Source organism: Paenibacillus sp. YSY-4.3 (genome assembly GCF_054767475.1).
Map to the genome: position 1 here is coordinate 173015 of NZ_BAABMC010000006.1, position 115343 is coordinate 288357.

At 48.3% G+C, this 115343-nt stretch carries 105 protein-coding genes and 1 pseudogene (2 of these 106 running past the window's edge); 96 read left to right on the forward strand and 10 right to left on the reverse strand.

Annotation, left to right across the window (positions count from 1 at the left end; translation table 11 throughout):
- The 3 genes from ACYUJT_RS19030 to ACYUJT_RS19040 form a co-directional block, all read left to right on the forward strand.
- Positions 1-1169, forward strand: the 3' portion of a protein-coding gene (locus ACYUJT_RS19030; RefSeq protein WP_460325155.1) for a GGDEF domain-containing protein. It extends 64 nt beyond the left edge of the window; the window shows 1169 of its 1233 coding nt (coding positions 65-1233); its start codon lies off the left edge, out of view; the stop codon is at positions 1167-1169.
- 546 nt (positions 1170-1715) lie between these two features.
- Positions 1716-2447 carry an alpha/beta hydrolase gene (locus ACYUJT_RS19035; protein ID WP_460325157.1) on the forward strand — a complete coding sequence of 244 codons (732 nt, stop codon included), beginning with the start codon at positions 1716-1718 and terminating at the stop codon, positions 2445-2447.
- Positions 2448-2508: 61 nt separating this feature from the next.
- Positions 2509-2916, forward strand: coding sequence for a DUF6508 domain-containing protein (locus tag ACYUJT_RS19040; RefSeq protein ID WP_460325159.1), 408 nt, complete (start codon positions 2509-2511; stop codon positions 2914-2916).
- Between the two features lie 8 nt (positions 2917-2924).
- Here the strand turns inward: ACYUJT_RS19040 and ACYUJT_RS19045 are convergent, their stop codons facing one another.
- Positions 2925-3725, reverse strand: a complete 801-nt coding sequence (locus ACYUJT_RS19045) for a WYL domain-containing protein (RefSeq protein ID WP_460325161.1) — start codon at positions 3723-3725, stop codon at positions 2925-2927.
- Complete coding sequence (locus ACYUJT_RS19050; protein ID WP_460325163.1) at positions 3712-5022, reverse strand: helix-turn-helix transcriptional regulator; 1311 nt, start codon at positions 5020-5022, stop codon at positions 3712-3714. The genes ACYUJT_RS19045 and ACYUJT_RS19050 overlap by 14 nt, the downstream gene beginning before the upstream one ends.
- 181 nt (positions 5023-5203) lie before the next feature.
- On the opposite strand from ACYUJT_RS19050, the gene ACYUJT_RS19055 reads away from it, so the two are divergent.
- Together ACYUJT_RS19055 and ACYUJT_RS19060 are read left to right on the forward strand one after the other, a co-directional pair.
- Entirely contained in the window at positions 5204-5986 is a 783-nt protein-coding gene (locus ACYUJT_RS19055; RefSeq protein WP_460325165.1) for a nucleotidyltransferase domain-containing protein, read from the forward strand.
- Between the two features lie 76 nt (positions 5987-6062).
- The gene (locus ACYUJT_RS19060) at positions 6063-7289 is read left to right on the forward strand and encodes an RtcB family protein (protein ID WP_460325167.1); all 1227 of its coding nucleotides are present in this window, start codon (positions 6063-6065) and stop codon (positions 7287-7289) included.
- A 64-nt stretch (positions 7290-7353) separates the two neighbouring features.
- On the opposite strand, the gene ACYUJT_RS19065 is transcribed toward ACYUJT_RS19060, so the two are convergent.
- The gene (locus ACYUJT_RS19065) at positions 7354-7938 is read right to left on the reverse strand and encodes a GNAT family N-acetyltransferase (RefSeq protein WP_460325169.1); all 585 of its coding nucleotides are present in this window, start codon (positions 7936-7938) and stop codon (positions 7354-7356) included.
- Positions 7939-8136: 198 nt separating this feature from the next.
- On the opposite strand from ACYUJT_RS19065, the gene ACYUJT_RS19070 reads away from it, so the two are divergent.
- From ACYUJT_RS19070 to ACYUJT_RS19110, 9 genes are all read left to right on the forward strand, one after another.
- Positions 8137-8598: a hypothetical protein gene (locus ACYUJT_RS19070; RefSeq protein WP_460325171.1), complete on the forward strand. Its 462-nt coding sequence runs from the start codon at positions 8137-8139 to the stop codon at positions 8596-8598.
- A gap of 357 nt (positions 8599-8955) precedes the next feature.
- On the forward strand, positions 8956-10911 hold the full coding sequence (locus ACYUJT_RS19075) for a GTP-binding protein (protein WP_460325173.1): 1956 nt from the start codon (positions 8956-8958) through the stop codon (positions 10909-10911).
- 132 nt (positions 10912-11043) lie between these two features.
- Entirely contained in the window at positions 11044-12447 is a 1404-nt protein-coding gene (locus tag ACYUJT_RS19080) for an MATE family efflux transporter (RefSeq protein WP_460325175.1), read from the forward strand.
- Positions 12448-12899: 452 nt separating this feature from the next.
- The gene (locus ACYUJT_RS19085) at positions 12900-13793 is read left to right on the forward strand and encodes a carbohydrate ABC transporter permease (RefSeq protein ID WP_460325178.1); all 894 of its coding nucleotides are present in this window, start codon (positions 12900-12902) and stop codon (positions 13791-13793) included.
- A gap of 10 nt (positions 13794-13803) precedes the next feature.
- Entirely contained in the window at positions 13804-14664 is an 861-nt protein-coding gene (locus ACYUJT_RS19090) for a carbohydrate ABC transporter permease (protein WP_460325180.1), read from the forward strand.
- On the forward strand, positions 14661-15599 hold the full coding sequence (locus ACYUJT_RS19095; RefSeq protein ID WP_460325182.1) for a carbohydrate kinase family protein: 939 nt from the start codon (positions 14661-14663) through the stop codon (positions 15597-15599). The genes ACYUJT_RS19090 and ACYUJT_RS19095 overlap by 4 nt, the downstream gene beginning before the upstream one ends.
- A gap of 53 nt (positions 15600-15652) precedes the next feature.
- Positions 15653-16438, forward strand: coding sequence for an amidohydrolase family protein (locus ACYUJT_RS19100; RefSeq protein ID WP_460325184.1), 786 nt, complete (start codon positions 15653-15655; stop codon positions 16436-16438).
- 42 nt (positions 16439-16480) lie between these two features.
- Positions 16481-17302: a BtpA/SgcQ family protein gene (locus ACYUJT_RS19105; protein WP_460325186.1), complete on the forward strand. Its 822-nt coding sequence runs from the start codon at positions 16481-16483 to the stop codon at positions 17300-17302.
- Between the two features lie 97 nt (positions 17303-17399).
- Positions 17400-18743, forward strand: coding sequence for an ABC transporter substrate-binding protein (locus ACYUJT_RS19110; RefSeq protein WP_460325188.1), 1344 nt, complete (start codon positions 17400-17402; stop codon positions 18741-18743).
- An 838-nt stretch (positions 18744-19581) separates the two neighbouring features.
- On the opposite strand, the gene ACYUJT_RS19115 is transcribed toward ACYUJT_RS19110, so the two are convergent.
- A complete protein-coding gene (locus tag ACYUJT_RS19115; protein WP_460325190.1) occupies positions 19582-20358 on the reverse strand; it encodes a DeoR/GlpR family DNA-binding transcription regulator in 777 nt (258 codons plus the stop codon).
- 166 nt (positions 20359-20524) lie between these two features.
- On the opposite strand from ACYUJT_RS19115, the gene ACYUJT_RS19120 reads away from it, so the two are divergent.
- The 3 genes from ACYUJT_RS19120 (at position 20525) to ACYUJT_RS19130 (ending at position 24258) form a co-directional block, all read left to right on the forward strand.
- Positions 20525-21868 carry an MATE family efflux transporter gene (locus ACYUJT_RS19120; protein ID WP_460325192.1) on the forward strand — a complete coding sequence of 448 codons (1344 nt, stop codon included), beginning with the start codon at positions 20525-20527 and terminating at the stop codon, positions 21866-21868.
- 101 nt (positions 21869-21969) lie between these two features.
- The gene (locus tag ACYUJT_RS19125; protein WP_460325194.1) at positions 21970-22647 is read left to right on the forward strand and encodes a stalk domain-containing protein; all 678 of its coding nucleotides are present in this window, start codon (positions 21970-21972) and stop codon (positions 22645-22647) included.
- Positions 22648-22917: 270 nt separating this feature from the next.
- Positions 22918-24258 carry a copper amine oxidase N-terminal domain-containing protein gene (locus ACYUJT_RS19130; protein WP_460325196.1) on the forward strand — a complete coding sequence of 447 codons (1341 nt, stop codon included), beginning with the start codon at positions 22918-22920 and terminating at the stop codon, positions 24256-24258.
- A 78-nt stretch (positions 24259-24336) separates the two neighbouring features.
- On the opposite strand, the gene ACYUJT_RS19135 is transcribed toward ACYUJT_RS19130, so the two are convergent.
- Both ACYUJT_RS19135 and ACYUJT_RS19140 read right to left on the reverse strand, forming a co-directional pair.
- Entirely contained in the window at positions 24337-26355 is a 2019-nt protein-coding gene (locus ACYUJT_RS19135) for a fructose-specific PTS transporter subunit EIIC (RefSeq protein ID WP_460325198.1), read from the reverse strand.
- A 103-nt stretch (positions 26356-26458) separates the two neighbouring features.
- On the reverse strand, positions 26459-28399 hold the full coding sequence (locus ACYUJT_RS19140; RefSeq protein WP_460325200.1) for a BglG family transcription antiterminator: 1941 nt from the start codon (positions 28397-28399) through the stop codon (positions 26459-26461).
- Positions 28400-28575: 176 nt separating this feature from the next.
- On the opposite strand from ACYUJT_RS19140, the gene ACYUJT_RS19145 reads away from it, so the two are divergent.
- The 3 genes and pseudogenes from ACYUJT_RS19145 (at position 28576) to ACYUJT_RS19155 (ending at position 32078) form a co-directional block, all read left to right on the forward strand.
- Complete coding sequence (locus ACYUJT_RS19145) at positions 28576-29571, forward strand: Gfo/Idh/MocA family protein (RefSeq protein WP_460325202.1); 996 nt, start codon at positions 28576-28578, stop codon at positions 29569-29571.
- Between the two features lie 977 nt (positions 29572-30548).
- Positions 30549-31712 (forward strand): annotated as a pseudogene (locus tag ACYUJT_RS19150) (right-handed parallel beta-helix repeat-containing protein); the annotation flags it as partial.
- A gap of 135 nt (positions 31713-31847) precedes the next feature.
- The gene (locus ACYUJT_RS19155; RefSeq protein WP_460325204.1) at positions 31848-32078 is read left to right on the forward strand and encodes a hypothetical protein; all 231 of its coding nucleotides are present in this window, start codon (positions 31848-31850) and stop codon (positions 32076-32078) included.
- A gap of 337 nt (positions 32079-32415) precedes the next feature.
- Here ACYUJT_RS19155 and ACYUJT_RS19160 read toward each other — a convergent pair whose 3' ends face one another.
- Positions 32416-32850, reverse strand: a complete 435-nt coding sequence (locus ACYUJT_RS19160; RefSeq protein WP_460325206.1) for a prepilin peptidase — start codon at positions 32848-32850, stop codon at positions 32416-32418.
- 303 nt (positions 32851-33153) lie between these two features.
- Here ACYUJT_RS19160 and ACYUJT_RS19165 point away from each other — a divergent pair, with 303 nt between their 5' ends.
- The 23 genes from ACYUJT_RS19165 (at position 33154) to ACYUJT_RS19275 (ending at position 58709) form a co-directional block, all read left to right on the forward strand.
- The gene (locus tag ACYUJT_RS19165) at positions 33154-34509 is read left to right on the forward strand and encodes a hypothetical protein (RefSeq protein ID WP_460325208.1); all 1356 of its coding nucleotides are present in this window, start codon (positions 33154-33156) and stop codon (positions 34507-34509) included.
- A gap of 4 nt (positions 34510-34513) precedes the next feature.
- On the forward strand, positions 34514-35386 hold the full coding sequence (locus tag ACYUJT_RS19170) for a CpaB family protein (protein WP_460325210.1): 873 nt from the start codon (positions 34514-34516) through the stop codon (positions 35384-35386).
- A complete protein-coding gene (locus tag ACYUJT_RS19175) occupies positions 35365-36192 on the forward strand; it encodes a hypothetical protein (protein WP_460325212.1) in 828 nt (275 codons plus the stop codon). The genes ACYUJT_RS19170 and ACYUJT_RS19175 overlap by 22 nt, the downstream gene beginning before the upstream one ends.
- 16 nt (positions 36193-36208) lie before the next feature.
- The gene (locus ACYUJT_RS19180) at positions 36209-37678 is read left to right on the forward strand and encodes a CpaF family protein (protein ID WP_460325214.1); all 1470 of its coding nucleotides are present in this window, start codon (positions 36209-36211) and stop codon (positions 37676-37678) included.
- Positions 37656-38639 (forward strand): hypothetical protein, encoded by a 984-nt coding sequence (locus tag ACYUJT_RS19185; RefSeq protein WP_460325216.1) that lies wholly within the window; start codon positions 37656-37658, stop codon positions 38637-38639. The genes ACYUJT_RS19180 and ACYUJT_RS19185 overlap by 23 nt, the downstream gene beginning before the upstream one ends.
- Positions 38636-39517: a hypothetical protein gene (locus tag ACYUJT_RS19190; RefSeq protein ID WP_460325218.1), complete on the forward strand. Its 882-nt coding sequence runs from the start codon at positions 38636-38638 to the stop codon at positions 39515-39517. Before ACYUJT_RS19185 ends, ACYUJT_RS19190 begins: the two co-directional genes overlap by 4 nt.
- Positions 39518-39565: 48 nt before the next feature.
- Positions 39566-39793, forward strand: a complete 228-nt coding sequence (locus ACYUJT_RS19195; RefSeq protein ID WP_460325220.1) for a hypothetical protein — start codon at positions 39566-39568, stop codon at positions 39791-39793.
- Positions 39794-39827: 34 nt separating this feature from the next.
- Entirely contained in the window at positions 39828-40316 is a 489-nt protein-coding gene (locus ACYUJT_RS19200; RefSeq protein ID WP_460325222.1) for a hypothetical protein, read from the forward strand.
- A 17-nt stretch (positions 40317-40333) separates the two neighbouring features.
- Positions 40334-40837: a hypothetical protein gene (locus ACYUJT_RS19205; protein WP_460325224.1), complete on the forward strand. Its 504-nt coding sequence runs from the start codon at positions 40334-40336 to the stop codon at positions 40835-40837.
- 17 nt (positions 40838-40854) lie between these two features.
- Entirely contained in the window at positions 40855-41085 is a 231-nt protein-coding gene (locus tag ACYUJT_RS19210; RefSeq protein ID WP_460325226.1) for an EsaB/YukD family protein, read from the forward strand.
- A 15-nt stretch (positions 41086-41100) separates the two neighbouring features.
- A complete protein-coding gene (locus tag ACYUJT_RS19215; RefSeq protein WP_460325228.1) occupies positions 41101-41919 on the forward strand; it encodes a DUF5050 domain-containing protein in 819 nt (272 codons plus the stop codon).
- Between the two features lie 7 nt (positions 41920-41926).
- Positions 41927-45841, forward strand: a complete 3915-nt coding sequence (essC, locus tag ACYUJT_RS19220) for a type VII secretion protein EssC (protein WP_460325230.1) — start codon at positions 41927-41929, stop codon at positions 45839-45841.
- A 38-nt stretch (positions 45842-45879) separates the two neighbouring features.
- Positions 45880-46191: a WXG100 family type VII secretion target gene (locus ACYUJT_RS19225; RefSeq protein ID WP_460325232.1), complete on the forward strand. Its 312-nt coding sequence runs from the start codon at positions 45880-45882 to the stop codon at positions 46189-46191.
- 37 nt (positions 46192-46228) lie between these two features.
- Complete coding sequence (locus ACYUJT_RS19230; protein WP_460325234.1) at positions 46229-46519, forward strand: WXG100 family type VII secretion target; 291 nt, start codon at positions 46229-46231, stop codon at positions 46517-46519.
- Between the two features lie 87 nt (positions 46520-46606).
- Entirely contained in the window at positions 46607-46927 is a 321-nt protein-coding gene (locus tag ACYUJT_RS19235) for a WXG100 family type VII secretion target (RefSeq protein WP_460325236.1), read from the forward strand.
- A 15-nt stretch (positions 46928-46942) separates the two neighbouring features.
- On the forward strand, positions 46943-48106 hold the full coding sequence (locus tag ACYUJT_RS19240) for a hypothetical protein (protein ID WP_460325238.1): 1164 nt from the start codon (positions 46943-46945) through the stop codon (positions 48104-48106).
- 95 nt (positions 48107-48201) lie between these two features.
- Positions 48202-48867 carry a hypothetical protein gene (locus tag ACYUJT_RS19245; RefSeq protein WP_460325240.1) on the forward strand — a complete coding sequence of 222 codons (666 nt, stop codon included), beginning with the start codon at positions 48202-48204 and terminating at the stop codon, positions 48865-48867.
- Positions 48860-50863, forward strand: a complete 2004-nt coding sequence (locus tag ACYUJT_RS19250) for an Mbeg1-like protein (RefSeq protein ID WP_460325242.1) — start codon at positions 48860-48862, stop codon at positions 50861-50863. The genes ACYUJT_RS19245 and ACYUJT_RS19250 overlap by 8 nt, the downstream gene beginning before the upstream one ends.
- Positions 50864-50968: 105 nt before the next feature.
- Positions 50969-51637 (forward strand): hypothetical protein, encoded by a 669-nt coding sequence (locus tag ACYUJT_RS19255; protein ID WP_460325244.1) that lies wholly within the window; start codon positions 50969-50971, stop codon positions 51635-51637.
- Positions 51630-53633 (forward strand): Mbeg1-like protein, encoded by a 2004-nt coding sequence (locus ACYUJT_RS19260; protein WP_460325246.1) that lies wholly within the window; start codon positions 51630-51632, stop codon positions 53631-53633. Before ACYUJT_RS19255 ends, ACYUJT_RS19260 begins: the two co-directional genes overlap by 8 nt.
- Before the next feature lie 305 nt (positions 53634-53938).
- A complete protein-coding gene (locus tag ACYUJT_RS19265) occupies positions 53939-54751 on the forward strand; it encodes a copper amine oxidase N-terminal domain-containing protein (RefSeq protein WP_460325248.1) in 813 nt (270 codons plus the stop codon).
- Between the two features lie 614 nt (positions 54752-55365).
- A complete protein-coding gene (locus tag ACYUJT_RS19270; RefSeq protein ID WP_460325250.1) occupies positions 55366-57585 on the forward strand; it encodes a hypothetical protein in 2220 nt (739 codons plus the stop codon).
- Positions 57586-57758: 173 nt separating this feature from the next.
- The gene (locus ACYUJT_RS19275) at positions 57759-58709 is read left to right on the forward strand and encodes a serine/threonine-protein kinase (RefSeq protein ID WP_460325252.1); all 951 of its coding nucleotides are present in this window, start codon (positions 57759-57761) and stop codon (positions 58707-58709) included.
- Here ACYUJT_RS19275 and ACYUJT_RS19280 read toward each other — a convergent pair.
- Positions 58672-60774, reverse strand: a complete 2103-nt coding sequence (locus tag ACYUJT_RS19280; RefSeq protein ID WP_460325254.1) for a VWA domain-containing protein — start codon at positions 60772-60774, stop codon at positions 58672-58674. The genes ACYUJT_RS19275 and ACYUJT_RS19280 overlap by 38 nt on opposite strands.
- A 409-nt stretch (positions 60775-61183) precedes the next feature.
- On the opposite strand from ACYUJT_RS19280, the gene ACYUJT_RS19285 reads away from it, so the two are divergent.
- The 22 genes from ACYUJT_RS19285 (at position 61184) to ACYUJT_RS19390 (ending at position 84991) form a co-directional block, all read left to right on the forward strand.
- A complete protein-coding gene (locus tag ACYUJT_RS19285) occupies positions 61184-63352 on the forward strand; it encodes a transcriptional regulator (protein ID WP_460325256.1) in 2169 nt (722 codons plus the stop codon).
- A gap of 426 nt (positions 63353-63778) precedes the next feature.
- A complete protein-coding gene (locus tag ACYUJT_RS19290; protein ID WP_460325258.1) occupies positions 63779-64210 on the forward strand; it encodes a membrane-associated protease 1 in 432 nt (143 codons plus the stop codon).
- A gap of 121 nt (positions 64211-64331) precedes the next feature.
- Positions 64332-64790, forward strand: a complete 459-nt coding sequence (locus ACYUJT_RS19295; protein WP_460325402.1) for a J domain-containing protein — start codon at positions 64332-64334, stop codon at positions 64788-64790.
- A 39-nt stretch (positions 64791-64829) separates the two neighbouring features.
- Complete coding sequence (locus ACYUJT_RS19300) at positions 64830-65372, forward strand: FHA domain-containing protein (RefSeq protein ID WP_460325260.1); 543 nt, start codon at positions 64830-64832, stop codon at positions 65370-65372.
- Between the two features lie 40 nt (positions 65373-65412).
- On the forward strand, positions 65413-65931 hold the full coding sequence (locus tag ACYUJT_RS19305; protein WP_460325262.1) for an FHA domain-containing protein: 519 nt from the start codon (positions 65413-65415) through the stop codon (positions 65929-65931).
- A gap of 20 nt (positions 65932-65951) precedes the next feature.
- Positions 65952-66836 carry a PP2C family protein-serine/threonine phosphatase gene (locus tag ACYUJT_RS19310; protein WP_460325404.1) on the forward strand — a complete coding sequence of 295 codons (885 nt, stop codon included), beginning with the start codon at positions 65952-65954 and terminating at the stop codon, positions 66834-66836.
- Between the two features lie 45 nt (positions 66837-66881).
- A complete protein-coding gene (locus ACYUJT_RS19315; RefSeq protein ID WP_460325264.1) occupies positions 66882-68720 on the forward strand; it encodes a serine/threonine protein phosphatase in 1839 nt (612 codons plus the stop codon).
- Complete coding sequence (locus tag ACYUJT_RS19320; RefSeq protein WP_460325266.1) at positions 68717-70003, forward strand: normocyte-binding protein; 1287 nt, start codon at positions 68717-68719, stop codon at positions 70001-70003. The genes ACYUJT_RS19315 and ACYUJT_RS19320 overlap by 4 nt, the downstream gene beginning before the upstream one ends.
- Positions 69994-70692: an iron-dependent peroxidase gene (locus tag ACYUJT_RS19325; RefSeq protein ID WP_460325268.1), complete on the forward strand. Its 699-nt coding sequence runs from the start codon at positions 69994-69996 to the stop codon at positions 70690-70692. The genes ACYUJT_RS19320 and ACYUJT_RS19325 overlap by 10 nt, the downstream gene beginning before the upstream one ends.
- 32 nt (positions 70693-70724) lie before the next feature.
- The gene (locus ACYUJT_RS19330) at positions 70725-73373 is read left to right on the forward strand and encodes a molecular chaperone (RefSeq protein ID WP_460325270.1); all 2649 of its coding nucleotides are present in this window, start codon (positions 70725-70727) and stop codon (positions 73371-73373) included.
- A 35-nt stretch (positions 73374-73408) separates the two neighbouring features.
- On the forward strand, positions 73409-73942 hold the full coding sequence (locus ACYUJT_RS19335; RefSeq protein ID WP_460325272.1) for a hypothetical protein: 534 nt from the start codon (positions 73409-73411) through the stop codon (positions 73940-73942).
- Between the two features lie 29 nt (positions 73943-73971).
- On the forward strand, positions 73972-74433 hold the full coding sequence (locus ACYUJT_RS19340; RefSeq protein WP_460325274.1) for an RDD family protein: 462 nt from the start codon (positions 73972-73974) through the stop codon (positions 74431-74433).
- 44 nt (positions 74434-74477) lie between these two features.
- Positions 74478-74978, forward strand: coding sequence for an RDD family protein (locus tag ACYUJT_RS19345; RefSeq protein ID WP_460325276.1), 501 nt, complete (start codon positions 74478-74480; stop codon positions 74976-74978).
- A 48-nt stretch (positions 74979-75026) separates the two neighbouring features.
- Positions 75027-75539 (forward strand): RDD family protein, encoded by a 513-nt coding sequence (locus ACYUJT_RS19350; RefSeq protein ID WP_460325278.1) that lies wholly within the window; start codon positions 75027-75029, stop codon positions 75537-75539.
- Between the two features lie 71 nt (positions 75540-75610).
- Complete coding sequence (locus tag ACYUJT_RS19355; RefSeq protein WP_460325280.1) at positions 75611-76390, forward strand: DNA and RNA helicase; 780 nt, start codon at positions 75611-75613, stop codon at positions 76388-76390.
- Between the two features lie 57 nt (positions 76391-76447).
- Entirely contained in the window at positions 76448-77995 is a 1548-nt protein-coding gene (locus tag ACYUJT_RS19360) for a contractile injection system protein, VgrG/Pvc8 family (RefSeq protein ID WP_460325282.1), read from the forward strand.
- Positions 77996-78016: 21 nt separating this feature from the next.
- Entirely contained in the window at positions 78017-79153 is a 1137-nt protein-coding gene (locus tag ACYUJT_RS19365) for a pentapeptide repeat-containing protein (protein ID WP_460325284.1), read from the forward strand.
- Positions 79154-79158: 5 nt separating this feature from the next.
- Positions 79159-79677 (forward strand): hypothetical protein, encoded by a 519-nt coding sequence (locus ACYUJT_RS19370; RefSeq protein ID WP_460325286.1) that lies wholly within the window; start codon positions 79159-79161, stop codon positions 79675-79677.
- A gap of 8 nt (positions 79678-79685) precedes the next feature.
- A complete protein-coding gene (locus tag ACYUJT_RS19375; protein WP_460325289.1) occupies positions 79686-80384 on the forward strand; it encodes a DUF4280 domain-containing protein in 699 nt (232 codons plus the stop codon).
- A gap of 25 nt (positions 80385-80409) precedes the next feature.
- Positions 80410-83613 carry a CdiA C-terminal domain-containing protein gene (locus ACYUJT_RS19380; RefSeq protein ID WP_460325291.1) on the forward strand — a complete coding sequence of 1068 codons (3204 nt, stop codon included), beginning with the start codon at positions 80410-80412 and terminating at the stop codon, positions 83611-83613.
- A gap of 5 nt (positions 83614-83618) precedes the next feature.
- Positions 83619-84095 (forward strand): hypothetical protein, encoded by a 477-nt coding sequence (locus tag ACYUJT_RS19385; protein ID WP_460325293.1) that lies wholly within the window; start codon positions 83619-83621, stop codon positions 84093-84095.
- Between the two features lie 386 nt (positions 84096-84481).
- Positions 84482-84991, forward strand: coding sequence for a hypothetical protein (locus ACYUJT_RS19390; RefSeq protein ID WP_460325295.1), 510 nt, complete (start codon positions 84482-84484; stop codon positions 84989-84991).
- Positions 84992-85269: 278 nt separating this feature from the next.
- Here ACYUJT_RS19390 and ACYUJT_RS19395 read toward each other — a convergent pair whose 3' ends face one another.
- A complete protein-coding gene (locus ACYUJT_RS19395) occupies positions 85270-85494 on the reverse strand; it encodes a helix-turn-helix domain-containing protein (protein WP_283927259.1) in 225 nt (74 codons plus the stop codon).
- Between the two features lie 386 nt (positions 85495-85880).
- Here ACYUJT_RS19395 and ACYUJT_RS19400 point away from each other — a divergent pair, with 386 nt between their 5' ends.
- The 28 genes from ACYUJT_RS19400 to ACYUJT_RS19535 all read left to right on the forward strand — a co-directional run bounded on the left by ACYUJT_RS19400 (position 85881) and on the right by ACYUJT_RS19535 (position 111040).
- Positions 85881-86168, forward strand: a complete 288-nt coding sequence (locus tag ACYUJT_RS19400) for a DUF6809 family protein (protein WP_460325297.1) — start codon at positions 85881-85883, stop codon at positions 86166-86168.
- Between the two features lie 94 nt (positions 86169-86262).
- On the forward strand, positions 86263-87879 hold the full coding sequence (locus tag ACYUJT_RS19405) for a hypothetical protein (RefSeq protein WP_460325299.1): 1617 nt from the start codon (positions 86263-86265) through the stop codon (positions 87877-87879).
- 689 nt (positions 87880-88568) lie between these two features.
- On the forward strand, positions 88569-89003 hold the full coding sequence (locus tag ACYUJT_RS19410; RefSeq protein ID WP_460325301.1) for a hypothetical protein: 435 nt from the start codon (positions 88569-88571) through the stop codon (positions 89001-89003).
- A 97-nt stretch (positions 89004-89100) separates the two neighbouring features.
- The gene (locus ACYUJT_RS19415; protein WP_460325303.1) at positions 89101-89445 is read left to right on the forward strand and encodes a hypothetical protein; all 345 of its coding nucleotides are present in this window, start codon (positions 89101-89103) and stop codon (positions 89443-89445) included.
- A 1006-nt stretch (positions 89446-90451) separates the two neighbouring features.
- Positions 90452-91663: a threonine synthase gene (locus ACYUJT_RS19420; protein ID WP_460325305.1), complete on the forward strand. Its 1212-nt coding sequence runs from the start codon at positions 90452-90454 to the stop codon at positions 91661-91663.
- 85 nt (positions 91664-91748) lie between these two features.
- On the forward strand, positions 91749-93317 hold the full coding sequence (locus ACYUJT_RS19425; protein ID WP_460325307.1) for an ABC transporter substrate-binding protein: 1569 nt from the start codon (positions 91749-91751) through the stop codon (positions 93315-93317).
- 22 nt (positions 93318-93339) lie between these two features.
- Positions 93340-94269 carry an ABC transporter permease gene (locus ACYUJT_RS19430; protein ID WP_460325309.1) on the forward strand — a complete coding sequence of 310 codons (930 nt, stop codon included), beginning with the start codon at positions 93340-93342 and terminating at the stop codon, positions 94267-94269.
- Positions 94266-95177 carry an ABC transporter permease gene (locus ACYUJT_RS19435; protein ID WP_460325311.1) on the forward strand — a complete coding sequence of 304 codons (912 nt, stop codon included), beginning with the start codon at positions 94266-94268 and terminating at the stop codon, positions 95175-95177. Before ACYUJT_RS19430 ends, ACYUJT_RS19435 begins: the two co-directional genes overlap by 4 nt.
- A 7-nt stretch (positions 95178-95184) precedes the next feature.
- A complete protein-coding gene (locus ACYUJT_RS19440; RefSeq protein ID WP_460325313.1) occupies positions 95185-95991 on the forward strand; it encodes an SDR family NAD(P)-dependent oxidoreductase in 807 nt (268 codons plus the stop codon).
- 4 nt (positions 95992-95995) lie between these two features.
- Complete coding sequence (locus ACYUJT_RS19445) at positions 95996-96841, forward strand: polysaccharide deacetylase family protein (RefSeq protein ID WP_460325315.1); 846 nt, start codon at positions 95996-95998, stop codon at positions 96839-96841.
- Positions 96838-97872: an ABC transporter ATP-binding protein gene (locus ACYUJT_RS19450; RefSeq protein WP_460325317.1), complete on the forward strand. Its 1035-nt coding sequence runs from the start codon at positions 96838-96840 to the stop codon at positions 97870-97872. Before ACYUJT_RS19445 ends, ACYUJT_RS19450 begins: the two co-directional genes overlap by 4 nt.
- A complete protein-coding gene (locus ACYUJT_RS19455) occupies positions 97869-98867 on the forward strand; it encodes an ABC transporter ATP-binding protein (RefSeq protein WP_460325319.1) in 999 nt (332 codons plus the stop codon). The genes ACYUJT_RS19450 and ACYUJT_RS19455 overlap by 4 nt, the downstream gene beginning before the upstream one ends.
- A 187-nt stretch (positions 98868-99054) precedes the next feature.
- Positions 99055-101013 carry a S9 family peptidase gene (locus ACYUJT_RS19460; protein ID WP_460325321.1) on the forward strand — a complete coding sequence of 653 codons (1959 nt, stop codon included), beginning with the start codon at positions 99055-99057 and terminating at the stop codon, positions 101011-101013.
- A 25-nt stretch (positions 101014-101038) separates the two neighbouring features.
- Positions 101039-102205, forward strand: a complete 1167-nt coding sequence (locus ACYUJT_RS19465; protein WP_460325323.1) for a M20 family metallopeptidase — start codon at positions 101039-101041, stop codon at positions 102203-102205.
- 165 nt (positions 102206-102370) lie between these two features.
- The gene (locus tag ACYUJT_RS19470) at positions 102371-102670 is read left to right on the forward strand and encodes a hypothetical protein (RefSeq protein ID WP_460325325.1); all 300 of its coding nucleotides are present in this window, start codon (positions 102371-102373) and stop codon (positions 102668-102670) included.
- 40 nt (positions 102671-102710) lie between these two features.
- A complete protein-coding gene (locus ACYUJT_RS19475) occupies positions 102711-103106 on the forward strand; it encodes an SMI1/KNR4 family protein (RefSeq protein ID WP_460325327.1) in 396 nt (131 codons plus the stop codon).
- Between the two features lie 62 nt (positions 103107-103168).
- On the forward strand, positions 103169-103645 hold the full coding sequence (locus ACYUJT_RS19480; protein ID WP_460325329.1) for a hypothetical protein: 477 nt from the start codon (positions 103169-103171) through the stop codon (positions 103643-103645).
- On the forward strand, positions 103632-103970 hold the full coding sequence (locus tag ACYUJT_RS19485) for a DUF7919 family protein (protein ID WP_460325331.1): 339 nt from the start codon (positions 103632-103634) through the stop codon (positions 103968-103970). The genes ACYUJT_RS19480 and ACYUJT_RS19485 overlap by 14 nt, the downstream gene beginning before the upstream one ends.
- A 38-nt stretch (positions 103971-104008) precedes the next feature.
- Complete coding sequence (locus tag ACYUJT_RS19490; protein ID WP_460325333.1) at positions 104009-104260, forward strand: hypothetical protein; 252 nt, start codon at positions 104009-104011, stop codon at positions 104258-104260.
- A 150-nt stretch (positions 104261-104410) separates the two neighbouring features.
- A complete protein-coding gene (locus ACYUJT_RS19495) occupies positions 104411-104995 on the forward strand; it encodes a hypothetical protein (protein ID WP_460325335.1) in 585 nt (194 codons plus the stop codon).
- A complete protein-coding gene (locus tag ACYUJT_RS19500) occupies positions 104983-105900 on the forward strand; it encodes a nucleotidyl transferase AbiEii/AbiGii toxin family protein (protein WP_460325337.1) in 918 nt (305 codons plus the stop codon). The genes ACYUJT_RS19495 and ACYUJT_RS19500 overlap by 13 nt, the downstream gene beginning before the upstream one ends.
- Positions 105901-105941: 41 nt before the next feature.
- Entirely contained in the window at positions 105942-106286 is a 345-nt protein-coding gene (locus tag ACYUJT_RS19505; RefSeq protein WP_460325340.1) for a hypothetical protein, read from the forward strand.
- A gap of 130 nt (positions 106287-106416) precedes the next feature.
- A complete protein-coding gene (locus ACYUJT_RS19510; protein WP_460325341.1) occupies positions 106417-106857 on the forward strand; it encodes a hypothetical protein in 441 nt (146 codons plus the stop codon).
- 98 nt (positions 106858-106955) lie between these two features.
- Positions 106956-107504 carry an RNA 2'-phosphotransferase gene (locus ACYUJT_RS19515; protein ID WP_460325342.1) on the forward strand — a complete coding sequence of 183 codons (549 nt, stop codon included), beginning with the start codon at positions 106956-106958 and terminating at the stop codon, positions 107502-107504.
- A 36-nt stretch (positions 107505-107540) separates the two neighbouring features.
- Positions 107541-108284, forward strand: coding sequence for a spermidine synthase (locus ACYUJT_RS19520; protein ID WP_460325344.1), 744 nt, complete (start codon positions 107541-107543; stop codon positions 108282-108284).
- Positions 108285-108499: 215 nt separating this feature from the next.
- Complete coding sequence (locus tag ACYUJT_RS19525; protein WP_460325346.1) at positions 108500-108997, forward strand: hypothetical protein; 498 nt, start codon at positions 108500-108502, stop codon at positions 108995-108997.
- Positions 108998-109129: 132 nt separating this feature from the next.
- Complete coding sequence (locus ACYUJT_RS19530) at positions 109130-110341, forward strand: tetratricopeptide repeat protein (RefSeq protein WP_460325348.1); 1212 nt, start codon at positions 109130-109132, stop codon at positions 110339-110341.
- 21 nt (positions 110342-110362) lie between these two features.
- The gene (locus tag ACYUJT_RS19535; protein ID WP_460325350.1) at positions 110363-111040 is read left to right on the forward strand and encodes a DUF1266 domain-containing protein; all 678 of its coding nucleotides are present in this window, start codon (positions 110363-110365) and stop codon (positions 111038-111040) included.
- 61 nt (positions 111041-111101) lie between these two features.
- Here the strand turns inward: ACYUJT_RS19535 and ACYUJT_RS19540 are convergent, their stop codons facing one another.
- Positions 111102-111986 carry a LysR family transcriptional regulator gene (locus tag ACYUJT_RS19540; protein WP_460325352.1) on the reverse strand — a complete coding sequence of 295 codons (885 nt, stop codon included), beginning with the start codon at positions 111984-111986 and terminating at the stop codon, positions 111102-111104.
- Between the two features lie 292 nt (positions 111987-112278).
- Between ACYUJT_RS19540 and ACYUJT_RS19545 the strand changes: the two genes are divergently transcribed.
- The 3 genes from ACYUJT_RS19545 to ACYUJT_RS19555 all read left to right on the forward strand — a co-directional run.
- Positions 112279-112821 (forward strand): NADPH-dependent FMN reductase, encoded by a 543-nt coding sequence (locus ACYUJT_RS19545; protein WP_460325354.1) that lies wholly within the window; start codon positions 112279-112281, stop codon positions 112819-112821.
- A 44-nt stretch (positions 112822-112865) separates the two neighbouring features.
- On the forward strand, positions 112866-113780 hold the full coding sequence (locus ACYUJT_RS19550; protein ID WP_460325356.1) for an NADP-dependent oxidoreductase: 915 nt from the start codon (positions 112866-112868) through the stop codon (positions 113778-113780).
- A gap of 173 nt (positions 113781-113953) precedes the next feature.
- A protein-coding gene (locus ACYUJT_RS19555; RefSeq protein WP_460325358.1) for a VanZ family protein crosses the window boundary here: on the forward strand, positions 113954-115343 show its 5' portion. Its footprint extends 35 nt past the window's final position; the window shows 1390 of its 1425 coding nt (coding positions 1-1390); it begins with the start codon at positions 113954-113956; the stop codon falls past the right edge of the window.

Sequence of the window (115343 nt, forward strand, 5' to 3'; positions counted from 1 at the left end):
ATTACTTCTATAAAGAAACCAGTACGCTGGCACAGGCGCAGCTGGATATCATCGAGCTTTCCCCCTATGTGATCTTTGCCGTGGGGGCCGTCATCGCGTGGAAATTCAACCGGAGCAGGGAGCTATTTATCCTAATCGTACTTGCCCTTGCTTTGGCGTCCATGGAGTATTTGCCGGGCATGACGAAGCCGTCCTCCCCGATTGCAGCAGCCGACATTTATATACTCATCTCCTTGATGATTCCGCTGAATATCGGGTTGTTCTCTATATTTAAGGAGCGGGGAATATTAAGCTTATGGGGAGTGCTCCGTATTGGAATCATCCTCTCCCAGGTCTTGATTTCAATATGGCTGCTGCGTCCCGGGCAAAGCGGGCTTCTCTCGCTTATAAAAAAAGACGTGCTTCCTGTTAGCCTTACTTCCATTACAGGGGTAACCCAGCTGTCCGTCGCGATTTTCCTGATTTCTTTAACCATGCTCATCATCAGGCAGGTTAGATATAAATCGTCTCAGGATATTTCGTTTATTGCTGTGTTATGCGCCATGTTCTATGTGATGCACGAGAACCGCGACCCGATGATGTACGCTGTGTTTTTTGCCGTTTCTGGCATTGTTCTGGTCACTTCGATCATCCAGGATTCGTATTCGATGGCATTTACGGATGAGCTTACAGGTTTGCCTTCACGGCGGGCTCTGAAGCAGGATATGATGAAGCTGGGCATGAACTATGTCATCGCCATGCTGGATATCGACCACTTCAAGAAGTTTAATGATACTTATGGACATGACACGGGTGACGAGGCGCTTAAGCTGGTGGCTTCGGTCATCAAGGATGTGACGGGCGGGGGGAAATCCTACCGCTACGGCGGTGAGGAATTCACGATTCTCTTTCCGGGAAAAAGCGTGCAGGATGCGCTGCCGCATCTGGAACAGCTGAGGGAGCAAATTGCCAAGCGGCCTTTCACGCTGCGCAATCGCAAAGGGAAAAGCAAGAGCAAATCCCGGCGCAAAACTCGAAATAATCGAGCCGGGAAACAAATTTACATCACCGTGAGCATCGGCTTAGCACAAAAAAGCGAGAAGCATAAGAAGCCGGATGCCGTCATGAAATCGGCGGACACGGCTCTGTACCGGGCCAAGAAAAAGGGCCGGAACTGTGTGAGCAAGTAGCGGAGAGGCGAGCTTTGTTGTGTTCATTTAGCACTGTGATTGTTGGGACGATGGTTTGTTAAAGATGATTAGATCGATGGTGGCGGACATCCAGCCCCTGGTTTTACTAGGTCATGTAAAAACTAAATGTATTTTATACAGCTAGTTAAGCTATTTTATTAAAAAAACCATCCGTTAAATGTAAAACATGCAGTTAGTTTGCCTGAATGGAGCTCATCCGTCGAAATAGCATAAAACTAAATGTAGGTTTTGCAGTTAGTTCCCTCTAACCCGGCCAAAACTGCTGAACTAACTGCATGAAATACATTTAGTTACCTTATCCTAACCATCTAGCTTTAGTTAATAGCTAATACTGCAGTTGTGCAGGAATTTTCCGTAATTTGAAAGGGCGGAGCCTTTTTCTACGAAAATTCCTGCATTTTCGCATCAATAGAGCCAAATTCTTATCTTCAAGAAGAAAAAAGCTGTATTTTCACACCTTTCCTGGCCGGTATTAAGTTAGAGGGCAATTTTCCACAACATCAGCAAGTAATAGGGAGGTTAACCATGCCAATGAAACCCGAAACTAAAAAACGGCTCAAAATCACGGCCATTAGCGTCCTCGCATTGTTGCTCCTTGCTGTAGGCGCTTTTTACATTTACACACTCAATTACTACCGGGCGGATGAAGCGGCGGTGCAAGCTATGGCCGGCGAAGAGAACAGCGTCGTTAGCAAAGATAAGATGTGGATTTTTTACCCGGAGAAGCAGCAAGCCAGCGACACCGCCTTGATCTTCTACCCCGGCGGAAAGGTGGAGGCAGCTGCTTACGCCCCGCTGCTAGAACAGTTGTCCCAGCAAGGGATAACCTGCGTTCTATTAAAGATGCCTTTTAATCTGGCGGTATTTGATATCCATGCAGCAGATCGCGTGTTTGAGCAGCTTCCGGAGGTGAAGCGTTGGTATATCGGCGGGCATTCCTTGGGCGGGGCAATGGCGAGCAGCTATGCCGACAAGAATGGCAGCAGATTAGAAGGGATGATCCTGCTTGGCGCTTATCCCGTAGGTCCTACTGAGCTTCCGACGCTTGCTATTTATGGCAGCAAGGATATGATTCTGGATACATCCAAACTGGGAGCCACTCCAAACCAGCATGTTATCGAGGGAGGCAACCATGCCTACTTCGGCAATTACGGGGAGCAGGATGGAGACGGAAAGGCAGCGATCACGAGAGAAGAGCAGCAGCGGCAGACCGTGGAGGAAATCATTGCTTTCATTTTGGAGGAAGAGAAGCGCTGACCTGCTGACGTCCGGAAGTATAAGCAGTGCTGCGCGAAGTCACCTGACAGGAGCAATATATATGAGAAAATATGAACGACTCTACGAATTCATTCCTTTTTTTGAAACAGTGTTGATTGATGAAGCAGTTCGGTGGGGAAGCGGTGGACAAGACACAAAAGGGACAATAACATTAGCTTACCCCACTTATCATCAAAGAGTTATCGAATTTAATAAAGTAATCCATGAAGAGGGTCTTCTGGAACCTGATTATTTGAATATCATACAGTCGTATGGTATTGAGACAATTGAAGAACTAGATCGTGCTATTGATGGTTTTGATCATAAACTTTCAATTGCCATATTAACCTACTACGTTCGGCAGGAAAGGTTTAGCGATGGCTTATGGGCAAACGCAATCGAGAATAAAATATTTCTACGGTTACTAAAACGATTGTTTGAACTTGAGAATAAAGGTGAGCTGCAATAGAAATGATTTCAAGTAACACCGTACCTCTCCAACGCCTTTGTCGACGATTCCAGCATGCGCCTTTTCAAATAATCTCCTTCAACTACCTTCACCCTCTTGCCGAGAAAACGAATTTTGGAGAGTAAATACTCCGCCTCGTCTCCCAATACGGAGAGCTTGACGTGATAGGTGTCAGTTCCGGCATCGTAGTGGACATCCTTATCAAAGCAGGAGAAGGCGTAAAGGATGCGCGACAATTCACTGTTATATTCCCACACAATTTGGATTACAGCTTCGGATTTGCGCGATTCCAGCGTATGCTGGATTTTCAGCAGGATGCTCTCCGCATCAGCAGGCTCGATCGGCTCGGCGGCGACGGTCATAATTTTGCTCAGCCGGGTGCTCATAAGGGAGCGCTGCCGAAGATGATACCAGAGCAGGTACCATTCTCTTTTGACCATAGAGTACTCGAGCTTATAGGGGAGCCCGGAATGCTCCGTCCGCGTGCGTCCGTCCTTGAGTTCGTAAGTGAGGCGAATCCCGCTGCGCTGTGTAATGTATTGGCGGAAAGTGCTCAGCAGCGGGTGGTACACTTGCTTTTCCAGGCTGCGGGCTTTGTGGATGAGATGCTCGGAAATATCCATGCAAGCGTCCTGATCCAGCAGGGCATTCAGCTTCTCCATTGTCTCGGACGTGAAGGCTTCTGCCGCTGCGGGATGCCCGAGCATCATCTTCAGCCAAGCACGCTCATGCGAGGTGACCATGAAGGTGCCCGAGTCATCCAACCGGGAGATAATCTGATAATTGAAAATTTTCTCAAACAGGTTCATAGTATGCCTGAATCTCCTTCCACTCGTCGATCATTTGCTGCCGGAAATAGGCGGGTTCGAGAATTTCACAGCTCGATCCGAAGCTGCGCAGCCACGGTTTGATTTCCGTCGTCCCGTTGACGGTGATTTCATAAATAAAAGAGTGCTCATCTTCTTCCACGATCTCCCCCCACTGTCCTTGCAGCAGCACCCGCTCCTTCACGAAATTCCGTTCAAACTTTCCCGGATTGAAGAAACGAGCCCGTACCTTTACAGGACGTCCGGTGTCGACCAGCCAGCTGTGCTGGAGTCTTTCCACCAGCTCGGTTTGCTTGGCATCGAATACGTCCGGGGAGATGGATATCGTCTCCTCGATTTGCGTCATGCCTTCCATCCGGAATTTCCGGATGCTCCCCCTGGTGCTCGAGAGCAGGTACCACCGGCCGTACTGGTGGTCGTAGACCACCTTGAGCGGGAGGGTCTGCACCAGGCTGCCCTTCGATTCTCGTTCGAACAGCGGGTTCGTGTTCTTGGAGGTATAGCTATTCTCCGCTTTCGGCGAGAAGTACAGGAACTGTACCTTGCGGCGGTTTCGTATGGCGCTGAGCAAGGTGAACAAATGGGCCTCATCCAAAATTCGCGAGTAAAAATGATACTTGTATAAGAAAGGCTCAATTGCATGCTTCTCGGCATGGTTTCGCAGGAGATGTTTTTTTAATCCATCGCGCAGCAGATAACCTTGAACCGACGGCACCTGCGTGTTGGCTAGGACATCGACGAAATCATACAAATCGTAGAGCTCTTCCTCCGACAGAGATTGGACCAGATCGTTATGGAGGCGGTAACGGTAGGGGCGCGCTGCGTTCTCCTTGCGGATGACGCCAACCTCTTCCAGGTATTTCAGATCAGAACGGATGGTCTTCTCGTCAGGCAGGGGCATTTCGGGATCGAGGCCGCTGCAGCACATATCCATCAGCTCCATCGCGGTCAGGGCTTGGTCGTTCAGGGCGGCCAGCAGCAGCGAAATCCTTTGCGACTCGGATTCTTTCAGGGATTTGGCGCGAAAGAGGAAGAGCAGCATCGGATCGCTGGAATCATAGTAGTTGAAGCGGATCGTCTCTGCGAATTCCTTGCCCTGTTCCTGCGGCAGCTGCTGATACACGGAGCTGACGATTTCCTTCAGCCGACGCAGCGTCTTGTCGAAGGTATGGACGGAGATGCCTAACCGCTCCGCAAATTGCTGTCTGCTGTAAGCTCCGCTTGTGAGCGCCAGCATGCGCAGAAACTGGATCTCTTTATCAAAGCTTTCTTTTGCCATCGCCGGTAATTCCCCTTTTTCCCAGGTTATATGTAGATAACCATTGTAACAGGAATAAGAGAGGAGAGGGTGGAAATTCTACGTTTGTAATACTTCCACCATGTTCATCCGCAGTGAATTCAGGCATTCTAGAAGCATGGAGTGCGCAGAATACAAGATAGGTTTGGAAGGAGAGAAACATATGTCTGAGCAGCGGCAGCAAATATTAGCGCAATTACGGCAAATCGAGCGGGAGGAGCAGGTACGGATTTTATATGCCTGCGAATCGGGGAGCCGGGCGTGGGGCTTTCCTTCAAAGGATAGCGATTATGATGTAAGATTCATATATGTCAGGCCAGTGGAATGGTATTTATCGATTTTTGAAAAAAGAGATGTCATCGAGCGCCCGATCAGCGAACTGCTCGACATTAACGGCTGGGATCTGAAGAAGGCGTTGAACCTGTTCCGCAAATCCAATCCGCCTTTGCTGGAGTGGCTGCAATCGCCCATCGTTTATATGGAGGATTATTCGGCGGCAGAGCAAATCCGCGAGTACTCTTCGCTAACTTTCTCACCCAAGGCTTGCATGTATCATTATTTGCACATGGCTGAGGGCAACTATCGTGAGTATTTGCAGGGGGAACAGGTGAAGATCAAGAAGTATTTCTATGTGCTTCGGCCAGTGCTGGCCTGCGAGTGGATCGAGAAGTACGGCACGATGCCGCCGATCGAATTCACGGCGCTTACGGATGAACTATTGCCGGCGGGAAGCGAGCTGAAGGCAGCCGTCGACAGTCTGTTAGTACGAAAAAAAGCCGGCGATGAAATGGATTTTGAGCCGAAAATCGGTCCGATCAATGCGTTTTTGGATGAGAAGATTCAGTATTATAAGCAAGCCGTAAAGGGGATGCCATCCTCTTCAGATGGACAGGACAACCAGCTCGACGAGCTGTTCCGGTCGTTGTTAATGGAAGCTTGGGGATAAGGGCGGGAATAAGCAAACAAGCAAACAAGCAAAGCTATAGACAATAGATGCATAGAAATAGAGGAGAGAGAGCATTATGGCATATCAGAATATCGATGGTGTACGCGTCTGGGGCAAACCGGAGGAAGGGGCGGTAACTCAAGCCAAAATGTGTGCGAAGACGGGGAATGTCGTGCAGTCTCTGCTGATGGCGGATCATCATAAAGGCTACAGCCAACCGATTGGCGGCGTCGTCGTATATGACGGTCAAATATCGCCGTCAGGGGTTGGGTATGATATCGCCTGCGGAAATAAGGCGGTGCGCACGAATCTATACGCGAGAGACATCCGGCAGGGACTTGGAAAGATCATGGATGAAATTGCGAGAAAAATATCGTTCGGGGTCGGCCGGATCAACAATGACAGGGTGGATCACGAATTGTTCGACGATCCGGATTGGGATGTTTACCGGGCTTTCGGCCAGCAGGAGCATGACAAGCTAAAAACGTTGGCCCGCAACCAGCTCGGCACAGTAGGCAGCGGCAATCATTATGTGGATCTGTTCGAAGAACCGGAAACAGGCCGGCTATGGATCGGTAATCACTTCGGAAGCCGCGGCTTTGGGCACAAAACGGCCAGCGGATTCATGAATCTTGCGGCAGGCCGGCGATTCACGGACAAGGCGCCGGGTGAATCGATGGATCAGCCGCCGCTGTTGCTGGACTTAAACAGCGAGGTCGGCGATATGTATTACCGGGCGATGAGACTAGCCGGCCGATATGCCTACGCAGGGCGGGATTACGTAATACGAGAGGTATTGTCCATTCTTGGAGCGGAAGCGGATTTTGAGGTGCATAACCATCATAACTACGCTTGGAAAGAAACACATAACGGGAAGGAAGTCGTTGTCGTACGCAAAGGGGCAACGCCGTCCGCACCGGAACAGCTTGGATTTATTGGCGGGAGTATGGGCGATATCTCTGTCATCGTCCGGGGAAAAGACTCGGAAGAGAACAAGGATGCTTATTACAGCACGGTGCATGGTGCGGGACGCATCATGAGCCGGACTCAGGCGGCAGGCAAAATGAACTGGAAGACCCGTACTCGCAGCGGCGGACAGATTACCACAAAGCAAATGCGGGATGCTATCCGGGATTACGGGGTTGAGCTCCGCGGCGCGGGTACGGACGAGAGTCCGTTCGTTTACCGCAAACTGCAGGATGTTCTGGACGCGCACAGCGAAACGCTTGAGGTGCTGCACATGCTTAAGCCAATTGGCGTCTGTATGGCGGGAGCCGATGAATTCGACCCGTACAAAGATTAGGCCAAAGGGAAATAGATCGATACAGTAAAAAAAGGAGGGGCTTTGCCCCTCCTTTTGCGTGTAATTAAAACTCAATCCCGCGAATTTTAGAGAAGATCATCGTGCTTGTTAAGGTGCCATCCGTACCAGTAGACTCGTTCCGCAGCACCCCTTCCAGGGTATAGCCCAGGCGCTTCGCCACATTCGCGCTTTGTGTATTGCGTGCATCGCACCGAATCTCAACGCGGTTGGCCTGCAGTTCTTGAATGGCGTAATTCGTAATGGCCTCTGCAGCTTCTGTAATGAAGCCTTGCTTGCTGAAGGAAGTGCGCACCCAATAACCGATTTCAAATTTACGGGCTTCCCAGTCGATCCGGTGGAGGCCGCTGTTGCCGACGAGTTGGCCTGTTTCTTTGAGAACTAGAAGCAGCATCAGGTCTGACCGTTCCATAAAGTTCAGGTGGGCACGACGGATGACCGTCTCCGAATCTTCGGGGCTGGGCATCTCTTGTGCCCAAGGCATCCATGGACGCAACTGTTCGATGCTCTCCACAGTGGCTTCGTTTAACGCCGCTCCATCTCCCGGCTTGGGAGCTCGGATCAACAACCGCTTACTTTCGAAACAATCAGGTATATCTAATAAAATAGGTTTCGTTTTGCTCATGCTCATATGCCTGCCTCCCCGAAAATATTTTTCCAATAAACATAGCATAGGCCGCGCCCTTGGGGCAAGATGTGATATTCTACTTTTATGAATAAGATCGGAATTAGAGTTTCTATATACGGTTGAAAAGGGGCTAGGTCGGCTGTCATGAATTTAGAGGAGTTGTTTCAGAGAAAGGATATCAAGTCTAAGGAGAAAACCGAAATGCTCGCAAAAGCTATGCTTGGCGGCGAGTTAAGCTCGGTTGGACTCATTCTATTCGCCCAGACAGCTAAAGATTCAATTAAGGCTGCTTGTATGGAGGCGCTCGAATATGCCACGAAACAGGATCCGCAAGCCGCAGATCGGGCGCTGTTTGAATTTGCACGGGATAACCTGGATGCCAAGGCTCCGCGGCTAAAATGGGAGTCAGCAAAGGTGATCGGCAATATAGCTTCACTCTATCGTGAAGATCTTGAACCTGCAGTCGCTCGTCTGCTCGAAAATGCTAAAGATGAAGGCACCGTCGTTCGCTGGAGTGCTGCCTATGCACTGACTGAAATCTATAGCCTGCCTGGGTATTCGAACGATAACTTTCGGGATAAGCTTGCCGCTATTTGTGCCACAGAGGAAAAGGCCAGCATTAAGAAGATTTATGGCAAGTGTTTGTCCCCCCCTTCATTTTAATCGTTCAACTTAAAATAAATGGATTTATAGTAGTTAGTTTCTGCGGCAAGGAAGAAAACATAGATTTACATGGATTTCATGTCGTTAGGAGAAGGGAAATTGCGAACGATGGGCTGGATCCGTGATTTTAGGTGTATTAAATCCATGTATTCCTCTGAAAACATCGTTTAAGGGATAATTAGATGCGTGAATTCCATTTAGGGTACGAAACAGCTTAGCGCGTAAACAACAACAGTCATTTCAATAGTTCATCTTATATAGAATATGCGGTATTGAATCAGCATACTTGTTGGGTTTGCTATAATCATACTCATAGATAACTAGAGTGTACTGAACTTCTTGTAGAGAGGATTAACGATGAACAAGACGATTGGAATACTAGCGCATGTCGACGCCGGGAAAACGACTTTCTCGGAGCAACTGCTTTATTATACAAAGAGTATTAAGCAGCGGGGCCGTGTTGATCATAAGGACGCCTTTCTGGACAGCCATCAGATCGAGCGGCAGCGGGGGATTACGGTGTTTTCGGACCAAGGGATTTTCAGTTACCAGGGTTCCTATTATTATCTCATCGACACGCCGGGCCATGCCGACTTCTCTCCTGAGATGGAGCGGGGGATTCAAGCGATGGATTATGCGGTGATTATCATCAGCGCCGTCGAGGGGATCGAAGGGCAGACGGAGATTGTTTGGGAGCTTCTGCGCAAGCACCGCGTCCCTTGTTTCTTCTTTATTAATAAAATAGACCGGGTAGGAGCTGATGTCCAAAGGGTAGTACGCGATATCCAAAGCAATTTCGCTGTGGATATATGCGACATTACGGAGGCCATGGCGGGGGACGGCGAAATGAGCGAGGAGCTAGCGGAATTCTTGGCTGAGCAGGACGAAGATCTCCTAGAACGATATATGGGAACAGGCTATGACCGAGAATCCTGGCTTGCCGTGATGCGGCGCCTGATTCGGGACAATGCGGTCTATCCTTATGCCTGCGGATCGGCACTGCAAGGAACCGGGATCGAGGGCTTCCTGCAGAAGCTGAATCTGCTGACGGTAACCGATTATTCTAGCGAGGAGCCATTTGCAGGCCGTGTCTACCGGATTCGCCATGACGAGCAGGGGACGAGAATTACGTTTATTAAAGCGCTCAGCGGGACGTTGCGTGTTCGGGATATTCTCCATTATGGCGATGCAGAGAACCCGGTGAGTGAGAAAATCACCCAGATCCGCGTGTATAACGGCCGCGAGTTTAAATCGGTAGAAAGGGCAGAGGCCGGTGAACTGTTTGCCGTTACCGGTTTGTCCAGGGCTGCGGTGGGAGATGGATTAGGAGAATTGCGGGAAAAGGCCGTTTACGAGATGGTGCCGACCTTGAAGTCGAAGGTGATTCTCGAGCCGGCCGTGAATAAGAAGGAGGCTTTGCAATATTTCAAAATATTGAATGCCGAGGATCCTTCCTTGAATGTCCTTTGGGAGGAGAGCCTGCAGGAAATTCATATTCACGTCATGGGTAGAATTCAGCTTGAGGTGCTTGAGCTGCTTGTCAAAGAGCGGTTTAACTTAAACGTATCCTTCGATAAGCCGGAAATATTGTACAAGGAGACCATCGAGAGCGAGACGGTCGGCTACGGCCATTTTGAACCGTTAAAGCATTATGCCGAGGTGCATCTTCGCATACAGCCGGGTGAACGAAATAGCGGAATCCGCTTTGAGAATGCCTGCCATGCTGATGATTTATCGGCCGGGAACCAGAACCTTGTTCGCCATCATCTTTTTGAACGGGATCATCATGGCCTGTTAACGGGCTCACCGGTGACGGATGTGACTGTAACATTGCTTACCGGGAGGGCTCATAATAAGCACACATCCGGCGGTGATTTCAGGGAAGCGACATGCCGCGCCTTAAGGCAAGGGCTGGAGAAGGCCAAAAACGTGCTGCTGGAGCCTTGCTATCAATTTAAAATTAAAGTGGAGCTGGATCAACTCGGCCGCGTCATCTCGGATATCCAGCAGGCTCACGGCAGCTATGATGCGCCCCGTACGGAAGGGGATAAGGCGATTTTAACGGGAACTGTGCCAGTTGCCACCTTCATGGATTACGGCAGCGAGCTGGCTTCCTTTACGCAAGGAAGGGGGACACTGAGCCTCGCGTTTGCGGGTTATGACCGCTGCCATAATGAACAAGAGGTTATTGAACGAATCGGCTACAATAAGGACGCAGACCCGGAATATTCTTCATCCTCAATATTTTGCGCCAAAGGTCAGGGCTATACCGTGCCGTGGGATGAGGCGGAGAGTAAAATGCACTGTTTGTAGTACGCGTATACGCAAGCGGTTGGGATATACCTATTTTGTTGATGATCTTTCAATCTCTTCTCGTGGAAGAGTGCTATAATAGTATGAAGCAGCGCCAATTTTTGATAGCTGCACAATCCAGCCAAAGAAGTGATGACACAGGTGAATAGTATAAGGCCAAGAATACAACATGGCGCTGTTTCCGTGTTGAATCGATTTTTTACCGGAACATCGATGGATTATAAGCAAATCATTGCGATTATTATTCCTATTTTTGTGGATCAGGGCTTTATAGTTTTGATGAGCCTGTTGAACACAGCTATGATTAGCTCGTCCGGAGTAGCCGCCGTCAGTGCGGTGAGTATGGTGGATTCGCTCAACATTTTCTTGATCAATGTATTCGTGGCTGTAGCTACCGGCGGTACGGTCATCGTCGCGCAGTATAAAGGCAGCGGGAACCAGCAAATGGTGTCCAAAGCGGCTACGCAGGCGCTGTCCGCTGTGACGGTCATCTCCGTGCTGCTCAGCATCCTGATTATCGCCTTTCATACGCCAACGCTGAATTTGCTGTTTGGCAATGCGGATGCCGATGTCTTCCAGAATGCCAGATTGTATCTCATCGGCAGCTGTATATCCTATCCGTTCATTGCGATATTCCAGGCGGTCAACGGCGTGCTTAGAGGCGTGGCGGAGACGAAAGCTAGCCTGAGCCTGTCTTTGATTATGAATATCACTTTTCTATGCTTAAACGTGTTATTGATTACGGTTCTGGATTTAGGCGTGATCGGCCTCATTATTTCTTTGCTTCTCGCCCGGATTCTGGGCATGATCAGTTCGTTGGTTTACTTGTTAAAATATAATCAGACCCTGCGCGTGCAGTTGAAAAATACGCTGAAGCTGGACTTCCCGATACAGAAGAAAATTATGTTCATCGGCCTTCCATTTGCCGCAGAGCAGATGTTCTTCAACGGTGGAAAGCTTCTAACGCAGACTTTTATCGTGAAACTGGGGACGCTGGCGATGACGGCGAATGCCATTAGCGGGTCCATGTCGCTCGTCTTTCAAATCGGTGGAAGCGCGCTAAGCATCGCGATCGTTACTGTGGTCGGCCAGTGTATCGGCCAGCGGAATATCCAGGATGCACGGAAGTTCATCAAATCGTTCCTGGGATTATCCACGGTGCTGTTCGTGTTAGCTTCGCTCGTACTACTGCCGTTGTTCCCATGGATGGTGAGGATGTTCTCGCCCCCGGCGGAAATCATTCCGACCATCTTCGGGCTGATACTGCTGATCGCTATCGCACAGCCGTTCCTGTGGTCATTTAGCTTCGTTTTGCCGGCAGCTTTGCGTGCCGCAGGAGACTCCAATTTCACCTCAGTCTCGTCCCTGTTGTCGATGTGGCTGTTCCGGGTTATCTTGGGTTACATTCTGGGCATCACGTTAGGCCTCGGTATTATGGGTGTATGGGTGGCAATGGTAGCTGAATGGGGAATTCGCGGATTTGTCTTTGCTTGGAGGTTCAGGGGAGAGAAATGGTACGCGCATAAATTGATATGATGAAGCAAAAAAATGCTGTAATGTAAGATAATGATAGGAAATGTACCAATTTTATTGGTAGTGTTTGGAGTGAAAAGAGTGTCAGGAAAATTCCTGATGCTCTTTTTTTGTATTTAAAATGAGGAGAGAGCAAGGAGTGTGTAATGAATTCTAAGTGCTTACTGTATTGTTATAACTAAAAAATGTTCGATTATTTATTTTTATGTTCTAATAATAAAAAGTATATTGACATCATTCGAAATAAAAGTATAATCAAAACATACAAATGAATACGCTTTCTAAAGTTGATATGAAAATTTTAACAAGTAATCTAAAGGTGTTTGAACAAAATGTGAACTTCATGCTGAGAAATAGCTGTTTTCGGGTAGTTGTTAAGGCGCGGTGTTAATCTAAAAGTTAACATATAGAACAAAAGTGAACTTTAAACAACTAAAAGGAGGATATGACAGCTCGTGAAAACCCCGAATCCGTTGCATCACTTTGTTGATAATGAGAAGTTCATCAAGAGATTAATGTTGATGCCGGCAGTGCTCGTACTTATCGGGATAATGATCCCGTTCCTGATCGGCGTGGCGACCTCGCTTACGGACAAGAAGCTTTATGCGGGAAACATCAATTTTATTTTCCTGAGCAACTATATCAACAATTTTAAAGATCCTGTTTTCCTGACGAGTCTTGGGAACACTTTGGCCTACGTAATTATGGCGATCCTCATGCAGCTGCCTTTGGCTATATTGGCTGCCCTGCTGCTCGATATCCCTTCCAGAATCAGAGGCTTCATGCGCTCGGTGCTGGTATTTCCTCTATTGATACCGCCGATCGTATCAAGCTTGATGTGGAAGACGATGATGCAGCCCAACTCCGGGGTTCTGAATTATCTGCTGTCGAAGCTTGGCATAGGGCCATTTCCATGGCTGACCAGCGTGGACACTGCATTGTTCTCGCTCGTTGTGATTGACACCTGGGTATACTTGCCGTTTATTACGATCATTCTGTTGTCCGGCCTGCAATCCCTTCCGCAGGACATTCTGGAAGCGGCCCAAGTCGACGGGGCAAGCCCGATCCGCACCTTCTTCGCCATCAAGCTGCGGTGGCTGAAGTCCAGCATTCTTCTCGTTTTGCTCTTCCGTGTTTGCGATTCCTTAAAAGCCTTTGAATTGATATATTCCACGACTCGCGGCGGTCCGCTAAATGCCAGCCGGACGCTGAACATCATGGCCTATGAAGAGGCATTCCGCTGGTCCAGCATAGGCAAGGCCATGAGCATATTATTTACACTTTGGATTCTCGCTTACTTCGCCAGTACGTTCTTGATGCGTAAATGGAATGAGAGCGGAATCGAGTAGGAGGTGCGCCGTGAACAATTCTCCCAACAAATTACTCAAGACGGCTTTACGTTATGCTGCGTACTTAGCATTACTATTCGTCATCATGTTTCCGCTCTATTGGATTTTTACGATGTCTCTCAAAAACTTTAAGGACATTATAGCTTATCCGCCGAGATTTTTATTTACTCCAACCTTTGACAATTATAGGCAGATCCTATTTAACGGCGGCAGCTTTAGCGATCTGCAGGGTATTCCCGAGTTTTTGCGCTATGTAATTAACTCTAGCATTACGACGTTCAGCGCGGTTGCCTTGGGGCTGGTACTCGGCCTGCCGGCGGCGTATGTGCTGGGCCGCGAGAAGTCGAAGGCCAATGACCGGATCGCCGGAAACTTTATGAGTTATCGCTTTGCGCCGGAGCTTGTCGTCATTTTGCCCCTCTATTCGATTTACAAGAAGATCGGCTTCTATGATACGTTTCCCGGTATGATTCTCGTGCATCAGCTCATTACGCTGCCGTTAATCATCTGGATTATGCGGGGATTTTTCCGGGAAGTTCCGAAGGAAATGGAGGAAGCGGCTAGCATCGACGGCGCCAATCATTGGATCATCTTCTTCCGCGTCATGCTGCCGATTGTGAAATCCGGAATTGGAAGCGCTATGATCATCTCCTTCGTCTTCAGCTGGAACAACCTGCTATTCGGCCTGGTCATGTCTGGAGGGTCTACGATGCCGGTCACGATGGGGATTTTGCAGGCGATGACCTTTGACCAGATTAAATGGGGAGAAATGGCGGCCTCGGCGGTAATCTCTTCCATCCCGGGCATCATTATCGCGGTATTTGCCCAACGATTCCTAGTTAAAGGGCTGACGATGGGGGCGGTGAAATGAAGAAGTTTCAATTATTGTCGGTCGGCAGTTGGGCCCCCTTTGATCATCTATTCAAGATGAGCCATTATCCTCAGGAAGGGGAGACGATCACGATCGAGACTAGCGGCGGCGGGGTGAACCAGGTGTACTTCGGCGATTGCAGCATTAACCTTGCGTATGTGGCTGCGGCATTGGGGACATCGACTTCCCTGGCCACGATTGTAGGGCATGATTTCGCTGCTTACGGCTATCGGGCTCATCTTGAGCAGGGTGGCGTCGATCTGAGCGGACTTACGGTCAAGCCGGATTTGCCCAGCGGACACAACTACTTGTACTTTGACGATCAGGGCAAAGGCTTCTGCTTCTCTTACCTGGGTGCCGCCGAGCACCAGGAGGAGGAACGGATTCCGGACGGATTGGCTGAGGGGGCGGACCATGTTGTGGTCAGTGAGAAGTTCTCTTCTTATACGCTGGAGGCGCTGCGTGCTGCACGGGCGGCGGGTGCCCGCACCTATATCAACGGCATGGTAGAGACAGCCGAGAATTTGTTGGACAACTTCCTCTCCTTGACCGATGTCATGTTCATTAACGAAAGCGAATATGGCAGGCTGATCGCCAAAGTCGGCGGGAACGAAGCCTGTCTTTTTGAAAAATACGGTCTGGAGCTGATCTTTATGACGATGGGGATGCGCGGCTGTAAGGTCATGAGGGCAGGCACCACGGAAATCGTGCCGATTGTCAGAAGAGAACATGTTGTGGACACGACGGGAGCTGGCGATTCTTTTGCCGGTGGTGCGATAGCGGCGCTGATCAAAGGCTGTGAACCCCGGATTGCTGCCCAGGTCGGAGCCACAGTGTCGAGCTTCATCATCGAGGCTTGGGGCTGCCAGAGCAATGTACCCGACTGGGGCAGAATGAGAGTGCGTTACCGCGAATATTTCGGGGATGAATTATAGCGCTGGCCGCTCGGTTCATTCCGCTAGATCAACCACATAGAGGAGGATGCTAGATGAAAGTAATTGACGCTCACATGCACTATGGTACCGATGCGAAAGTGGCGAGCTCAGTATGTACGCCGTACATGATTACGGGGCAGCCGGATACGGTCATTCGTTATTTGGATGAGCAAAACGCTTCGCATGGCGTTCTTTTTCCACACGATCGGATTATGTCCCCGCCCTGGGACGTGGACTATGACAAAGCCAATATGCAGGTCGGGGAGGCCGTCAAGCAATACCCGGACCGGCTGGTTGGCGTAGCCCGTATTAACCCGACGTTCGGCAAGGAGCATACCTGCGCACTCATCGACAAGTATGTGAAGGAATGGAACTGCAAAGGGCTTAAGCTCGTTGCCGGATACGATTTCTATCGTCCTAACGATATGAAGGTGATGGGGCCTTTGATGGAAAAGGCGGAGGAGTACGGATTGACGGTGCTGTTCCACTCCGGTGATGCGCCGCGGGATTTGCCTTCGCTGCAAGCCATCGCCGCCAAAAATTATCCGAAGGTCAACGTCGTGCTTGCCCACGCTGGGATGCATCTGTATTTATGGGAGGCGATCATCGCGGCCCAGGATTACGCGAATATCTATGTGGACATGTCGCAGGCATTTCCATTTGATATCAAAATCTTCATCGAGCAAGTGTCCAGCGAAAAATTAATGTACGGCTCGGATGCCCCTTACCAGTCCGCCGCCGTAGAACAGCTCAAGTTGAGGGAAATTGGCCTCACGGAGCTGCAACTGGAGCAGGTATTCCGTACGAATGCCATGCGCATCTGGGGAATCAAGGAATAACACACAATCACACGCCGAGATAGGCAGAATGGAGAACTGACAATGAACATACTTCAAGAACTTTTTCCCGTAAAAAAACCGATTATCGGCATGGTGCACTCACTTCCGCTTCCAGGCTCCCCGGATTTCAAGAAATACAATTTGCCGGATATTTACGACTATTGCGTAGAGGAAGCGATGCGTCTTATCGAAGGGGGTGTCGATGGACTAATGATCGAAAACGCCGGCGATATTCCTTTCGTCAAATCGGAATATATGGGGCCGGAGACAGCGGCCTGTATCGCCATTATTGGCGAGCGAATCCGCAGGGAAACCAATTTGCCAATGGGTGTGAATATCGTGGCAAATGCAGCGATTCAATCTATTGCGGCTACGAAGGCTTTCGGCGGACAGTTCGTGCGGGTCAATCAATGGGCCAACGCTTATATCGCAAACGAAGGATTCGTGGAAGGTGCCTCCGGGGTAGCGCTGCGCTATAGATCGATGCTGGAGGGCGAGGATATTCATGTGTTTGCGGATGTTCACGTCAAGCATGGCAGCCATGCCATCGTGGCGGATCGGCCGATCGAAGAGCTAGCCCGCGACGCGGCGTTCTTCGGAGCTTCCTCGCTGATCGCTACCGGCTTCCGTACCGGCGACCCGACGAAGGTTGAAGAAGTGTTTGCTGTGAAAAAGGGCTCGGATTTGCCGGTGCTGGTGGGCAGCGGAATCGACGCGGGCAACTGCCAGGAACTGCTAAAGGTAGCCGATGGTGCCATTCTCGGTGTATCCGTCAAGGAACCGAATTTGATGAGCGGCAAGACCAATGTCGCTAAACTGAAGGAATTTATGAGCCGCGTCCGCGAGCTTCGCGAAACGCTGTAGGATAGGCGAATCGAGCTAATCTAAAGTTGAACCAATCGTGGAAAGAGGTGCAGCAAAAATGAAAAGGCAGATTAGTCTTCTAGCTATTGCAATACTAATGATATCTTCCCTTGTAGGGTGCGGACAGAAAGCTCCGGGCAATCAGGCGTCCAGTGGGGGGAACGGAGGAGGAACAACCAAGGGAGAAGAAATTAACTTGCTTCTCGTCTCCCATACTTTTGTAGATGCACTTACACCGCTTATTCCTGAATTTGAGAAGGAAATGGGGATCAAGGTGAAATATGAGGTACTGGCGGAAGGCCCGGCTTTTGAAAAATTGCTAGCAGACCTCTCTTCCAATACCGGAATCTACGATGTCTTTATGACTTCGCCGATCAACAACTGGCAATATATTTCCGGCGGATGGGTCGAGCCGTTGGACGATTATATCGCGGATAAGTCCAAAACGCCGGATTCCTGGGATTTCAACGATTTCGTGCCGGGGATCGTTAATTCGGGCCGCTGGACGGGAGAATCTCTCAAAGGTGTAGGAGAAGGCAAGCTGTACGCACTGCCGATTAACTATGAGAGTTATAATCTCGCTTACCGTCCCAGCATCCTAAAGAAATACAATCTGGAAGTACCGAAGACTTACGAGGATCTCGGCAAAATGGTGACGGAACTGTCTAAGGTCAATATGACGGATGAGAATGGCCAGAAAATTTATCCGATCGTCACCCGCTTCGATAAATATTGGGATCTGACGTACCTGACGCTCGGCACGATGCTGCAAACCTATGGCGTGCATCTGATCGATGACAATGGCCAAGTGGCTATCGATTCTCCGGAGAGCATTGAAGCTACAAAGCTGTTCGTTAACATGATCAAAGAAGGCTCTCCGGAAGGCGCGGGCTTGTTCACCTGGTATGAAGCGCTGCAGGGCTTCGCTTCCGGCCAGTATTTGTTCTCGCTGAATGAAGCGGACGGCTTTGCTTCTACCTATGAAAACAAGGATCAGTCGCAGGTGTCCGACGACGTGGGCTACGCCTTGACCCCGGAAGGTCCAAACGGCTCGCGCAGCGCCTCGATGTGGGTATGGTCGATGGGAATGAACTCGGCTTCCAAGCATAAGGATGCCGCCTGGAAGTTCCTGCAATGGACGACCTCCCGCGAAGTTATGATTAAGACTCATCTTGCGGGCAACATGAATCCGGTACGCGCTTCGGCATGGGAGGATCCGGAAGTTGCGGCGATGGTGATGGGCTGGGGCGAGAAGGAAGGGCAATACCTGTCCGTCGTTCAGGAGATGTCCAAGGTTGCCGATCTGCGACTGCCGGCGCATCCTGAAATTACCCGCTTCCTTGATATTTGGGCCGAAGCGATACAGAAGGCTTATTACGGCCAGGATACGGTGGAAAATGCTTTGAAGGATGCTGCCGATCAAATTCGGAGATCGCTTTAAAGGAACGGAAGCAGCAGGAGACGAGGGTTGAGAGTAGCATCTGGAAACAAACAATTGAAGACAACAGTTGGGGACAACAGCTAAAGACAATAGTTGAAGACAACAGTTGAAGACAACAGCTAGAGGGCAGCATCTGGAGGCAGCAGTCGGAGATTAATATCTCCGGCTGCTGTTTTTTGCTGAACGTTGGGATTAAGATTGCTGCAATAACCTCGCGGCCCCTTAATTGAACTGGAGTCTTTTCCTCCAATAAATTAGACTATTGATTTATGACTAGATGGTCAGGATAAGGTAACTAGGTAACTAGATGCATTTCATGCAGTTAGTTTACCGTTTTTGGGCGTGTTAGAGGGAACTACCTGCAAAACCTACATTTAGTTTTAAGCTATGTCGACGAATTAGCTCTATTGAGGCAAACTAACTGCATGTTTTGCATTTAGCGCATGTATTTTTAATAAAAAAGCTTAACTAGCTGTATAAAATACATCTAGTTTTTAAATCACCAATGAATGATTACTTGAGCTTCTGGAAGGAGAAAGCCTCAATTTGTGAGTGATTTATTCGGTGATATGTGGAGAGTTGGGACATACCCAATTTTTAAGTTGGCGTAAAACTGATTTTGCGGGTAGACTCCATATTTGGCGGCCGCCGAGCCGCTTATGCATTAATATTGCGAAAAAAAGCTGAAGACTTATTTAAAGCCTGCGGGCAATCGGTGAGTAAGAACAAAAAAAGAGGAGTCGAAAAGGAAATGAAGAGAACATTTCCAAATGCGAATCCCCAGTTTCTAATCTTTATCTTAATCGCTGATTCTGACTACTGAATGATTTCCAGGCCTCTACTTGTTAACCTTGGCAATGATTACGTTCACGTTGATGCTCTTGCAGTAGGTAACGAAGCTCGGGTCGATGTTGGAATCGGTAATTACCGTGTCCACCTCGGACAAATGGCCGACCTCCAAAAACTCGGGATCGCCGAGCTTGCTGCTGTCAATGAGGATGACGACCTTCTTGGAGCGCTGGATGGCTGCCTGCTTGATTCGAAGCCCGCTGATGCTGGATGTGGAAAGAACCCCGTTCATGGAGATTCGCGGCAGCCCGATAAAAGCGGTATTGAAGTTCATGCACTCGATCATCTGCTCTGCAAACGGTCCAGCGCATGAGCCGGTCTCCTTCTGCAGCTCGCCGCCGAGGCAAATGACCTTGACCCGGGATCGGGACATCAATTCGTTGGCGGTGGAGAGCGTATCGGTAACGACCAATAAATTTTGCGTATTGGAGATCAGCTGAGCCAGACAATAGGCTGTGGTGCTGGAATCAAAGAAGACGCGATCTCCTTCGTTGATGAGCGCCAGAGCCTCCCTGGCGATGGCTTCCTTCTCCTCCCGGTTCACCATGATCCGCATCTCGTAGGAACGCTCTGACAATACGTTATCCGGAGGAAGCATGGCACCGCCATGAGAACGAACGGCAATTTTCCGCTGCACCAAGTCATCCAGATCGCGGCGGATCGTCATCTCGGTGACGTTGAATAGTCGGGAAAGCTTGGCTACCTCCACCATTCCGTTGCTTTTCAGCATATCTTCTATTTCTCTTAATCGTTCTTCTCTCAGCATATTAACACGCTCACGTTTCTTCTATATATAATGAGATATTTTGTATCTAAACATTCTAAATATAACACATATTAGATAATTAATAAACAAAAACAAACAGTGACTCGCAAGATGAATTCCCTGGCGATCTGCTATGATATAGGGTGGAGGGAGGGAGTTTACCGAAATGAAGCAGCATGATTTCACGAAAGGCAATATCGGGAAGCAGCTCATTACCTTTTCGGCACCGCTGCTGCTCACGAATTTGCTGCAGGTGTCTTACCAATTCATCGATAGTCTATGGGTCGGAAATTTGCTGGGGACGAATGCGCTTGGCGCGGTGGCTATCTCCAGCACGGTGCTGTTTACGATCTTATCCTTCATTATAGGCGTCAATAATGCGGCGCTCACCATTTTGTCGCAAATCAAGGGCAAGCAGGATGAGCAGCTATTAAAAAGCTATGTGAATGCCTTTGCCGTCATTTTAGGTTTGATCGCGATTGCGCTTGGCATTGCCGGCTATGTGTTTGCCGAAGAAGTTCTGCTTCTGCTGGGCACGCCTGACGAAATGCTTTCGCTAGCGGCAAGTTATCTGCGAATTAATTTTCTGGGCATTCTTTTTTTATTTGGCTATAACTTTATCAGTACCGTCTATCGGGCACTTGGCAATAGCAAGACGCCGCTGCGGTTCGTTGGGATCACGGTCATTCTGAATGCGGTGCTTGATCCGGTGTTTATCGCCGTGTTTCACGGCGGGATCGAAGGGGCGGCCTATGCGACGGTCGTTGCTCAGGGAACGGCTTTCTTCTACGGGCTTGTCCTCAGCATTCGCCATAAATTCATCCCGTTCTCTATGCCGAAATGGCCGAGGAAAGCAGAAGTTGCAATGATACTAAAACAAGGGATCCCTTCAGGCCTGCAAATGATGGTTATTTCTGCGGGCTCGGCGGCGATCATGAGCGTCGTCGCTTCGTTCGGGAACAATACGGTGGCTGGTTTTGGCGCGGCCCAGCGGCTCGATAGCCTCATCATGCTTCCGGCTCAAGCGCTTGGCGTAGCCGTAACGAGTATGGCGGGGCAAAATATCGCGGCCAAGCAGTGGCGGCGCGTGCGCCAAATCACAAGGTACGCCACTTGGCTTAATTTAGCTATCATGCTTTTGATATCGCTGATCGTTTATATTTTGGCTGAGCCGGGCGTGGCGATGTTTATTTCCGAGCGGGAGGCTGTCGCGTTTGGTTCCTCCTACGTGCAGATGATTGCTTTTTTCTATCCGTTTCTAGGCCTGAACTTCATATTTAACGGTGTGGTTCGCGCTTCAGGAGCGATGATGCAGGTGCTCGTGCTGAACATTATCTCCTTCTGGATTTTGCGGTATCCGTTGACCTACTGGTTTGCAGGATTGCTCGGCGAGAAGGGGATAGCAACGGGCATTGCCGTAAGCTTCGTCATTAGCAGCGCGTTCTCCTACGCATATTACCGCTTTGGCCGCTGGCGGAAGAAGGATCTGTTTGCAGGGGCAGAAAGTTGAAGCTTACAAGGTTGCTATATAGTGCCAATTAACTATATTTTTCGAACTACTGCGATGCTATAATATTTTAAAATTTATCCAATAGGTGGAAGGAGAATAGGATGAAGAAGAAATTGGCGATTATTGTCGGAGGGGCCGTATTGCTTTTTGGCGGAATGAGCTTGGGGGCAGCTGCCAGCTCTCAGCTTCAGGAGATCAAGGCTTTTCTAAACGGAGGCATTAAAGTCCGCGTCGATGGGAATATCGCCGAGCTTAAGGATGCAAACGGCAAAGCTGTACTGCCCATTACCTACAATGGCACTACCTATTTGCCGGTAAGGGCTGTGGCGGATGTCTTGAATGTGCCCGTGAAATACGATGCCGAGGCGAATGAGGTGCTTTTGGGAGAGCAATCGGAAGGCGTTCCGGTCAAGCAGGGGGATTTTAACAATACGCTCTATTCCAAAGATCCTAGCCAGACCACATTTAATGGACAGGACTACAAAGAAGTGTTATTTAGTCCTCCGGGAGAGAATTTCAACTATGCGGCTTTCAGCCCGAACGGGAAGTATAAGAAACTGTATTTGCAATTCGCAGCGGTTGGCGATAACGTGGAATACATAGAGATTAAAGACAACGATAACAATATCCTGCTGAAAAAAGTCGAAGGCATATCGCCGGGTAGTGGAATGCAAACGATCGAGGTGGACATTGCCGGCGTGAAGAACATTGCAATTAATGTTACGAAGGCAAAAGAAGCGGGATTTATTATTCCTCTGATCACTTCCTACTATAAATAAGAGACATCAGTTCCTTCGATAGGGAGGAGCGAGCATCAAAATAAATCCTTCTGCTGGCTTCAGCAGGGGGATTTTTTATGTTTCTTCTATTATATATGACTTTTGTAATTGACGATCGGCATAGGCATGGGAATTAATTCCCTGGACAAAAGTTTTGATTAAAGGTGGCATACAGTCATAAAGTGCTGATTTCGACAAAATTAGAGGTTTTTCAGCTTCGTTGGCGAACCCCTTGTAACCGACGAGATCATTAGCAAAGGAGAAGGATGCATGAAAGTTATCAAACGCAAATACTACATACTCGTTGTCGTTCTCGCGATGCTTGCGGGATTGTTTGGTGCTACTGGCGGCAACGCGCAGGCCGCGAAGGCGGACGATGCGTTCATTCAAGAAATGGAGCAGCAGTATAAAGCGATCCACGATGAATTCAAGGGCCAGTATGACTCGGATTTGAAGCAGATTCGGGGAGATTACGAGCAATTCCTGCAGAAGTCCAGGGAGGATCAGGCAACGCTGGAGAAGCTGCTGGACGAGGATCTGGCTTATTTGACGGAGCTGCTCAGAGAGGATTATAAACAGCTGCAGGCGGCTTACGGCAAACAGTCGAGCTATCGGAGCAAATTGCAGGAATATGATCGGGCGATTAACCCGAATTATTCTTCCGGCCCCCTATGGAAGTACAGCAAGGAAAGTGCAAAGAGCTATTCCTCGAGCATCCATTGGAAATTCAATAATGAGATTAACCCTAACTATTCCAGCAGTCTGATGTGGAAATACAGCAATAACGTTAATCCGTCTTATTCATCAAGCATTATGTGGAAATATGCTAATACGATGAACCCGAACTACAGCAGCAGCCTGATGTGGAAGCTGGATAATGAGAGCAATCCGTCGTATTCCTCCAGTACGATGTGGAGATATGCGCAAGGCGGCATTAGCCTGACCACGGCGAAAGAGCAAATGGCTGCGATTTTTGCCAATGCGAGAAAGGATCTGCAGGCCGCCCGTGATCAAGCGGTAAGTGATATGAATCGGCTAAAAACTGATACAGAAACGTCCATTATCGCACTCCGCAACAGCAGTGCAGAGAAATTGCTGCAGCAACGGGCTGCAAGCCTGTCGCAAATTTCGTCCATCCGGGAGCGTAATTTCGGGAAAGGCATTACACCGGACAAGCTGCAAATCAGCTTCGATAAAATCAGAGTCATCATCGATGGCGAAGTAATGGCGTTTGAACAGCCGCCGGTCATGAAAAACGGCAGCACGCTCGTGCCGATGAGAGCCATCTTTGAGCGTCTGGGCGCTACATTAAAATGGAACGCTCAGACCCAATCTGTTGTCGCTACCAAAGATGATACGAGAATCGAGCTGACTCTGGGCAGCAAAGCTGCGAAGAAGAATGGACAGGTGATCAACCTGGATGCGCCGGGACAACTCGTCGGCTCTCATACCATGGTGCCGATCCGCTTCATCGGCGAATCATTGGGCGCTTCGGTGAAATGGGACAGTGCGACGCAGACCGTATACATCACAACGGCTCCTGAGGAATCCGGCGATAACCTGCCGTCAGAGACAGAGGAACCGGTAACCGGTAGTGTTACTACAAGCTAAAATAGTAGATTAAAATGGTTTGAAAATAGCCCCTTCACAAAATCTGTTGATCCTGTGAAGGGGCTATTTGTTTAAGCTCTAATGAATCTCATCCAGAAGCGCGTAGGCTTCCTGTTTCGTTTGAACTTGTAACAGCTGATCCCGGAAGTTATCGTCCATCAGTTTGCGGGAGAGCATTTGCAATATTTTGAGATGCTCATTGCCTTTGTTCTCGGCAGGAATCGCAATCATAAAGATCAATTTGGCCGGGGTACCGTCAACACTGCTCCAATCGATACCAGCTTGTTTCATCCCGAATACGACTCGGGGCTCCAAGACAGCACTTGATTTCCCATGAGGAACCGCGATGTTCATCCCGATTCCGGTCGAGCTTTCCTGCTCACGGTTTAGTATCGCTTGTTTGAACTCGGAAGCAGAGCTGATCGCTCCATTCTCCTGCAGCTTCTCGATCATCTCATCGATGACGCCGTCACGGGATGTGGCCGTTAATTCGGTTTCGATAAGATCCAAGCTAATAATATCCGTCAATTTATTAACAGGCTTATGTTGCTCTGCCGCCGCAGACTTGGTTGCAGGTTCTGCAGCAGGTGCAGCAACAGCTTCAGTCGCCGCGGAAATTTCAGACTCAGCTTTAATCTTAGCTTTACCGTTAGCCTTGCCTTCTGCAATCGCTCCACCAGCCACAGCGAATTGAGGCTGAACAACATCCTTCTTCAGCAGCTTGATCATCAGCGCCGTTACGAAGGAACCGATAATGACGGCGATGAAGAACATGACTACGTTATCGACCGCGCCTAGTACAGCAACGATTGGGCCGCCGTGCGCTACCCGGTCACCGACTTGGCCAAGCATAGCGATGACGGAACCCGTCATGGAGCCGATCATGATGCTTGGAATGACGCGCAGCGGATCTTGCGATGCAAAAGGAATGGCGCCTTCCGTGATTCCGAACAATCCCATTGTAAATGAAGCTTTACCGGATTCCCGCTCGGTAGCATGGAACTTCCGCTTGAATAGGAAGGTTGCAAGTCCAAGTCCAATCGGCGGAATACAGATCGCGACGGCAATCGGTCCCATAATTTCATAGTTACCTTCGCCAATCATGGCCGATCCGAACAGAAAGGCAACTTTGTTCACCGGGCCGCCCATATCAAAGGAGATCATTGCTCCAAGAATTAAAGCTAGTAAGATCGAACTCGTGCCTTGCATGCTGGCCAGCCAAGAGGTTAAGATTTCAAAAAACTTGGCAATCGGTCCGCCCAGCAGGAGAATAAAGGCCAACCCGACAATCAGGGATGCCAATACAGGAATGATGATGATTGGCATAATAGGAGCAAGCGCTTTGGGCACTTTCCATTTCTTGATCCATAGCGCCACATAACCTGCCAGGAAGCCGGCAATGATTCCGCCGATAAATCCGGCGCCTGCCTCACTGCCGTAGAAGCTGCCGTTTGCGGCGATGAAGCCGCCGATCATCCCGGGAGCAAGACCTGGCCGGTCTGCGATGCTAAAGGCGATAAATCCGGCCAAAATCGGCACCATGAAAGTAAAAGAAGCTCCGCCCAGGCTTTCGACGATTTTCCAGAAGGAGCCCTCCGGAATTTGCAGTCCGCCCGGCGTTGGTTGCCCGCCTATAGATAAGGCAATCGCGATCAGAAGCCCGCCCACGACGATAAACGGAACCATATAGGATACGCCGCTCATCAAATGGCGGTAAAATTGGTTTTGCTTGGCCGCCTGCTGCTTCCCGCTGCCGCCGGAAGGCTCTTGCCCAGATTGAGCCTGATATAGAGGCACATCGCCGCGAATCAGCTTCTCGATCAAAGCTTCCGGATTCCGAATCCCATCCTGGACCCCGGCGACCAACAGCTTTTTGCCGACGAATCGGTTCTTGTCCACATGTTTGTCGGCGGCAATAATGATGCCGTCCGCTTGGGCGATGTCCTCTTCCGTAAATTCATTCTCAACGCCTATGGATCCTTGGGTCTCCACTTTCATGCTGATCCCCAGCTTGTCGGCTGCCTTCTGTAAATTTTCGGCAGCCATATATGTGTGCGCAATGCCGTTGGGGCATGAGGTAATGGCTAGAAACTTCATGTAGTTAACCTCCCTTTGTTTTTAAAACGGTTACAATTCAATATTACCCGAATAAAACAAAGGAATAGTTTAAATTTTTACCGCAGCTTCCGGCAAAATGTGTTTATAAGAGCGAGAAGACGTCTCCCGGGTGTTCGGACCGGATCAACTGCTCCACCAGGGAGGGCTGCTCGCTAAGCAGCGAAAGCCGATGAAACAGCTTCTTCGTATTCTCCTGATCCTGACTCCGCAGCGCCAGCATGAATACGATGGAGACCTTGTCCTGCTCCCATTCCAACGGTTCCTTTAAGGTAGCAATGGCAATTTGCGATTGCTTTACCAGCTTGGGATCGCCGTGCGGGATGGCAATCCCGCCGCCGATGGCCGTTGAGGAGGCTCTTTCCCGCAGCAGAGCCTGATGAGCATAGTCGTGATCTACAAAGCCTTTGGCATACAGAAGATTGGCCATTTGCTCGATAATTTGGAAGCGATGGGACACTTCGATTTGCGTAAGTATCAACGACGGCTTCGTGTGCATTTGCAAGAAAGAAGCCGAGGCATCCGGCGAATGATCCTCCAACTGTCCAAGAAAATCGGCTATCTTCTTTTCGTCCGCGGTTTCCAGTAAAGGGGATACCTCAATATAAGGAACATCAATGTCGCCGAGCGGAATCGTGGATACGATGAAATCCACCGGATGATGATCCAGGTATGCCTTCAGATCCGCCCTTCGAACAGAGTCCTGCACTTGGACAGCGCTGAATTTGCGCTCCAGCTTCGAGCGCAGAATTTGCGAGATGCCTATCCCCATATGACATACGGTGATGATATTCCTAATGAGCTTCGTCTGTTTGTTTAACCGTTCAATGGATGCTTGAAAATGCAGAGTAAGATAAGCGACCTCATCTTCCGGAATCGCAAAATTGAAATTGCGCCTCAATTCTTTGGCGGCATAAATCACCATGCTGAACATGTAGGGATACATTTTCTTAATATCCTGCAGCAGCGGGTTCGTTACGCTCAGCCCGTAGCTCAAGCGATGGATCGTTGTGCTTAAATGGATGCTCAGTCCCTCTTTGAGCGCGGCGTCCTGCCCGAAATCAATAAATGTCAGGCTGGACATTTTCCGCAGAAGGGATTGTACGAGCTCGGTTACTTCCGTGGTAATTTTCAGCGGTTGCCCGGACAGATCGGCTGTCTCCATCCGGCTGCGGGAACGGATTTTGGCGCCTAATAAATGTGCCGTTAAGTAAGCGAGCTCATCCGCGGAGAAATGCACCGAGAAGCTGCGCTCTAGCTGCTGAGTAAAGGCGAGCGTCCACTGGTACTCTCTTTTTTCCCGAATAAAGGCTTGTTCCTGCTTGGAGAAGGAGATCGGCTGATTCAGCTTCGTACGGCGGATCATAAGCAGAGTATGAACGAGCAGGTTATCGAAGGCCTCGTCCGTAAAATGAAACGATTGATCCTCCTCTAGCTGTTTTAATTCCCGGGTTACGATATCCACCTCATAGGCTTCAAACTGCTTTTTGATGAAATGATTGGTCGTAGTGCCGATTAATTGGGACACTTTAGAGAGGGCGGCTCGCTTGTCTTTCTCGGCTCCCTCGATCGTAATGCCAACCTTTTGCTTGGATACGACGGCAAGCTTCCTTTTTTCCAGCCATGGATTTAGTGAATCCAAGTCTCTTTTAATGATGGCCCGGTTGACGTAATATTTCTCTGCCAATTCCTGAAGCGTTGTAGGCTTGGTGTTCATTAGAAGCTCGTAGGCGATCGCGGCAATCCGGTTATCGTCCCGTTCGTACCCGCTTTCCTGGACAGAGCTGAACAAATGGTTGAACAGCTTGGACTGCTCGTGCTCTTCGATGTCGAGCTTCACGCCAATACCCGGTTTGCGCAGCAGCCTGGCATTCCCTTGTTCAGCCAGGTAGGCATCAATGACTTCGAGGTCATTCCGAATCGTTTTCTCCGAACAGTTTACTTTTATCGCCATGTCACGTGCTACAAAATACTGGCTTGTATCGCTTAACAGCAATCGCAAAATTTCTTTCTGACGTGTATTCATCGCTATAATCAACACCTTGCTTTAATTCTATTAGATTAACATGTACAAATCGCTCTCATTATAGCCTAGCCCCGATAGTTATCCAACTGGTGATTCCGTCTAAAAGTTGGTAGTATGAGGGAATGGAGCAAACCGCGAAGGTTAGCGCCGCTAAATAGCGACTGGGAGGAAAGGGTATGAAGGAGAAAGCCACGAAGGCAATCCGCTGGGGGATCATGGGAACAGGCTGGATTGCCGAGAAATTTGCCGCAGATTTAACGCATGTCAGCAACGGGGACGGGTTGGCGGTTGGCTCGCGTACTCAGCATAGCGCGGATCAGTTTGCAACGAAGTTTAATATCCCCCGTGCCTATGGAAGCTATGAGGAGTTAGCCAACGACCCAGAGATTGATGCGATCTATGTGGCGACGCCGCATCCTTATCATCGGGACAATGTGATAACCGCTCTGCGAGGCGGAAAGGCTGTTCTGTGCGAGAAGCCATTCACGGTGAACAGCAGGGAGCTTGAGGAGATTACCGCTCTGGCTAAGGAGAAACGCTTGTTCATGATGGAAGCGATGTGGACGCGGTTTTTGCCGCCGATCGTTCAGGTCAGAAAGTGGCTGGAGGAAGGGAAGATCGGTGAGGTTAAGCTGCTCAAGGCGGAATTCGGCTTCCGCAGCGACTGGAATCCAAGCGGAAGATTGCTCAATCTTGAGCTTGGAGGCGGTGCATTGCTGGATGCAGGGATTTATCCGGTATCTTTCGCTTCTATGATTTTTGGTCCAAATCCAGAGAAGGTTTGGAGTACAGCCCATCTCGGAGAGACTGGAGTCGACGAGCACTTTTCAATATTGCTGGATTATGGTCAAGGGCGTTCGGCTTCCCTTCACGGTGCGGTCAGGCTCGATCTTACGAACGAAGCGTATATTTACGGGACGGAAGGTTCGATTCATATCCCTTCATTTTTGAACGCGACGAAGGCTGTTCTTCATGTTAAAGGACAGGAGCCGGAAACGGTAACCGATGACCGGAATTTTGCGGGATATGCTTATGAAGCCGAGGAGGTAGGCAGATGCCTGCTGGCCGGGCAAACCGAGAGCAGTGCAATCACCTTGGCCGAATCGCTCGGGATCATGCAGCTGCTTGATCAGGTACGAGCCCAATGGGGTCTGAAATATCCATTTGAATAGTGATTTCAATTTTGCAGATTAAAACCTTGAATGACGTATATGTCTTCAAGGTTTTTTTATGGACAAGCAAAGCCTGTAGACTCCCGAAAAAGGCATATTAACTATAATATGTAAAAATGATTATTGATGTAACCGCTTTAAAAATTTAGCATTACAAATAGCCGCACGCATTCGCATCCAAGTGTAATTCGTGTTTAAAGGGAGGTGAGCATCCTTAATGTTTCTTAAGGTGTAGGGAAAGGGGCAATATATCCTTTATTAATGGAGGTATGATCATGAATTCCCAATCATCCGTTATTCCGTTTAAATTCCGCAATTATAAAATCATCACCGTTGCTTTATGCTTGGCCCTCATTCTTCCATGGCTGCCAAGCGGTCAGGTGAATGCGGCTGCACTTTTCAGCGACAATTTTGAAAGCGGTAACAGTAATAATTGGACAGCCACGACTGGCACTTGGTCCGTGGTGAAGGACGGAAATTCTTATGTATACTCCCAGACTAGCACGAGCGAAGGACGTACTTCGGCTGGAAGTTCCTCTTGGACAAATTATGCTGCGCAAGCCGATGTCAAAGTAGAAGATTTCAATGGAACCAACCGTACTCATGTGGCAGGCCGTTATAAGGACGGCAACAACTATTACGCCGCTTCGCTCTATAATAGCGGAGGAGGCAAACTGGAAATCCGCAAGAAGGTAGGTGGTTCCTCCTCGACGCTCGTGACCAAGGATTATCCGCTGTCAACGGGTGTATGGTATAACGTCAAACTGGAACTGTCGGGATCTACGATTAAAATGTACGTGAACAACACGCTGGAGCTGACCGCCACGGATTCCAGCCTAACCACTGGAGCGGTCGACTTCGTCACAGGCAAAACATTGGCTAAATTCGATAACGTCACCGTTACGGAACTTGAAGGAGGCACGACGCCAACCGATCCGCCGCCGAATCCTGATCCGGATCCAGGCGTGCCAGCACCTGCAGATGGGGATCTCTACGTAGCTGCAAATGGCACTGCCAGCAACCCGGGAACTTTGGATAAACCGACCACGCTTGCTGCGGCCATCACGAAAATAGCTCCGGGCAAAACAATCTATATGCGTGGTGGGACGTACAGCTTCAATTCTACCATTACGATTGAACGCGGCAATAACGGTACCTCCAGCGCCCGCAAAAACCTGGTGGCTTACGGCAATGAGAAGCCGGTCCTCGATTTCTCGGCTCAGGCTTTTGCCTCTACGAACCGCGGCATTCAATTATACGGGCATTACTGGGTAATTAAAGGGCTTGAAATCAAGGGCGCTGGCGATAATGGGCTGTACATCGGCGGCAATTACAACCGAATTGATCAAGTCGAGGCGCATCATAACCGGGATACAGGCATTCAAATTGGCCGCTATGCTTCAACCGCGCAATTCAATGATTGGCCAAGCTATAACCTGGTTATCAATTCGTATTCTCATGACAATTACGATCCGGATGACGGGGAGGATGCAGACGGCTTTGCAGCCAAGCTGACAGTCGGGCCGGGCAACGTATTTGACGGCTGTATCGCAGCATATAACGTTGATGATGGCTGGGATCTATATACCAAATCCGATACAGGTCCGATTGGGGCGGTCACGATCCGCAACAGCATTGCGCATCATAATGGCCAAACTTCCGATGGCACCTCGACGACGAATAGCGATGGGAACGGCTTCAAACTGGGCGGAGAGAAGATCGGAGTCAACCACATTGTCGAGAACAGCATCGCCTTCCAAAACAAAAAACATGGCTTCACTTACAATAGCAATCCAGGCTCGATCCAAATGAAGAACAATACATCCTGGGCGAACGGGCAGAGCAATTTCGCCTTCGATGTCGGCACGCATATTTTCACGAACAATTTATCCTTCCAGGGCGGGGCAAGCGATAAGACTAGCGGTATCGATGTGTCCAGCACGAACGTGTGGTGGAAGAACAAAAAAAGCGAAAACGCCAAAGGACTTCTCGCCAGCGCTGAGGACTTTGTCAGCCTGATTCCTACGCTGACGCGCAACAGCGATGGTTCTCCAAATCTGGGCAACTTCCTGAAGCTTGCTTCAGGAAGCGATTTAATCGGCTCAGGAACGCCAAACGGTACGAATATCGGGGCGCGCTAGGCTCGATTACGGAGGAAATTAATTAAAGGGGCTGTCCAGAAAGTCAGTAATAGCTGACTTTCTGGCAGCCCCTTTGATCTTCAGTGCGTGGTTTGGGGGTTAGTGGAATTGATGGGAGTGATGGGAGTGAGACTGATGAGACTGATGAGACTGATGAGGCTGATGAGCTTGGTGAGGCTGATGAGACTGATGAGACTGATGGGACTGATGAGACTGATGGGACTGATGAGACTGATGAGGCTGATGAGACTGATGGGACTGATGGAACTGATGGGACTGATGGGACTGATGGAATTGATGGAATTCGCTGAACTCATGGGCTGGTCACCTGCTAACGGACAGGAGATCCGCTATTTGTTAAAATAGGCTCTCTTTTGCTATGCTTACGGACACTGGTTCCTTTATTCGACCAAATTGACTGTAATAAACAGGTTTTTGGGAGCAATAGCGGAACGTAGGTCCGTTAGCTCTCAAGATTCCTCGTTATTTCACAAATAGCGTCCTCTGTGTCCGTTTAGGTTTGCATATATCCAGTCGTTTAGCCAGCCATCCAAGCCACACAGCCGTCAACGAACTACCGAGAACCAACTACCACCCGCCGCCGACCACCCGCCGCCGACCAACCAACTGCCGCCGACCAACCAACTGCCGCCGACCAACCAACTGCCGCCGACCAACCAACTGCCGCCAACCAACCGCCGATTTATCGCTGTAGAATAACCATCCCTACATAAACGGCTATGGCTGCTGCGGACAGGAATGGAGCAAATGGAATGGACGATACTTTTCCTCGGCGCAAGCTTCCAGCTATCCCCGCATATACGAGGGCAATCACACTGCCCGCTAGAAGCACATAAATATTGGCATACCAGCCGATCCAAATCCCGATAGCCGATAATAGCTTAATATCCCCTGCCCCGATATAGAAATCGAGCTTGTACTTGGCTAGCCATAAGAAGATGGAAGGGATCAGAATTCCCAATAGGGCGTCCGCCAGTGACATATACAGCCAGCTATGAAGCAATCCCAATGGAAACAGCACGATGACGAGGCGATTAGGAATGATTCGGCTTCTAATATCGCTGATGCTGCAAATCAGCAGGAGCAAGAAGAAGGCGGCCGCCAACGATATTTTCATAGACACTCCCCCGAGCGATTCGATCAAAGATGCCAATATTTTCACCCATTTCCCGAATTTTGTCAAAAAATAGTACCTACTACTTTATTCCTGTTCTTAAAATCTCGTGGAACTTAAGACCTTTAGAGGTAGGAAATTAGTCTATATTAAGGATTATTTATACAAATAAGGTATTGTACGACCTATAGGTTACTTGTATAATGATCAGCATTAGTGAGGTAAATATTACTAAATACAATGATTTTTTCTTTAGTAGGTGAACATATGAAGCTGCTTATCGTTAGTGGTGGGTTTCATAGAATCGTGACGCAGTATCTGCCTAAAAAGACAACAGTCGTTCATCCTCATGCTCTTGAATTGCGAAATTTGTCGGATTATCTGAACGGTGGAAATCCTATTGGTGAAGGAATCCTCATTACGGATCAAGCCTTCACTCAAAAGCCGAGCCTTGATCGGGAGCAGCTCATTCTGCTGCTGGAATGGATAGGGGAGAACAGCACCTTTAGAATTCCTGTCGTTCTCGTCACGCGAGACTTCATGAAGCCTTTTGAGCTGAGCATGCTGACACAGCGATTTGACCACTTGACAATAGTTATCAGCGATACGGCAAGAATTCCGGCAGAAGTATTTCAACGTTCTATCGAACAGATGAGTCAGAAAAGTCAGAAGAGTACTGCCCCTGCCCCTATACATAATGATTTTAAGACAGAAGCCATATTCATGCACGAGCAGCAGCAAGCACGGCCGGGTCAGGCTGAGAAGAAGCGCTCCTTCTTCGATCGTTTCCGCTCGAAGACAGAGGCGTCAACTGAGCGGACGGCCACTGACCGTTTGACGAAGGACATCGCCAACATTAGCCGCGGGATCAGCAGAGTCGTCGCAGTCACTGGCCATCGGGGCAACGGGCTGACCAGCACTGCTGTCAACCTGGCTCATGAAGCCAGCAAACGCGGGCTGAGCAGCATCATTGTTGATATGGATGCGGAATACCGCAGCATGAATATGTACTTCAGCCGTTTCCATGACCTGACGAACAAGGATGAGCAGATGGGCGCATCGCTGATTCGCACGCTCGCCAGGCCCCAGGAGTATATGACGACAGCTTTTAATATCAAAGACCAATTCTGGCTTACATCGCTCGGGTACTCCTTCAATGACCGCATGTTATTAGAACAATTCTATAACAGCGAGAAATTGGTAGGATTGATTTCAGTGCTTAGGACGAAGTTCAATCTCGTATTGCTAGATATGCCGCTTGATTTATTTCGAAGCTTTCAAGAGACGATGATCCATATCGACGTATTCGGCTTATGTATACCGAACAACTTGCATGCGGTCCTCAGTACGGCTCGTAATGTAGAGGTGGTGCTCGATCGGGAGAAGGCGTCTTATTTTAATGCCAAATCGAAGGTCATCGTGACAAAATACAACGACCGTTCCCGGTTCCAGGGCGCGCTATTTGCACCCGAAAAGGTGAGCGAAATACTGGCCTCAGGCATCAGCGATTCCTTTCAGTACGAAATGAAGACGGCCGGAGTCGTCCCTTACAGCGACGCTTTCGACGCACAAATTGAGACGGACATCCCCGTGACGAACACGGGAGCCGAGTTTGAGAAGGCTTTTGGACAAATGCTTCTAAGATTAATGGAGGGTGCGTAGGTTCATGGACTTAAGTACAGTAAAAAGCGTCTCCCCTAACAAAAAACTGTTCAAAAAGATATTGGCTCTACTGTTCAGTATTGCCGTGATCGTCGTGTCTTTTATCGTATTGAACAATGCCAACGAGGCGGCCAAGGATACGGTAGAAGTTCTGAAGGTCAGTCAAAGCGGGGGAATACCAGCATATGTCGCTTTAACGGATAAACAAATCAAGAAATATGCCATCATCCGGAAGGAATATACCGAAGATATGATTTTGGCTGAAAATCTAACTTCTGTGACGGATAAATTTACAAAATACTATTTACGGGACGGCAGCATTTTGTACAAGGATCAGCTGATGGAAGAGAAGCCATTGCAAAATGAATGGCTGTACGAGCTCGGAGAGGAGCATGAGGTGCTCACACTGCCGTACAACTTCCTTGAGGCGGGCGGGGATATTCTCATGCCGGGCGATAAAGTGAGAATTCGCGTATCGTTCGAGCAGGAAGTGCCGGATAACTCCGGAAATCCGAATGCATTTGTCTCCACACGAACCCAAATGAAGACAGAGGTGCTGTTTGACAGCATCGAAGTCCGGGACATGCTCAATTCCAGCAGCCATTCGATTTACGAGGTGTACAAAGAGGTGCTCAAGCTGAGCGAAGACAAGCGGCAGGAGGTCATGAAGAGTAATGACTTTCTGAAGAGCATTCAGCCGAGATCACTGCTCCTCGAAGGAACGAGGGAGCAAATCGATAAATTCGCCAAATATAACGGCTATGACGGGAAGAAATATTTGATTACGATTCTGAGCCGCAAGAACAGCCAGGTTATTCTGGATCAGCTGCCTACTTTGCAAAGAGAGGTGGAGTCATGGATCAACACGAAAAACTGAAGCTCGATGACGTGCTGAGCAAAATTTCGGCCAAGGAATTAATGGGGACGGAGCTGCAGGACAGCAAGCTGATTTACAGCGTCGTCGGCTTTATCCCAGCGTGCGATATGGTGGACAACGCCTTGATCATTAGCAACCTAGGCTATCTGCTGGCGCAGAAAGGGCTGAATACTTGCATCGTTGATTTGAAGGTGTTCAATCCGAACATCTACCACTACCTGGATGCCAAGCCCAGCAAGAGAGGGGGCGGGCTGATCCGGCTATTGAAAAGCGACAAGGTCGATTTCCGGGAAGAGATTCAGGCCACGAAGTACGAACGCTTATACGTGCTGTCTCCAAGCCCGCATGATCTGCTCGAGGAATATTTCGATTTCGAGTTCGAGCATTTGGAGCGGGTCATCGACACGCTCAAAGGAATGTTCGATATCATCCTGCTGGATATTCCGAACAATCCGCCGCTTGAGTTCTGCCTGGGGGCAATGAAATCCTCGCATGTCGGCTTTTTTACGGCCACGGAACGCATGGAGGCTCCCAGCAATATGACCCGTATGCTTGATTTTGCCGCTTCCGTCGGCATCAGCACGGCGAAATTCACGAGCGTCATTCTCATGAACGTTCAGGATATCAACTATGACTACAAGGGGTTCAAGGAGTTCGGCTTCAATATCGTGGCGTCCCTGCCGCTGATCAAAGCGGCCTATGCCTCATCGCTCGAAGGAAAGCTGTACGTGAGGGATAACCCTTTGGTGAACAAATATTTTCTGCGGGAAATGCGGAAATTAGCGGACATTCTCGGCAACCAGTAAGGGGGGATTAGATCGAATGCTTACCCGTGCAAAAATCAGCGACATGCAGCAAAAAGTAGCGCACCAGATCAGCAAGCCTGAAGATATGGAGGAACTGAAAAATAAATACACAACCATTCAGTTCGAAGAAGCGCTGGAGCTGTGCCAGAAATACATAACGAAAGTAGCAACCCACGCCTTCCGCCGGGAGAATGATCCCGCCCGCAAGCGCGAGATGACGAAATCATACATCAACGAATTTGTAGATTCGCAGAAGCCGGTCGTTGAAGGATATTTTGAGCTGGTGGAATTGAAGCAGGCGCTAACTAATGAAATCACTCATTACGGTCCGATCACGAAGGCGATGGAGGACCCAACGATCGATGAGATTCGGATCAACGGCACGGATCAAATCTTCGTAGAGAGCGGCGGGAAGACGATCCCATGGGATCAACACTTTATCGACCGGGAGCATTTGGAACGGATCATATCCAAACTGCTCGGTGTCTCCAAAGTACGGCTTACACCGAAAATTCCAATGGTTAACGCCCGTACGATCGAAGGATACCGCGTTAATGCTACCCATGCCGACATTTCGCCTTACGATGCGCCAGCGGTGGTCATCCGGAAGTTCAGCAAGAAGAGTATTACCCCGGAAATGATGCTGCGAAATGAGTCGTTCACCGTGAATATGTTCAAGCTGCTGTCCCTGCTGCCCAAAGCCGATCTTTCCTGGATTACGGTAGGGCCGACAGGCAGCGGGAAGACGACGCTGAACGAAATGATGGTCAAGGAGATCAATCCGCTCTCCCGGATCATTACGATTGAGAATCCTTCGGAAATGCGGCTGCTGCAGAGGGAGGGAAACAGCGAGCACGGAAGAATCATCAACGACGTGCTGCAATACGAATCCGTTCCGGATGACGATGACGCGAGTCCGGCCACGATGGAAAATTTGCTGATCAATGCCATGAGGCAATCGCCCCATTGGATTGGCCCGGGCGAGCTGAGAACGCCTGGGGAATTTGCGACCGCGCTTCGGGCGGCGCAAACCGGTCACTTCTTCTTCACGACGCTGCATGCCGAGGGCGACCGGGAGGCGATCTACCGCTTCCTGACCGCCTATCTGATGGCTTCTAATGAGCCGGCGGAACTGGCGCTCCGCAACATTTGCAGCGCCGTCAAATTCATCGTGTTCCAGGAGAAGCTGGCCGACGGGACCAGAAAGGTCACCTCCATTTCCGAGGTGCTGGGCTCTGAAGGGCTGGAGCCGATCGTAAATCCGATTTACAAATTTGTATCGGAGGACGTGCTGGAGGAGGATGGAACTCACCGCGTGCTCAAAATCATCGGCAAGCACAAACGCGTCGGCATGCTGTCCGAGAAAGTGCAGCAGACAATGATCAAGGCGGGCATCAAGCGCAGCCGCTTCGAGTTCCTGACACAGCCGCCGGGGGAAGACGAAATAGAGGAGTACGCATTCGATGGATACCAACGCAATTATTAGTCTATCTTTGGGGATTGCTGCATTCATCGTGTTTAACGCCATCTTCGAGATCCGCTTCTTCGAAGGCACAGGCCGGTTCTTTCTCGGCATGCTTGATACGCTGGCAGAGCATCTCGGCAGGTACAATACGAAGCGCTATGTGGAGCGGGTCAAGAAGGAACGCATCGTCAAACAGAAGGAAAATATTTACGCTAAATACAACCGGCTCGTCGAAGGACTTATTCTCGACTTCAATCTGCCGCTGACGCTGGAGAGTTTCACCTCGCTATTGTGCATTGCTTTTGCGATCGTGGTGCTGATCGTCGTAGTCTTCATGAAGAACGTCACTCTGGCCGTGGTCGTGACCGTAGCGATATTCATCGGGCTGCTAACCTACTTCGTCATGCAGTCCAAAGCGATCAAGGCCGAGAAGCTGGAGAGCATCATGGATGCCGAGGATATCATTTGTCCCTTGGCCCGGGAAGGCGTGCTGATCGCGATCAAAAAGGTGATGGAAAGCGACGAGTACATCAAGCCGGGCATCCGTCCTTACTTCCAGCAGTTCATCGATAATTGCGAGAATAACGGATACTCGTTCAAGCAGGCGATCCAGCTGCTGAATCGCCAGCTCGGACCCAAGTTCGACAACTTCGCCAAGAAGGCGATCGTCTTCGAATACAACGAGCGGAGGGGTATGGCTGATATCTTTCTCGATATCGTGGATGAGAATGCGGTGCTGCGTGAAATCAATGCGCGGAAGGACCGGATTTTCCGGAAGATGAACCGGGATTTTCTATTAAAAACCGTCATTATCGTGTTGTTCTTTCTTTACGCCTTGTCGGTGGATGATTTCAGGGAATTCATGCTGTACAGCACCTTCGGCAAAATGATCAACACGGTCATGATCAGCATCATATGCCTCAGCTTTGCCCGCACGCAGGCGCTCCAAGGCAATCTGGGGCCGGGGAGTGACAGGAAATGACGATGCTTGCCAAGCTCGGCGCGCTTGCCGCCATTCTCTATTTGGTGAAGGTATTCATATATCCTTTTTTCAAGCCCGTACAGGGGAAGCAGAAGAAGCGAAACCGCAGATACTTGAAGGAACGCAAGAATGCTCAGTTCAATGATAAGCTCAAAGGCTTCAAGCGAAAATTCGCCGCCAAGTACGTCAGCAGGCTGCTTGGAAACGCAGAGCGCATGCGGTACCAGAAAATAATCGACCGGCTCGATCTGCCGATGAAGCCAGAGGAGCTGCGGGCAGAGCAAATATTTTACGCTGCAGCCGGGGTCATCGTTACAGCCATATTTATGAGCGCCAACCTGCTGCTTGGTTACATTACGGCGATATTCATCATTCTTGGCTGGCTGTACCCGATCTCCGAAATGGAGCAGAAGATTGAGCGCAAGAACAAGAACATTGCGTTTGACTTTCCGGCTTTTTACAGCATGGTGTATTACCAGTACTCGAAGTCGGTCAATATTTACCTCGCGGACGTCATCCGGGATTACTTGCCTAATGCGAATCACGATATGGCGGAGGAGCTCGGCGTGATGCTTGACAATATCGAGTACGGCGAAGAATATGCGCTCAAACAGCTAAAGAAGCGGGTTCCCATCCATTACATCATTAAATTTTGCGACTTGATGGAGACCCGGCTCAAAGGCTATGACAATATTTCGCAGATGGTATATCTCAAGAACGAAGTAGACAGCTACCGGATTCTGGCCCTGGAAGAAGACTTGGAGAAAAGGCAGCGAACCAATTCGCGGATCCAGCTCGTTCTTATCCTCGTTTTGGTCGTTTACATCGCCATCTATTATTTATTCACCATCTTGGATTCTATCAAAATGTTTCAATAAACCGGATGATTTTAAACAAATTATAAAAAGTATAGGAGGGCATTGGGTATGGAATATCAAAATCGCAAGCGGAACAGCAAGCAGGAGGGGGAGAAGAAACTCTCTTTCTGGAAGGAGGAGCGCGGAGACATCGGCGTGAAGCAAATCGCCGTTACTGTTGGCGTGATCGTCATCATCGCCGTAGCCGTTACTTTAATCCGGAATACCTTCTTGGAGCAATGGATCAAAGAGATATGGGAGATGTTCATGAAAGCGATCGAGGACATGATGGCCTAACGCAGGCGACTACTTAAGGCAAAGGTGAAATGAAATGCGCGCATTTGCAAAATCGATTCTCGTCTCTATTCTCGTTTCGATAGCTATTTTGTTGTTTACGAACTTCATTTATTTTTTTCCCTGGTACATGACGCTGGTGGTGGAAACTTTCCATTTGTCTCAGGTCGTGGCTAGCGATAATTATCTAAAGAACGAGTACAAGGAAGATACGCTCAGGAAGCTGGGTGACCGCCCGGTGTACCGGGATAAGGCCGATCAAATCGTCATTTCCGCTGAAAAAGAAGGGGGCGGCGAGCATTCCGCTGAGGGTTGGGATGCCTCATTGTACGAAGACGCCTCGGATCTCGAGAAGCCCTACAAGCAGCGAGGGCATCCCGTCACGGTAACGATCGAAGCGGTGTATCCTCTTAGCATTAAGCTGTGGGGGGAGAAATACGAGCGGGAGATTCCGGTTTCCTTCTCACTTACAACGACAGGGCTCAAGCATTACAAAGACTTAGAGTATTATGAATACCTGGAATAAGAGGGAATAGAGGGAATATGAAAAATATAGCTGTAGCATTGCTGCTCCTTCTATTGCTGTCGGTGCTGCTGGAGCCTATGGCTGAGCTCTTGTATCTAGGGAAAGAGAAGATCGCTTTGGGGTCGGCCCTTAGTAATGCGGCGCGTTCGGCGAAGGACCGCAGCCTGGTTTATGAGTTTCATAGGGATTTGGATGCCAGGGTTGATGAAGATAAATTCGTGAAGTATTTCGCAGAGGCGTTCGAGAATGCCTTGAAGCTGACTTGGACGAATGAGGGGCTGAGTACGCGTGAGCTCACCTTCGCATCCACGAATGGCAAATACAATGATTTCACGGTAACCGTTGAATTTAAGGAAGAGATGAATGAATTGACAGAGCAGCTGGTAACGGAGGTCGAGCTGAAGGCCCAATCGGAATATAAGTTCCAGACCAAGTATTTGCAGCTGGCCGAAGATGCCGGACAGGACGTCGCTTATCAGCTCGAATCCGAGCGGATGCTGATTCTGTCGGTCAAAAACTAAGGGAGGGGAGAAAGCAGATGGACTATGTCATGGTAACGCTACAAGCCGGCGAGAACTATACCAAGGAATTAAAGGTGCCTATTTTTGTTACTTCAGGGGAACTGCTGACCATGCTGTCTGACGCGCTGGGCCTGTCCATCACTCCGGAGCATCGGCTTCAGGCCGAACCGCTTGGACGCATACTCGATCCCGCGCGGACGCTGGAAGAAGAAGGCGTGGCCTTCGGAGCGCTGCTGACTCTCATTTAGAAGGAGTGGACCCGCGTGAATTACAACATCAGCACTGGCGGTTTAATTTGCGAGGCCGGAGACAAGCTGCTGCTTGCCGATATTCGCAATTATTCCGGCACGCATCTGCAGAGCCGGTTCTCTGGCGATGCATCCCTCTTGGAAGGCGTGTTCTGGTTCATGAACCAGAGGGGGGACAGCATTTATTACAGCGATCAGAGCCAGGGGCACCGATTGTATCGCATGGATCTGTCATTAAGAAGCACTCAACTGCTCATCGACCGCCCTTGCTATGGCCTCGTCTTAAACGGAGATTGGCTGTATTACAAGAGCGAGGCCGATCATAAGCTGTATCGCTGTCTGACCGATGGGAGAAGCGAATCCCGGGTGACGGATGAGCCGGTGGAATGCTTTGTCGTAGAAGGGGAGCAGGTGTATTACGGAACCCTGCAAGGAATCCGGTCGTGTCATGTTAGCGGAAGCAACCGCGAGCAGCTCTCGGAATCCGTACCCGCCCATTTGCTGAAAATCGGCGACGACTTGCTATTCGCCGACACGAAGAACCAGTATTTGCTGACCGCTCTGCATCTGCAAACAGGGGAAGCGCAAGTCTATGCGGACGTATCGCCGAATAGCCTGAATAGCGATGGGCGTTACATTTATTGCGCCAACCGCAGCAATGACAGCTCGGTATATCGCATCGATCCGGACACAGGCAGCAAAATCCGCATTTGCGGGGAGAGCGCCGACCATATTCATATTTTGGGCGATACGATTTATTTCAGCAGCCGGTTCGAATGGTACAAGATGTCGCTGACCGGCGGCCAAGCAGAGAAAGTCATTACGGAGTCGTGAGGTAAATATGATTAACGAAAACTATGAATTTAGCCGTCAGCCCCGTTTCTTACCAGAAATGCCCGGCGGAGAAATCGACATTCCCAATCCGCCTCATGCCTATGAGAAGCCGGAAATATCCTGGTTCACGTTATTGGCTCCGCCGGTCGTGATGCTGGTCATAACACTGTTGCTCGCCTTGACATATCAATCGATGTTCATGATGCTGTCTATCGCGATGACCGTTATGACATTGGTCGTATCGCTTGCTACCGCCGCTTCGCAAATTAAGAAGTACCGGAAGAAGAAGAAGGAGCGCGAGCAGAAGTATTTGCAATTTATTGCGGATACCCGCAGTGAGCTAATGCTGGCCAGAGAACAGCAAATCAAAGCTATGAACGAGATGAACCCGGAGCCTGCGGCCTGTCTGCAGCGCATCCAGGAAATCGATAACCGGCTGTGGGAGCGAACGCCTTCTTCCCCGGACTTCTTGTCGCTTCGTCTCGGGGTAGGCAGCGTTCCTTCGGCACTGCACATCAAATATACGAAGCAGGCGATCATCATGGAGAGCGACCCGCTCATCATGGAGCCGCAGAGATTGGCTCTTGAATTCGAACGGGTTCAGGATGTGCCGGTCTCGATCAATCTGATGGCTTCGGAAATTTGCGGCATTGCCGGAGAGGAAGAGAAGACCTTCGCGATCGCCACACAGATGCTGCTGCAGCTCGTTACGCATCACGGGTACGACGATGTGCGAATTGTTGTGCTGGCTGCGGAGGAAGGGCTGGAGAAGTGGAATTGGCTCCGGCAGCTGCCGCATTTGTGGACGGACGGGTTCGATGCGAGGTTTCTGCTCTGCGGCAAAGCAATTGCGCATCAGGTGCTCGGCGGGCTGAACGAGGTACTGAAAGAACGTGAGCGTAAAGAGGTAACAGGAAGCCCGCTTCCGCATTTCGTCTTCATCATCGAGGACCCTTCCCTCTTGGAGGAGGAGCCAATTAACAAATATTTGTACAACAAATGCGCTTCACTTGGAGTGTCTTCGGTATACATTGCCAAAAATCAGGCTTATCTGCCGATGAATTGTAAGCAGGTCATCGTCCTTCAGGGCAAGAACGGCGAGTTGGCTGACCGGGAATCCGGCGAGAAATCGACGTTCATCCCGGATCAGGTTCCCATGCGGCAGTTGGAGGAGGCCGTGCGCCGGATGGCGCCGCTGCGGATCAAAAATTCGAGCGCGAGCTTTGCACTGCCAACCTCGCTGACGCTGCTGGATATGCTGCAGGCCAAGACGACCGGGGAAGTCGATCTGCTGTCCCGCTGGACGAGGAACAAGCCGTTCAAGGGCATGAGCGTGCCGATCGGGATCAAGGCTGGAGGCAGCCTGTTCCACCTCGACATGCACGAGACCGGTCACGGTCCGCATGGCTTGGTCGCCGGGACGACGGGCTCCGGGAAGAGTGAGCTTTTGCAGAGCATCATCATTTCCCTGGCCATCAACTATCATCCGCATGATGTCGTGTTCGTGCTGATCGACTATAAAGGCGGCGGCATGGCCGATATTTTCAAGGGCATGCCGCATCTGGTCGGGACGATTACCAACCTGGGCGGAAATCAGACGACGCGCGCTCTCTTGTCCATTAAGAGTGAGCTGATGCGGAGACAGCGTGTGTTCTCTGAATATGGGGTAAATAACATAGACAGATACCAAAAGCTCTATTACAGCCAGAACGAGGATGGCCGCATGCCGGCGATTCCTCATTTGATCATGATTGCCGACGAGTTCGCCGAGCTGAAGCAGGATCAGCCAGAATTCATGAAGGAGCTTGTCAGTACCGCAAGGGTCGGCCGAAGCCTCGGCGTCCATCTGATCCTGGCGACGCAGAAGCCGGCAGGCGTCGTGGACGACCAGATTTGGAGCAACTCAAAATTTAAAATCTGTCTGAAGGTTCAGGATGAGGCTGACAGCAAGGACGTGATCAAACGGCCGGATGCGGCCATGATCAAGGAGCCTGGCCGTGCTTATATACAGGTGGGCAACGACGAAATTTTCGAGCTGTTCCAATCAGCATTTTCCGGGGCCGATTACGACCCGGAAGGAGAAATGCTGAAGAGCGAGAACCGCACGAAACGCCTTTACGAAATTTCGCTTCACGGCCGCGCCGAGCAAATCTATCCGCTGGAGGAAGAGAAGATCGCGCTGAAGGAAATGCCTTCCCAGTTGAAGTGCATGGTCGAGCACATCATCTCATTCTCGGAACGGAGCGGCGTACAGTCGCTTAAAGGACCTTGGCTGCCGCCGCTTCCAGATACCGTATTCCTGGACGATTTGTACGCTCCGGGAACAGGGCTGGATATGGAAATGGGCTGGCCTGGGGAGGAAGAGATTCTCAGCGCGCCGGTCGGCCTGGTGGATGATCCGCGGGGCCAACTGCAGGAACCGCTTGCGATCGATTTTGCGGCCGAGGGAAATCTGTTCGTGTACGGCTCTCCGGGTACGGGCAAGACGTATCTTCTGAGATCGCTGTGCATGTCGCTGGCCTATAAGTATTCACCGTCCGACGTTCATTTGTACGTCATGGATTTGGGGGGCTCCTCCTTCAAGCTGTTCGAACGGCTGCCGCATTGCGGCGGAGTCATGACGCTGGAGCAGGAGTCGACGATCCAGCAGTTCGTCTTATTCCTGTTCAGGGTGATGGACGAGCGGAAGAAGCTGTTCGAGGAAAGCCAGAGCGACGGTTTTAACGATTACAGGCTTAATGGCGGGAAGCTCCCGGCCATCGTACTCGTCATCGACAACTATTTCGCGCTGTCAGAGACTTACGAAGAAATCGACGAGAAAATGGTCACATTGGCCCGAGAAGGCTCCAAGTTCGGCATTTACATGGTCGTTACGGCCACGAACGCCTCCCTTGTCCGCTACAAGCTGTCCGTGAACTTCAAAATGGCGGTGGCGCTGCAGCTTACGGATAAAGGAGAATACGCCAACATCGTCGGACGGACGGAGGGCCTGGAGCCGGCCAAGGTGTCCGGTAGAGGCCTCGTCAGCGGCAAGCCGCCGCTCGAATTCCAGACGGCCATTCCCGAGTTCAGTGCGCGGAGCATGGAAGAGCTCATCCAAGACTTTGAGTTCTTCGCCAGGGAGAACCTGGTTGAGCCGGCGACGCCGATCCCGATCATGCCTGCCAAAATCGACATGAAAGAGATCAACCAGGGCGGAGAGCTGCTGGCCATCGGGCTGGGAGATCATGATTTGATGCCAGTCTACGTGGACTTGACGGCTACGCCGGTGATCATGATCGCTGGCGACGCGATGTCGGGCAAGAGCACGCAGCTCGTCTCATGGATCAGCATGCTGGATGAGAAGCTGGGTTCGGACCAACTGGAGGTCTATGCCCTCGATTCCAACTCGATGGGAATCTATGAATTAATGAAGCTGCCTAGCGTGACAGACTTGTCGCAGATCGAAGACATGTACGACTTCATTGATAAAATCAAGCAAGAGCTGGACGACCGGCGTGCCAAGTTCCTGGCCGCTAGGCAGGCGAACGGCGACCTGAATGACCTGGTGCGTTCCTGGAAGCAGATGATCTTCGTCATCGATAACTTAAGTGAACTGACCAATGGGGATCAGTATTCACTCAAGGAATTGATCGAGCGCATTGCCAAGCATGAACGCGGCATGAAGGTAGCCGTTATTGCTGCGGATCAGACCTCTGAGCTCGCCAATAACTGGGATAGCCTGGGCAAAGTGCTGCGGGAGGAGCAAACTGGCCTCTTGCTCGGCAGCCTCAAGGAACAAAGCCTGTTCAATACGAGGTTCCCGTATGGGAGCCAGGAGAAAGATATGGAGCTTGGCGACGGCTATTTTATCGTAAAGAACAAATTTACGGGCCTGCGTACGGCCATGTTCTCGCAGCAGCATGAGAAGGTCATGATATAGAGCATCCGGGCAAGCCGATTCATTGGGGAGGGGTGTAAATGCCTTCATCCGGAGAAATCCGCAGAAAAGCAGCTGGAGTCCGTGTCATATCCGAAGATATCAGGCGCGAATCATCGAAGTACCAAAGTGTTGTGGGCGATGTGAGCACCTGGTGGAAGGGAGAAGCGGGAACCAGCTTTAGAACCGGGTACCAGCAGATTCATCGCGATATCAGCGACCTGCTCCGCAAGCTGGACGGCCTGGAATCCAAGCTCGGCAGCAATTTGGCTAATGCGGTCGATCGGGCCGAAGAGGAGCGGAGACGGAAAGCGGCGGAGGAGAGGCAGCGTTTAGCTGCGCTGAAGCCATAGCTTACCCGGATGATTACACTTGAAAGGAGGTGAGATAATGTCAAACTTAACGTTTAGTCCTGGACAGGCCCGCAGCGTGTCCAAGTCGATTCTGAACAAAGGCAGAAATGCGAAGGATCTCGTAGAGCAGCTGCACAGAGAAATCAATTCCGTTGAAGGCTGGTGGCAAGGTGATTCTGCCAAGGCTTTCGTGGATGAATTCAGACAGTTGAAGCCTAACCTTGATAAGTTGGTTGAATGCGTGGAGAACATCAGCAAAAACCTCGACAAAATCGCTGATATCAAGGAGCAAAGCGAGAAAGATATCGCTAGCGCGCTTCGTAAATAAGGAAGATCGGCGTGGTACACAGTTTGCTGCTGTTATCACGCCATTTTCTAAATTAATACTCATTTTCTTTGGATGGGAGGTGGAGAGATGAGCACACCAAGTGCCATAAGCGGCACGGCCAGAAGTATCCGCAATGAGCTGGGTGAGGTTAGACGAGAGGAAGCCAAGCTGCAAGCCGAGCTATCCGGGGTCACGTCCTGGTGGAAGGGCAGTGCGGGCAAAGCGCTGACGGACAGCTATCAGTCGCAAACGCGAAACGAAATTAAACGATTGTATTCGGACATTGAGAACTTGCAGTCAGGCTTGGAGAGGCTGGCCGCCGAGGTGCAGAGAGCTGACGAGCAAAGACGGATCGAAGCTCAGCAGAAGGCGCTGCAGCTCCAGCAGCAGAGGAATGCAAAGAAATAAAGGGGTGTACCAGGCGTGTTGAGGGATAAGGATAAAATACTGTTATGCGAGCTGCTGAGAGTTGGGGACATTTCTCCATTCATCCATCGCCCCTTGGAGCATTTCTCCGAATGGGGGAAAGAGCTGAGTGGATACCCTGATTTGGAGCTGTTGACTCGCGAGATATTGTCCAGCCCCGCGTTGCTGCGCTTGTCTTTGCAGCAGCATAGGAAGCTGGAATATATGAGTTTGTACATATTTGCAGATGATGAAGGCAACAGCGTCATCGTGCCCCATGCGAACGAGCACCCGGAACTGCAATTGGACATTCATCATTTCTTGGATGATGTGACGGAGTGCGTCTTGCAATGGAGGGATAAGGGCAGCTGTTCCTTGACCGGTATGAAGGCCGGCGGCTACTGTGCGGCTAGTCTTGCGGAGCGGCTGGATCTGGAGGCCACTGTATTCGCGGTGCCTACGGGCGAAGAGCTTCCCGGAAGGGTGCGCAATCTCGTGGCCGAACATGACCCGGTTGGCGATTGCCTGGATAAGGTCGTGTTCGTGAAGCAGCAGACGGAAGAAACGGATATGGAAGAGGCTTACTTCAAGATTCTCGAGTTTGATTTGGAAGGTAATACCGTTCCGACGATCCAAAGCGAATATTCTAAATTTGTAAGCTGGTTTTATGATACGGTCGGATCGATCCGTCCGGATGTATGGCATATTTTTTTCGGAGAGAACAAGGAAGAAGAGCCGATCATGGATTATGGGCTTTATTCTTTATTTTTGAAAATGGATGGTTTGACGGAAGAGAGCGTAGGGCGCTCCATTGAGCAAATCGTTAGGTATACGGAGAAACAGCTGGAGAAGAACAGAAGCACGTTGCAAAACGAATTCAGTCATATTGAGGTTGATCAGATCAAGGGTTTTATCCGCGAGTGCGGAGAGCAGCTGACAAATCAGGCTGTAGATATGGTATATGACGTGTATCGAAGCGTCGAGACCATTTTGGCGGGCGCTGCCTTGTTTACGATGAATAAGAATACAATTGCGGTGATTCCTGTGATGGAGGGCTTTAACGCCCAAACCGGCGAGCTGCTGGACAGGGAGATCGTATTTATAACGGATACAATTGAGCAGGAATTTCAGAATTACATGGACAATATGCTGATGTTTCCCGAGATCTCGTTGGATTGGTAATCCGCCCTTAAAGGAGGGAAAGTATGAACCTGTGGACAAAACGATTTATCCTGGGGCTATTAAGTTTGATCATAATATGGGGAGTGAGCGGGTGCATGAACAAGAAACCTAACCCTGAAGCGATTAAGGAACAGATGTTGAGGCATCTGGAAGAGAAGTATGGGGAAGAGTTCGTGCCGATGTCTTTAAGTCTGAGTGATTGGGCGTATAGTCATGATACTTTATTTGCTTTCCCGAAAAAAGGGTCAGAGAATGACAGTTTTGAGGTCTGGGGAACGAAAAAAGATGACGGTACTTACGCTATCCATGATGGTTATTTCGGGATCTACATTAAGCCGGAATATGAGGCTGTTATGTCTGATATTGTAAACGATATTTATGACGAGTTTAAGCTCTACACGGATCTTGGTGAAGGCGTCCTCCCGGATCGGTTGAACAAAGATACCAATATTGAGGAAATTTATAATGAAGATGAACTGTTCTCATCAAATACAGCAGTGTTTGTTAAAGAATTATCTGCGAAAGGAATAGATGATGGAGATAGTCTTCGGAAAATTGCCGAGCAAATGCAGGCCAAGAAAATGGTCGGTAGCGTACGTCTATATGTCGTTTTTGACGAAAAGTTTGAAACGGTAAATATAGATGCTTTAAATCTAACTCCAACTCAAAAGAGTGAGTATTTTATACGCGAACGTAAAAATATAAACGTTACAAAAGATCTTAGAATAGTGAACTACGAGGAGGTACAAATGGATGGCTGAATTAAGTGAAAGTCAACTAATTCTCCTCAATAATTTAATTTACCTTAATGAAGTAGTGAATAGAAAAGATATAACTGTTGGTCAAATAGTGAATGAATTGATTTATGACAACAAATTAGATGAAAGTATAAATGAGGAAAAAATAGGTACAGACGAAGAATACCCCTGTAATATGTCCAGGGGCGAATGGCTTGCCATATTAAATGCAATAAATAAAGACTCACAGTTAAGGGATTTAAAAGTTAACCATGGTATTACCGGGAAAATGAACGACAAGAATGGACAGCCAATAATGAAAAACGGCAAAGTCCTAGAGGCCGGCATGCGTGCCGCTACCTTCGTCGATCCAGATGGCCGTGCTACGGTAGTTTTCCGGGGAACGGGTGGCGACTTTGAATGGTTTGATAATGGGCAAGGCGGTTATTTAGCAGATACACCGCAACAGATAGCTGCCCTGGAATATATTGAAAGTTTGGAGTACGACAATATTACTGTTACAGGACACTCCAAAGGTGGTAATAAGACGCAGTATGTCGCGATTCTGTCGGATAAGGTGAAAGAAGCAGTGTCTTTTGATGGCCAAGGTTTTTCGAGGGAGTTCTTGGAGAAGTATAAAGACCAAATAGCAGCGAATGCTCACAAGATTACCTCGATTTCTTCCAAGGACGATTTCGTTAACTGTCTACTTTATCCCATTTCCGAAAAGATTAGATACATAGATACAGAGGAACAAGAGAAATTTAAGTACAACCACCGTCCCAATATTCTATTAGACGAGAATGGTCAATTACGCGGGCCTACCGATCATCCTGGGGACATCCCTAAATTTATTAATTCGTTTACGATTTATATCCACGAAACGATGGATGAACCCTTCCGTAGTTATGCATTTGATGGGGTGTTGTCTTTATTGAAAAAGGGAGACGAGGGTTTTGCCAAAGAGGGTTGGTTTCATCAAGGTTCTGCTCTAGCTATGGTTATAAGTCATCTGGATGATTACACCATCTCCCAGATTGCCGAAGAATATGGGGATGGAGCAGAACTCGTTGCCGTGATTATCGCAAGCATGCTATATCCTTACTTGTTTACTGATGATGTGATTAGGGTTTCAGCTAAAAATATATGGAATGCTATCGATTATTCGATAGACCAACTGAAGAAATTTGGCGATTGGCTTATAGCACTATTAACGAGTGCAGTTGCCAAACTCAAACAGGCAGGGAATATAGTGGCTGTTGGAGCTGCGAAGTTTGCAGAACGGCTCAAGGGCGGGTGGGAGAAGTTTAAGGAGGGCGTAATTGTATTTTCACGTACACTTGTAGAAGCAACGGAGCAGGCTATCGAGCATTTTACGAATAAACTCAAGCAAGCCGTTACTAATTTCTGCATCAATATCGCTGAGGGTACAAAGAAGATTCTTACAGCGATTAAGCAAACATGGAATAAGGCTGTCGATCATGCCAAGCAGGGTGTAATTAATATGCTCAATAAAGCGAAGGATGATCATACCTCCAAATTAGCTATGTTTTTGGTCTATATCACTGTAGTTAGTGAAATGCAAAAACAAGTGGCAGGGAGCAGCGATCTGAGTGTTCAAAAAACAGTGCCTAATGTGGCCAAACCTAAACTTGCCACTAAGGTGGTCAAGGAATATGGTTCCTACACTTCCGTCCAATTGACTGTAGATTTCAGCCGATTAGCTCATCTAAAGTTGAAATTTAGAAGCTTTGAGGAGTTGCTAGGCTCGCGGGTTCAGCAGATGCTGTCCCAGTCGGAGAGAATGATTTCGGGCACGGGGCGGTCATACAGTGAGTCCAATGTCCAAAGGCAAATTTACCAACTTCATCGGACATGCGATCATATCAGGCAGAGCAACAAGAGGGTGGCTGCCGGGCTGCAAAATAAAGTAAGGTACCTAACTTATGCCGAGGAACAGTACCGCAGAGTGGAGAGTATGATCTCCAAGCAGATTTTATCAAGCGCAGTTAATATATGAACTAGTGAAAATGACTGAAGGGAGGGGAAAAGGTTGAATCTATGGACGAGGAAATTCATCTTGAGCTTGTTAAGCATCATTATTATATGGGGAGTGAGTGGATGTATGAGTAAGAAGCCGAATCCGGAAGCGATCAAGGAGCAAATGTTGTCACACCTGGAGGAGAAGTATGGGGAAGAGTTCGTTCCGATCTCACTAAGTTTGAGCGATTGGGCATACAGCTATGACCGGTTGCAGGCTTATCCGAAACAAGGATCCGAGCAGGATCATTTTGAGGTATGGGGCACGAAAATGGAAGACGGCTCATATCGCATTAGCGACGGGTATTTCGGAATACTCATCAAACCTCAATATGAGGCGGCGCTCTCCAATATTGTCCGTGGAACTTACGATGAATTCAAGCTGTATGTGGATTTCGGCGAGGGGGTCTTGCCGGATCGTTTAAAAAAGGATACGAAGGTGGAACAGATTTATAGCGAGGATGAGAATTTCTCATCGGATACGGTGATTTTCGTGAAGCAGTCCTTGGTTAAGGATCAAGATATCGAAGTCGGCTTGCGCCAAATTGCAGGGAAGATGCGCGAGCAGCAAATGGTCGGGTTCGTACGGATGTATGTCGTTGCGGACGAGAGATACGATTCTATTGGCTCAGGACCTCAGAATTTGAGCGCTTTGCAGGATGAGGGGTATTTTGTTGGAGACTATAAATCGGTCATGGTCACTCCGGATATGACGATCAGGCAGAACGGAGAGGAGGTTGTGACGGATGGCTGAGCTGCAAGAGAATCAACTACTGCTGCTGAATAACCTGATCTACCTCCAAGGGGTGGCTGATAGCAACGGTAAAAAGGTCGGAGACATCGTAGATTCTTTTTTATATAGCAACGGTCTGGACAAAAGCCGGAACCAGAGCAAGATTGGCACGGACGATGAGTACCCCTGTAAAATGTCCAAGGAAGAATGGCTCGTTATTTTGCGGGCCATCGAGAAGGACTCGCAGCTGCGTTCCTTAAAAGTCGCGGATGGCCGAACCGGCGTCATGTTCGACAAGAACGGCAAAACGATTCAAGGCAGCGACGGCAAGCCGCTTGAGGCCGGGATGCGGGCAGCCACGTTCGTCGACCCGAAAGGGGAGGCGACCGTCGTTTTTCGGGGAACGGGCGGCGACTATGAGTGGCATGATAACGGGTCAGGCGGATATTTGTCGGATACACAGCAGCAGATTGCCGCTTTGGAATATATCGAGAGCTTAAAATACGAGAATATCACGGTTACGGGCCACTCCAAAGGCGGAAATAAAACGCAATACGTAGCGATTCTGTCCGATAAGGTGGATCGGGCGCTCTCGTTCGACGGACAGGGCTTCTCCAAGGAATTCATCGAGAAATATAAGGACCGGATCGAAGCGAATAAGCATAAGATTACTTCGGTATCCGCGATGGACGACTTCGTCAATTGCTTGCTGATCCCTATTGCGGGAACGATCAAGTATATCGATACGGACAAGCAGGAGCAATTCATTTACAACCACCGCCCTAACATCGTCCTCGATGAGAACGGTCAAGTAAGGGAACTGGCTGAACAGGGGGATATTCCGAAGTTTATTAATGAATTCACCATTTATATTAATGAGACGATGGAAGAGCCTTACCGCAGCTATGCGCTCGACGGTGTGTTGGCTTTTATGGAGAGCGGAGCCGAAGGCTTTGAAAGAGAAGGCGACTTCCAGAAATGGGTCGGGGCGGCGATGGTGCTTAGCCATCTGGACGATTATGCGTTCAGTAAAATTGCCGAGGAGTATGGGGATGAGGTCGAGTTAGTAGTTACATTTATCGCTGCATACTTATTCCCGTACATATTCGCTGATGATTTCCTGAAATCCCTGGGCAAGAACATCATGAATGGGATCAATTACGTTATGGACAAGCTCAATCAGTTCGGCGATTGGATCGTGAAGCAGCTGACGATTGCCGCTGCCAAGCTCGTCAAGGCGGGGAAGATGGTAGGAGATGCTTTAACGAGGTTCGCTGAGCAGGTGAAGATGGAATGGGGGAAATTCAAGGAACGGGCCAAAGAATTGGCCAAGGATATCGCGATAGCGGGGGTTCGTGCGGCACAGGCGATGGAGCGATTCAAAGAGAAGGTTAAGAATGCAGTGGCGAGCTTCTTCAGGAGCATTGCCGAGAGAACGAAAAAAATTATTGCCGCCATTAAACAGACCTGGGATAAAACCGTCAACGATGTCTCGAACAGCGTCAATACGGCCATCAACGAGGCCAAAGCCGGACTGTCCAAGAGATATGACGCGTTTAAATCCAATATCAAATTACTGGCGCAGCTGCCGAAGCGGGCGGCGGGCATGCTCACGGCCAGGAAGGCTCCTTCCTCCGGCAAGAATAAGAACTATACGGCAAAAATCATCAAAGGATACGGCTCGCATACCTCTGTGAAGTTAGCTGTGGATTTCGGCCGTCTGAACCATTTGAAATTGAAATTTAAAAATTTCGAGAATTACTTAGGCTCCCGGGTACAGCAGATGCTGTCCCAAGCGGAGCGGATCTCCTCCAGCACGGGCCGCTCTTACAGCGAGCCTAACGTGCAGCGGCAGGTGCATCAGGTTCACCGCGCCTGCGATCAAATAAGGCAGCGCCACAAGAAGGTGGCCGCCGAGCTGCAGAGCAAAGCGAAATTCCTGACGCATGCCGAGGAGCAGTATAGAAAGATTGAGCGCATGATTTCGAAGGATATTTCGATGGGCGTTTCTTTTTAAGGGGAAAACAGGTTTGAGATGCCTACACCAATTTTTTTGTATATTAAATGGAATCTATGGTGTTAAACAGGCTTTAAATGATTGTTTAGGGGATTTAAATGGATTTTATACACTTAAAATCAAGGATCCAGCACATTGTTGGCATTTTCCCATCAACTAACGACATGAAATCCATTTAAGTCTATTTTTACTTTCTTGTCGCAGAAACTAACTGCCATCAATCCATTTATTATAAGTTGAATCATACAAATGGATGTGAGGCAAGTGATGACACCTCATACACCAAATATTAGGAGGGCTATGATATGAAAAAAAGAATTGCAACAGCACTAGCCATGCTGCTGTTATTGCTGGGGCTCGTACCCGTCCTGACCGCAGCTAAACCATTGCCACTGCGTGTGGAGGTTAATACGAATCGCATCTACTTCCCAGATGAGCAGCCCTATGTAGACAAGGCTCAGCGGGTACAGGTACCTGTTCGTTTTGTTAGTGAAGCTTTGGGTGCAAAAGTAGGCTGGAATGAGGCCACCAAAACCGTTACGGTTGACCTGGATTCAAACCGCGTGGTCTTGGTGCTCGGCAGCAAGAAGTACACAGTAAATGGCGTGGAGAAACAAATGGATACGGCAGCAGCGCGAGTTGGAGGTAGAACTTTCGTTCCGCTTCGTTTTATAAGCGAGGGATTGGATGCGTCCGTAAAATGGGATTCCGCAGTGAGAACAGTCTATATTAATACGGCTGGATTCGATCCTAGTGATGTTAAACCTGAATCGGACCAAATTGTACATGAAACTCTTCACGGCTTCAAAATTAAGCATAATACTGGCTCAATGATGGATATCAAGAAAGGTACTGGTGAAGGTACTCAAGCCCTGATGGCAATCCTTATAGATTTTGGCATGTGGGGGGGAGATCATGAGATGCAGCTGGAAGAGTTGGAAGAAATCCTTCTACAAAGAGTTGAAGAAAAAACTGTTAAATCTGTTATGAGCTATGTCAAAACTAAAAAAACACCTGAACCAGAGTTGGAACCGAAAGAATTTTATGATGATACGTTTAAGATTAGAGTGGCATCAAATATAAATTCAAATATTGCAGTAACTATATTTTATAAGTAGGTGCAACCATGAAGAAGTCAATAAGGATAATATTATCTGTGATTATGTTATGCGGTATATATCCTTATCAACCTGTTTTCTCTGAAGAAGAACCGATTAGCCAAATTCCCAAGACTGTTGAAGAAGTAATTCAAAAGATAAACCAAGATATGCGAGTATTATATGGTATTAAGGAAGAGCAGTACTACAAAGATCATATTATGAAGGACAATAAGCGTTTAAATCTCAGAAAGGATTTAATCCGGGATAGGTTGAATAGAGCTAAACAAGCTAACGATAAATTAGAAGAAAAAGAAAAAATAAAGTTATCCACTTATGAAATAGTCTATGGAGAGTCACATGGACAAACGATTAACCATAGAGGCAAGGAAATGAAGGTATATAGCGGATACTCTAGAGACGGGCACCCTGTTCCGGCAGAAGGGGTACCTTGGTATGCTGGTTGGAGCGGGACCAAAATACAAAACTTCCCCCTGATTTCAAAACCATGGATAGATGATAGAGTAACATCCAAGTATAAGATATCGCCTAACAAATTCGATGCTTACAGAAGTTCAACAAACCCATTCCTGCCGGACGGAACCTTTGAAGAGGCTATCCTCACTGGTCTAAATTTGGAGTACGCAGGCGAGAAATACGAAAAGTTCATGTACAACAATCAAAACTCTAACTTGGCAGATAAAGTGGTATATGACGAAAATGGCAAACCTAAAAACGGCAGATGGATTGATTACGTCCACGTACTCCAGCCGCCGACTGAGATTTCCTGGGGATTCGGTACGGTATATATTGATAGCAGTATCGGCATCACTTATCTGGATATCCCGATCGCCCCGTTTAATTTAATGAGAGACGACATCTCAGCGCAGTTTGAGCAGTTGCCGGTCGAGGCGGTGCCTGGGGAAACGGTTCGGGTGGGCGTGAAGGTGAACTCGACCTTTATCGATTCGGTGAACTCGAAATATGAATGGGCAATCACGCGTGTAAGTGATGGAAGAAAAATGACCGCTGCGGATGGGCTGAAATTCAGCGGGCATGGAACGGCGGAGTCGGGCACTGTTAAGCTCGACCGGAACCAAAGCCGGATACTGTATGCCGATTTTACTATGCCGGAAAGCGAGATTCGAATCCAGTTCAACATTAACAAGGACGGGAAGTCGCCAGAAGAAACGGATCTAAGCAACAATGTTCTCGATTCCCATCCGAAGGCGGTCAAGGTTGTTGTCCCAGTCGGACTCGGATATGATGTGTTATCCAAAAGGGAAAACTTCCCGTTAAATCAGGGGAATCCTAATACGGCAACCCTTGTTTTGCCTAGGTCTGATGCATGGTGGACAAGCAATTCGACCGGTGCGCTCAATGTAACCAACGATACGCCTACTTTATTTAGAGCCCATCAGGTATTGAACAATTCGCGCGTCAATGAGCCGAGTGAGACGGTGACGCGAAGTCCGATTTTCTTGACGACGATTAAGAGGGAGGACTTCGGCGACGATCCCGTAAACCGGAAATGGATGAAACCTGATCCTAGTCCAAGCACTCCGATTCAGAGAATCGGCACGGTATCCCAAGCAGGCAGTATTCAAAGAAATTATAGCTACAATGAGACGAATTGCAAGCAAAATGAAGAAGGCAAGAGTGAATGCAGTACGGTGACCAAAAGCGGTACAGCTACGGCATCCTTCCAAGATGGCCTGGATAAGAAAGCTTATCAATTTTACGTATACAATGGAAAGAAGGATATCCAAAAGCCGTCCTTTCAGAATAAAATCGACAGCAACACGCCCGACTCGCTGAAGAAGGATCTGTTCTGGGAGAACGAGAGCTATACCTATAACGTCATCCGCTGGATGTACCATTTGGATGAGGGCGGGAAGCCATATCAGCCTGATGGCGTGAAGGTCGATGCCTCCGATTATGGGGTAGCGGTGCCTGGCCAATATCCGCGTATATTTACCCAGCAAGCCAGCGCCAATGTTGCATGGAAGCAGGAGAAGCCGATGGCTGAGGAGTATGCGACCGCGAGAAATGCCGCCAAGGACCGCAAGAACAACAAATCCCTGTACGATAAAGCCGTATTCCCAACCGACCGCGATTTGCAGAAATACGCTTATCCGATCAAATCGGGATATTATTTCAATCCGGCGGGCAGCTATACCTTTACCGTTAAGACGGTTACGTTCAAGCAGTCGGAGGCAGACACGGCCGATCACCGCGATCTGGTTAATGCCTTAATTCATTCTTTCCGCTACGAAACGAACCTGATCTATATCAACAGCAACAAAGAAGCGGTCAACATTAAAAATGCAGGGCTTGCCAAGCAAGGCGGAGGCTTCAAAGCTGTTTCAGGGATTTTGACGGCGGAAGATCCTAAAGGCGTGAACGGTGCTGTATTGCTTGAGGTAAAGGACCGAAAGAGTGATTCCAAGCGCTATACCAAGGAAGTGGAGCCGATTTATTATTCCCAGGATCAAGACGAGAGCAAGACCCATGCATTCTGGAAAAAAGTGCTCGAAGGCTATAGCGAATCCTCCACAGCAGGCAGCAATACGTATTATAAATACCGGGAGTTCGTGAAAAACGGCGAACCGAACATGTACAAAATCACAGAAACGACGGAAGTAACCATTCAGATCAATCCAGGCAATCTTCCGGTCTATACGCATGCTAACATGCAAAACGGCAAGTATTATGTAAAAGCGTGGATAGACGATGTAGCCCTATCCAAATTGCCTTATGCCTACAATAAACTCCCTGCTCTTAAGGGGGTTCATGTACTTGATCAAATCGAAGTAACCGTAGTCGGTTCCATGTTCGATGATTTGAATAACTAGTTTGTTCGGGTGCCCTTCATTGGTATCCTGTCTGATCTTACGATGCTAAGAGAGAAGACGGGGATGGTGAAGGGCACACTTGATTTAACAACAGATCTTAAACATGCATGGTCAACTTGTTCATAAATTGGTAAGATGAGGATATACATAACGTTTGTTCGCGGAGGTTGACAGTGAATAAAGCTTTACTGGAGAATGATGCAAATGGTTTGCGCCGAAATGCGCGATTGCAGAACGGAGTATCCGGCAAGGAGCGGCGGACCTATCGGGTTCGTAGCAGGATTTCGGCAAGTGAGCTGGCCATAGTATATGCGGCCAGAAGCGAAGAACAGGAAATAAAATGCGTAATAAAGGAGTTCTTCCCGAAGGCGCTCGTGCGCAGGGGGAAGGATGGCAGCTCCGTGCGCCGATTGTCCGGTGTGCCGGACGACAAGTATGAAGCGCTGAGGAATGCGTTCCTTAATGAAGGAACGCTTCTAAATGCTGTTGAGCATCCCGGCGTTGTCCGCTGCATCGATCAATTTGAACAAAATGGCACCGTCTATATCGTCATGGAGTTCATCGAAGGGGTCACACTGGCGGAATGGATCGGAGGACGTCCAGACATCATAGAGCCCGGCTTCCTGTACAGGACGATGCTTCCCTTGATCGAGACGCTGGAGCATCTGCATAAGCAGGGAGTCATTCATCGTGACTTGAAGCCGGGCAATATTATGATCGATCCTGAGGGACGCGCGAAGCTGCTTGATTTCGGCTCTGCTGTCCGCTTCGCTGAAAGCAGCGGGCATACGATCCTGACGACAGCAGGTTATTCGCCGCTTGAGCTCTATTCCGAGCAGTCTAAACAAGGACCGGTCAGCGACATATACAGCTTGGCAGCATTATTGTACTATTGCTGCCGCGGCACGGCGCCGACCGATGTCCGCAAGCGGCTGTTCGATGACCGCCTGGAGCCGATTAGCGCCGGGCTGAAGCACGGCTGGCCGTTTCTGTCCCGGGCGATCCGCCGCGGGCTCATCGTATCCCCGGATAAGCGCTGCTCTTCCCTCAAGTGGTTTAAGGCGGCGATTACGATGGAATACGTAACTAGCCCGTCTGCTCGCCGGAAGAGCCGTTCCGGATAAAGATATTCGTCGCAGGCTTAATCGCCTTATAACGCAGCTCGATTTCGGTAATGCCGTCCTCGAATGTAATGTACAGTTTGTCATTATATTCGAGGACTTCTTTTTTGTCCTTCGGCAGCGGCGTGCGGTTGCGGACAAGGGAAGAGCGCGACGTGTTCTTCACGATCAGCTTGCCGTCTTTTCCTGGTGTAAAAACGATTTGCTCTGCTTCAGGGAGCGGCTCATGGACATCGAGGCTCACGAATAATTCAAGCAGAGTTACCTTCCGCCCCTCAAAAGAGGTGAGCGGCCATGACTTGACCGGGACTTCGCTTCCGCTAGCCGTCGCGAGGAAATATCCCTCCAGCTTGCCGGTAAAGCCTGGTTTCGGACGAAGCCATAAGAATAATCCTACGGCGACCGCAACCAGCAGCACGCCTCCCGCGATAGACCATTTCAGCGCCGTATATTTCGATTTGACGTGAACGTTCAAGACGGCGGTGGCCGAGCCACCCTCTGAATCCGTGGCCGTCAGCGTAATTTGTGTCTGTCCGGTCTTCAGCGGAGACAAAGCGAGTTCGCCGTTTTGGAGCTCGGGAGTTATCGTTTTGTCAGGGTTACCGCTATGCAGTTTATATGTTAATTCATCCCCGTTTTCGTCGAGGAATAAGTCGCTTAATGCCAGCATGGCTTGTCCATTTTCTTTAATGACCTCCACCTGCTCGCTGCCATGGACAATCGGTGCAAGATTGACGATCTTCTGTTCATGGACGGCGCTATGCCTGTAGAAGCTTGGCCCATCCATTTTTACCTGCCATTTGTATTGTCCTGAGGAAGGAAATACGTATTCCGCATAGAAGCGCGTTCCTTCGTTTTTCATATCTACAATCGTGTCTTTATTCGTTTGCAGATTGGTAACGATCAGTTGACCCTGCAAGTCTTGGTACACTTCCTGTTCCGTTAACGGCTCATTCGCTGCCGGATGGATCAGCTTGGCCTCGATGCCGGTTGGCTGCCCCTTGATCGCATTTTTGCTTGTGATCTCGGCATGGGCTTCCATCTCGTAGCTGCCGAGCAAATTGATTTTGACGAGATCTCCGGGCGTCCCCCGGAATTTGAGCTTGGCCGTCCCCTTTTTCGGTTGCGATACCTTGACCAGCGTATAACTCCCCGATTTGAACATGCGAATGTTCTCCGAGCTGTAGAACAGCTGCGTCTCTTTGAGCGAATGCTCAGAGAGCAGAATGATATTGGCTTCCCGCATGCTGGAATTAGGAATATCGACCTGTACCTCCTGCAGTTGTCCTGTAGCGGTAACGCCGGCCACCGGAAGCAGAACTGATCTCATTTCTGCCGCAAAAATCCGGTTGAAAATTTCCGGCAGGTCATCAGCGCTGCTCGTAATATACGATGCGCCGCCCGTCTCTTTGGCGATTCGTTCCAACTCTTGAGGGTTGACCGTCCCATCATGGTTCAGTCCGATCGTATAGATCGGATAACCATCCTTCTGCGCCTTAGCGATCGCTTTGTCTACGTCCTTGGCCGAATCGGCCGCAGTCCGTTTGGAATATCCGGGGCCAAAATCGGTTTCCCCGTCCGAGAGCAGAATGACGAACGGCTTGCGTCCGCTCCCCTCTCCTTCAGCTGCTTTTGAGGAAATTAAATTCCCGCCCGTATTTAATCCCAGTCCCAAATCGGTGTATCCGCTTCGGCGGAGTCCGGCAATTTTCTGTTTCAGCTCCGTTTTATTCGCCGCAACGGAAATCGAAGTCAGCGGCTTCGAGGCGACGATCTGGTGGTTGTAGGCTACGAAGCCGACCCGAGTCCGACTCGCTTCGCTCATATCCATGAACATATGAATGACTTCGTTGGCCGTTTTGTTTGGATCGGCATGATTCATGGAGTAGCTTGTGTCCAAAACAAAGACCGCATCAAAAGCGTCGGTGTAGTTATTCTGTAAGGAATTTGCAGAAATGGTGGCCGAATTGTGAAAAATCGACGTAAAAAACATAAAAACAAAAATCAGGATAAAAGTCCTAGTTGCCGAAAATTTGGTGGATGATTGTTTTTGCTTTTTTTGCCTCATTTACCGATACCCGCCTTATGTACTATATAGTGTTGAAATAGAGCGAAAATAGTCGCCCGAATATGTATATTTAAACTTATATCGGAATAGGTCCTTGTTTATTGTATATAATTCCAAAAAATAGGTCTTTGATTGGATATATTTCCCTTAGGTCGTTGGGTGCAAGGTTCTTTAGTCCCTGAATCCATCAACAATTCAAGATATTGACAATTGATATGGGGGGTGTTTAATATTACCCTCGAGACCCGGGTTGAGCTAGTTCATCCCGGTCATGCGACTCATGTATCCCGTACGATAGTCGGATACTGTCGAAAAAAAACAGTAGTGCAAGCGTCCGGCATGGAAATGAATCCGGAGACTTCATCAGGCCGGCTGCGCTTTTTTAGAAACGGGAGGAGGAATTACGACAATGGATATTATCAATCAGACCAATCGAACGATGCTGTTCGAGGAGATCAATCCCGAGAAGCTGGACCTGATTACCATCGTGGGTGATGTCAAAGGCATTGACAGCCTAAGCGACGACAAAATCAAGGAGATCAACAGCCAGCTATTGGTGCGGAGCTTCGATGAGTTCCTGGACAAGTTCTCGCCGACGGTGTACTCATTCTTTAATGCGGCTAACCAAAAGGTCGTCTACATGTTGAAGAAGCCTGAAGGTATTGCCGAAGAAGCGATCTCCGAGATCCGGATTGATCAGCACAATGATTTCTTGAAAATGCTGTTCACGCTGATCGACACGAAGCGAAGCCAAGGGATGACGAACGTGGATTTCAAGTTTGAGCATCTGCTCGACATGATCTCTCCGAAGAAAGTCATGGACGACATCCGTCAGGTTCGCAAGGAAATCCATTACATGTATGGACAATACGAGAAGCTGGATGAAGAGGATCCAAAGAAGCTGGATATGGGGGACAAGCTGAACGCGATGTTCGAAGAGGCGAGTGCCAATTACAACAACGTGATGGCGATGCTTCCGCTAGCGATCGAGGATATCAAGACTCGGCTTCTGCTGGGCAGCTCAAACGAGGAGCAGGATGCCGAAGCGGTGCAAATCGGTATGCTGACGATCGGGGAGAGCGGCGAGCTGAAAATCATTGAAGCGCCGAAGAGCGAGAGCACAGAGCTCGTGCTGCTGGATGAGAGCAGCTCTAGTGACCTGGCTCAAGTCTTCGAAGAAGACTATAACTCTATCACGGAGTCACCATCTGGTTATGTGAAGGATCTGGTTGTCCGCACGTTCAGCCCGCTGCCGGCCGTAAGCACGGAAGTGAATCTGGAGACGGAAGTACAGAACTACAACACGTATCTGGAATTCTACAAAACGGCGAAGGATGATTTCGTTAAAACGGTTAAGCCGTTGGTCGAAAAAATTCTCGGTGTCAAAATGTACTTTGACCAATATGCGGTTAAGAACAAGGGCATGGCTCCTTCTCTACTCGTGACGAATACGAAGCTCGACATGACCGTGAAGAGCGCGAACATTCCTCGTCTGGAGACCTACCTGAATACGGTGAACTCGAAGAACGATTTCAGCGATACGATCTGGTTCGGTATCGTGCCTTCCGTTGAGCTGGAGACAGCTGGCAAGGTGAAGGTTAGCCGCGAGCGCTTCAAGGGCAACGAGAAAATTGCCAAGCAGGACGGCAACACGATGGAATCGTTGTCGATGCTCATGCAAGTCGTCAAAGACTTCAAGGTGCAAATCTTCTTCAGCTTCGAATCGGGAGAAGAGACGACGTTCAACAACATGGCTACCGCAGGAATCGACAAATACATCGACAAATGCGCGCCGCTTATCCGCAAGGAGTATAGCGAATATGCCGTTCCGTGCATCCCGAACTTTACCGTCATTCCGAAGGAAAAGTCTGGTGTAGTCATCGACAGCCGTATGGTACAGACCGATAATGGCGCTCAGCTCTCCAAGGAGAAAGAAGACATTCTCAAGCTCTGGATCGAGGGTGTATACGTAGGCGCGTCCTATGTAGCTGCAGGGATCGTGGCGGCATACCAATGTCCGGAATACTTGAAGGAATCCTTCAAGAACACGAGCAAAGAATTCCCTGGCGTGCGCTTCGACATCGAAGCGGGCGAGAACAGCCTGCGGGCCGTAACGACGATGGCCAAGGAGATTACCGGCTTCACGAATACGATCAAGGATTCGATCAATCGGAAGAACTTCGGCTTCATCTTCTCGTCGGAGAATGCTCAGCTGCAAGGCAAAGACATTCGCCGGATTACGGTGTACAAGGCAAGAAGCCTTGCTGCGTCGGAGGATGGGTTCGACTCGATCTACAAAACCCTGGTTAGCACATACATAGAGCGGATTCTCCGCTTCCAGACGGCGGACTTCAAGCATGAGAACATTATTAAATTTTTCAGCAACAATCCGAGCAGCCAGAAGAGCATGTGGCTGGCCAAGCGCGGTTTCATAAATTCAATCATTCACGACGGCGATGACATGAACTATGTGATCGACGAGAAGAACAATCTGTGCCACATTGACCTGATCTATAACGGCAATGTGAAGAATTTGGAAGTTATGATCACCAAAGGCACCAGCCCAGTCAAAGTCTAAGGCAACTTTTGATCACGGAGCGGAGACTGAAAGTAATTCGACGTCGAATCTTGAATTCAGCCGAAACTTCCGGGGCTCACGTAGGTTTTGCCTACGCTCCGCTCCTCAGTTTCGTCTTCATCCAACCTTCTTGGTGCTGAAAAGTTGCCCAGAGGTAATTCGAAGAGGGCTTTTGATCACGAAGCGGTAACTGAGGGTAACTCGGCGTCGAATCTTGAATTCAGCCGAAACTTCACGAAAACGACTTTTGGAGCAGGGAAATAATGACTGAGACCTATTGAATTTGATAGGTGCCACTTTTATCAGGAAGTAATAACATAATTTGTATGTGGGAGACGATCCTTCACCGGCTCGTCTCGTTACATAAATTTCGGGCAGGCTGTATCGCCCGGACCAATATCATTTTATTTTGAGGAGGATTTACTTATGGGATTCAGATTGAAAGTAGAAGGAGCCGAAACGATCGAGCTCGGAATGGACAACATTCAAAAGGTTATTTATGACACGGATACACCGGACGATTCCAACGCTAGATCCACCGATGTAGGCTCCACTTTGAAAATCAGCGGTAAAATCATTACGGCTACCGATGGCGACAAAGCGGACGACACGTTGAAACTGGCATTGTGGTCCCTGGTTCCTGCTGAGAAAGCAGACTGCTACCGCAAGCTGACGCTTGAAGTTATCGCAGCAGATCAAGTTGTTCGGGAGATCACTTTCCCTAACGCGTTCGTGGTGGATTACAAAGAAACATTTGGCGACACGGAAGGCGTAGGTAATTTCGAGCTGTACGTGAAGCAGAAGAAAGACAAAACGGAGCTGGCCAAACTGAACGGCGGCTACGACGCAAGCAACTAATTGCACTCATAGTACCAGATAGCTAGCGATCTCAAGGGGCCATGCCCCTTGAGATTTACTATACCTTGATGCAAACGCACGCTAGCACAAGCACAACCGAAAGCGGGGGAACGCGTTGAACGTGACCGACTATTATGCCCAGCTCGGGGTTTCCCGGCAGGCTACCGCAGCAGAGATTAGGCAGGCATACCGCAAGCTGGCCAAGCGTTATCATCCGGACGTGAATCCGGGCAACGCGGAGGCCGAAGCGAAGTTCAAGCTGATCGTCGAGGCTTACGAGACTTTGAGCGATGAACAGCTTCGCGCGGCATACGACGAGAAACTGGCTAACCCGAACACGGCTTCGGGGCAGAGAAGCGGCAGGCCGCAGCAAGGGCAAGGCAAGCAGAGGACGTCTGGCGCGGCGTCTGGGAAGGTAGAGGCCGAGAGCTTCGACCCGGCCGCAATGCGCAAGCAATTCGAGCAGTTTTTTGGGATGTCGCCCAAGGGGCAGACGGATGCCCAGAGCAAGGAAGCCAGCGAGAAAAATCCGCTGGATACGACAGGGATCTTTAATCAATTTTTTGGCTATAGAAAATAACGCATTTAGCATACATACAACTTTGACGGGGGGAGCGCTTTGAAGCCGGAGAACCACAAATGGATTACACTCATCGATCTGTTGCTATACGGCATATTAGTCGGTATGGTGCTGTATTCCCTGCTCCGTCCTTTGCATTATACATGGCAAATGTCCATCGTCGCGGTATCGGCCGTGATCGCCAGCGTGCTGATTTGGACCGGTGGCCGTTCCCAAGCCAAGCCGTCGTCGCTAGCGAGGGAAGAAGTCGCGAAGATCGTGCTGCTCGATGATGACGGAGAGCGTGTGAAGGAATGGTACGTCAAGGGAGAAACCTCGGTTCTCATCGGAAAAAGCACGCAGGGCGGCGAGGTTGACATAGATTTGTCGGACAGCGAGTATGCGTCACTCGTCAGCTCCGAGCATGCTGTCTTAAATCGCGCCGGCGACAAGTGGTTCATTGAGGATGCGGAATCCCATAGCGGGACAGGCATCCGCAAAGCGGGACGCAGCGATGCGAAGCGGCTGATTGTCGAAGAGCCGGTGGAAATCGGCACGGGAGATATGATTTTTATCGCCAATACACGGCTGTTGGTCAAATAAAGGGAATACATTTACTTACATATGGGGGAATGAATCGAAGATGAGCTTGACGAGATGCCTGAATGGACACATGTTCAGTACGCGGAAGCATGGCAACACTTGTCCATATTGCAACACGACGCTAGAGCAGCCTTCGCGGAACGAATCGCGCAGACCCCAGGTCGCGGAGGACATGGAAGAGAAGACGATGCCTTATTTGGGAGAGACGGTAGGAATTCAGCCCGTAACCGGCTGGCTGGTCTGCGTCGAAGGCCCGCAGATGGGGCAGGATTACCGCATTTTGGCTGAGAAGAATTTCATCGGCCGCGCAGAGGAAATGCAAATTCGGATCATCGGGGACAACGCAGTGTCCAGACGCAATCATGCTGTGATCGTATACGACCCGAAGAAGCGTAATTTCTATTTGCTGCCGGGCGATGCTTCGGGGCTGGCTTACCACAACAATGAAGCGGTATACACGCCAGTTGAGCTTAACGCCTATGATTTAATCCAGCTCGGCCGCAGCAAATTCGTGTTTGTGCCTTTATGCGGTCCGCATTTCGAGTGGGACAACAGTTAATCAAAGAACGGATGGTCATGATGGAGGATTGGAGTTTTATCGAATCATACGGAATCGTTGCGGCTGCGCTGATCGTAGTCGCCGTGCTGCTTGTGCTGCGGCAGAAACTTCGGACTAGCCCTGCGGCGGAGATTCCCGGCGAAGATACCGAACCCATGTATATTCCAGACATCATTGAAACGGTCAAAATCGGGAATGCCCAGACGATCGGCAAGCGGGATGAGCAGGATGATTACTTCTCAAGCTCGACGACGCGCATCGGAACGATGGCGGCGATCGCTGACGGCATTAGCGGATTGTCGCATGGACGAATGGCCAGTACGCTGGCCGTCACGATGTTCTCAAGGGAGTATTTGAAGGTGGATGATCCGGCGGATATTCCCGAATATTTTGACAAAGCGGCTCTGATTAGCAACCGGGCGATCATGGAGCAGCTGGGCGGAGCGACCGGCGGAACTACGCTCGTCGTCGGTGTTGTATCTGGAGGATTATTGCACTGGGGAGCGGTTGGGGACAGCATGCTCATTTTGTTCAGAGACGGCGAATTCATGCCGATCAACTCCAAGCACACGCTGGAATCGGTTCTCGAAGCCAAGTATTTGGCAGGCGAAATCAGCAAGGAGGAAGCGAAGGAGAATCCGAATCGCAACCAGCTAATCAACTATTTGGGTTATGGCGGATTCCAAAGCATGGAGGTCGGCGAACCGGTGCCCCTGCAGGCGAATGACACGATCATTCTGTGCAGCGACGGGGTATACGATGCCATTACCGAGGTGGAGATGGAGCAGATTCTGATGCAGGGCCTGCCGCCGCAGGATGCCGCAGAGGAAATGATCAGCCTCATCGAGCGCAAGAAATACAAGCATCAGGACAACGCTACGGTCATTATTTTGCAAGTGATCTAATCACATCATTATTCTCGCAGCAGGACGGGGGAAACGGAGGGACACATGAGAAAGGAGAACAGCGATTTCAAGACCGCATTTGTCTCGGAAGCGGGTTCGTTTATCGACAACAGAGATTATTTTGCCTTCGTGGAGCTCGAGGACATGGCTTGCTACGTAATTGCGGATGGCCTCGATACAGATCGAGAGGTGCATAGCGCGAAAATGGCGGTTAGCGTCATCCTGGAGAACTTTATGGCGAAGCCATCCTTGTCGCGCAGGAAGATCCAGCAGGATCTGGAGGCGGCTCATGAATGGCTGAAGTTCGAAAGCCGCAGAGTCCGGCTTAAGGCGAGCGTGCTCGTTGTCGTGACCAATTATACAAAAATGGTATGGGCGAGCTGCGGCAATGCGAGGTTGTATCATTTTCGCGGCGGGCGGCTTAATTTGCGTTCGAAGGACCAGAGCTTGGCTCAACTCCTTCTGGAGGATGGAAGAGTGTCCGAGGACAGGTTGTCCAGCCATGAGGAACGCGGAAACCTGTTGAGTTACATGGGGCGGCCGGACCGGTTCGAGCCCTTTGTTTCGGAGAAAACCCCGCTTTCCGACGGGGATGTGCTTCTGCTGTGCACACCGGGAATTTGGGAAGAGGTCGAGCTGCCGGAAATGCTCGATGCACTAGCGGAATCGAGTGATCCCGACAGCTTGACGGATACGCTGGAGGACATCGTCCTCAGCAAGCAGCGGCAGGCGGTGAACAATTACACCGCTGCCGCGATTTACGCAAATAAGACTTTTGCGGAGAAGCCGAAGAATCGCAAGCAATGGATTATGCGCATCGGAATATTGCTGCTGACCATGGCGATTGCCGGGGGCGGTATCTGGTACGCGAAGTACAGGCAGGCGGTCAAGCTGGCCGAGACGGTCGCCCAGATGACGGAATTCGAGCAGGACGGCGACGAATACGCATCCGCCGGCGATTATCCGAAGGCGCTGAAGGCCTACAGCGAAGCCAAGAACGCGGCCAGCAAGCTGAAGGATAAGCTGCATTTTCAGCTGCTGCGCAACAAGCAGCGCGTGGCCCAGGCGGTGACGGACGGCGACGAATACGTCAAGGACGGCAGCTTCGATATGGCGGTAGACAGCTATACGAAGGCGCTTGGCGAGGCTGATAAGTACAAGCCGTTTAAGGTGGAGGACATCGAGGCGCGAATTGAGCGCAGCGAAGCGGTCGCGAAGCTGACGGAAGTGATGAAGGAAGGGGATATCCAATTCCAGAATCAGGACTACACCAGCGCGCTGGAATTTTACAAGAAGGCGTACCGGGCGGCGATTGAGGCCAATTATCCGGGCGGCCAGAAGCAGTTGGAGACGAAGATGGAAGAGGCCGAAGGCAAGATCAACCACATTTACCGCGAGACGAAGACCCTTCAGGCCGACAATTTGGAGAAGAAGGGCGATCGCGCGCTAGCTGCGCTGGATTATAACGCCGCCATCGAGGCCTATACGCTGGCCCAGGAAATGTATCAGGAGATTGACAAGCTTGAACGGGTGCTGGCGATGGAGCGGAAGATCGCCAAAGCCGATGAGAAGCGCAATCCGATCGTACCGGCATCCGGGCAGAATGCGGACTCCGGTGCGGGACTGTCCAGCAACCTTGGGTCAAACGGGGCGAACGGGGCGGCAGCATGGAACGGGGGCGCGGGGACAACTGCAGGCGGAGCTGCCAGCTATAACGGCAGCAGCGGCCAGGCGTCCGCCGCGAATTCGCCGGGCCAGGCGCAAAGCTCGAATAGCCAGGGGACGGGTTCGTCCTCGGATTCGGAGCAAGCGGAAGCGGGCTCCAGCACGACAAACGGCAGCCAGGATAAATCGGCCGTGCCGGACGGAGGTGGGGAATCATGAAGGACATCGTGATGGATCGGCTGAGCAAGATGGAGGATTTGCAGCAGCGCGGCATACTGCGCAATTTAATGAGCAGTGTGTTCCTCGGCGTAGTCGAATACCAGGAGGAGCTGAATCGCCAGATCGAGCGGCGGGTATTCGAGGAGGTCGGCAATCAGGACAGCAAATACGATATTTATACGGCGATGTGCCGCCGGGATGAATGGGATCCGCTGCACGAGTATTTGTACCCGATGATTCCGGAGGATACGGGGCCGCAGAGGATCGATTTGCAGGACTTGGTGACCCGTTTGAAAGAGGGGGAGGAGCTGCCGCTGTTCTCTTTTTTTCTAGAGTGCCAATATCCGATGATTCAGGAACTGCTCTACAGTGACCGTACGTTTCGCGGAGAGCTGGTGACGAGCGGAGGCCGCCATGCCATTCAAATCAAGCTGGAGCGGAATATGACATACATACGAGAAATCGAAAAGCTGTACCATGTGTTCCTGAGCAATGGCCTTCCTTGGCGAACGATCAATCACCCTTATGCTTACAAGTTCGTGAACGCCGTCCTGGTTGGGGGCGAGCTGCAGCTGGGGGAAGAAGAGGAAGTTCAGGAGATCACAGTGCATCTGGAGGAATACGAGGAATACAAAAGATTGGATCTGGTGCCGCTTTGGAACATTCAGCGCCTGGAGCTAAAGACGGGGGGCTTCCCGGTTCCTGCGGCTGACCGCGTGAATTTCGAGCATGCGCTGCCGCTGCGGAGCAGCGGGCTGCAGCATGGTTATCTGGTCGATATCAATGATGACAGCATCCGGTACATCAAGCGTTCCCCGGAGGAGCTGACCGTCGTATCGACGCGCGACAAGTCTGATGCCTGGCAGGTGCTGAAGGTGGTTGAGCCGGTCGGCACAAGCATGAGCAAGTTGAGTTACGCGCTGATGACGAACCGGCAGCGGGACGATTTCATCAGCAACTATGGCCGCAGACAGGGACAGGTTGTGCGCTCGAAAGGCGAGATCGTGCGGATCATTCATTCTTTTGCCGTGTCGGAGTGGCTGGAGCTGGAGGATGTGGAAATTCGTCCGCCGTCCGCGCGAAATGCGCTGACCTATGAGCTGAATCGGTTCATTACCGACGAAGTGCGGGTGGATAACGGAAAATGGCGGATGTGCCTGAAGTTCAACTACCGGGAATCCGGCAGGGAGCTGGGTTATTTGGCTGAGGATATGATGAGCTTTCTGGTGTCCGAAGTGCAGATGTCATTCCCGGAATATCGCTGCGAAGGAGAATGGGCTTGAATTACATTTGGGATTTGCTCGTTCAAGCGAAGGGAGCTGGCATTCATAAACGGGATGTTACTTTCCTTCCGGCTAAGGTGTACTCGCCCTATATGGAGCTTAGCCTGGAGGAATTGAACGCTGCAGCGGGCGACCATATCGAGGTTGAGGTCAATCCGTTCTACCGCTTCTATGAAGTGTTCCGCGATCTGCTCGACATTAACTTGACGGAGGATGAGGAATTCCGCCATACGCTGTTCGATATTCTGATTCATTTCCTGGCGGAGCTGGACTTCATGCAGGGAATGAACAAGCGGGAATATCACATCCGCTTCGTGCTGAGGGACTTAGAGGCCGGGGCGTTCGGCGAGCGGGTGAAAGAGCGGATCGGCTTGTTCGAGCGGGATGAACGGGAGTGGATCGCCTGCGCGATCCTCCGCATGTACGACACGGGCGAGACGCTGAACCTGCTGCGGAGCACGGTGAGCCGGATTTTCCGCCGCTCGACGATTTACGTCAACAGCGAGGAGAAGGACGAGATGCTGTTCTACATCGGCCAGAAGAAGACGGAGCTCGCCGGCCGGAAGCTGGAGCTGCTGATGGAGCTGTTCCTCCCGGTACGCTACCGCACCGAGGTGTATTGGGATTGCCATGTGGGGGTTATCGATGCTGAGGATACAATGATCCAAGACCGAATCGCCCTATATTAAAGGTTCCATTTTGGAGGAGGAATTTATCAAGCATGAAGGGTTATAAACTGTACACGGATTCCACCAGCCAACAGCGGGTGCGCGGGAAGGTTCTCTATACGCACGATGAGTTGACGGAGATGACCACCTTCCAGCTGCGCAATATTTGCTACCGGGAACGGCTCGTGGAAGGGCTTAGCCATCGGCTTGACCGGGAGGAGATGATCCGCGTCATTCTGAAGTATTTGGGCGCGGACGAGGAGATGTTCATCGGCCCGTACTGCGAAGGCGGCTTCGAGCGCGTGAAGACGGTGATGCGCAAATATATGCAGGCATCGCTGCAAGGGGACGGGGGCATCAGCGTTCCGGCCCGTATCGTGATTTACCCGGAAATCGCCATCGATAAGAGCGACGGATATAAAGTAAAGGCTCCCGCAATGTTCGCGGAGTCTAATGTGCTGCTCGTCAACGACCGGATGGAGCTTTGCGGCATTCTTAATTTGCGCAAGGAGGAGGGCGAGGCGGGCAGTTTTTATTTGGCAGCGGACAGCAGCATGGAATGGCAGCGGACGTCGAACCGCCAGTACAACCTGCTGTTCCTGCGCAAGCGTGATTCAGAATATATATACAAGGCGTATTATCAGAGCCAGGCGCTGCCGCCGATCCAAATCCAATATTTTAAAATTCCGCTGGCCGATCTGGACATCCGGGAACTGCAGGCGACGGATGCCGTGCTGGCGATCGATTTCGGGACTTCCAATACGACGGCCGGCGCTTTTTTGTACAACGGATATGCGCAGTCGCCAAGCAGTCTCGACGTATTGAACGGCCATATTCGTTCCAATGAGGTGAACTTCGTCAAGTTCCCCGATCCGACGTACCGGAAGCTGGAATGGAGCGAGGCGCTGCCTACCGCGGTAAGCGTAGCGGATTGCTCGGACCCGGCCGCGGTGAAATACCAGTTCGGCCATGAGGCGCTGTTGAATATTCGCCGCAGCAGCTACAGCAGCCGGGCTTCGGTCTTTCAGGGGCTGAAGCGCTGGGTGAACAACTACGACAAGCCGATTGAGGTCATGGACAGCGAGGGAAACACGGCGACCGTACTGCGTCAGGATATTATTAAGGCGTATCTGGAGCACGTCATCCAAATGGCGGAGCACCAATTCAAATGTAAGTTCAAAAAATTACATTTCACGAGCCCCGTCAAGATGAAGGCGCCGTTTCTCAATATGTTCTCCGCCATTCTGAAGGATTATCGGATTGAGAAGGATGAGGCGTTGGACGAGGGGATGGCCGTACTGTACAACACGATCGCCGACGGCCTGGAGCGGAATCTGTTCATCGAGGGTGAGGAATATAAAGCGCTTGTCATCGACTGCGGGGGCGGAACGACGGATCTGTCCTCCTGCCGATTCCGGGTTGAGGACGGTCATATGTCCTATCGCATCGCGATGGATGCGACGTATGAGAATGGGGATACGCATTTTGGCGGCAACAATATCACCTATCGGATTATGCAGTTCATGAAAATCGTATTCGCCGATTACTACACGGGCGGCCGGCGCCGGGTGACGGATATCGACGACTTGATCGACATTCCGGCGAACGATCTGTTCCGCGAGGTGGACGCTAACGGCGTGGAGGCGGTGTATGCCGAGCTGGAGCGCCGTTACCAGGAGGTGGAGGCGGTGATTCCGACGGCCTACGCCATGTACGAGAACCGCTCGCGGGACGAGTATTACCGGGTGCGCGGCAACTTCTATTTCCTGTGGGAAATTGCCGAGGAAATGAAGCAGCAGTTTTTCCGCAAAACCGGCATTTTGCGCAACCGCTTCGACGCGGAAGCGGACGGCAGCCGGGACAATGATTTGCAGATTACGACGATGGAGCGCTGGTTCCTATCGGTATCGCGCGGCGGCGAGCTGAAGGACGAGTATGAAATTCCGGATGTCGTGTTCAATATTAAGGAAATTACCCAGTTGATTAAAGGCGACATTTACGAGGTGCTGCGCAAGTTTCTGGACGGCTTCTATCAGGATGGCGTGCTGGGCGAATACTCGATCATCAAGCTGACGGGACAATCGTGCCGGATCGAGGTGTTCCGCGAGGCGCTGAAGGAGTTCGTCCCTGGACGAAGCATCGAGTTCCGGCAAAAACCGGCCGAGGGCCGGGTGCCCGAGCTGAAGCTGGCCTGCCTGCGCGGAGCGATCCGCTATTTGAACGCGCGGAAGGCCGGCGTCATCGAGACGAGTATTACGAACCATGCCGCCGTTATTCCGTACTCGGTCAGCGCATATACCCATGACCGTCGCGAGCTGGAGCTGATCTCCAGCCTGGAGCGGACGAACCGGGTGCTGGGCTTCATTTCCCGGCCGTATCATACGCAGGAGGTCGAGTTCCTTCTGCGGGGAGCGGATGGCGGATTGCGCCACAGCTATGTGTACCATAACCGGACCAAGGAATATGAGTCTGTGAAATACGAGGATATCCAGGCGGTTTATGGGGATAAAATTCCGCAGGACGATACCGACTCCATCGTAAACGGGGAGACGAAGTATTTCGTCTTTGCGGACGACAACCACTGGGGCTTCTACGTGCTGCCGATCGCCCGTCAAAACGAGGGGCTGCTGCTTGGCCGCAAGGAGCTGTTCCCGTTCGAGAGCGACCGGTCGGAGCTGGACTTTTTTGACGGGACGAAGTAGGGGGACAAGCGATGAATTTTTTAACTAGGCTAACCATGAGAGCACTCAGAGTAAGATTGCTGAATCAAGCGTTTCTGCCGGCAAGGCGAAAATCGGCGGAGGAGATGCTTTTTCGAAGATCGATTTTATGGAGTATTTGGATGGCTTTGGGGAGTGTTCTATCCTGGGTTGGACTATATGGCACGTTTGTGGATGAAGAAGCCTTTGGAAGTCCGCAGGATGCTATCTTTTTACGTTATGCTCTTGCTGGATTAGCTCTCATTTTTACTGCCATAATGTTTGAGTCTCTTAGTTACAAGGCTGTGGCTGGGCCCTCTTCGATTACTGTTCGATATGGTGTGAAAACGAAAACGATCCGTTACTCCGAGATTGAGAGAATCGAGCATTCTACTGTGTACGGAGGTTATCTGGTATTTCGGAGTGCAGGTTCGGTCGTTCGCATTCCTGATGGAGCAAGGGGGATTGCGGAGTTCATTCAACGGTTAAGCGATGAAATTGGGGAAGAGCGGTGTAGCAAAGCTTTTAGAGTGCTGAATAATAAGAAGATTGAAATCATGCAGTTAAGCTAGCGTTGGGGTGACAGAAGGGAAGAGCGGAAATGTACGATGTTTTATTTCGAAGATACGTAGCACTGGCGATTGACCAGATTATTATTGGGACGGTGGCTTTTTTAATCTTGCCTAAAGAAATTTACAATTACAATTTTACCTATATTTTTATTACACAGTTTGTGCTTATTACCATTCTAAACTGGATATATTGTTGTTCGATGGAGTCATCCAAATACCAAGCTACCATTGGCAAGAGACTCCTCGGAGTCATGGTCGTGGACAAAGATTATGAACGAATTACATACGCAAGGGCTAATAGCAGGTACTGGGGGAAGCTGCTCTCCGGCTTGATTCTTGGCTTAGGATACCTGATGGCCTTCTCTCATGAGAAGCGGCAGGCGCTGCATGACCGAATGGCAGGGACTTATGTAGTAAACAAGAGCTACCTGCTCTTTATGCTCAGCTGCCAACAAGACAACGATGTCAAAACAGACATCGCGCAGGCATAAACATGTGAAGTGTATTAGGCGGTTTACTGGGAGGAAAGAGTCGAATGTATGACGTGCTGTGGAGAAGATATTTTGCTTGGGCCATCGATCGAATCATTGCGGGGATGACTGCACTCTTAATTGGCTTTATTTTTATTAGTCCCCGGGAGTTCTTTCTATCTGAGTCTAGGGATATGGATGGGCTGCTGATGTTACTAACGCTGCTGGTGCAGTGGATATATTATACGGCTATGGAATCTTCCAAGTACCAGGCGACTCTGGGAAAAATGATATTCGGTGTGATCGTGATCGATGATATGGAAGAAAGGCTAACCTGGGGGAGAGCCAATGGCAGGTACTGGAGCAAGCTGATTTCATCCATGTTTTTCGGGTTCGGTTATTTGATGGCTATTTTTACGAATTACAAACAGGGGCTGCACGACAAGATTGCTAATACATACGTCGTTAATAAGAAAATTTTATTACATAGAAAGAGCAATCCGGAGCCGGTGATTTCCACGGGGAAGCTGGCACAAGCCAGCAAAGGCTTTAATTGGCCGGATTGAGAGCGCGGCAGAGGAACGGAAAATTTACGGCTTTTGAAGGGGAACGTTATGTACGCTGGATTTTGGAAAAGGCTTATTGCTGTTTTAATAGATATTTGTGTTTTCCGGTTGGCTGGTTTATTATTTCAGGCTCTTAAATTCACCCTGGGCCAATTCGAAATGGGGAAGGATTTAACGGCTTGGGCTTCGGGAGATGACGGCATTGTATTTTCCGTTTTGCTAACAACGGGTAGCACTTTATTAGTGCCTTGGTTGTATTATGCGATTTTGGAGTCTTCCAAGTTGCAGGGAACTATCGGCAAGAAGGTCATGGGGATCATTGTCGTAGACCAACATAACGAGCCAGTATCATTCTGGAGAGCCAGCGGCAGATATTGGGGTAAATTGCTATCTTCTGTGTTCTTTGTGGGTTTCATTATAACGGGTCTCACCGAAAAGAAGCAGGCACTCCACGATCTTCTAGCAAAAACATTTGTGGTTAACAAGAAAGCACTCGAACTGAGTAAAGGTTATTCTCCAATGAATCCGAACGGAGTTCATATGGAGGGGCAGCAAGCTTGATAGCTTATCAGATCAGGCAGAACTTAACCGCGAGAGTCGTGTAAACGTAACAGCCGGAAGGAGGGAAAGCTATGTTTAACCATATCGCACCGAAGTTTGAGAAGGGCCGGATTCTAAAGACGGCGATGCTGGAAAATCTGCGGGATTTCCCCCGCGACTTTGTGGACGTCTACTATCACGAATATACGGACGGCATCATTTCGGGTGCCCATGTTGAAGTTGGGGCGGATTCTTTGATCGTTCATCCCGGCATCGTCAAGCATCAAGGGCGGCTATATTTGCTGAAAGATGCTATGAGCATCAAGTACCGCGCCACGGGGCGGGAGGCTGCACTGAAGGTTCGTTTTCATGCTGGCGATGAGAACAGCGACTGGCAGACGTTCCGCAGCGAGATCGTGATCGATGAGCAGCAGCTTGAGGCCGATGCCTCCGAGCTGGAGCTGTGCCGCTTCAAGCTGAAGGAAGGCGCCCGGCTGCGCCAGGACTACCAAGGCTTCCGGGACCTGGCGACTGAATTTAATACCGTGAACGTTCTGCATGTCCGCTATGCGGCTTACGGTAAAAGCACCTTGTCCCCGGTTATTCTGCGCTGTTTCGCAGAAGAAATGATGCGCAAGGGGAGCGGCGATCCCCAGGATTTTATGTTTACGATGATGTGCATGAACGAGGGAACCCTTGCCCGGGACGTCATTTTGCACTATATGACAAGCCGTCTCGGCATGAGCAGCAGGGAGTACACGAATGTGGAGATCCACAAGTATCTGGGCCGCATCCTGGACGGTGTCCGTGGCGGTGGTGGCGGCAGACTGGGCATGACCCCGGGCGGCAGCCAGCGGGTGATTGTGGATTAGGGATGGTAGTTAGCGTTTGCAGATAGAGAAAAAGAGTAAGCAAAGGAGATGAAGTATATGGCAGGTTTAATCGTTGCGTATGATACCTTGAAAATTGCTCCATTTGAGATGAAGCTGCACGACGTGAAACTAGTGAAAAAGTTAAATGATCATGCGAGATTGACTTTCAGCGGCATTATTCCCGAAGAGATGGAAGAGCAATACTTGAGAATCGCGAACGAGCAAACTCCTGTAGAACTGCTCTACTACGATGAAAATGGCGCCAAAAAGACACTATTTCACGGGATGCTGCTCAAGCTGCACATTAAGGTAGAACGGGAAGTTTATTGGCTGGAGGCAGAGGCTGTGTCTCATACGTATGCCATGGATATTAAACTGGAGAACCGTGCTTTTCAGGATAAATCGCAGCAGATTGAACAAGTGATGAAGCATATCGCCGAGCCCTATCCGAGAGCTTATATCGGAAATACGTTGTCTGAGCGGCGTACGCTAGGCGGATTCACCTTGCAATATCAGGAGACAGACTGGCAGTTCTTAAAGCGTTTGGCGTCTTGGTATAATGCTCCTCTTGTTCCCATTGCTTCGCGCGACAGTATTTGTTTCTATCTCGGCATCCCCGACCATAGCGACCGAGGACAAATTGAAGCAACCCATTATCGGGTGTACAAAGATTTGCTTGCTTTTAAGAATGCGGGAGACCCTAAAGAGTCTGGCCTCAGTGAGCAGGATTTCATCTGCTATGAGGTTGTATTGGATCAGGATCTGGAATTGGGTGATAGAGTCACGTTTAAAAATCAGCAGCTTCACGTGTTTGAAGTATTTACTGAAATGTCTCGTGGTGTTCTAACTCATACATATACGTTTTGCTTGCCAAGAGCCGGATATCAGCGAAGAGTTTATAATACCAAAATTATCGGCGCTTCGATTCAAGGCAAGGTTGCCGTCGTGGTTCGCGACGAGGTGAAGGTGAAGCTGGAATACGATCAAGATTGGAACCAGCAGACCGCTTATCTGTTCCCTTATTCGACCATGTATGCCTCGGAGGATCAGACCGGGTGGTACGTCATGCCCGAGCAGGGCGATGATGTGCGTATTTATTTTCCTAGTGCGAATGAGGCAGAGGGCATCGCGCTCAGCAGTGTACGGAAGAAGCTTCCTCAGGATTCCGGAGCAGGAGGAGGCAGTCCGAAGAGCGGAAGTCAGAATGCTGGCGGCAGCCATACTACAACGACAGTGGTCAAGCAGGAAATGCTGCAACCTGTTATTCACTATGATGCAGATATGAAGGAAGATCTGATGCGCAATCCAGATACGAAGTTCTTCCTGACCAAGACAGGCCAGAAAATCATGTTCGAAGAAGACAAGATTACGATCGTAGGGGCGCAGAACGGGGCGTCCATCACGTTAACCAACGAAGGCACGATTATTTTGAACAGCAACAGCAAGATAAAGCTGCAGACCGGAAAGCAGATTGAGATGGTGTCCGAATCGATTCTGCTCCTTGGGAATCAAATCGATATGTCTACGAAGGAAGGTAAGGCCGGTATAACGATTGACCAAGGACAAGTTAAGTTAAAAGGCGTTGAAATTCTAATGGATGAATAATTTGTTTTGCGGGAGGTCGTGATGAATCGGATTGAAGCATGGGAGCAATTCACACAGGAAGCTTTGAAATTTAGAAACCAACAACTTAGAGTTTTGCATGACTTTTTTGGCAGGGAGAAGGATCGAATTGCAGCGGACTTAGTGCCTGTTATGGATGAATTTTTCCAGTATGCTGTTCAACTGCAAAACCTCGATCTGATGAAAAAATGCTGCGTTATAAAAATATCATTGCTGCGTACCCGACTTTTTGAGGGGCATGCGGAGTATATGCTGGAGGTTTTTGATCACGACACTTTAGGTAGTACTAAGATTTCACCTTATAGATATGAGGCAAGGTGGGTTCATGACTATATCAAGGCTTGGAGTCAAGCTTGTGAGAACAAACGGAAGGAATATATGGGAATTATTCCGCCACAATCATTGGATTACTGGAGAAGGGAACAAGTGGATCCTTTTCACGTGTATATGGTTCATGCCGTGCGGCATGCAGTGGATCGTTTAATTAGCCTCCCCTCTTACCAGGAGCTTGCTAAAGATACGCAATTCGAAATCTGTGTAGGCGAGTACGGGGACATTGACTTGAGCGAATCCGTTTATTGCTGCAACAGCCGGCAAAAATCCTCGACTGCCTGTAAACAGTGGTTAGATAAAAAGATGGAACATGAATATGTCTATGAACATATTGCGGATGTAGATATTTCTAATGGTAATTACGAGGGGATTCAGCTCAACTTCACGAGACTTGAGAGAGTTAGGCTTTCCGGCAGTCATTTACAGAGCAGCTATTTATTAAGCAGCAAATTCGAATCGTGTGATTGCTCAGAAGTTGATTTTTACGGCAGCGTCATGTTTGATGCTTCCTTTCGAGACTGCAACCTGGAGCGAGCTTGTTTTGACGAAATTACCGGTGGCCGTGACGCTATGAACGAAATCTATGGACTCATGTTTGGCATTCATGGCGTCCAATTCCAAGGCGCTAATTTGCGAGCAGCGAGTTTTCAAAATGCGGTTATCGCTGGTGATTTTAGAGGGGCTCTACTGGAGGGAACTGATTTTACCGGAGCAGATCTAGCGGGAAGCACGATGTTAAGCCGTGATCAATCTCTAGTCTCACTATCTGAGAGCCAGCGGCAATCAATCGTTTGGATAGAGGAGTGAGCAGATTGGAATATTTTATCCTGGAACAGGATCGGAGGCTAGGCAGTTTGGATGGGATGATCACTTTTTCAGAGCAAATGAAGCAGGGTTATGAGTTCGCCAAAGATGAGGAAGTTGTATTTGTCAATTCGTCTAAGGCATTGGAATATGGATGCATTTTGGAGAAACCTGATTTACTTGTTTCTGATGAAGTATACCAAATTCTAAACCGATATGAGCGCGGTTTAGCTCATAAGAAGGTCATTGTGATAGATATGGCGCGTAATGGTCAGATACATTATTATTTTCCAAAGTTCACGGAAGTATCTTGTAGTAACCAAGAATCTGTCAAGAAGAATGCAGAGGACACAGAGAAAATAGATCATTTTACGGTAGATGAAAAGCTTATTGAGGGTTTAAGCATGTTCAAACTAAACTTTTACCGCAAATCCTATTTGGTTGTGCGACTTGATGTGGCGGAAGGGATGATGCGGACAAGCTTGTACGGATTAAATGTAAGAAGAATTCTTATTAATGGCAGGTGAAAGAAAAGATGGATAAAATCTACACGAGCTTTTTAAAACAAAGCACGATAAGTGAATTAATGAACGCCCCTTGGAGGGCGGAAAGTAAGAAGGAAACCTATGTAACTCGAGGAGCCTACATGTATTGCACGGAGGGGACGCATGAAGAAATATTAAACCAGCTTGAACCAAACGGCGTGTATATAAATCAAAATAAGATGATGACCGTGAAAGACTGTGTACTGTCAAGTTCGGAGCCAGAAACTCGTGACGGAGTACCTTTCGAAAGACTTAAGGGTAAAATGGATGGGAATTTTTATTCCTTTGGATTTTGCCGCAGTGATCAAAATCCATTAAAGGTAGCTCACAAAGCAACAGGAATGCCTGATCCAAGTTATATATATAACTATGATCCTGATACAAAGATATTACCAAGTGGCAATGAAAATATGATTTTCCCATGTGCACCTAAATTAATTCCTCACTTGAAGACAGGACCAATTGGATTTGACGAGGGAGTGAAGAGAATCCCTAATCTTGTAGATATCATGTCAAGTTTAGCTAAACTTTCGGAAGGGGTAGAGTGGGACAACGGAAGCTCCAATGTCATGATCGAGGGAGTACCCGCTCTTACCACAAAATCATGCTTAACTTGTAAATATGGGGGAAAGATTCAGCTCTTAACTAACGGAATGGAACCAACGCCTCCCGAATTTCTAGAAAGATAATATCTTAAGAAAGGAGGCAGTTAACATGAAATTATGGCGTGATATAGATGGTTTTCAAATTGAATTGCCATATGATCTATCGACTGTCCGTAGTTTCCGGATTGTTCGCAAATTTAATGATCATGCTCGTTGTTATATTTCAACGACCATGTCGGAGGAGCAAGCCGACTTATGCTTAAGAAATGGGACATACCGAGATAGCTTACTTATTCGTAAATCTACCGAGCAGGGGAATGACTACCTGTTTGCAGGCGGAGTCTCCAACATCGATATCCAGATGGAAGATGGTATTCCCCATGTGACCATAGAAGGTCTGTCGCGAACCTATGAAATGGATCGCCATTTGGAAAGCCGTTCCTTTCAGAACAAATACCTGACTTATACGGATTTGATTCGGCAAATTGCCCATCTGTATCCCGGAGGGGACGCCCAGAATGAAGCGACGTCCCCCGAAGCGACGATTGGTCAGCTCATCGTGCAGTATGAAGAGACGAATTGGCAGTTTTTAAAAAGGCTGGCATCGCGGATCGGTACAGTAATCCTGCCTGATGTAGTCATGGATACGCCTCGGGTTTATTTTGGCGTACCTGATTTCTCTTGGGGGAAGGTTATCCGGTCCCATCATTACTCGATCATTAAAGATCGGGAGAACTTCCTTGATATTCAAGCGAATTCGGATACAAATTCACCCTTGGGGGAATCCGATTTTGTTAGTTACCGGGTACATACGAACCAGTACTGCCAAGTAGGGGACAACGTTTCCTTTAAGGGACAGATGTGGGTGGTGACGGAGTCCGTGATTACCTATGAGTCTGGTTTAATCTATTATGAATATGTACTCGTACAGCGCGCAGCACTTCGTCGTAAGGTAAGAACGAATCGTGCCATCCAGGGAGTTGCCCTTGAAGGACGCGTTATGAAACGTGGTAACAACATGGTTAAGGTGCATTTGGATATTGATCATGACCTTGACGAACGAGGAAATTGGTGGTTCCCGTACTCGCCGGAAGGCAACAACATCTTCCACTGCATGCCGGAGGAAGGGGCGCGGATCAAAGTTTATTTTCCTGAGGGAACGGAGAAAAAGGCGATTGCCATCAATTCGGTACGGGGGAAAAGCGAAGAGATGAAGTCGCGCACCGTCTTCCAGAAGCCGACCACAAAGGTGTTTCACATGCCCGGAGCGGCGAAAATGGAACTTGGCGAAGACGGTGTGTTATTTGAGAAGAATACCGTCAGTTTAACTCTGGATGGGAATAATATTTCATTAAACGCTACGGAATCAATTCTCGTAGTAGCGTCTGATGAAATCGAGCTAGGCGGCCAAAATGTGCCGGAGCATATCAAGCTAGTAGCTGACAAGACGATCACCTTCTTCACGAACACGGAGCATTATATGGAAATCCGGCCGGAGTATATAGGGATTAAAGCGAAGAAAGTGAATTTCGAGAAGGTTGAGATGGACTTTCTGGACATGCTTACGGATGAAGAGCTTGAGAAGTTGTATGTGGATAATGAATTCCTTAAAGTTATACAGCAAAGAGCCGAAGCCATGAAAAGTGTTCCGGCGGGCACGCATATTATGCCGAGTTGGACGGAGGAAGGCAATCAAAAAATTAAGGACGATGCTACTGCGCGTTTCAGAGATCCTGCAACTAGAAACGATGCCAAAGAGTCGCTAAGAGGGTTAGGAAATAAAGAGTTAAAGAAACGATACCAAGAGAAGGTTCTACCGCCGCCGCCAAAACAGGAAGACAAATCAAAGAAGGAAAGAGCCAAAGAACAGCAAGAATATGCAGAGTTCTATCAAAACTACATAGATATACGAAGTGGCAAGAAGGCGGCTCCTCAGCAGCCAAGTAATCCATGGAAAGCTCTGAAGGAAAAACTACCGCTTCAGGGATTGTCGTCGCATATAGAGAAGCAGGCTAAAGAAAATGCGATTTTTCAAGGGCTTGTTGGAGTTTCAAAAGCTGCAATATCTGGCATGATAGAAGAAGCAGAAGAGCAACGGTTAGATCAAATCATTCCCTTGATGCCGGACTATTTTAGTAAAGATACTGATGAAGGGATCTATTATTCGCGTTTTACCTTTGAGGAGCTTGTCGTTAAGCAGCAAAAATTGATGGCGGAACTAAATTTAATATTTGGAGCCGTAGCTGTCGTAGGTGCCTTTTTCACCGCAGGAGCATCGTTATATGTATATGCTGCATTGAACGGTGCTTGGGGCCTCGCACAAATTGGTGTTAGTATTGTGAAGCTGAGGGATCTAAATGATGGGATCATTTCGGATTCAAACCTTTTGGGAATTAGCCAGGAATTGCTGGATACGTCAGGGGCAGTGTTGTCGATAGTAGATATAAAGATGCTCGGAAAAGCTGGAATCAAAGGGGCTAATACAGCAGCTAATATCAAGTATATGAAGGGTATTGACCAGATTTCTACACCTAAAGCTCGCTTAGATGGAGTAGTTAAAGTTTCTAAGGAGATGGAATTAGAGAATCTGGCCAAAAAGTCTTCTTTATTAAACGAGACTCCAAATTTGAAGAATGAGAAGGAATTGCTTGACGCTATAGAGAAAAGGAACACAAGCCCACATGAATCTTTAGGGGTGACGGGTAAAGGTGGTTCTAAAATCCCAAGTTGGATTGATGAGATGGATCCAGAAGAAGCGTTAAGATATCAAAAATATTGGGATGAAGCATCAAAAAGACAAGGTCTTACTCAGAAAGAATACACAGAACTAATAGAAGATGCTTATTATTTAAGAAGGAACAGTGGTTTAACAGAACCCTCTTTGCCTAAAGGATCAAAGCCATATGGTAATTTTGCAGACGGTGATGCATACGGAATTATTAAGCAAAATGAAACTGCTAAAACTCTAGCTAATCAAGGATACGAAGTTCGAATGTTAGATGAGATTGATGGTGGAAACGGTTTTGGGATCAAGAAAAATAAAAACCCGGATTTCCTAATTGAAAATAAAGTTTTTGATTGTTATGCCCCAACACCCGAAGTTAAAGTTGTAAATATTATTAGGACCATTGCTACTAAAAATAAAGATCAAGCTGAAAGAATTGTTCTTAACCTAGACAAGTTTCCAAGCGAAAAGGTTGATGAAATAGTTGGAGAAATTACTAGAAAAGCTAATCCTAATGGTGATTTAAAAAGATTAAAAGAGCTGTTGGTGGTTAAAGATGGAGTAATTACAAGAGTCTATGGGAGGTAATGGAAATGGACTGTGAGTTATTCTTAGTTTCTAATTTAGATCATACAGTATTGAAGAAAAGTTTATCTAAAATAATTAGTGATGTTTTGGGAGATAAAGTACAAGAATATGATAACGGAGACTCATCTGATATTAGTTGTAAATATTTTTCAATGGGAATTGAAACGAATGAGATTACATCTATTGATTTTTTAAGAGAAGAGTACAAAATGAATATAGATACAGAGTTAAGAATACAATTATTTGGAAAAACATTTTATGAAGGTTTGGAAGTTTTATTTAAAGTTATTGGAACACTTATGAGGGAAATTAAAGGAGATATGTTTTTTTTAGAAAATGGAGATTATCAATTGTTTAGAAAAGAGGGTCAAATTTTAATAATTAATAATAATTTGGATCAGTATCAAAAAAAATATTATACGAAAGAATTAATAGATTTATTATGTCATCCCTATATTGAAAAGAATTTGTCCAATATTTAATAAGAAATATTGGTGCATCAGAAATAATCTTTGAGCGAGTATGGATCTGCGAATAATTTTGATGTAAAGTTCATTAATTGTAAGGGGCTTCCCAAAAGGTTCAACAAACAGGGGTAGCTCCTTCTTTATTTCTAAATTTAAGATTACAACTTAGGGGACGGGTAAACCTAGCGGTGAAGGACTACCTCTAGATAAGAAAAAGTAATATCAGCTGAGCTTTTCTGCATGCCCAGAATCAAATGCTTGAAACGAATGCCAAATCATGGACAGGCGACAGTGTTGAGCAAGCAGGATGCACATATCTTCAGGTTTTAAAGAATAGATTCTGAAGCGTTTATCAAGTAAGTTAAAATCCGAATTAGATTTGATTGGAGAGTGAGAATGCTATGAATAACTATATATTATCTTTTACAAAAAAGTTTGATTATTTTTTCGAGCAAAAAGAAATATCAAATATTATTTATTTGCATGATGAGGATGATAATGAGAGATTAGACCATGTCCTTTTCTTTGAGAAAGATAATGGTGATGTTATAGGTTTGTATATAAGAGGTATGAATCCGTTAATCTCTGTGAATAGAATTTACGATTTGGATGATTTTAATTTATTTGCTAGTTATGAAGGATTAATTGAATGCAAGGAAAATATTAAACTCAAAATAGAGTATATAGATTTGTTTTTTAGCACTCAATATAACGAATTATTGGGTTTTTATTTGGTGAATAATGATGCAACTAGTTCTATATTCATATTATTTTTACAAGATGAAATTTATATGGAAAAGGATTGCAGTAAACACGAGGCTAGTAGGATGCTTGAAAAAAGATTTTCGGCTGAAGGTTTTATAACATACGAAAAAAAATGTGAGATTGACTGGAAACAAGTAGACTTCTAGTAGGGGGCGTTAATACATTTTTGTGTAAGCCCATTTGCAAACCTAACAACTTGAATTATGGAGTAAGAATGAGTTTTTATGTTCAGAAAATAAACGAGGAGTTGAATGACGTAACAAAATGAGAACAGGAAATTAAACAGGCTGGATTGATTACACAAGCTGATTCACAAGTTGTTAGACCGTGCTTCGAGTAATATCTTGCACCCTGAACAGGCCAATCATGGAATATCATGATTGGCCTGTTTTATCTGCTGAGTATAAAGAGAAAAACTAATACACTATTTATCTGCAGACTCATCACCCTCGACGGAAACAATAAGTTGGTCCACTGTAATATCCAAAGTCTCACAGATTTTCTCTAAAGTACGTATATAAACTCTATCAACAGAATCAGAACATAGATGGTTAATAGTAGGATGGCGAATTCCCATTCTCCGGGCAAGCTCTCTTTGGGAGATGCCTTTCTCGGCAAGAATTTCTTTTAATCGTAATCGGATTTTCATATGCATTCCTCCGAGTTATTTCATAACAATAATAATATCATGATTGTTATGAAAATGCATTGACTGGTAGTCTTAACCGTAATATCATTAAATTGTGGTAGTCATAAGAGTACCGAAGAGTGATTAAATTATGAAATTGAGGAGGTGTTAACAGGAAAAATTTAGACGAATATCTAAGTATACCATTGAACTTAGCTTTAGTAATAGGACTCGAAAAACAAACTTGAATAGTAAAAGTTACATGATCGTGAATAAAAAAGGAAACGGCCTCCTACCAAAAAGCGCCGCTTCCTTAACGCAATTGCCTGAGAGGCAGACTGCACACTTACTCTACCATGTGCGAGTCTTTCTTTCAACGTATAATCCAGTACGAAAGGAAGAGGAAAATGAGAAGTATTTTAGAAGCGTTATATTGTGGAGACATTCGCCCTGTAGAAACGATTGTTCCAACTGATCCCGAATACCGTGCATTAAACCGGAGAATATCCGAAGTCATAAGAACGTGGGAGAAGAAGTTATCTGCAACAGAATTTAGTCAGCTTGAAGAATTACTTGATTTACGTAGTAAATCAGGCTCAATGCATTCTGAAGTTTCTTTTATTCATGGATTTCAGCTTGGTGCACTAATGATGACAGAAGTATATGCGGCACGAGATGAGTTAGTGAATAGTTAAGATTAGGTTTAATACATTGAATAATATGCGAAAATCATTAGCGGCTTATTTCTACTTGAGTGTTAGGTAGGAATAAGCTTTTTTATTAGATAGCTTGCTTATTCGTAAAACTACCGAGCAGGTGACTGAATACCTGTTTGCTGGCGGAATCTCCAATATCGATATTCAGATGGAAGATGGTATTCCCCATGTGACGATAGAAGGTCTATCGAGAACCTATGAAATGGATCGCCAATTGGAGAGTCGTTCCTTTCAGAACAAGTACCTGAGTTATACGGATTTGATTCGGCAAATTGCCAATCTGTATCCCGGAGGGGATGCCCAGAACGAAGCGACGTCACCCGAAGCGACGATTGGTCAGCTCATCGTGCAGTATGAAGAGACGAATTGGCAGTTTTTTAAAAGGCTGGCATCACGGATCGGTACGGTAATCCTTCCTGATGTAGTCATGGATGCGCCTCGGGTTTATTTTGGCGTACCTGATTTCTCTTGGGGGAAGGTTATCCGATCCCATCATTATTCGATCATTAAAGATCGGGAGAGCTTTCTTGACATTCAAGCGAATTCGGAAGTAAGTTCATCCTTGGGGGAGTCTGACTTTGTCAGTTACCGGGTACATACGAACCAGTACTGCCAGGTGGGGGACAATGTTTCTTTTAAGGGACAGATGTGGGTGGTTACGGAGTCCGTGATTACCTATGAGTCTGGTTTAATCTATTATGAATATGTACTCGTACAGCGCGCAGCGCTTCGTCGTAAGGTAAGAACGAATCGTGCCATCCAGGGAGTTGCCCTTGAAGGACGCGTTATGAAACGCGGAAACAACATGGTTAAGGTACATTTGGACATTGACCATGACCATGACGAACGAGGAAATTGGTGGTTCCCGTACTCGCCGGAAGGCAACAACATCTTCCACTGTATGCCGGAGGAAGGGGCGCGCATCAAAGTTTATTTTCCAGAGGGAACGGAGAAAAAGGCGATTGCCATCAATTCGGTACGGGGGAAAAACGAAGAGATGAAGTCGCGCACCGTCTTCCAGAAGCCGACCACAAAGGTGTTTCACATGCCTGGAGGGGCGAAAATGGAACTTGGCGAAGACGGTGTGTTATTCGAGAAGAATACCGTCAGTTTAACTCTGGATGGGAATAATATTTCATTAAACGCTACGGAATCAATTCTCGTAGTAGCGTCTGATGAAATCGAACTAGGCGGCCAAAATGTACCGGAGCATATCAAGCTAGTAGCTGACAAGACGATCACCTTCTTCACGAACACGGAGCATTATATGGAAATCCGGCCGGAGTATATAGGGATTAAAGCGAAGAAAGTGAATTTCGAGAAGGATGAAATGGACTTTCTGGACATGCTTACGGATGAAGAGTTAGAAAAGTTGTATGTGGATCATGAATTGGAGGTAGCTAATAAAGAAAGAAAAGAAAATCGAAGATATATTAACGGATTTTCTTTACCGACCTATCATTGGACGGAAGAAGTTCAACAAAAAATTACAAACGATGTCATTGCTCGATTACAAAATCCAAAAACTAAAGAAAGTGCTAAGGAATCATTAAAAGCGCTAGGTGAAGACGAGCTACAGAGGCGCTATAAAGAAAAGTTCATCCCACCCCCACCTAAGCCAAAGAAAAAGTCGAAAAGGAAAGAGCCCAAGAACAGCAAGAATATGCGGAGTTCTATCAAGATTACATAGATATACGAAGTGGTAAGAAGGCGCCGCCTAAGCAGCCAGGTAATCCGTGGAAAGCTCTTAAGGAACAATTACCGATAAAGGAATTGAAGGCACATATAGAGAATCAAGCTAAAGATAATGAGATTTTACGGGGACTTGTGGATGTATCGAAGGCAGCAAGGGGAGTTTGGATTACTGGATCAACGAGGAAGGCGAAAAGAGTATTTGGATCAAGAGTGAAGTGGGAGAATGAGATGCTAAAAAAGTGTTTAGAGATTTGGATGAGGGAGGTAAGAAAGAACGTTTCAAACTCGTCGAACAAGCAGCCCGGCGGGGGCAGGTAGCTGAACTGTGCTAGCTATTTTGTGTTTCCAGAAGTGGTTACTATGCCTATTTGAAGCGAAAGAATTATGACCGGGATGCCGAGGCCAAGCGTCAAGTTAGCACAACATAACCATAAGACGAGCAGTCACCCGTGTTGTGGTCTTTTTTTGTAATGGTTCCTATTTAGGCTTGATGACTACCGTCTAAGGATTTCGTCATTTTACTTACACGCACACAAAACCTTCAGTTTTATTGTATCGCTATGTTGGATATCCCATAAGTTCTTTGTATTTATTGCTGATAGCAGCAGAAATCGGGGTAGGTGTCATACAGATAGAAGCTACGAATAACTTACGATGAAAGATTGTTCAAAAGGAGAAATAACCATGGAGAATACATATCCAGAATATGTTACTAGTAGCGCTATCGAAGGTCTTGTAAAAAAAATAAAATTACCTGCTCCTGATGAATATTCACAAGATTGGGAGTATGAAGTGGCAGATTCCTCAAGAATAAAGGAGTTTGTATACGCCTATGAAAATATTGAATTAAACAAAGAGGAAAGATTCGCTTTAATGATTATTATTATCTCATCATTTAATGATGCTATAGTAGAAGGAAAGGCTGAGGCGGAATGGGCCAGTATTATCAGATACCATCTTCTTCAAGATATTAATATTCATAAGAATACTATTTATTATTGGTCGATGCTAGATGAGGATGATCTAGAAAATTGTTATGCTGTAACTTCTTTCATGAGAGAGGTTACAAGTGTTGCCAAATTAGATGATGCTAGTGGAATAAATAACATAACAACTTAACAAGCACTTCATAACCTTGAAAGCTCACTCGAACATAAATCATCTCAGGAAATCAGTATTAAATTAAAATGTAGGAGGATTTATTATTAGAAAATTTGTGAAATTGGATGTACCTAAGCTAAATATTCATCCATTGAGGATCCCAGCAGGTTGGTCAGTAAGCAAAAATAATTTTTGGGGAATTGATCCACATAATTTAGATCCCGATGATGATATTTGGTTTATGTTTACAGACAGTTTGTTACAGTTATATTATCAAAAAAAATCAATAATCTTAGATATGGGCTGGAAACCAGATATTTCTCCAGAGGGTAGCTTCTTGGTTTTAATTTTGATAAACGAAGACTGGGATAAACCAATAGATAGATTTGAATCTAAAAATTATGCTGAAGTAATAGAGTTTATAGAAACTAAATTACTTGAAATTACAACTACTCTTTAAATTTGATGGATGATCTTTGTGACTTTGAAGACCGTAAAATCATAATCAAGATTGAGAAGGCGATCCATTTGGAGGGAATTCTAAAAAGTATTAAATATACATACAAATTTTAATGGCATGGAGGGAATGCATCAAGCAATTATATCTTGTATAGACTATACAATAATTGAAGATCCATTTTATGACGAAGATGGAGATGAAATTGAACCAATATGTAAATTAGAGACAGTTGAATTTGTGAATTTGCGGATAGGCATGCTCATACATATGAATTATTAGATGATTTATTAAGAAAAAGAGTTGATAATATTGTTCAAACATTATGGGATCCAACTTCAGTTGAATTAGTAGATTTATATTCATCTGTTGTTGTTAATCTAAATTTGAAAACCAGCTATGAACTAATGAGATCTTCTCTTGTAACTAGTTTTGATGATGATGTTAGAAAAATTGTTAAAGAGACTATAGATGAAATTGGGGAGGAAATAGGGCTTCCGTATAAAATAAATTAAAAATGTATGAAAACTTTCGATTAATTAATATCGATATATCTAGCTTTATAAACGAAACATAAGTATTAAATGAGGCTTTGAAAAATGATACTGATACAGAAAATACTTTAGATTAACAGGAAAGTAATTTGTATCCTATTTTAATTATATGGAGGTAAAGTGTATTTATAAAATATTAAGACATGAAGTGCACCCGTCTGCAGCCCAACGCGAGGCGAAGCGGCCAAAATGCTGACAAGCCTGCTCCAAGCTATGGAAATGCTATACATAAATTAATAAACAAAGCGATCGCTACCGGTTCATAACCGGGGCGATCTTTTTTGTCTCTGGTGGGTTCGCTCCCTATGAAGTCCTTCACAATCCATATTGACATCCACTATTTAACATGATAAATTGTTTTTTAATGATTTAGTATACCGACTTGATTAGTAGGGAAAAGAAAAATAGAAATAAATGCTTAACAGGCGATTACTATCACGAAGGAAGGCTGGCTTATGAAATTCAGCTACATCAGTCATCTGCATTGTCCCAAATGCCGGGAAAAGTATGAGTTCAATATCATCCAGCAGTTGTGCGCATGCGGTTCTCCGTTGCTCGTTGATTATGATCTTCAGGAGCTTAAGAAGCGCTGGGGTCCAGCCGCTCTAGCAGGACGATCCAACGATCTGTGGAGATATCATGAGCTTCTCCCTGTCACCGCTCCAGATAATATTGTGACGTTAGGGGAAGGGATGACTCCCCTGCTGCGGATGGATCGTCTTGGCGCATCAATGGGAATCGGGCAACTGTGGATGAAGGATGAAGGGGTGATCCCCACAGGAAGCTTTAAGGCACGGGGAGCGGCTGTCGGGGTATCCAAGGCCAAAGAGCTGGCGGTACAGGAACTGGCTATGCCTACCAACGGTAATGCAGGCGCGGCTTGGTCGCTGTATGCCGCCCGAGCCGGAATCCGGGCCACCATTGTAATGCCGGTGGGAGCTCCGGAAATTACCCGTAACGAATGCGCGATCTCAGGCGCGAATTTGTATCTGGTAAATGGTCTGATCAGTGATGCCGGGCAAATTGTCGGGCAAGCGGTTAAAGAACATGGCTTATTCGATGCCTCGACCTTGAAAGAGCCATACCGGATTGAAGGCAAGAAAACGATGGGACTGGAAATCGTGGAGCAGCTTCAATGGAAAGTGCCCGATGTCATTCTTTATCCGACAGGAGGCGGCGTAGGGCTGATAGGAATTTATAAAGCGCTGAAGGAGCTTATTGAGCTAGGCTGGATCGAAGACAAGCTCCCGCGGCTGGTAGCTGTTCAAGCAGCAGGCTGCGCGCCGATCGTCAAGGCATGGGAGGAAGGCAAGAACGTCTCTGAGTTTTGGGAGAATTCAGCGACAGCGGCTTTCGGAATCAACGTGCCAAAGGCGCTGGGTGATTTCCTCGTACTTGAAGCGATTTACGATAGCGGTGGCTGCGCAGTAGCTATTGACGATGACACGCTGCTGAAGGAACTGGAGACCATCGCAAGTTTGGAAGGGGCGTTCGTCTGTCCAGAGGGCGCAGCCACCTTTGCGGCGGCCCGTCAGCTTAGGGAAGGCGGATGGATTAAAGAAGGGGAGACTGTGATAGCCCTGAATACGGGGAGCGGGATAAAATATCCCGAAACCGTGAAGGTCCAGGTCCCGGTGCTGGAGCCTGGAGCCCGCCTAACCAGATGATAGCATGGATCGCATGAATCTACGTCTAATATCGCTTCAATCTTAAAAAAGTTTTCTACTAAAAGATATTACTGGGGGATTTAAAATGAAAGCATCATTGAAAAGCGTACAAAAAACCGCCATTTTAATAATTGGACTGTTGTTTATTATCGCCCTTGCCGGATGCAGCGTTGCCAAGCAAGCGGATAGCAATAAATCGCAGCCGCAGGGCGAAGCCTCATCGGATAGCCGCAAGCTGGTTGTCGATCTCGCCAATGAAGCGGCCAATTTGGATCCGGGGCTGCAGTACAATTTTGACAGCTATGCTGTATACCGGAACATATTTGACAATTTGCTCCGCCGCGATCCAGCGACCAACGAATTTACAGCAGGAGTAGCCGAAGCGTGGAAGCAGGATTCTCCAACAGAGTGGACGTTTACGATTCGCAGTGATATTAAGTTTCACAACGGCGACCCGCTCACAGCGGAGGATGCTGCATTCAGCATCCAGCGCATTCTGGACAAAGAATTTCTCAGCCCGCAGTATGCCAACTTCAATATGATCGCTTCCGCAGAAGCTGAGGGCAATGAACTTAAGATTACAACAAATGAACCGAGTCCTACGCTGCTGGCGCAGCTCGTTAATTTGAGCATTGTCCCGCAAAAGTACGTTGAAGAAGTAGGCAATGAACAGTTCAATTTGAAACCAGTAGGCAGCGGCGCATACCAATTCGACAGCTGGGCCAAAGGGACGCAAATTACGCTGAAGGCCAATGAGGATTATTGGGATGGTAAACCGGAAGTTGCAGCGGTTGAATTCCGTTTCGTGCCGGACCGGGCCAGCCGGGTGGCTGACCTGCTCTCGGGCAAGGCTGACTTCGTATCCGGGGTAAGCCCTGACGATGTGGAGAGCATTCAGAGCAATTCCAATCTGCAGATCATCTCCACACCGACAGAGCGCATCGCATTTCTGGCCTTCAACATGGTAGATGATACGCCGACCAAGTCAACCGCAGTAAATCAGGCGATTGCTCACGGCATTAACTATGATTCGATTATTGAATCGCTTTTGCAAGGCTATGGCGAGCGGGTTACTCAGGTGCTGACGCCGCTGTCGTTCGGCTACGATCCTAGCATTTCCGGCTATGACTACGACCCGGAGAAAGCCAAGGAATTGTTGAAAGAGGCAGGATATGATAACGGCATTACAGTTGACCTGCCTACATCACCGTCATTTGACCAGCGTGTCGTTCAAGCCATTCAGGGCGATCTCGATAAAATCGGCATTAAAGTCAATATTGTCAGCACAGATCACGCAACTTTTCTGAAAAAAGTTCAGGACCCTGCCCGCAAATGGGGCAGTATCCGCTACGGCATTTGGTCCTGCGGCTGCATGGATGCCGACGGTACTCTTCTTCCGCTATTCCGTACCGATACGATCTGGAGCAGCTACTCTAATCCGGAATTCGACCAAGCGGTAGATGCGGCAAGAACGACGACGGACGAGGCGGCAAGGATCGAAAATTATAAAACCGCATTGAATGTCCTTCAGCAGGATGTGCCAGGTATCGGGTTATATCAGCACTTTGCACTATATGGCGCATCTAATAAGCTGCAGTGGCAGCCTGACCCGCAGGAGAACTTCTTCGTCAAAGATATCAAATGGGTTAAATAAGGGAGCGTAGGGGGGAGCGCATATGCTTTACGTAGGACAGCGAATCGTCCAAGCTCTGGTTTCGATATTTGGAGTAGCTACCATCATCTTTTTCATCCTGCGCTTGACCGGAGATCCTGTTCTGCTCATGGTTCCTCAGAATGCAACCGCTGAAGATATAGCTGTGCTAAGGCACGCCCTCGGGCTGGATCAGCCCGTGGGTCTTCAGTATTTGCACTTCCTGAAGCAGATTTTTACGGCGGATCTCGGCTATTCATATATTCAAAATATGCCCGTTCTGGACATTGTGATGGAGCGGATCCCCTATACGATCGATTTGGCGATATTCGCGCTCATTCTGACCGTGATTATCGGCGTGCCGCTCGGGATGATTACAGCGATTTACAAAGGCACATGGATCGAAAAAATATGCATGCCTTTCATTCTGGTCGGGCAAAGCATGCCCGCTTTTTGGACAGGCATTCTTTTAATTATGCTTTTTGCGGTGCAGCTGAAATGGCTGCCCTCTTCGGGAGCGGAAAATTTACAGTCACTGATTCTTCCTGCCATCACGCTGGCCTCGCTGTCCATTGCTACGGTGGCGAGAATGACCCGCTCCAGCATGCTGGAGCAGCTGGGTCAGGATTACGTAAGAACGGCCCGCTCCAAAGGGGTGGGGATTCCCCGGATGCTGTACCGGCATCTACTGCGGAATGCCTCTATTCCAATCATTACTGTTGTTGGGCTGGAATGCGCGAATTTATTAGGAGGCTCGGTCATTACGGAGACGATATTTGCCTGGCCTGGCCTGGGACAGCTGACGATTCAAGCCATCGCGGCAAGGGATTTCCCGCTGGTGCAAGCTGTGGTCGTCTTGGGGGCTGCGGTTTATATTTTCATTAACCTGATTACGGATCTTATTTATGGGTGGATTGACCCAAGGATCAAGCTGGGGAGAGAAACATCACAATGAACATATCACCTACGCCTGCGCCTGATACGCAGGCTCAAGCCCGTTCGCTGGCAGCGAGAGCGAAGGCCCGGCTGCGGAGGCTGGGGACGTTATCCGTTCTGCCGTTTGCGCTTATCCTGCTGCTTTTCGTTGTTGTAGCATTTCTGCCCGGATTGTTTACGCAGCATGATCCTACGCTGATAGAGCTTTCGCTTCGTTTGCAAGCGCCTGGCTTTGTTGGTCCGGACGGCTCGACCTATTTGCTAGGCACCGATGAATTAGGCCGGGATGTATTCAGCCGGCTCATTCACGGGGCGCGTGTCTCCTTGGTCGTATCGGTGACGGCCGTCTTAATTTCCGGGCTCGTCGGCGGATTCCTCGGAATGGTGTCCGGATTTTATCGAAATTGGGTCAGCGCGGTCATTATGCGGGTTGCCGACATATTACTGTCTATTCCTTTTTTGCTGCTCGCGATTTTGACCGTAGCGGTGCTTGGGCCCAACTTATTGAACCTGGTCATTGTCCTCGGTCTGACACGCTGGCCGAGATATGCCCGTGTAGCCCAAAGCACGACGCTCTCAACGGTGAACAAGGACTTCGTGAAAGCGACAGCCGCTTTGGGTGCTCGCCCGGGCCGGCTGCTCATCAAGCATATTATGCCCGAGTTGATTCCCCCGCTGGTGGTGGTGGCTACTCTGGAGATCGGTCTTATGATTCTGTTCGAAGCCTCGCTGTCTTTCATCGGACTGGGGGTTCAACCGCCTAACCCGAGCTGGGGCAATATGCTGTCTGCAGGAAGGCAGTACGTTTCGACAGCTTGGTGGTTAGCCACGTTTCCGGGCCTTGCCATCTTCCTCATTGTGCTTTCGATAAATATGCTCGGAGACGCTGTCAGGGATCGGCTGGATCCGAAAAATCAAAGAAGATAACATCGAGGTGATCGCATTGCATTTTGAAGGAGAGTTTATTGGTAAAAAGGTGGTCATTACCGGAGCTGCCGGCATTTTCGGCACTTGGATTGCCCAGGCCTTTGCGGCGCAGGGAGCGAAGCTGTGCTTATCCGACATCCGCCATGATGAGCTGAGAGCGATGGGAGAAGATCCGTTGTTGCAGGACGCAGAGCTGCTGTTCCATACAACCGACTTGACCCGGGAAGCCTCGATCGCTGAACTGGCTGAGTTCATCGAACAGGAATGGTCTTCAGCAGATATATTGATCAATAACGCTGGAATTTACCAAAGGCATAGATTGCTGGAAATGAGCACGGATGAATGGAACGCTTCCCTTGGGGTTAACGTTACGGCTCCATTTTTGCTGACACAGCTGCTGGCTAAGCAAATGATCAAAGACGGCAAGCAGGGTTCGATCATCAATATCAGCTCCGGGGCTGCGCTAAGCAATCAAATCGGGGGCGGGCATTATTCCACAGGTAAAGCCGCTTTAGCGATGCTGACCCGTTCCTTTGCGCTGGAGCTCGCTCCGTATCAGATCCGGGTTAACGCGGTATCGCCCGGATTTGCTCCAGGCAGCGAAGTGAGCGAGCTGTCCGCAGACTATGTGCAAAATATGATTAACCAAATTCCGCTCGGCCGCACATCCGGTCCGCAGGATGCACCTGCGGCTATTTTGTATTTGTGCTCGAAGAGCGCCTCTTTCATTACGGGGTCTACACTCGCGGTAGATGGCGGCCGTACGGCAGGTACCTTTAAGCGGCCGCAGCCCCAGGACGGGAAGGTGACGTGAAGCGATGCATACGACTTATAACTGGCCGAATGGGAAGCGCTGCGCTGCAGCCTTCAGTATTGATTTCGACGGTGAGAGCCCTTATTTGTGGCGGACCCGGAATGCCTCGTCCAATGCTCTCGGAGAGCTGGAACAGAGAGCCTTCGGGCCTCGTCAGGGCATCTACCGGATTTTGGAGATGCTGGACCGCCTAGATATCAAAGCCAGTTTCTATATCCCAGGCGTTATTGCCGAGAAGTATCCTATGGCGGTGGAGGCCATCGCCAAAGGGGGACATGAAATAGGCCTGCACGGGTATTTGCACGAACGGGTCGATGAGCTGAGCGAGGAGCAGGTGGAGGAAAGCATCGTGCTGGGCAAGCAGGCGCTGGAGAAGGTGATCGGTCCCCGAACGATGGGATTTCGTTCGCCGTCGTGGGAGATGACGCCCGATACCTTTAAGCTGCTGCAGCGTCACGGTATCCCTTATGACAGCTCCATGATGGGCTATGACCACCCTTATTGGATCGATGGGCTGCCGGAAGTGCCGGTTCAGTGGCTGCTTGACGACGCCATTTTTTATCGTTATTTTGGGGGCTTTTCGGGGAATCCGCCCTTAAACCCGGACACCGTGACAGATACATGGTATCAGGAGTTTGAAGGAATCAAGCGTTACGGCGGGCTATTCTTATTGACCGTCCACTGCTGGATCAGCGGCCGGGGGTCGCGGATCATCGCGCTGGAACGACTGCTGACCCGATTGAAAAACGACCCGGAGGTTTGGTGGGCCACTTGCGAGGAGATCGCGGCATATCATGCCGGGCAGTACGCGGGACAATTTCATGAACCGCTGGGAGGAGGCTGGCTATGACGACTCCGCGGCAAACATTTCCGTCCGGCGATACTGCTGCTGGCACTGCTGACTCCGCTATTATGAAAATCGAGCAGCTTACTTTATCTTTTCAGCAGGAATCGGGTCCGGTGACGGCATTCCGGGACGTATCCCTACAGTTGAATAAGGGCGAGATTTTGGGCCTCGTCGGGGAAAGCGGCAGCGGCAAAAGCCTCACTGCGCTGTCGTTGATGAAGCTGCTTCCCGCAAATGCCCGTTTTGATCACGGGGACATTACGCTTGAAGGCGTATCGTTAAGAAGCATGTCTGAATCACAGATGCGGAACATTCGCGGCAATAAAGTCTCGATGATTTTTCAGGAGCCGATGACCGCCTTGAATCCATTGATTCCGGTTGGCCGGCAAATTGAGGAATTATATATACTTCATACTAAGCTGCGCAAATCGCAGCGCAAACAAAAAGTGATCGAATTGCTGAAAGCGGTAGGAATTTCCGACCCGGAGGCCCGTTTTCATCAATATCCGTTTGAGATGTCGGGTGGAATGCGGCAGCGGGTCATGATCGCGATGGCGCTTGCCTGCAATCCCCAGGTCATTATTGCGGATGAGCCGACAACGGCGCTTGATGTGACTATACAGGCGCAAATTCTGGACCTGTTAAAGGAAATTAGACGGGAATACGACACGTCTATTTTGTTGATTACACATGATATGGGTGTCATTGCTGACGCAGCCGATCGCGTGGCCGTTATGTATGCAGGCCGGCTGATGGAGGTTGGGGCAGTGGACGATTTGCTTGAATCGCCGCGCCATCCGTACACGATCGGATTGCTGAACAGCATTCCAGATTTATTCGGCGATGAGGGAGCGGAGCTGAATACGATCCCAGGCGTCGTGCCGGATTTGAAAAACATGCCCGGCGGCTGCCCCTTCCATCCGCGCTGTCCGCTGGCGACGGACATATGCAGGGAGCAGACTCCGGAGCTGGCCGAAATTCAGCAAGGACATGCGGTAGCCTGCTGGCACCCGGCAGAGGGGGAAAGAAAATGAGTATGACGGAACAGCGGGAACAGACCACTCCCTTGCTCGTTGCAGATAATATAAAGAAGCATTATACGCAATCGGCCAAGCTTTTCGGTTTGGGCCGATCTGTTGTTAAAGCGGTCGACGGAGTAAGCTTTGAGCTGATGCCGGGCGAGACGCTAAGCCTTGTGGGCGAAAGCGGATGCGGGAAATCGACGACAGGGCGCGCGGTGCTGTATTTGGAGCGTCCTACGGAAGGGCAAGTGCGCTATAACGGGCAGGATCTGTCCACGCTTTCGGGGGAACAGCTGCGGAAGCTCCGTAAGGATATGCAAATCGTTTTCCAGGATCCTTATTCCGCGCTCAATGGCCGAATGAAAGTTCGCGACATTTTGACAGAGCCCTTTCGGATTCATCAGCTCCATCCGGGACAAGAGGAGCAGCAAGCCAGGCAACTCCTGGAGATGGTCGGGCTGTCCCCGGCCAGTCTGGAGAAATACCCCCATGAGTTTTCCGGCGGGCAGCGCCAGCGTATTGTCATCGCAAGAGCTATCGCTCTGCGCCCCAAATTTATCGTTTGCGATGAGCCCGTGTCGGCTCTGGATGTCTCCGTCCAATCGCAAATCGTAAATTTGTTCGGGCAGCTCCAGAAGGAGCTTGATTTGACGTACTTGTTCATTTCGCATGATTTGTCCGTCGTTCGTCATGTGAGCGATCGCGTCGGCGTCATGTACCTGGGAAAAATGGTCGAGCTCGGCCATAAAGCTGCGGTGTTTGACCAGCCGCTGCATCCCTATACTCAAGCGTTGATGAGTGCGATTCCGATCCCCAATCCGAAAATACAGCGGCAGCGGGAGAAAATTACGCTGCGCGGAGAGCTGCCGAGCCCACTGAATCCGCCAACGGGCTGCCGGTTTCATACCCGCTGCCCATGGGCTGTGGAGCAGTGTCGTCAGATTGAGCCGGAATGGCGGGAAGCCAGACCGGATCACTGGGTGGCGTGTCATCTGGTTGACGCGTAGAAGTGTTGTGATTAGCTAGGATAGCATTAAGATCGACTAGGATAGAGTTATGAGCAGGCTATGAAGAATTATGACCAACTATGGTGGCGTTATGATTAGCTTGATAGAGCTATGATCAACTATGATAAGCACTGTAACCAACTATGTTAGCGTCGTGATCATCTAAGATAAAGGAGTTGCATACGACATGCTGCAATCAACCGATCTAGGTCGGATTACACTGCTTGGAGCGCCGGATGTGCATCCCGGACAACGGGAAAAGCTGGTGCTGGCGAAGGGGAAAATGGACATTGGACGGGACGCTTACTCCAGTCAACTGGTCATTTTCAATACGGCCACACGCACGGAAACTGCCCTGTTCGCAGCACCACAGGATGGCCAAGGGTCTGCTGCGGATGCCAGTCCGCGATGGTCGCCGGACGGGAAGCTGCTGGCTTTTATACGGACGGGCGGCGGAAACGATGGGCTGTGGCTGTACGAGCCGTCTACCGGTGCTGCCAGGCCGCTTGTAACCGGGCGTAAAGTGAAGGATTACATCTGGGCTCCCGATGGCCGGAGCATTGTCTTTACAAGCCGGGACAACGAAGTGAACGCGACAGCTTACAAAATAAAAAGAATGCGGTACAAGCTCGATGGCGAGGGCATGACCAACGGGTATACCCATCTGTTCGAGGTGAACGTGGGGACATCCGAAATTTCGCGGCTTACTTCCGGAGAGTCGGATTACGGCAATCCTGCTTTTTCGCCGGACGGTTCGGTTTTGTATTTTACAACCGACTTCCCGGACGGCTTCGATCTGGAGAAGCGGCCTGAAATCCGCAAGTTGGACAGGGCAAGTGGCTCCATCTCGGTATTGAAGCATGTGGCCAGATCGGTCTCCGCCTTGATTCCGCTTCCGGACGGCTCCGTGCTCGGTACGGGGAAGAAGGATACGCCGAACAGCGCTGAATTCGACAAATGGTTTTATGTACAACAGGGCGTGGAAGGCCGCTGGCTGGAAGGGAACGTAGATGTGCCGTTAGGCTATCACGTCATCGGGGACAGCAAACGTATGGGTCTTAATGCGGCAGTGCGTGCTGCGAATGAGGAATGTATTTTGTTCGCCGGAACGAATGAAGGCAGACAATCCCTGTACAAGTTGGATACCGCCTCTTTGGAAATCACCGCCCTTCCTCTTGAACTGAACGTCCTGGCCTTCGATGTGGAGTACGTTACTGACGAGGAGATCGCCGTCGTACTCGTAGCCGATGCGATGGATCGGCCAGGAGAGCTGTACCGTGCGGTATGGCGTGAGCAAGGCGGCGAGACAGTGGTCGAGCGATTGACGCGTTATAACGAGGAACTGCGCCAGCAATTGCCTGCGCTGGACATTCGCGAGTATTCGCATTTGACGCCGGATGGTCTGACCGTTCAGGGCTGGACCATGGATCCGGGCAAAGAGAGCGGAAGTGTCCGTCAGGGCACGATTCTAATGATTCACGGTGGGCCCCATTTGGCCTACGGCCATTCGTTTCATTATGACTTCTGGTACTTAGCCAGCCGCGGTTACCGGATTGCCTTCTGCAATCCGCGGGGAAGCTATGGCTATGGTCAGGCATTTTCCAATGGAATCATCAAGGAGTGGGGTGGCAAGGACGTCCAGGATATAATGGGCTTTCTGGAACAAGCCGCCGCTTCGGGCGATACGCCAGCAGATGAACCGCTTTATTTGATGGGTGGAAGCTATGGGGGGTACCTCGTCAACTGGATCATCGGCCGCGACCACCGGTTCAAGGCAGCTGTAACAGAACGCTCAATCTGCAACATGTACAGCAAAATCGGCAACAGTGATCTTGGTTTTCAGATCAATTTATATGAGCTGGGCGGTCAGTCCGATCTTTGGAATGATGAGGAATTCATCATGGAACGCTCGCCGATCCGCTATGCCGAGGAGGTTTCTACCCCGGTTCTGATCATTCATGCGGAGAAGGATCACCGGGTTCCCGTCGAGCAGGCGGAACAATGGTTCCAGGCATTGAAGCGATTGGGCAAGGAAGTGGAATTTATGCTGTTTCCGGGTGCCTCGCATGCGCTGGCTTCCATTGGCAGGCCGCAGCAGCGCGTAGCACGGCTTGAGGCATTGGCCGATTGGTTCGCGGTTCATTAACTACTATGCATAAGGAAGGTGCGCCTTGAGTAAATTGTTGGAATTTATTAACGGGCAGCGGGCTGCTTTACTGAAAGATCTAGAGCAGCTTGTGAACATGGATTCCCCGACCGGAAGCAAAGTGCTGGTAGACCAAGCGATGGAGGTTGTCATCCAGCGGTTTCAGGAGCTGATCGGAGGGACGGTCGAACGGATTCCGCAGGATAAATTCGGGGATCAAGTCAAGCTGTATTTGCGGAAGGAAGCAGGAGCAGCAGCGGAAACAGAGGCAGGGGCTGGGCAAATTATGCTGCTGACGCATATCGATACGGTTTGGCCGGAGGGAGAGGTGGCCAGCCGCCCTTTCCGGAAAGAAGGGAACCGCCTGTACGGGCCAGGTATTTTTGATATGAAATGTGGTCTGCTGCAGGGGTTGTATGCGATGTATGCAGTTGCGTCACAGTGTAATCCAGCTAAAAATATCGTATTGTTCATTAATACGGATGAGGAAGTCGGCAGCCCGTCCTCCAGGCGATGGATCGAGGAGGAGGCGGCGAAGAGCGACGCTGTATTCGTATTGGAGCCGGCACTCGGCCCTGACGGGAAGCTAAAAACAGCGCGCAAGGGTGTAGGCAGGTTCACACTGGAAATTGAGGGGATTTCCGCTCACTCGGGAATCAATCACAGCGATGGGGTGAGCGCCCTGGAGGAACTGGCCCATCAAATATTGTTCCTGCAGGGGTTGACGGACTATGAGAAGGGCTCCACGGTTAATGTCGGCTTGGCCTCTGGCGGGACGGCCGTCAACGTGGTGAGCGATTATGCACGGGCGCAATTTGAGCTGCGCATTGAGTCCAAAGCCGAGGCAGATCGCCTAAGTCAGCTTATTAGCAATATGTCGCCCGTACTGAACAACGTAAAGCTTCGAGTGCAGGGAGGCATGGTGCGTCCGCCGATGGAACGGGCAATGAGCCGCGATTTATTCGCCAGTGCGCAGTCGGTCGCCCGCGAGTTGGGCTTCCCTTTGCAGGAGACGGCTACGGGCGGGGCCAGTGACGGCAATTTTACCGCGGCATTGAATGTGCCGACGTTAGATGGACTGGGCGCCGTAGGCCACGGTGCCCATGCGCTTGATGAATATGTCGAGCTGGATAGCATCGCCATGCGCAGTGCATTATTAGCTCATTTAATGATGGAACAAATGAAAGATTAACGTTGTTTGGAGAGGAGCGTCCCCTAGTAGATTACTCTGCTATGGGATGGCTCCTTTTTATAGTTGGTCAAATTTTAAAACTGTCATTGCATTTGATGCGGCGGAAAACATGCGACACTTCCTAGTGGAGACTACTACCAACAAAAATGAGAAAGGAGGGTTTCCTTGAAGTTATTTGAAATTAGCGGTTATTTTGAAGTTATGAATAAAGGTACAGTTATTGGTGGTGTAAATCCAGAACTAGATAAATTGGATCATGGAACAATTAAAGAATTGATTGGAGAATCCATTATAATTATAGATTCTGAAGATAATAAACATATGTTTGATGTGGTTTCATTTCAAATCTCGACCTCTTTAATTAATAAAAAGAATATTGGAATTTGTATTGGATTCCCAGAAAATATAGACTTTCTAAAAAATGGTGCGATAGTATACAGTAATGAAGCCCTGACAAGGTTGTAAAAAAGGGATAGTAGAATTTAGATGGATTAGGAGACGTTTAATGATAAATTCACAATCTTTGTTAAGTTTCAATCTTTATCCTGCAGTTGATGATAATGAGATCAACAAGACCGAGGTAGAAATGGGTCTAAAATTCCCTAAAGGGTTTAGGGAATTACTAACATTGACTAATGGTCTTGAAACAGAAGAAGGTGTCTCTATTTTTGGTACTGATATTATTGTTGAAAGAAATCATACCTATGAGGTTTCTGAGTATGCACAGGGCTATTTAGCTGTAGGGAGTAATGGCGGGGGAAAGTTCTACTTAATGTCAGCTAATTTTGACTCCACTGAATTATTACAAGTAGATGCAGGAGTTATGAATCCTGGATTTGCTTCTTTAGTTAGTATGGATTTTGTTGAATGGATAAATAATGGGGCAATGAATCATACATAGTGAAGGTAAGTAGAGCATAATTGTTATATTTAAATTAGGAATAGAGCAAGGATGTGATGAGCATGTCTATAAAGGATCAGATAGTAAAATTAAAGAAAATAGGATTTCCCGATAATGAAGACTATGATATAGATAACGCCGTAAATATATTAAATGATATAGCACAGAGAGCAGATAATGGTGAGATTGACGCTCTATGCGGCATTTTCAATGATGAACTTGAGCCCTCTCTTGAAAGTGATTTAATAGAAACAATTTTTCATATTATTGAATGTAATGGATTTGAAGAGGGCTTATATGAATTGACACTAGGGTTATTAAGTACGAGTCAAGATGCGAGTGTCTGTGTGAAAAGAACTTTTAAAACTCTACTTAACTCAGAGGATTTTATTAAGCCTTATAAAAGAGTTGTAAAGAAAATGGCATTCTCGAAAAGGGAAGAAGTATTAAATATTCTAAGAGAGATCGTTGACAGACAACCAGATCAATATGCTGAGAAAGTTAATTATTTATTAGGAGATATAAATGATCAGCTATAAAGATCTGACTTGTTATTGCCTTCATCATTTTGAAAATTCTTATAATGTGGGTTGGATCGATGTGAAAGATGATTTTCCTAAGGCGTCGTTGTCACAAGAATTTATCGCAAAATTATGGGAGTATATAAAATTTCCGCTTAATGCTCATAGATCTTCTAATGATTCGGTACTGGTACATTACAATGGAGAGAAAAATGAGATTCCAAATATGGATGAAATGAAAGTAACTATGGACCAATATTATGATGATATAGAGATTACAATAGGAGACAGATTTATTATTACAGAGGAAAGCTACCGGATTATTGTTGTAAAAGAGGGCTAAAAATGTGTGACACACATATTATGCAAGTAGGATTCAGCATGAATCATAAAGAACTCGGATGTATTATTTTTGGAGGGGCTGACCCGGTATTTACCTCAAACAATACAAAAATACCATCCCTTGTAGATAAATATATTATAGTTAAAACTACAACGGAAGATTTGAAATTTAAAGTGAAAAAAATGGATCTTTCATTTTCTATCTCTGGAATGCTAAGCATTGGAGTTATCGTTTGTGATTCCGATGATTTTTTAAAAGTTAAAACGGGAGATCATGTTTTTTTAGCTTAAATGATGAAAAATAGAGTTATGAAAGCAACAAAAAAAGCTTATTCCATCTCAAAAATGAGAAGGGATAAGCTTTTAATATTGGGTAAAATTTCCTCGGTAATTTACCGAGATAATAATGTGGGGCATAAGACAATATGAAGGGGTTTAGCAATGGAGTTTGAATTTCACATCACAGTAAAGGATTTAACAATGGATGAAAAGGAGGCTTTTATAAACGTCTGTCATCAGGAGCAGGTGAAACCAGTCATGATTGTCTTAAATCAAGGCAATTACATCCATCAACCGATGGTTACTGGAATTGTTCACAGGACGGATTTTCAGCAAGCGAATCAAGAAATTGAACGGGTGGCAACGACATTCCAAAACAAAGGATTTACCGTTGTAAGAAAAAAGGTAGAAATTCCTGCGAAGGAAGAGAAGTACTTTGATCAGCCGCTTGTTAAGAGTTCCAAACCCTATTTTGAGTGGCATGGCAAAGTGCAAGTAGATGAAGTGGATAGCTTAAAAAGTCTTTGCGCAGGTTATGGCGGACATATTTCGAGGAACTCTCTAAATGCCAATGGTAAAGTAAGATTCGTGACGGTTCGAGAGTATGAAAATAAGGAAAAATTTTATGACCGTGTAGGCAAAATACATATCGTTTTACAAGCAAATCAAATAGAGCTGATGAAGGAACAATATGAGTTATGCATCTATGACAGTAGAGAGGATTTAGATAGCGGATGGATTTTCTAAACTATGAGACGAGGGAACTCGTTGTTCTAGAAGCGCTTTTGAGAAGGGCTTCCCTTGTGAAAATGCCGTTTGTATTAAAAGGCAGCCTATTAACAAGACAATATTTATCGGATCGTACTCTTCGTGAGGTAGATGATGTAGACTTTCTGTACGCAGGCAAGATCACTGATGCTGAACAGGCGCGTGAAATATTTACAGAATGGCTGATCCAAGTGACGGAGCTTGATCTGGATGATGGTGTCATGTTTAGAAGTTTTCGCGAGAATGCATTTTGGAGATACATAGACTACGCCATGGCAGATGATTTTCCTACGGTCAACACCGACATAGCTTATTGTTTTAAAAATGAACGGGGCGAAACTTCTGAGTATGATGAGTTCTATCTAGACGTGTCATTTAATTTAGAACTGAACATACAGCCTATTCCTCTAAAATATGTCCCACTCTTTGGCGAGAGCTTCCTTGTTCCTTACACTGTGCCGCTATCCGTCCAAGTAGCCTGGAAGCTGCATCAGACGATTGTGAGGCCCAGATTTAAGGATCTGTATGACTTAAGGTTTTTATTGTCCAATTCACTTTATGATCGCCAGGCACTTCAAGAAACATTGCAAACCCTTGTCGACGAATGCAGCATGGACCCATCGATTACAAAAGCTGCTATTAAAAAGATACTAGCAGACGAGTTATATGACCTGTACCCATCGTTGGAAAATGATTACGATTTAAGACAATATGCTGGTAACTTAGATCGTCAGCTTTATTTTACGGAGGTTGTCACAGATTTACGTAAACTAATGAATTTAGCCGGTATAGATGGCGTTGCATTTAAGCATTTACCGAAACCAACTCATGTAAAATCAACTTCAGTGTTTCGCAGAATCTTTGAGAAGTTAACTCATAGGTGAATCTATAAAAAATCACTATTTTTGAAAGGAAATTTTTTTGCATGATCGTTTGGAAAGGTTGGGGGATTTTTATTATCGTTATCCCAGCGATGATATTTTATTTTGTTGATCTTTTAGTGTCACCTCTAGGACTGGATTCATTAGATAAGCGATTGCCGCTGGCATTTGTCTGTATTGTGTCGGGAATTATTCTTTGGTATGTAGGAAAGGCATTTAACGCCGACTCGGGCAGAGTACTGGTCGATGAGGAAACGGGAGAACGCTATAAAATGGCGCATGGGCATAGTTTATTTTCCATTCCTATGCATTATTGGGGCCCTATCGGTTTAGTAGCAGGTTTTATTCTAATAGTTGCAACGATAGTTTCATATTTCTCGTTAGACTAGTCAGCATCCATTAAATTGTTGGAAGGTGGTAACGGAAAAGTTGCCGCCTTCTATTTGGTTTAAATGGAATGGTGAGAAAATAATATTTACTTATACAGTGAGCTAAACATAATCAGGGAGAAGATATGTATTGAGAGTAAAGTGTAAGTGTGGGGTTGTCCTATCGGATACATTAGTACCTAATAATGTGGTTTATTGGACGTATCCTGTTAATGAAGAAGATCTTCTTATTAAAACTTTTAGAGGAGAATATCCTGATCTTACGCAAATTGCCATATGGCATTGTGAAGCGTGTAGTCGATTTTATTATTGGAGCCATGATTGGAAAGTTTATACATACAGATTGAAACAAGCAGATATGACCGAGATTAAAGGTTTTGATTGGACTAATATTAAAAATGTTTATATTTCTTTTAATGATTTCGAAGAAGATGAAATAATGAGACAATTGAAAGAGACAGGCCAAATCGTATTTCCAAGAAAAATAAAGATTATTGAAACGGACAAAAAAATTGCCGTTGTATCTAAATGCAACATGAAGCTATACGAGCTGGAAGATGTTATATCATAACTATATCCGTGCTACCCAGGATGATTGCATTCGTGCTTTTGAAGAGACTTTTAGCGGTTTATAAGTGGCCGCTTATGATATGAAAGGAGGAAACTAAAATGAGACAAAGCAAACCAGACGTAGAGCTTGGGAGGTTTCTGAGCCTGATCCTGCGTCATAACCCCGGAGCTGTAGGAATCAAGCTTGACGCGAACGGCTGGGCGGATGTTAAGGAACTGCTTGCAGGCCTGCACCGTGCAGGGCGCGCTGTTAATATGGCTACTCTGGAACGGATTGTGCGGGAGAATAGCAAACAGCGCTATAGCTTTAATGAAGACCACAGCAAAATTCGTGCCAATCAAGGCCACTCCCTTGCTGTAGATGTAGAGCTTAAAGTAGAGACTCCGCCAGAATACTTATACCATGGTACGGCAGCGCTATCCGTTGATAGTATTCGCAAGCAGGGAATTACGAAGCAATCCCGGCAGCATGTACACCTCACCGAGGAGAGGGAGACAGCCACCCGCGTGGGCGGCCGCCATGGCAAGCCGGTTGTTCTGACGGTTCGGGCAGGAGCTATGCATCGGGATGGATTTATTTTTTACCGGTCGGAAAATCAGGTATGGCTATGTGATCATGTACCGTGGGAGTACATCAACGTGAAGTAATATCTTTCAATTCAACATAGAGGGGAATCAGTTCGCTTGAAATTGTTGTATAAGACCTTCAGTCAAGGTCATGAGGTTGCCGTATATGTAGCTGCGGAACTGGATGGAGAGAAGGGGACCTTTCGCGTGCTGCAGTTTTCGGAAGAGGCGGTACAAGGGGCCATGGATATGGCTAATCCGGAGCGTGTCGTACTGGAATACCCTCGGGCAATCTGTCATTTGATGGAATATAACCAACCCTCATTTGAGCGCGTATTTCTGATTGGACATGGAATTGGTACACTCTCTAGACACTTTGCGGACAAAACATTTGATGTGGCAGAGTTAGATCAAGCGGTCGTAGATATTAGCCGGGAGTGGTTTGGATATTCCAAAGATGATGTGAGGGTAGGCGATGGTCGAGAGCTGTTGGAGAACGAATCGCCGCATGTCTATGATTATGTCGTCCTGGATGCATTTTCGGCTAAGGGCACGCCTTCCCATCTTCTGTCTAGCGAGTTCTTTCACATGATCGCAAGCAAGCTCGAGCACCATGGTTCGCTGATCATGAACCTTATGGGCAGGGGCGAGCAGGATCAATGGATGAATGCGATACATAGCACGCTTAGCGAAGTGTTTCCTTATACGAAGTGTTTTGCCTTGCCCGTCGAAGGGGACAGGGATCTTCGCAATATTATTATGATTGGCAGCAAACAAAACATCCATTATCAACTTCGGCATATGGCGGGGTTTAGCGAGTTTGAGGCAGGGCAGGGTTATATTATCTATGACCATAGTTAGTACCAATTACGCAGAGTGCAATGAAGTATCAAATGTAGATGATGCAACGAAGTTTTATTAGCTTTAAGAGCCTTGAGAGATGATTATTCTTAGGCTCTTTTATTTGTGTTAAATTAACATTATTTGATTGGATATCCGAAATATAAGGAGGGGAATTAATGCGACGTAATTAAAATATGGAGTTGCGAAGCGACAAAAAAAGGAGGGGCTGCAATATGGCAGTCATATATTTCGTACTAGGCCTAGCGGCAATCATATACGGTATCAAACTGTTTATGAAATCGAAGAAGGATACAGACAATGGCCAGTCAATAAGCTCGCTCATAAAGCCGGCAATGCGCAAAGCACATATGAAGCTGCTAGGAATATTGTTGGTTTTATATGGCCTTGTAAGCATTCTAAATGCGATAGTGAATATTAACATTAAATCTGAAGGAATCGTCATAGAAGCTTACTCTGGCAGAAGCATCGCTTTTTTTATAGGTGGAGCGTTGGGGATAGTATTCGGAATTAGCAGTATTCTCGCAACCCGTAAACCTATCAATATTAAAAAGGTAAATATCGAGAAAATAAACAAGCAGAAAAATCCCGATGAAACGGTGGAAGATTATCTAGAGCGAGTTAGGAAAGTTTTTAAGACAACGGGTAAACGTATTTTGATCCTATCAATTGTATTGCTGTGTATTGGTGCATATTTAGACTTGAATGCTTAATCTAGAAAACATAATGCTTGATACATAATTATTAAAAAAGGATGGCCGAGAGAAATAATGACATATTGGACTGTACTAGGGATTGACCCTACGACGGACGAGTCCGTTATTAAGAAGGCTTACGCAAGTCAATTGCAGGTTCATCATCCGGAGGAGGATCCCGAGGGCTACCAGCGTCTGAGGGAAGCCTATGAATGGGCCAAGAAACGTGCCAAAGAGTGGATAGAAGAAGAGGAAGAAGACTACGGCGGGATACAAACCTCATGGCCATCTATCCATTCTGAGGAAATACAATCGGAACGTCATCCGGCTGGCGAATTCTTTGAACAATTGGAGGAGCTGTATGACGATTTCCTACGCCGGATTGATCCTGAGCAGTGGGAATTGTTGATGACGAATGATTATATGTGGGACATGGAGTACCAGGGGGAACGATTACATAGACTTCTGGAATTTCTGGAGGAACACCGGCATTTACCGCGGGCGGTGTGGGAGGTCTTGAACCAATCCTTTCAATTGTTGGAGCAGAAGGAAGATTTATTTGAACTCTACGATGAGGACGAAATAGCTTTTATCATTGGGCAAATCCAAGGGACATCGGAATTAGGTTACACGTGTTTTGAAGCTAAGCAGCTTGATTTCGATATCGAGCACTATCTCACGGTCAGGCAGGATGCTCAAACCCTGCTAATGGAGGATAACCCGGTGGCAGCCAGGGATGATCTGGCAGAGGCTCATGCTATGTTCCAGGATGATCCGGATTTGCAGCTCATGCGCGCTAAATGTTACATCATGCTCGAACAAAAGCCGGAGGCCGTGTCATGTTTACAGCGAGTTCTAGAGCTCAAACCGGATGAGCATGAAGCACGTCTGTTGATGGCGCAATTCTTCTATGAGCAGCAGCAGTTTGATGAGGCGATACGGGAATGTGAGTTTTTACAGGAGCAAGGGATTTTGAATCAGGATGTGTTAAGCGTACATGGAAACTCCGCAATTGAGTTGGGAGATATTGAGCAAGTTTGGGAACAGACCAAGCAAAATGAGCCAATCTGGCATGAATTTTACCACTTTCGATACAACCTGTTATTGAGGCGCATGTGGAATAAACATCTTTTATCCCAGGAGCATAATCCCTATTACGATAAGTTTAAAAAGGCTAATAGAAAAGAGCAGTGGCTGGTTTTCGGTTTTCTCTGTTTTAGATTAAGTTGGCTTTATCTTTTTTTATTTGGGCTTGTTTATTTTATCTTTCATCTGCCCCCGGTATTTTTGGTGTTTTTGCTTATCGTTTTGTGCGGAAGTGCTTGGAAGACCATAAGAACAATAAGGATGTTTTTGTCATGACCAGGGAGGCAATCATTTATAATGGAAAATCGATATACATATAAGCAGCGAAAAAGGTTGGAGCTGTATTTTCGCTGTCTCTCGGCAAGTTGTCTTCATGGTACGCTCCAAAATTATTATGTAACCTATGAATTTGGACTAACGGAACGGCTGGTCCGCAAAAGCGTGATACGTGACGCCTTGAAGCGTTGGAGCATCACGGATGCTGATAGCCTGAGAATTAAAATCCGCTGGCTGATCGAGGATGGAGGCCGGTCGGAATACAAAAGCAAGCATATGCGCCTGCTAACACTTAGCGAAACGGCGCGTCAACGTTATCTCGAAGGCTTAAAAGAGGAGCATGACGAGAAGAGCTATGCCCAATGGGATGTCGTAGCTAAATGCCTGTACCAGCTCCCTTCCGGGGATATTCGGGCATACGGTTTGGCTTGGGCAATCATGTTGAGCCGAATTGGACTGGTGAAGCGCTACTTGTCGAAGGAAGAGGCTTGGAACATCAAGTTGGAGACGGCAGCCATACTGCAGCAGACTTACAAGGGCTGGGAGGATTTCTACTTGGCGTATTTGTGCGGAAATTATTTTTATGCGGATAAGCCGGGGATTAAACAGTATGTGCATGTTTCGGGGATGTATGCTCTATGGGCCAACAGTACTTTACTACATCGCAAAATTCATTGGGATCAGCCTCTGCAGCCGTAAATCAGAAAACCCGCCGCTAATGCGGCGGGTTTCTCTTAATACACCATATGTAACCGTCGAATCAACCCGCCTTCACTGATTTAGCAAAGTACCCGATGAGAAAATCACGGAACTTGCGCGCAGCGAGGGAGAGATACCGTTTCTCGTGCCAAATGATTTGGAAATCACGCTGGCAAACGGGAGATTCAATATGCAGCAAGTTCAGCGGTGAGCCAGGGCCGCCGCAATTTCCTACAAGTGCAACACCCAGCCCGGCTCGGACAAGACTTGCAACGCCGGCAGGCTCGTCGACCCGGCAGACGAAGTTAGGAGTTATCCCGGCTTCCCGAAACAACAAATCGTTCATTTTCTGAATAGGAACCCCCTCCTTGTACCCGATAAAAGGCTCCTCTGCCAGTTCGCTCAAGTGAATGCTCCTTCTCCCGGCAAAGCGGTGTCCTTGGGGAACAGCCAAATAAACATCTTCCTTCAAAACGGTCACCGTGCTAATGTCAGGGCGATCGATCGGCAGCGCCAGCGAAAAGCACATGTCCACCTCGCCCATCTCCACCAAATGCGTCATATCCTCCATCGAAGCCTGTGTAATCCGAAAGTTGACTTCTGGATGCAGCGCGAAAAATTCACCTAGCGCATCCGATAACCGGTCCAGTGTCATTGTCGCAAAGTGTACGCTCCCTTGTTCGAGTCCCGCCAGTTCGGACACTTCCTTCTCTCCTTCTTCTAATAAGGTGAGTGCCTTCTCGACTTTGACTAGAAATGCCTTACCGAACACATTCAGGCGAATCCGCCCCCCGTGCCGATCGAACAACGGAACCCCTACGTCTGCCTCCAGTCTTGAAATCGTCTTGCTCAGCGCAGGCTGCGCGATACGCAGCTCCTCAGCTGCCTTCGTCATGTGCTCCATCCGGGCCACCGTTCGAAAATACTTCAACTGCAGCAGCTCCATACGCGTCTCCCCTCATATACCCGAGTATATAGCCATCATGGCTTAAGATATATTTTTGTTTATTTATTAGTGATTGTAAAATAAAGCATGTAAGGAAGGCAATACGCCCCAAGTAAAAAAATACCGCCAAAGGCAGAGCGGAGGCTCACCGCTATGAAAGCCCCACTCCACAAACCGGCGATAAATTGATTCGGATTCTGAGGCGCGAGCCTTCGCAATATTTACTTGGTTCTTGCGGTTTTGCATGTGGGCATTTTGTTGTTCTATTATATGTAGTTTGGGAGGAGTTCATATGAAACCACTAAGTATTGGCATTATTTTAGGAAGCACACGTCAAGGACGCGTAAGTCCGCAAGTAGGTAATTGGGTTAAAGATATTGCTGATAGGCGTGGAGATGCGAATTATGAAATCGTAGATATCGCAGACTTTCAATTGCCCTTTTTCGGAGAAGGGATTGGTGAGGAGCCTGGATTAATCGCTTGGCCAGAAAAGCTATCCAGCTTGGACGGGTTCGTATTTATAGTCCAGGAATACAATCACAGCATTACAGGAGTGTTAAAAAATGCACTGGATTCCGCGCGAAGCGAATGGAACAACAAGGCAGCGGGCATCGTTAGCTATGGTTCAACGGGCGGAGCCCGCGCAGCCGAACATTTACGCGGAATTTTAGGAGAATTGCTCGTAGCGGACGTTCGCACACATCCAACATTTTCGATGTTTACGGATTTTGAGAGCTTCAAAACATTTAAACCTGCCGAATTGCACGTAGATAAAATCAACGAAATGTTAGATCAGCTTATCGCATGGAGCGGCGCTTTAAAAACATTGCGATAATCGACGGCGCTAAAAAATATGGATAAATAAGGGAGGGTTACACTATGAAAGCAGCAGCATTTCGTTCGGTCGGCGGACCCGAGGTTATGGAGGTTATGTCGTTTCCCGATCCGCAGGCCGGTCCTAGGCAAGTCAGGGTTCGGGTGAAAACAGCCGGGGTACAGCATTACGATTGCGGCTTACGGAGCGGCTGGACTCCGCAGGGCGTCGTCATTCAACTTCCGCAAATCCCGGGAAATGAGTTCGCGGGAATCATCGATCAAGTGGGTGAAGGTGTTACCGGCTTTAAAATAGGCAGCGAGGTACTCGGCTTCGCGCTAATGAATTGTTATGCGGAATACGTGGTTGTGGGCGTTGACCAAATCGTAAGCAAGCCCCGCAGTATGACCTGGGAAGAGGCAGGGGGGCTGACCGGCAATGGCCAAGGGGCGTATATCGCCTTGAAAGCCATCGGCGTTGGGCCAGGCGACACTGTATTGATCAATGGCGCGGCTGGGTCGCTGGGTGCTTTTGCCGTACAGCTGGCGAAGGAATGGGGGGCCAAGACTGTCATTGGTACTGCCAGCGAGAGGAACCATGACTACCTTCGTTCGTTGGGCGCTGTTCCACTGACGTATGAGGAAGGTCTGGCCGAGCGAGTACGTGCGATTGCGCCGGACGGCGTCGATGCCGCATTCGATACGGCTGGAGGCGAGGGGATTCGGGCTGCGGTGGACTTGGTGAAGGACAAGGAACGGATATGCACGTTTTTCGCCTATGACCTGATCGAGGAGCTCGGACTTCGCGTCGTCCGCGGGGAACGCTCGGCAGCCCGCCTTGCAGAACTGGTCGACCTGCATTCAAAAGGCAAGCTGCACATCCATATCAGGGAGACCTTCCCGCTGGATCGGGTCGGCGATGCTCACCGGGCCATCGAAACAAGACGCGGCCGCGGGAAGATCGTCCTCACCTTCGACTAAACGGAGGCATGAGTAGTTTAAGAGCCTAAACAGATGATTAAATCTTAGGCTCTTTTTTGCGTGTATACTTTTTTTCGCTTACAAATTTACGATACGAGTGAAACAAATGGTGTAGTATTTCGTTATAGAAATGTCAGCCTCATTGACCAAGTCGTAAAATGGAGGGTTTATCCATGGATTTACAAGGAATCATCGACAAACTGTTGCCGATTTTGCCGACGGCGCTGATCGTAGCATTGGTGTTCATCGGGGTCTCGTATTTATCCTACGCCTTATATCGAAAGAGGGGCGGGAGAAGAACCGTAACCGCCAGGCAGGTTATCGCGAGCTTTCTGGTCCTGGCCTGGTTTGTTGTGGTTATGGTATTAACGACATTCAGCAGAGGCGCTAATTATGAGGGATGGTTTAATTTCCAGCTTTTCAGCGGTTATGTGAACGCATGGAATCAATGGTCATTACAGGAATGGCAGTTAATTATTTTTAACATGCTGATGTTCGCTCCGCTCGGTTTCCTGCTGCCGCTTCTAGGCCAAACAACACGCCGTTTCAGTCCTGTTCTGCTTCTGTCGCTTCTTATAACGCTGGGGATTGAGTGCATTCAGATGTTGAGCCGCAGGGGTATTTTTGAACTGGACGATATTCTACACAACACACTTGGAAGTATGGCGGGATATTTCGTGATGAGCGCAATCCTAGACACCGCTGAACATCGAAAGATCGCGGTCAAATCTGTATGGAAGGCGCTCAGTATACCGCTATTTTTTGCTCTGCTATTTTCCGGAGCTATGCTTGTCTACAACATGAAAGAGCTTGGCAACCTGTCCATTCGTCCGGCGATTGCACAAGACATGAGTCATGTTAAAGTAACGCTTAACGCCGATTTACCAACCGAGGCCGAACCGGTATCTCTTTATTCCAACAGCCGCATTCATCATCTTAAATATGGGGAAGAGATGGCAGGGCTGGTGAAGCGTACTTTTGACCTGCAGCAGGTCGGCGGCGTTCGCATGGATGGATTTAACCGCATATGGATGCTTCTTGCCGATGACGGAAAGGAATATACGTTTAATTACGCTGTCAACGATGGCGGATGGTGGCTATCAACCGAAGGTGATGGAAGCGGCCCGATGGAGCAGGAGGAATTGGCCAAGCATGGAGAGTATTATGGAAGCTGGATGCTTTCGAGCGGCATATTACCCCCAAATGCTGTATTCAGCACACAAAATGAAGATACGATTCGCTGGGATATTGAACGGTCCATCGCAGACATCGCTCGAGGAAATAGCGATTATGCAAGTGGAATGGTAATGATTGAACCCTCCGGAGAACACCAAATTCCACATAGCTTATTTTACGCTATGCAAGAGAACAAGTTTGTACGCAAAATTGAGATTATCAGTCCGGCTCAAGCCTATATGGAAGTTGCCAAGGGGAACTTTTATGTTTTTAATGACTTGAAGAACGGCGACCAACTGAATGTGGACGAATATGAACTGACCTATACCTACGATTCAAAAGGGTATTACCAACCTGTTTACCGGTTCACAGGAACGGTGAATGAAT

Bases quoted from the DNA above. Each gene is read 5' to 3' on its own strand.
- ACYUJT_RS19035 (WP_460325157.1), top strand. From the start codon at position 1,716: ATGCCAATGAAACCCGAAACTAAAAAACGGCTCAAAATCACGGCCATT.
- ACYUJT_RS19040 (WP_460325159.1), top strand. From the start codon at position 2,509: ATGAGAAAATATGAACGACTCTACGAATTCATTCCTTTTTTTGAAACA.
- ACYUJT_RS19045 (WP_460325161.1), bottom strand. From the start codon at position 3,725: ATGAACCTGTTTGAGAAAATTTTCAATTATCAGATTATCTCCCGGTTG.
- ACYUJT_RS19050 (WP_460325163.1), bottom strand. From the start codon at position 5,022: ATGGCAAAAGAAAGCTTTGATAAAGAGATCCAGTTTCTGCGCATGCTG.
- ACYUJT_RS19055 (WP_460325165.1), top strand. From the start codon at position 5,204: ATGTCTGAGCAGCGGCAGCAAATATTAGCGCAATTACGGCAAATCGAG.
- ACYUJT_RS19060 (WP_460325167.1), top strand. From the start codon at position 6,063: ATGGCATATCAGAATATCGATGGTGTACGCGTCTGGGGCAAACCGGAG.
- ACYUJT_RS19065 (WP_460325169.1), bottom strand. From the start codon at position 7,938: ATGAGCATGAGCAAAACGAAACCTATTTTATTAGATATACCTGATTGT.
- ACYUJT_RS19070 (WP_460325171.1), top strand. From the start codon at position 8,137: ATGCTCGCAAAAGCTATGCTTGGCGGCGAGTTAAGCTCGGTTGGACTC.
- ACYUJT_RS19075 (WP_460325173.1), top strand. From the start codon at position 8,956: ATGAACAAGACGATTGGAATACTAGCGCATGTCGACGCCGGGAAAACG.
- ACYUJT_RS19080 (WP_460325175.1), top strand. From the start codon at position 11,044: ATGACACAGGTGAATAGTATAAGGCCAAGAATACAACATGGCGCTGTT.
- ACYUJT_RS19095 (WP_460325182.1), top strand. From the start codon at position 14,661: ATGAAGAAGTTTCAATTATTGTCGGTCGGCAGTTGGGCCCCCTTTGAT.
- ACYUJT_RS19100 (WP_460325184.1), top strand. From the start codon at position 15,653: ATGAAAGTAATTGACGCTCACATGCACTATGGTACCGATGCGAAAGTG.
- ACYUJT_RS19105 (WP_460325186.1), top strand. From the start codon at position 16,481: ATGAACATACTTCAAGAACTTTTTCCCGTAAAAAAACCGATTATCGGC.
- ACYUJT_RS19110 (WP_460325188.1), top strand. From the start codon at position 17,400: ATGATATCTTCCCTTGTAGGGTGCGGACAGAAAGCTCCGGGCAATCAG.
- ACYUJT_RS19115 (WP_460325190.1), bottom strand. From the start codon at position 20,358: ATGCTGAGAGAAGAACGATTAAGAGAAATAGAAGATATGCTGAAAAGC.
- ACYUJT_RS19120 (WP_460325192.1), top strand. From the start codon at position 20,525: ATGAAGCAGCATGATTTCACGAAAGGCAATATCGGGAAGCAGCTCATT.
- ACYUJT_RS19125 (WP_460325194.1), top strand. From the start codon at position 21,970: ATGAAGAAGAAATTGGCGATTATTGTCGGAGGGGCCGTATTGCTTTTT.
- ACYUJT_RS19130 (WP_460325196.1), top strand. From the start codon at position 22,918: ATGAAAGTTATCAAACGCAAATACTACATACTCGTTGTCGTTCTCGCG.
- ACYUJT_RS19135 (WP_460325198.1), bottom strand. From the start codon at position 26,355: ATGAAGTTTCTAGCCATTACCTCATGCCCCAACGGCATTGCGCACACA.
- ACYUJT_RS19140 (WP_460325200.1), bottom strand. From the start codon at position 28,399: ATGAATACACGTCAGAAAGAAATTTTGCGATTGCTGTTAAGCGATACA.
- ACYUJT_RS19145 (WP_460325202.1), top strand. From the start codon at position 28,576: ATGAAGGAGAAAGCCACGAAGGCAATCCGCTGGGGGATCATGGGAACA.
- ACYUJT_RS19155 (WP_460325204.1), top strand. From the start codon at position 31,848: ATGAGACTGATGAGACTGATGAGGCTGATGAGCTTGGTGAGGCTGATG.
- ACYUJT_RS19160 (WP_460325206.1), bottom strand. From the start codon at position 32,850: ATGAAAATATCGTTGGCGGCCGCCTTCTTCTTGCTCCTGCTGATTTGC.
- ACYUJT_RS19170 (WP_460325210.1), top strand. From the start codon at position 34,514: ATGGACTTAAGTACAGTAAAAAGCGTCTCCCCTAACAAAAAACTGTTC.
- ACYUJT_RS19175 (WP_460325212.1), top strand. From the start codon at position 35,365: ATGGATCAACACGAAAAACTGAAGCTCGATGACGTGCTGAGCAAAATT.
- ACYUJT_RS19180 (WP_460325214.1), top strand. From the start codon at position 36,209: ATGCTTACCCGTGCAAAAATCAGCGACATGCAGCAAAAAGTAGCGCAC.
- ACYUJT_RS19185 (WP_460325216.1), top strand. From the start codon at position 37,656: ATGGATACCAACGCAATTATTAGTCTATCTTTGGGGATTGCTGCATTC.
- ACYUJT_RS19190 (WP_460325218.1), top strand. From the start codon at position 38,636: ATGACGATGCTTGCCAAGCTCGGCGCGCTTGCCGCCATTCTCTATTTG.
- ACYUJT_RS19195 (WP_460325220.1), top strand. From the start codon at position 39,566: ATGGAATATCAAAATCGCAAGCGGAACAGCAAGCAGGAGGGGGAGAAG.
- ACYUJT_RS19200 (WP_460325222.1), top strand. From the start codon at position 39,828: ATGCGCGCATTTGCAAAATCGATTCTCGTCTCTATTCTCGTTTCGATA.
- ACYUJT_RS19205 (WP_460325224.1), top strand. From the start codon at position 40,334: ATGAAAAATATAGCTGTAGCATTGCTGCTCCTTCTATTGCTGTCGGTG.
- ACYUJT_RS19210 (WP_460325226.1), top strand. From the start codon at position 40,855: ATGGACTATGTCATGGTAACGCTACAAGCCGGCGAGAACTATACCAAG.
- essC (WP_460325230.1), top strand. From the start codon at position 41,927: ATGATTAACGAAAACTATGAATTTAGCCGTCAGCCCCGTTTCTTACCA.
- ACYUJT_RS19225 (WP_460325232.1), top strand. From the start codon at position 45,880: ATGCCTTCATCCGGAGAAATCCGCAGAAAAGCAGCTGGAGTCCGTGTC.
- ACYUJT_RS19230 (WP_460325234.1), top strand. From the start codon at position 46,229: ATGTCAAACTTAACGTTTAGTCCTGGACAGGCCCGCAGCGTGTCCAAG.
- ACYUJT_RS19235 (WP_460325236.1), top strand. From the start codon at position 46,607: ATGAGCACACCAAGTGCCATAAGCGGCACGGCCAGAAGTATCCGCAAT.
- ACYUJT_RS19245 (WP_460325240.1), top strand. From the start codon at position 48,202: ATGAACAAGAAACCTAACCCTGAAGCGATTAAGGAACAGATGTTGAGG.
- ACYUJT_RS19250 (WP_460325242.1), top strand. From the start codon at position 48,860: ATGGCTGAATTAAGTGAAAGTCAACTAATTCTCCTCAATAATTTAATT.
- ACYUJT_RS19255 (WP_460325244.1), top strand. From the start codon at position 50,969: ATGAGTAAGAAGCCGAATCCGGAAGCGATCAAGGAGCAAATGTTGTCA.
- ACYUJT_RS19260 (WP_460325246.1), top strand. From the start codon at position 51,630: ATGGCTGAGCTGCAAGAGAATCAACTACTGCTGCTGAATAACCTGATC.
- ACYUJT_RS19265 (WP_460325248.1), top strand. From the start codon at position 53,939: ATGAAAAAAAGAATTGCAACAGCACTAGCCATGCTGCTGTTATTGCTG.
- ACYUJT_RS19280 (WP_460325254.1), bottom strand. From the start codon at position 60,774: ATGAGGCAAAAAAAGCAAAAACAATCATCCACCAAATTTTCGGCAACT.
- ACYUJT_RS19285 (WP_460325256.1), top strand. From the start codon at position 61,184: ATGGATATTATCAATCAGACCAATCGAACGATGCTGTTCGAGGAGATC.
- ACYUJT_RS19290 (WP_460325258.1), top strand. From the start codon at position 63,779: ATGGGATTCAGATTGAAAGTAGAAGGAGCCGAAACGATCGAGCTCGGA.
- ACYUJT_RS19305 (WP_460325262.1), top strand. From the start codon at position 65,413: ATGAGCTTGACGAGATGCCTGAATGGACACATGTTCAGTACGCGGAAG.
- ACYUJT_RS19310 (WP_460325404.1), top strand. From the start codon at position 65,952: ATGGAGGATTGGAGTTTTATCGAATCATACGGAATCGTTGCGGCTGCG.
- ACYUJT_RS19315 (WP_460325264.1), top strand. From the start codon at position 66,882: ATGAGAAAGGAGAACAGCGATTTCAAGACCGCATTTGTCTCGGAAGCG.
- ACYUJT_RS19320 (WP_460325266.1), top strand. From the start codon at position 68,717: ATGAAGGACATCGTGATGGATCGGCTGAGCAAGATGGAGGATTTGCAG.
- ACYUJT_RS19325 (WP_460325268.1), top strand. From the start codon at position 69,994: ATGGGCTTGAATTACATTTGGGATTTGCTCGTTCAAGCGAAGGGAGCT.
- ACYUJT_RS19330 (WP_460325270.1), top strand. From the start codon at position 70,725: ATGAAGGGTTATAAACTGTACACGGATTCCACCAGCCAACAGCGGGTG.
- ACYUJT_RS19335 (WP_460325272.1), top strand. From the start codon at position 73,409: ATGAGAGCACTCAGAGTAAGATTGCTGAATCAAGCGTTTCTGCCGGCA.
- ACYUJT_RS19340 (WP_460325274.1), top strand. From the start codon at position 73,972: ATGTACGATGTTTTATTTCGAAGATACGTAGCACTGGCGATTGACCAG.
- ACYUJT_RS19345 (WP_460325276.1), top strand. From the start codon at position 74,478: ATGTATGACGTGCTGTGGAGAAGATATTTTGCTTGGGCCATCGATCGA.
- ACYUJT_RS19350 (WP_460325278.1), top strand. From the start codon at position 75,027: ATGTACGCTGGATTTTGGAAAAGGCTTATTGCTGTTTTAATAGATATT.
- ACYUJT_RS19355 (WP_460325280.1), top strand. From the start codon at position 75,611: ATGTTTAACCATATCGCACCGAAGTTTGAGAAGGGCCGGATTCTAAAG.
- ACYUJT_RS19360 (WP_460325282.1), top strand. From the start codon at position 76,448: ATGGCAGGTTTAATCGTTGCGTATGATACCTTGAAAATTGCTCCATTT.
- ACYUJT_RS19365 (WP_460325284.1), top strand. From the start codon at position 78,017: ATGAATCGGATTGAAGCATGGGAGCAATTCACACAGGAAGCTTTGAAA.
- ACYUJT_RS19375 (WP_460325289.1), top strand. From the start codon at position 79,686: ATGGATAAAATCTACACGAGCTTTTTAAAACAAAGCACGATAAGTGAA.
- ACYUJT_RS19380 (WP_460325291.1), top strand. From the start codon at position 80,410: ATGAAATTATGGCGTGATATAGATGGTTTTCAAATTGAATTGCCATAT.
- ACYUJT_RS19385 (WP_460325293.1), top strand. From the start codon at position 83,619: ATGGACTGTGAGTTATTCTTAGTTTCTAATTTAGATCATACAGTATTG.
- ACYUJT_RS19390 (WP_460325295.1), top strand. From the start codon at position 84,482: ATGAATAACTATATATTATCTTTTACAAAAAAGTTTGATTATTTTTTC.
- ACYUJT_RS19395 (WP_283927259.1), bottom strand. From the start codon at position 85,494: ATGAAAATCCGATTACGATTAAAAGAAATTCTTGCCGAGAAAGGCATC.
- ACYUJT_RS19400 (WP_460325297.1), top strand. From the start codon at position 85,881: ATGAGAAGTATTTTAGAAGCGTTATATTGTGGAGACATTCGCCCTGTA.
- ACYUJT_RS19410 (WP_460325301.1), top strand. From the start codon at position 88,569: ATGGAGAATACATATCCAGAATATGTTACTAGTAGCGCTATCGAAGGT.
- ACYUJT_RS19420 (WP_460325305.1), top strand. From the start codon at position 90,452: ATGAAATTCAGCTACATCAGTCATCTGCATTGTCCCAAATGCCGGGAA.
- ACYUJT_RS19425 (WP_460325307.1), top strand. From the start codon at position 91,749: ATGAAAGCATCATTGAAAAGCGTACAAAAAACCGCCATTTTAATAATT.
- ACYUJT_RS19430 (WP_460325309.1), top strand. From the start codon at position 93,340: ATGCTTTACGTAGGACAGCGAATCGTCCAAGCTCTGGTTTCGATATTT.
- ACYUJT_RS19435 (WP_460325311.1), top strand. From the start codon at position 94,266: ATGAACATATCACCTACGCCTGCGCCTGATACGCAGGCTCAAGCCCGT.
- ACYUJT_RS19445 (WP_460325315.1), top strand. From the start codon at position 95,996: ATGCATACGACTTATAACTGGCCGAATGGGAAGCGCTGCGCTGCAGCC.
- ACYUJT_RS19450 (WP_460325317.1), top strand. From the start codon at position 96,838: ATGACGACTCCGCGGCAAACATTTCCGTCCGGCGATACTGCTGCTGGC.
- ACYUJT_RS19455 (WP_460325319.1), top strand. From the start codon at position 97,869: ATGAGTATGACGGAACAGCGGGAACAGACCACTCCCTTGCTCGTTGCA.
- ACYUJT_RS19460 (WP_460325321.1), top strand. From the start codon at position 99,055: ATGCTGCAATCAACCGATCTAGGTCGGATTACACTGCTTGGAGCGCCG.
- ACYUJT_RS19475 (WP_460325327.1), top strand. From the start codon at position 102,711: ATGATAAATTCACAATCTTTGTTAAGTTTCAATCTTTATCCTGCAGTT.
- ACYUJT_RS19480 (WP_460325329.1), top strand. From the start codon at position 103,169: ATGTCTATAAAGGATCAGATAGTAAAATTAAAGAAAATAGGATTTCCC.
- ACYUJT_RS19485 (WP_460325331.1), top strand. From the start codon at position 103,632: ATGATCAGCTATAAAGATCTGACTTGTTATTGCCTTCATCATTTTGAA.
- ACYUJT_RS19490 (WP_460325333.1), top strand. From the start codon at position 104,009: ATGAATCATAAAGAACTCGGATGTATTATTTTTGGAGGGGCTGACCCG.
- ACYUJT_RS19495 (WP_460325335.1), top strand. From the start codon at position 104,411: ATGGAGTTTGAATTTCACATCACAGTAAAGGATTTAACAATGGATGAA.
- ACYUJT_RS19500 (WP_460325337.1), top strand. From the start codon at position 104,983: ATGGATTTTCTAAACTATGAGACGAGGGAACTCGTTGTTCTAGAAGCG.
- ACYUJT_RS19505 (WP_460325340.1), top strand. From the start codon at position 105,942: ATGATCGTTTGGAAAGGTTGGGGGATTTTTATTATCGTTATCCCAGCG.
- ACYUJT_RS19515 (WP_460325342.1), top strand. From the start codon at position 106,956: ATGAGACAAAGCAAACCAGACGTAGAGCTTGGGAGGTTTCTGAGCCTG.
- ACYUJT_RS19525 (WP_460325346.1), top strand. From the start codon at position 108,500: ATGGCAGTCATATATTTCGTACTAGGCCTAGCGGCAATCATATACGGT.
- ACYUJT_RS19535 (WP_460325350.1), top strand. From the start codon at position 110,363: ATGGAAAATCGATATACATATAAGCAGCGAAAAAGGTTGGAGCTGTAT.
- ACYUJT_RS19540 (WP_460325352.1), bottom strand. From the start codon at position 111,986: ATGGAGCTGCTGCAGTTGAAGTATTTTCGAACGGTGGCCCGGATGGAG.
- ACYUJT_RS19545 (WP_460325354.1), top strand. From the start codon at position 112,279: ATGAAACCACTAAGTATTGGCATTATTTTAGGAAGCACACGTCAAGGA.
- ACYUJT_RS19550 (WP_460325356.1), top strand. From the start codon at position 112,866: ATGAAAGCAGCAGCATTTCGTTCGGTCGGCGGACCCGAGGTTATGGAG.